The organism is Corynebacterium sp. TAE3-ERU16, from assembly GCF_019209935.1.
Lineage (GTDB): Bacteria > Actinomycetota > Actinomycetes > Mycobacteriales > Mycobacteriaceae > Corynebacterium > Corynebacterium antarcticum.
The window spans coordinates 230,687-346,029 of sequence record NZ_JAHUTN010000001.1 but is presented as its reverse complement, the minus strand read 5'-3'; the positions used below and the strand labels follow the sequence as shown (position 1 = coordinate 346,029).

Below are 115,343 nucleotides of genomic sequence, written 5' to 3'. Positions count from 1 at the left end.
AGCAGGTCCGCGCCGACGTGGACCGCCAGCTGGACGACTACCAGTTCGCCAAGGCCAACGAGGCCCTGTACCAGTTCGCCTGGGGTGAACTGTGCGACTGGTACCTCGAGATCGCCAAGGTCCAGATCCCGCGTGACTTCGGCGAGGCCACGCCGGAGGAGGTCACCCGGGGCCGGAACACCCAGCTCGTCCTCGGCACCGTCCTCGACGTCGTACTGCGCCTGCTGCACCCGGCGATCCCGTTCGTCACGGAGACCCTCTGGAAGGCCCTCACCGACGGCGAATCCCTCGTCGTCGCCGACTGGCCGACCGCGGCGGACACCACCGACGGAGCCCCCGTCGACGGGACCGCCGCACGCCGGATCGCCGACGTCGAGAAGCTCATCACCGAGATCCGCCGCTTCCGCTCCGACCAGGGGCTCAAGCCCTCGCAGAAGGTTCCCGCCCGCATCGACTTCACCGCCGCCGACCTCGACGCCCTGGCGCCCGCCGTGCGCTCCCTCGTGCGTGTCGAGGAACCCGACGCCGGGTTCACCCCCTCCGCCTCCCTCGAGGTCCGGCTGTCGCAGGCCACCATAACCGTGGAACTCGACACCTCCGGGACCGTGGACGTCGCCGCCGAACGCAAGCGCCTCGGCAAGGATCTGGCCATCGCGCAGAAGGAACTCGAGACCACCGGAAAGAAGCTCGGCAACGACAACTTCCTGGCGAAGGCACCCGCGGCCGTCGTGGACAAGATCCGCGAGCGGCAGCGCGTCGCCGCCGAGGAAGTCGAGCGCATCACCCTCCGACTGAAGGAGCTCGGCTAGACATGTCGGACACCATCGACCCCACCGGCTCCGGCTTCGAGGGCACCCGTCCCCGGGACACCCCGGCCGACGCCGCTGCCGCCGCACAGGCCGGTGAGCTCGGCGTCGACGAGGCGGGGCTCGTCCTGCCCATCGACGTCCACGCCCCGACGAACCCGCCGGCGGACGACGCGGTCACCCCGGAGGACCTCGCCGACCTCGCGGCTGTGGAGGCGGAACTGGACCTGCGCTGGCCCGAGACGAAGATCGACCCCACGCTCGACCGGATGACCCGGCTGATGGATCTGCTCGGCAATCCCGAGCGCAGCTTCACCGCGATCCAGGTCGCCGGAACGAACGGGAAGACCTCCGTCGTCCGGATGATCGAGTCGCTGCTGCGGGCCTTCCACCGGAGGACCGGGCGCACCACCAGCCCGCACCTGCAGCTCGTCACCGAACGCATCGCCGTCGACGGCGCCCCCATCCACCCGCGGACCTACTGCGCGCTGTGGCGGGAGATCAGGCCCTACGTCGAGATCGTCGACGCCGCCTCTAAGAACGAGGGTGGGCCGCAGATGAGCAAGTTCGAGGTGCTCACCGCCATGGCCTACGCCGCGTTCGCGGACGCCCCCGTCGACGTCGCCGTCGTGGAGACCGGCATGGGCGGCACCTGGGACGCCACGAACGTCATCGAATCCGATGTCGCGGTGATCACCCCCATCGGCCTCGACCACACGGACTACCTGGGTGAGACGCTGACGGAGATCGCCGGGGAGAAGGCCGGCATCATCAAACCCCGCACCGTCGAGGAGGATGACGTGCTCTCCCCGCGGGAGAACATCGCCATCCTCGCGGAACAGCACCCCGAGGCGCTGAAGGTCGTCCTCGAACGGGCCGTGGCGACCGATGCCGCCGTCGCCCGCGAGGGCATCGAGTTCGGGGTCGTCGAATCCACCGTCGCCGTAGGTGGACAGCAGCTGGTCCTGCGCGGCCTCGGCGGGGACTACGACGACATCTTCCTGCCGCTGTCGGGTGCGCATCAGGCTCGCAACGCCGCCTGTGCACTCGCCGCGGTGGAGGCCTTCTTCGGCGCCGGCGCCGGGCGTCAACTCGACAAGGACACGGTCCGGGAGGGATTCGGCACCGTCTCCTCACCGGGTCGGCTCGAGCGGGTCCGCTCCACGCCGACGGTGTTCGTCGACGCGACACACAATCCGCACGGCGCGAAGGCGCTCGGGCAGGCACTCGAGCGCGACTTCGACTTCCGCCGGCTCATCGCCGTCATCGGGTGCTTCGGGGACAAGGACGCCCGCGGCATCCTCACCGAACTCGAACCCCACGTCAGCGAGGTCGTCTGCACGCAGTCGACGTCGCCGCGGGCCCTCGACTGCCACGAACTGGCCGAATACGCCCGGGAGATCTTCGGCGACGAACGGGTCCACGTCGACGAGAACCTGCCCGCCGCGGTGGAGACCGCGGTGGCGCTCGCCGAGGAGACCGACGCCCCCGGCGAGGCGGTCTCCGGATCCGGCGTCCTGATCACCGGATCCGTCGTCACGGCCGGTGAGGCACGAACACTGTTCGGAAAGGAACCGTCATGACGGACAAGAGGAGGAAGAACGGGGAGGAGATCGAGTACGGGCCCCTGGGCCCGGGTCACGCTCCCGCGAAGGACCCGATGAAGGGCCTGCGGGGGGTCATGGCGGGCACGCTGGTCATGGAGTCGATCTCCCTGCTCCTCGTCCTCACCGTCATCGCGCGGGTGGACAACGGTGCCCACTGGACCACGTTCAACTGGGTGTACGTCACGGTCGTCGGTGTCGCGATGTTCCTCGTGGCCTTCATGCAGAAGCGCCCCTGGGCGATGACGGTGAACTGGGTTCTCCAGATCGCCGCGGTCGCGGGTTTCCTCGTGCACTACTCCATGGGCGTCATGGCGCTCATCTTCGTCGCCGTCTGGTTCTACATCATGCATCTGCGCAAAGTTCTCCTCGAGAGGATGCGTCGGGGGCTCCTGGTCACCCAGCACACGTGAGCGGGGCATAGACTGGATCCATGAGTCTGTCCATCCGGCGCCTGATCGCCGTCCTCTATTTCGTGTTCGGTGTCTGCTGCCTGTGGGGCGGCTATCTCATGCTGGACGGTCGCCGGGGAATCGGCGTCGCCATGTTCCTCTCCTGCGGCGTCGCCATGGGAGCCCTCGAGGGGTGGCGCAGGAAGCAGGAGTCGGTTTCCGCCGCCGCCGCCATCGGCCTTCCCCTGGATCCCGCGCTCCGCGAGGAGGCCATCCGGCTGAAGGGCGAGGGGCGGCGGAATCCGGCACTCGCCGTCTTCCGGAACTCTCCGCCGTGGCCGAACCTGAAGACCGCGGAGATCATCGTGGACTCCCTCCCGGCGGCCCCCGGCAAAGGTGCCGCGGGGGAGGAGACCGACCGGGTCGGCATGATCTCCACCGACTACCGGGAGATCACCCGGATCCGCGACGAGGGCGACATCCCCCTGGCCGCGAAGGCACTGAGGGAGAAGGTCCCGCAGCTGACCATCGCGGACGCCGCCCGTGTGGTCAAGGATCTCTGACACCCCCTGCATCCCTCATCCGCGGTTCGGTTTCTGTAGAATTCCCGGCATGACTGAACGCACCCTCATCCTGATCAAGCCGGACGGCGTCGAGCGTGGCCTCGTCGGCGACATCATCAACCGCATCGAGCGCAAGGGCCTCAAGCTCGTCGCGATGGATCTCCGCGTCACCGACCGCGAGACCGCCGAGAAGCACTACGCCGAGCACACCGACAAGCCCTTCTTCGGCGAGCTCGTCGACTTCATCACCTCCGCACCGCTGGTCGCCGGCGTCGTCGAGGGGCCCCGCGCGATCGAGGCCTGGCGCCAGCTCGCCGGCGGCACCGACCCGGTGGCCAAGGCCACCCCCGGCACCATCCGAGGTGATCTCGCCCTGGACGTCGCCACCAACGTCGTCCACGGCTCCGATTCCCCCGAGTCCGCCGAGCGCGAGATCGGCATCTGGTTCCCGAACCTCTGATCCGGACGCTCCCGCGGCACCTCCGCCCCGTTCCCCCGTCACCACGGTGGGTGCGGGGCGTTCGTTTCGTCACCCGACCCGGCCACCGGAATTCGGGGGTGGATGAAGGGCAGCTTAAGAAACCGATCCGCAGGTGGTGCCGCGCTCCCTGCCCGGAGTGCCGTCAATGAGGGGAGGGGATCCGGATGTGTGCGACAATGGGACCGGCTCCGCGTTGCTTCGTTCGCGCCCTGACGGGTATCGCTGGAACGCAGCGGATGCCGCGAGAGACACACTTTTAGACACGCACACGACAATTAAAGACTTTTCCACCCCGCGCGGCGGCGGCAGGGACACCAGACGAGACGAACGCACGAACATGTGTCCTGCCAGCGCCCGGGGAAGTCGATACCAGAGGAGACCCCGTGGCTGAGACCACCGGTACAGAACCGAAGAAGACCCGCCGGACCGCGAAGCGGACGACGAAGAAGACAGCCCCCACGAAGGCCGGGGCACAGCCGGCGGAGGCAGGGAAAGCCGACACCGGCGAGGCCCCAGTGAAGGAAACCGGGACCCCGGTCAAGCGTGCACGCAAGAGCACCCGTGGGGCCACCGCGTCGGCCGCGGACTCCACCGCCGACACCCCGCCCGCCGCCGGAGAAACCGAAGTCGGTAGCGGGAAAGCACCGGCGAAGAAGCGCGCCGCCCGGAAGACGACGGGCAAGATCGCCGCGGCCAGGACGACCTCCACGAAGAAGACCACAACCGGCGACGACGGCGACGCAGACGGAGACCGGAGGAAAACCGGGTCCCGGGCGCCCGCGAAGAAGCGGGGCAAGGCCGCCGACGCCGCGGGGGACACCCGGCAAGAGCCCACAGGGACGTCGAAGAAGGCGCCACGGCGTCGCGTCACCCGCAAACCCGAAGCAGTGGCCGCCCCGGCGGAGATCGCTGCCGCAGCCGAGGTTCCCGCAGACGCGACCGCGCGGCTCGCCGCCGAGTTCGACCGGTCCAGACTGGGACCGAAGACCCGGGTCCATGTCCTGGCGAAGCTCCTCGCCACGACGTCGAAGGACCTCATCCTCACCCTGGACAAGATGGGCCTGGTCAAGGTCGCGCAGTCCTCACTGAGCGGCGAGGAAGCGAACCGGCTGCTCGATGTTCTGGCGGTACCCGCCGAGGACGCCCCCGAGCCCCCCAACGGCGAACCTGTCGAGAAGATCCGGGCGCGGGTGGAGAAGAACGTCGCCAACGAGATCCACCAGATCGAGGAGAAGGTCGAACGCGAACTCGCCGACAGCGAGCACGACACCGATGACGACGGGGAGACCGCCTCCGCGACGCCCATCGACATCGAGGAGGCCGTCCGGGAGGAGAAGGAGGCCGAGCTGCTTCAGGACGTCATCTCCGCGGTCACCCCGGCCCCGGAGACCCCGGCGTTCATCGCACCGGTGTTCCTGCCGCCCACACCCGCGGACACCGACGGGCCGGTGGACAGGGAAGACGACTCCGACGACGACCCGGAGGGCGGCGGCAAGCGTAAGCGCCGCGGTCGGCGCGGCAAGGGCCGGGGCCGGGGCGGCGACGACGCCGACAACGAGAACGGCAACGACCGCAACAAGGCGTCGAAGAACACCGCCGACAGCGATGACACCGACGACACGGCGGACCTCCCCGATGAGCCCGTCGCCCTGAAGGGGTCCACGCGTCTCGAGGCGCAGCGTCGCCGGAGGACCGAACTGCGCGAGGAGGGCCGCAAGAAGCGGCACGTCGTCTCCGAGGCCGAGTTCCTCGCCCGCCGCGAGTCCGTCGAACGCACGATGGTCGTGCGGGAGAAGGCCCGCACGGACCACCCCGGTTCCGTCACCCAGGTCGGCGTCCTCGAGGACGACCTGCTCGTCGAGCACTTCGTCACCTCAGAGACCCAGTCGTCCATGGTCGGCAACATCTACCTCGGGCGGGTCCAGAACGTCCTGCCCTCCATGGAGGCCGCCTTCATCGACATCGGCAAGGGCCGCAACGGCGTGCTCTACGCGGGCGAGGTCGACTGGAAGTCCGCCGGTCTCGGCGGCCGTTCCCGCCGCATCGAGCACGCGCTGCACTCCGGTGACCAGGTGCTCGTCCAGATCACCAAGGACCCGGTCGGGCACAAGGGTGCCCGGCTGACCACCCAGATCTCCCTCGCCGGCCGTTTCCTCGTCTACGTGCCCGGCGGTCGGAGCGCCGGTATCTCCCGGAAACTCCCGGAAACCGAACGCAAGCGGCTCAAGGCGATCCTGAAGGAGGTCGTCCCCTCCACCGGTGGGGCGATCATCCGCACCGCCGCCGAGGGTGTCCACGAGAAGGAGATCGCGGCGGACGTCAACCGTCTGCACTCCCTGTGGGAGGACATCCAGGAGAAGGTCAAGAAGGAGAAGAAGTCCAAGGGATCCAAGCCGGTCACCCTCTACGAGGAGCCGGACATGCTGGTCAAGGTCGTCCGCGACCTGTTCAACGAGGACTTCGACGCCCTCGTCGTCGAGGGCGACCGGTCCTGGAACACCGTCAACGCCTACATCCGCTCCGTCGCGCCCGATCTCGAGGAGCGCATGGAGCGCTACGACGCGAACGCGAACGGCGGCGTCGACGTGTTCGAGCACTACCGCATCGACGAGCAGCTGCAGAAGGCGCTGAGCCGCAAGGTGTGGCTGCCGTCCGGCGGCTCCCTGGTCATCGACCGCACCGAGGCCATGACCGTCATCGACGTCAACACCGGGAAATTCACCGGGTCGGGCGGCAATCTCGAGGAGACCGTCACCAAGAACAACCTGGAGGCGGCCGAGGAGATCGTCCGCCAGATGCGCCTGCGCGACATCGGCGGGATGATCGTCGTCGACTTCATCGACATGGTTCTCCCTGAGAACCAGGATCTCGTGCTGCGCCGCCTCACCGAGGCGCTCGGCCGCGACCGCACCCGCCACCAGGTCAGCGAGGTGACCTCGCTGGGCCTGGTCCAGATGACCCGCAAGAAGCTCGGCACCGGGCTCCTGGAGACCTTCTCCACCGAGTGTGAGACCTGTGACGGCCGTGGTCTCGTGATCCACGCCGATCCCGTCGAGCATGAGGATGAGCCGCCGCGATCCCGCCGGGGCCGCAGGAGCGGCGGTTCCGACGAGCAGCCGGTGCACCGTCCGGCCGAGCACCCCGCCGCCGTGGCCCTGCACAAGGATCACAGCGAGGAGAAGCCCGCCGACGAGCACGACGACGATCACGACGACCGGTCCGCCGCGTCCCCGTCGATCGAGGAACTCGCCGCCGCCGTGGTCGCCACCGACGACGGGCAGGAGGACGACGGGAAGCGGAACAACCGCTCCGGTTCCTCCCGTCGCGGCCGTCGTGGCACCCGGCGCTCCGGCACGGATGACGGCGCCGATGAGTCGCAGAGCTCCGTCGAAGACGACTCCCGGGACGATCAGGACGGGCACGACGCCCACGACGAGGACCGGGAGAACCGCCCGCGCCGTGGGCGCCGTACCCGCCGGCGTACGAGCCGGGCACCGCACGCCGACGACGCGCGTTCCGGTTCCGGGGAGGAATCCGACCGGGAACCCGCACAGCATTCCGAACGGGAGGACCGCGCGGAGGAGACGAACAGTGTCGAGTCCATCGCCGCGGCGGCGGTCGCGCGTGCCGGCGTGGAGGACCCCGACGAGCCGTCGGGTGCCGACTACCTGCCCGCGGACAGCTACCGCGAAGCGCTCGACGCGTTCGAGGCGTCCCCGCGCCGGAAGCGCCGGACCCGCGGAAACTCCGTGTCGGACTTCCCGCCGAAGCGGTCCGACTACATCTCGGGACCACTCGCGGACGAGGACATCGAGGAGGTGCACCGGGACGGCGGTTCCGCGGAGAAGCTGGCCGCCGGTCGCCCGGATCAGGAACACGATTCCGGTGAGGAACGGGAGGAACGTTCCGCGTCGGCGGCACGCCGCCAACGCCGTCGTATCGCGAAGAACGTGCGTCCGCTCCCGGACGACGGTGCCTCGGACGGTGACGACGACGGATCGGATGATCAGGTGCCCGCGGGGGACAACTCCGGTGCCCCGCGGACCCAGGAGCCGGACGCCGAGTCCACGGACGACGGCACGATGGGCCGTCGTGGCCGGCGCCGCGTCACGAAGCGTCTGACGAAGAAGCAGATCGCCGAGGCCGAGGCCGAGGCACGTGGTGCGGAGGCGTCCGCCGCGGCAACCCCCGCAGCGGAGGACACGGCGACGGAGGCCCCCGCGGAATCTTCCGCCGGTGGCGTCCAGGTGAAGAAGCTGCGCCGGGGTCGACGTCGCATCGTCCGCCGGATCGCCGCTCCCGCCGCCGGGTCTCAGGCATCCGAGGCGGGTACCCCCGCCGATGACGGTGCCGGGAGTGCCGCGGCGGAGACGCCCGCCGGGGACGGATCCACCGCTGAACATCCGAAGCGGGGACAGCGCGGGCGTCGGCGTGTCGTCCGGAAAGTCCCGGGAAAGCGGTAGTGGGTTTGTCTTTTGACTGTCCGGGGCGGTAGTCTTTGACAGTCGCTGTTCCAGACCGTGTCGGTGTGCATCGTCCGCCGTTCGCACGGTCGCTTCACCGCGGGCCGTGAGGTCTGGAACGCAAGTGTTCAACACAGTCCATTGAAGGTGCCGCCGCCCACCGGCGGCGCACCCATCCGAGTTTTTAGAAAAAGGGGTAGCCCTCCTATGTATGCGATCGTCAAGACCGGCGGCAAGCAGTACAAGGTTGCCGAAGGTGACCTCGTCAAGGTCGAGAAGATCGAGGGTGAGCCGGGTTCGTCCGTGGCTCTCACCCCGGTTCTGCTCGTCGACGGCGCCGAAGTAACCACCGCCGCTGACCAGCTCGCCAAGGTGAGCGTCAACGCAGAGATCGTCGAGCACGTCAAGGGCCCGAAGATCCGCATTCTCAAGTACAAGAACAAGACCGGATACAAGAAGCGTCAGGGCCATCGTCAGCCGCTGACCGTCATCAAGGTCACCGGCATCAAGTAAGCCCGCCGGCTTTCATCGATCTTTTCCTTTGAAGGAGGGAGACAGACAATGGCACACAAGAAGGGTGCTTCCAGCTCCAGCAACGGTCGCGATTCCGAGTCAAAGCGTCTCGGCGTCAAGCGTTTCGGTGGCCAGCGGGTCAAGGCCGGCGAGATCCTGATCCGTCAGCGCGGTACCTCGTTCCACCCCGGTGAGAATGTCGGCCGTGGCGGCGACGACACGCTGTTCGCTCTGAAGGCGGGCTCCGTGCAGTTCTCCACCAAGCGCAACCGCCGCATGATCAACATCGTCGAGGAAGTTCCGGCGGCGGTCTAGGACCCCGGCCCGCTTCCCGACGAAGCGCCGCTACGGCGCCGACCTCCCCGATCCGGGAGGTGGGCGCCGTTTTCGCGTGTTCCGGGACATGTCGGCCCCTCGGGCATCTGAGACACCGGCCCGTCGGAGCCACGGGTGGAGACAGGGAGCCGGGGGCGCCGTCGCGTGGGGACACCCCCGGTCGGGTCAGGCGATCTCCCGGAACCAGTCGGACAGATGGTGGGTGCCGGTGCACCGTCCGACCGCGTCACCGGTCATCGCCTCGGCGAAGAACCGGGCGAGATTTCCGTGGCGTTCGCTGATCCGGGACGCAGTCCAGACCGCGCCGTCGAGCACCCGCCGGGGTATCCGCACGTTCCGTGGTGTGGCCCCGACCGCGACGGCGGCGAGTCGGGCGATCTCCTCGGCCGTCAGCACGTCCGGTCCGCCCACCTCGACGCGGACCCGGTCCCGCTGCGCCCGGTCCGCGGAGAGTTCCACGCAGAACGCCGCGAGATCCGCCCCGTGGATCGGATTCAGCCGGATCCCCGGGTCAGGGGGAAGAAACACAAGGCCCTTCCGGGCGAGCGTCACGTAGGACGCCATGTCCGAGAAGTATCCGGAAGGGTTGACGATCCGACCGACCACCGGTGAGGACTCCAACGCCGCAGCGAACGCGGTCTTGGAGCGTGCCACCAGCGACGTGCCGTGCTCCATGCCGATCGCGCCGACGTAGAGCATCGACTCGACCCCGCTGCGCTCCGCCTCACGCAGGACCGCGAGGTTCGCCAGGAAGTCGACGTCCCACGGGCTCGCCTTCTGGTGGGTCACACCGAGCGCGGAGAATACCCGCGTCGAACCGTCGAGAAGGCCCGCCACCCGGCCAGGCACGGTGACATCCGCGGCGACCAGTTCCGTGCGCGGCCCGTCCAGGGCGGGGGACCCGTGCGGGCCCGGTCGGCGCGCCCGCACTGGATCGCGGACGATGGCGCGGACCGGGTGCCCACGCCCGTCGAGCTCCGCGACGATGTGACGGCCCAGATACCCTGTCGCACCCACGACGGTGACCGGCTGATCGGACATGACACACTCCCGCGATCGAATCTGCTGTACCGACCCCGAGCCTACGCCCGGGACCCCGGCGCGGGACCTAATCCGGTGTGGAACCGCCGCGATCCGGCGGCCAAGCTCAACTCCCGACGGTCCGCGGGGTCATCGCCGGGTCGGGTCGCCCCGGAACCCTCCGGACGGGCCGCTGCGCCGATCACGGCGGACGGCGCACCGCGGGATACGGGGAACCCGGGAGCACCGCGACCGCGCGGGGAGTAGGCCCTGAGGCGGGTGTTCGGTAGGTTGGAGGGAGCATTTTTCTTCAACAAGAAAGCCTTTCAACGCAATGAGCAACCGTTTCGTGGACCGCGTGGTCCTGCATCTGTCCGCCGGCGACGGCGGGAACGGCTGCGCCTCCGTCCACCGTGAGAAGTTCAAGCCCCTCGGCGGCCCCGATGGCGGCAACGGTGGGCACGGCGGTGACATCATCCTGGAGGTGTCGCCCCAGGTGCACACCCTCCTCGATTTCCACTTCCGCCCGCACATCAAGGCATCCCGGGGAGGCAACGGCGCCGGCGACCACCGCAACGGCGCACGCGGAGAGGATCTGGTCCTCGAGGTTCCCGCGGGCACCGTCGTCCTCAACGAGGCCGGTGAGGTCATGGCGGACCTCACCTCGAACGGAATGCGCTACATCGCCGCACAGGGTGGCCACGGTGGACTCGGCAACGCGGCACTGGCGTCCCGTGCCCGCAAGGCCCCCGGTTTCGCCCTGAAGGGTGAGCCCGGCGAGGAGCACGACGTCGTCCTGGAGCTGAAGTCGATGGCCGACGTCGGTCTCGTCGGATTCCCGTCCGCGGGAAAATCCTCTCTGGTCAGCGTGCTTTCCGCCGCCAAGCCGAAGATCGCGGACTACCCCTTCACCACGCTGCGCCCGAACCTGGGTGTGGTGGACGTCGGAAACGGCACCTTCACCATCGCCGACGTGCCGGGACTGATCCCCGGAGCGTCGACGGGCAAGGGGCTGGGACTGGACTTCCTCCGCCACATCGAGCGGACCGCGGTGCTCGCGCACGTCGTCGACACCGCGACCCTCGAACCGGGGCGTGACCCGGCCAGCGACATCGAGGCCCTCGAGGGTGAGCTCGCAGCCTACGAGTCCGCGCTGGACAACGACACGGGACTCGGCGACCTGAGGGACCGTCCGCGGGTCATCATCCTCAACAAGGCCGACATCCCCGAGGCGGAGGAACTCGCCGAGTTCGTCCGTGCCGATCTGGAGGAGCAGTTCGGCTGGCCGGTGTTCATCATCTCCGCCGTGGCGCAGAAGGGGCTCGATCCCCTGAAGTACAAGTTGATGGAGATGGTGGAGACCCACCGCCGGGAGAACCCGATCGCGGAATCGGACGCGCGCACCATCGTCCGTCCCCAGCCCGTCGACGCGAAGGGTAAGACCCGGGACTTCGTCATCGAGGCTGACCCGGCGGAGGAGGGAGCGTTCCTCGTCCGCGGCGAGAAGCCCGAGCGCTGGATCCGCCAGACCGACTTCGAGAACGACGAGGCCGTGGGCTTCCTCGGCGACCGGTTGGCGAAACTCGGGGTCGAGGATGCCCTGTTCAAGGCGGGCGCCAAGGCGGGCTGCACCGTGACCATCGGCGAATTGTCCTTCGAATGGGAACCGATGACCGCCGCCGGGGTGGATCTCACCCCGACCGGTCGCGGGACGGACGGACGACTGGAGCAGACCGGCCGCGTGTCCGCCGCGGAGCGCAAGCGCGCCTCCCAGGTGCGCCGTGGTCTCATCGACGAGTTCGACTTCGGCGACGGCGAGGAAGCCGACCGGGAACGGTGGCAGGGCTGACCCCACTGTCCGCCTGACGGCACACGCCCGCCCCACCGGCCCCGCACCGCCGGGATAAGGGGGCGGGCGTCCGTCGTACCCGGGGACTGGATCTAAACTGTCCAGCATGACGAGGACCCCCGATTCCCCCTCCCGCTCCGCCGCCGAGACCGCACTGCGGACCCGGATCACCGCCGCGCGCCGCGTGGTGGTGAAGATCGGTTCGTCATCCCTCACCGGGCCGGACCACCGGGTGGACCCGGCCGCGATCGACCGCATCGTCGATGCGGTTCAGGCGCGGCAGGGGAACGGCACACACGTGATCATCGTGTCCTCCGGCGCGGTCGCCTCCGGGATGGGCCCGCTGAATCTCTCGGAGCGGCCCACCGATCTCGCAGGCAAGCAGGCCGTCGCGGCGGTCGGGCAGGTGTACCTCGCCCACGAGTGGGGCAGGTCCTTCGCCCGCTACGGACGCACCACCGCGCAGGTCCTGCTCACCGCCTCCGACGCGGGCCGACGTGACCGGACGCGGAACGCACAACGCACGCTGGACCGGCTGCGCCTGCTCGGGGTGACACCCATCGTGAATGAGAACGACACCGTCGCCCACTCCGAGATGCGCTTCGGCGACAACGACCGACTGGCGGCGATCGTCGCGCACCTCGCCGGCGCCGAGGCACTCTACCTGCTGTCCGACGTGGACGGCCTGTACGACCGAAACCCCGTCGACCCGGCGGCGCGGTTCATCGGCGAGATCCGGGACGGCAATGACCTGCGTGATGTCGTCGCCGGCGACGGCGGGAGGGTCGGCACCGGGGGAATGGCGTCGAAGGTCTCGGCCGCGCGCCTCGCCTCCCGGTGCGGGGTGCCGGTTCTGCTGACCTCCGCGGAGCAGATCGGTGCCGCACTCGACACCGGTGACGTGGGCACGGTGTTCCACCCGAAGACGACGCGGATCTCGGCGTGGAAGTTCTGGGCGCTCTACGCCGCGGACACCGCCGGTACCCTGCGCATCGACGCAGGAGCGGTGCGCGCGGTGACCGGGGGCGGCAACTCGCTGCTCGCTGTCGGGATCACGAGCATCGACGGTGAGTTCCACTCGGGAGACATCGTCGACATCGTGGGCCCCGACGGGGAGGTCATCGGTCGCGGTGAGGTCGCCTATGACGCCCACACGCTGGCCCCGATGCTGGGGAAGCAGACCTCCGAACTCCCGGAGGGCATGCAGCGCCCCGTGGTGCACGCCGACTACCTCTCCGACTACGCCTCGCGCGCCTGACCGGGAACGGGATCCCGCCGATCGGGTGCCCCGCATCCGGGCGACGGGCGCCCCCGACGCGGCCCGGTGTTCCGCCCGTCCACCGTCGACGGGGTGGCGGACTGGGCCAGGGTGCCGGATCGGCCACCGCCGCGGGAATCCCAGGGCCGGCCGAACCCCTTCCCGAAAGCCCGGTGGAAACGCGCACCTGCTGCCCCGTCAAGCGGCTAGGTTGGAGCGACGACAGATGATTCAACACCGCGTCGGGCGCATCCGGGCGGGGGAAAGGAACGGCCGAACATGAAGTACGTCATGCAGACACGGGAGTGGGACAGCATCGTCGAGGCGCTGTCCGGCCGCGGACACGAGCGTGTGGAGAGCCTCTCCGACGCCGACTTCCTCGTATTCAACGGTGTGCCCGGCGATTTCCCGGAGTCACTGCCGGACAACATCCGCTTCGTCCAGTTGTGCCTCGCCGGCATCGACGCGTTCTTCGACGCCGGTCACATCGACGACACCCGTCGCTGGGCGAACGCCTCCGGTGTGTACGGCAGGCCCGTCGCCGAGTCCGCGGTCGCGCTGCTGCTCTCGGCGCTGCACATGCACGTGCACGTCGCCCGCGAGCGGACGTTCGACTCCGCGCCCGAGGTCCACGAGGGGACGGGCTGGCTGTTCGGCACGACCGTCGCCGTGATCGGTGCCGGCGGGATCGGTCGCGACCTGATCCCCATGCTCACCGGATTCGGGTGCGAGGTCATCGCCGTGAACAACTCCGGGCGGCCGGTCGAGGGTGCGGCGGAGACCGTCACCGCGGAGCACACCGATGATGTCCTGCGGCGTGCGGACCACGTGATCCTCGCGGCCCCGCTCACGGAGGGGACCCGCGGGATGATCAACTCCCGGACCCTCGGGCTGATGAAGGACACCGCCGTGCTGGTCAACGTCGGGCGTGGCCCGCTGGTGGTCACCGACGACCTCGTGACGGCCCTGCGGGAGGGACAGATCCGGGCGGCGGGCCTGGACGTCACCGATCCCGAACCACTGCCCGATGACCATCCGCTGTGGGGGATGGACAACGTGGTCATCACCCCGCACACGGCCAACACCTTCGAGAGCATGCAGCGCCTCATGCCGGATGCGGTCCTGGCGAACCTGGACGCTCTCGAAGCGGGGGAGCGGATGCCCACCGAGGTGGATCCGGACCGCGGCTACTGACCCACCCGGGGAGCCGGTCACCCGGGCAGGTGCGCCCTGTACCGGGTGATGATCTCGGGCTGCCCCTTCCGGGCCACGGCCAGTTCCAGCCGGACGACCGGGGCGCCCAGCCCATCGCCGATGAGGTGGGCGTAGAGTCCCAGCTGCCGGAAGTACTCCTCGGCGGTGTCCGCGCCGAGCCCCGTGTCCGTCTTGTAGTCGAGGATCACCCAGCCGTCGTCGTCGCGGTAGATCAGGTCGATGATCCCGTCGACGGTGATGCCCCCGACGCGCCCGGCGACGGGCAGCTCCCGGTGGTGCTCGCCGGCGAGAGCGCGTCGGATCAGCGGTGAGGAGAGGAAGCTGTCCGCCGCGGCACGGACGGATGCCGTCTCCCGGTCGCTGAGCGCGCCGAGCCGTGCCGCACCGGCGGCCAGTTCCCCGATTTCCCCGGGATCGGTGACACGCTCCATGACCCGGTGCACCGCGGTTCCGAACGCGGTGCCGTGGTCCCTCGACACCGGTGCCCCGGCGAGCCGGAACCCGGCCCCGTCGCCGGCGGGCGCCGGGTAGTCGTCCGGGAGGTCGGTGAGAGCGGGATCGCCGTGGGCGAGGCGCGTGACCGCCGCCCGGCCCGGACGGCTCACGGCCGACCGGACGGCGGCGTCCACCTCGAGGGTGCCGCGCTCGAGCTCGTCGGGACGACGGAGGGCCGGAGCTCCCGCGGTCGCGGCGGGCCCGATGTCCGCGAGGTCGGTGAACTCGACCTTTCCGGGATCGAGCAGTTCGTGCAGGACATATCCGGCGCAGTCCCTGCGGGGTTTCCCGCTCGAGGTCAGGGTGGGCTCGAGCGGGATGAGGAGAACCGATTCCGCGCGGGTCGCCGCCACGTAGAGCAGGCGGATCCACTCCGCGTCCGACGCGAGTTTCTCTGTCCCGGACCAGGTCTCCCAGTCCGGTGTGCGGAGCTCCGCGCAGCTGGCACTGAGGCGCATCGCCACCGTGCCGGTGGCCCTGTTCAACCCGATGTCCGCCGTGTGCGCACGTTTCCGGCCGCTGAGCCCGGCGAGGATCACCATCGGGAACTCGCGTCCCTTCGCGCCGTGCACGGTGAGCACCCGGACGGCGTCGACGTCCTCGGTGTCGATGACCGGTTCCGCGAGCCTGGAACTGGTGATCGCCTGGGTGTCGGACCATTCGAGGTATCCCCGGAGATCCCCGCCGACCTCCCGGCTGTACTCGTGGGCGTTGTCCCGCACCGTCCGGATCCGGTGGAGCACCGGGGTCGGATCATCCTCGAGTTCGGCTGCGACGGCGTCCATGTTCAGCGCGTCGACGGTCGCGGCGACGATCCGGCCGACGGGTCTCCCGGTCGCCGCCTCGGCGAGGCCCCCGAGCAGGGCGAGTCCCGCCGCCACGGGTGACGGGGAGGCGGAGCCTCCGTCCCCGTCCGCCTTACGGTGGGAGAGGAAGAACTTCCCACCGTCGGCACGCCAGGCTGCGAGGTCCCCGTCGGAGCATCCGATCAGGCTGGTTCGGAGTGCGGCCGCCACGGTGAATTCGTCCGCCGGGTCGGCGATCGCCCGCAGGACGGTGTGCAGGTCGACGATCTCGGTGCCCTGGTAGACCAGCGAGGAGTTCTCACTGATGCAGGGGATACCGGCGTCCCGCAGCGCGGCCATCGTCGCCCGCGCCGCCTTGTGCGTCACGGACAGGACGGCGATGTCGCGGAGCCGGAGCGGAACCGACTCACCCGGTTCGGATCCTCTCGGGTGGTGGCGCCACCGGCCGGCCAGGGCGGCCCGCACGGCCGTGACGATGTCCCTGTTCTCCGCTTCCTCAGGGGTGAGATCCTCTTCGTTGTCCCGGTGGTTGTTCATCACGACGACCCCGCAGTCCTCGACCGGGGCATCCGGGCGCGCGGTCAGTGCCGCGAAGGGGACGGTGTTCCCCCGCCCCTCGTCGGTGTCGGAGGTCCCGGCGTCGGCGAACAGGGGGGAGAAGACACCGTTGACCCAGTCGATGACCGGGGCGGAGGAACGGAAGTTCGTGGTGAGCTCGACGAGCTCGGACCGTCCGGTGTTTCGTGCATCGAGGTAGGAGTCGATGTCGGCCCGCCGGAACCGGTAGATCGACTGCTTCGGGTCGCCGACGGTGAACAGGTGACCGGGGAGCGGATCCCCGCCGTCGCCCGCGATCGCCCGGATGATGCGGAGCTGCGCGGGGTCGGTGTCCTGGAACTCGTCGATCAGCAGGTGGGTGAACCGCCGGTGCAGCTCGCCGCGGACCGTCTCCCGGGTGTCCGCGGCGATGTCCCCGCCCATCCCCGGCTGCGCGGTGAGCAGTCGGTCGGCGACGTAGATCAGGTCGTGGTAGTCGAGGGTCCCGCCGTTGATCCGGCGCTGCGCGGTGGTGACGACGTGACAGGCCATGACGTGGCGTACCACACTCACGTGGTACGCCGGTCCCTCGGAGTACCGGGCCGCCCAGTCCCGGCCGATGTCGCGGAACCGGTCCTTGGCGTCCTGGATCGGGATCGACCAGTCGGCGGTCCTGCCGCCGCGTCCGCAGGAGAATGACGGCGGTGCCAGGTCCTCCGGTGCGGGGTCGGGGTGGGCGAGCAGTTCCTCCGCGTTGTTGAGGCAGGTGGCCACGGTGACGGCGAACTTGTCCTCGCTGTTCGTGCAGTTCCGGAGCAACTCCCGGAGGCGCCGGATGCAGTCGTCGACGTCCCGGACGCTCATCGGTTCCGGCCGGACGAGGGGAGCTGCGATCGTGGGGCCGAGGTCGCCCCAGTGCTCGTCCATCCACCGGATACGGTCCCGCACTGCGGTCAACCAGTCCCCGTACGTTGACAGGGCGGTCAGGCTCTCCGCGAACCGTTCACCGGTGACCCGGCAGTTCGGCAGTTCCGTCAGATCCGGGATGCTGCCGCTGATCGTGTCGTCGCACAGCGCGAGGAATCCGGCGGCGAGTTCATCGGCCGCGAGGAGACTCGTGAAGTCGGAGGCGACCCGGATGGTCGGCGGGACACCCGCTTCGAGGGGATGCAGGGTGATGATGCGCAGGCAGAAGGCGTGCAGGGTCTCGATGGCCGCCGCGGGCAGCTGCTCGAGGGCGGCCCGGGCGTTCCGGCGTGCGGTGTCGGTGTCGGCGAACCGCCGGACCGCGATTCCCGAGTCGTGCACGCCGGTCGCGGCGATGGATTCGAGTGCGCGGCGGAGCCGTTCGGCGAGCTCGCCGGCGGCCTTCTCCGTGAAGGTGATCGCCGCGATGCGGTCGACGGGGACTCCTTCCTCCGCGATGAGGGTGATGAGGCGTTGGACGAGGAGATGGGTCTTCCCCGATCCCGCGCCGGCCTCGACGAAGAGGTTGGTGTCGGTGGCGGTGATGATGGTCCGACGTGCTGCGTCGTCCCGGAGCGTGGTGGTCGTCATCGGGGTCACCGCTTCCCCAGGTCTGCGGTGGGGGTGGTGCCGGCATTCGCGTGGTCCCACGGGTTGTAGCCGGGGACGAGGGGGAGTGGATCGAATCCCCGCTCGGCCAGAGCCCCGGCGGCCCTGTCGTAGTTCGCGGCACCCAGCCGCAGATAGTTCGGCCGGGGGATGTCCCCGGTGTTTCCCGTCCGGCTCTGGGGCGGGAACACCCCGGAGCCGATCAGCGAGTGCAGGGCGCCGAGCTTCTCGACGAGATGTGCGAGCACACCGTCGTCGACGGTGATGGATGACGTTCGCGTCTCCCCCTGCGGGGTGCGGTCGGTGAAGAACCGGTACCGGGACTCGATGCCGGGCGGGTCGAGGTCCGGTAGCGCCACCAGCGGAGCTCCGGTCGCGGCCCGTGCCGGCACCCGTAGGTCGGCGAAGAGCGGTGTCGCTGCGTCGAGCGCGGCGTGGACCGCAGCGCCGTACAGGGCGAGCTGCAGCCGGAGGATCCTCTCGCCGGTGGGGTGCTCCTGGTTGATCTTCCCCGAGTGGAGCTGTCTGCCCGACTTGTAGTCGGTGATCCGGAGGATCCGGCGGGCGGGGTGGTAGTCCAACCGGTCGATGGATCCGCGGAACTTCAGCACCGACCCACCCGGTAGCGCGATCTCCAGCGGCGCCGCCGCCTCCCCCTCATCCCGGTGGTGCACACCGCCGAAGGTGAGCTCGGCACCGACCGGCACCCACCCGTCGACGGCATCGGCGCGTTCCTCCCCGAACCAGGCACCCACCGTGGTGTGAACCTCGGAGCGGAACAGGTTCCAGCGGGCGCCGGCCCCGGACGTGGGTGCCATGTCGGTGAGCTGCTCATCGGTGATGGCGTCCAGGCGACGCCGGGCCGCGTCCCAGTCGACGTCCGCGGCGCAGGCCGGCCGGGGCTCGGCGTCCAGCCAGATCTCCCTGGTCCAGAGTTCGAAGATCCGGTGGTAGACGGTTCCCCGGTCGCGGGGATCGATACCGGTTCCCGGGGGAGCGTCCTCGAGAATCCGGCAGCCGAGGACCCGCTCGATGAAGAACGTCAGGGGAGAGACCGGATAGCTCTCCAACGCTGTCGCCGAGAGCTCCCGGTCGAACAGGTCGGTGGTCAACCCGGGGATCCACCCGTTGTGGGTGCTGAAGGGTTCCCCTGCCGCGGCGCCGGTGGCGCGGGCCCGGATGATGTCCGCCGATCTGCGGATCCTCGGATCGGGATTCCCACCCGCGAGGATCTGCGACAGCAGGAGTTCCTGCGGGTCCGCCGGAATGGTGTCCGCTCCCTCCCCGGACAGGGAACTGACCAGGCCCCCGGAGACCAGCGTCGGTTCGGTGACCAGGAGCCGGGACCGGCCGACGCCGCCGGAACCGTCGCAGTGGCTGCGGGGGTAGCTGATCACCGCGTGTCCGGGTGCGGTGGCGCACGCCCGCCGGAAGACCTCGGTGCGTGCGTTCTGGATCTCCTCCGGAGTCTGGCCCCGCTGTGCGAAGGTGATGGCGCCGGACTCGTTCACCGGACCGGGCAGCGCACCTTCCGTGGCTCCGAGGATGATCACGGCATCGAGGATCCTGCCGGGAAGATCGTCGATCCCGCCGATCGAGATACCGTTCACCGGTGTCTCGACCGGCTGGAGCTCGTCGAAGAAGGTGGCGAACAGTTCGGTCGCCAGGTCGGTCCGGAACTGCGGCAGCTGGGTGCCCATCGTCGCCAGCGCGTCCACGGCCCTGCTGATCGTGGCCAGCGCCGCAGCGCTCTCCGGATCGCTCGCGGGGCGCAGATGGGCGCCCGCGAGACCCCGTAGGGCCTCCGTGAACCCGCCCCAGGACGTCGCACCCCACAACCCGCCCAGGTCGTCGCGGAGGGAGAGGACCCACCGCCGGATCCGGTGTACCTCGTCCGCCCCCGGGACAGCACCCGGATCCGTTTCCGGTTCCTCCAGTGCCTCCCAGTCCGTGACGGTGTCGAGGCGTCGGGCTCGTCGGGTGGCCCGGTCGAATGCATCCCGACGGACCGGTGCGCCGTCAGCCGGGTTCCGGATGACCCCTGTTCCGAGGACCGCGGCCAGCCCCCGGCGGGGCATATCGTCCGGATCGAGCTCCAGAATGCGCAGCAGGGCGCGGATCTCCGGGGCGTCCGACCACCGCAGATCCGAGAACCCGGTGAACGGCACCGATGCCGAACGCAGGGCATCGGCGAGCCTGCGGCCGTAGTCCGGGCTGCACCACCCACAGGCGATCCGGTGCGGCGGGGTACCATCCGCGATGAGCCGCCGGATGTGCCGGACCGCCCGCATCACCTCGTCGTTCTCGTCGCTGCAGGACCACACGACAGGCCGGGGACCGTCCTGCGCACCGGTGGAGACGGTCACGGTGTCGATACGGGTGGCCTTCAGCTGATCGAGGAACCACCGCTGCGCCGGATCCGCGGGCAGAACATCGACGACGATGACGGCGGCACCGTCCGGCGCTGGGGTGAGGGCGTGGCGACACGCTTCCTGCCAGGTGAAACAGTCGGGATTCAGGTCCCGCACCCGGCGTGCGATGTCCAGGCACGCGCCGGGCAGGAGCCGGCCGTCGGTGTTCCCCTGCAGGTGCTCCGGGAGGCCGAGGAGCTCCGTCACGATGGTCACCAGTGCGCGCCGCGTCGCGGGTTGATCGGCGGTACCGTGGCGCGCGAACTCGTTGTCCGTGTCGGTGAGCAGCCGCATGACCGATCCGGTGATCCGGGACCGGTCGAGCAGCTGACGCGCGTCCTTCCCCTCCGTCAGCTCCGCAGCCCTGTCCAGGATGTACCCGCTGCAGGAGGTGACCGTCACCCCGAGAACGGTTCCGGTCGCGGTCAGTTCCCCGAGGATGTCGCCGCGGGCCCGGGGACCGCAGATGACCGTCACCGGGCGGAGGGGATCGTCCCGTCGGGCGTTCCCGATGGCGGCGGCGAGGTGGGCTGCGACGGTGTCTGCACTCATGCGGTGTGGATCCTTGTCGTTGCGCCTCCGGGGTCTGCACCTCGGGCGGCGGGGGACGGTGACTCGACGCCCACGAGCCTAGTGGCGGGCCGGGCACACCCCCGCTCCGGATCGACGGGGTGTTCGAATTCCATCCCCGGGGCCGGTGCGGGTATCCCGCGCCGGGGCGATTCACCTCCCACGGATACTTGTGCGCTGCTAAGATTCGGCGGCATGAACCCCGCTGAGAACGCCGACACGACCTCATCTCCCCGACAACGGGAACGCGAGGAGGTCCTGGCGAAGGCCCGCGCGGCGAAAGCCGCCGCACGGACCATCGCCCAGGCCACGACGGACACCAAGAACGCGGTCCTGCTGGCCGCGGCCGACGCGCTCGTCGCCCGCACCGGGGAGCTGCTCGAGGCCAACGCGCGCGACATCGCCGCGGGTCGGAACGCCGGAATGAGCGAGTCCCTCATCGACCGGCTCGCCCTCGACGCTGACCGGATCGCCGGGATCGCCGGTGGGCTGCGCCAGGTCGCCGCCCTTCCGGACCCGGTCGGGGACGTCACCGGCGGGAAGACGCTCCCGAACGGGATCCGGATGCGCCAGGTCCGGGTGCCGCTCGGGGTGATGGGCATGGTCTACGAGGCCCGCCCCAACGTCACCGTCGACGCCTTCGGCCTCGCCCTGAAGTCCGGCAACGTCGCGCTCCTGCGCGGGTCGCGGTCCGCCCGCAACTCCAACACCGCCCTCGTCGACGTGCTGCAGGACGTCCTCGCGCGGCAGGGGCTGCCGCGGGAGGCGGTGCAGCTCCTGCCGTGCGAGACCCACGACAGTGTGCAGGACCTCATCACCGCCCGTGGTCTGGTCGATCTCGTGATCCCGCGCGGCGGCGCCGGCCTGATCGAGGCCGTCGTCACCGGTGCCACCGTGCCCACGATCGAGACCGGGACCGGCAACTGCCACGTCTACGTCGACGGTGCGGTGGACCTGGATCAGGCCATCGCCATCGTCATCAACGGCAAGACCCGGCGCCCGAGCGTCTGCAACGCCACGGAGACGGTGCTCCTCGACGCCGCTCTGCCCGACGCCGACAAGCTGCGCGTCGTCGAGGCCCTGCAGCGGGCCGGCGTCCGGATCCACGGCGACGTCGACGTACTCGCCGCGTTCGGTGTCACGGACGTCGAGCCCGCGACCGACGCGGACTGGTCGGACGAGTACCTGTCCATGGACATCGCGGTCGGTGTGGTCGACGGGGTCGACGGGGCGGTCGGGCACATCGCCCGCTGGTCCTCGGGACACACCGACGCCATCGTCACCACCGCCATCACGGCGGCTGACGCCTTCGTGGCCGGTGTCGACTCGGCTGCGGTGATGGTCAACGCGTCGACCGCATTCACCGACGGCGAGCAGTACGGATTCGGCGCCGAGATCGGCATCTCCACCCAGAAGCTGCACGCCCGTGGGCCGATGGCGCTGCCCGAACTCACCACCACGAAGTGGGTGCTCACCGGCGACGGCCAGACCCGGCCCTGACCCGACCTGCGTGGGCGCGGCCGGCGCTGCCCGGGTGTCCCGCCGGGTAGTATCTGTCGCCATGACCACCTCCGCACCACACCACGGGAGCCCTGCGGGTGACGCCCGGTCACTGCCCGGGCCCCGGAGAATCGGGATCATGGGCGGCACCTTCGACCCGATCCACAACGGGCACCTCGTCGCGGGCAGTGAGGTCGCCGACCTCCACGACCTCGATCTCGTGGTGTACGTGCCCACCGGGCAGCCCTGGCAGAAGGCCGGGCGTGAGGTCAGCGAGGCGGAGGACCGCTACCTGATGACGGTCATCGCGACCGCCTCCAACCCACGGTTCACCGTCTCCCGGGTCGACATCGACCGCGAGGGAGCGACCTACACCGTCGACACACTGCGCGATCTGCGGAAACAGTTCCCCACCGCCGAACTGTTCTTCATCACCGGCGCCGACGCACTGGCGAAGATAGTCACCTGGCGGGACTGGGAGGAGATGTTCTCCCTCGCGGAATTCGTCGGGGTGACCCGCCCCGGCTACGAACTCGATGACGCCATCCTCCCCGAGATACACCGGAAACGACTGTCCCTGATCGAGATCCCCGCGATGTCCATCTCGTCGACGGACTGTCGCTCCCGCGCCGCCGAAGGCCGACCCCTCTGGTATCTCGTTCCGGACGGGATCGTCCAGTACATCGCGAAACGACAGCTCTACCGCCCGGGCGGAGCCGACGACGCCCTCGACCCCACCCCCTGAGACCCCGATTCGGGGAGGACCCGGTGGTGCGGTAGAGTTGCGCCTCCCACTCGGGTGACCACGAGGAAATGTGCCGTAACGGGCAAACCGTGGGACACTTGAACTCGAGAGTGTGCATCCGTGCGACAATCCCCGCGACGTTGAGACCTGTTTTCAACCGGGTACGCACACGAGAAATAGAAGATCCCCACGGAAGAGAACCTGTGCCTGCAACCACCGCCTCCATCAAGCTCGCCACCGTCGCCGCCCGGGCCGCGTCGGAGAAGCTCGCTGAAGAGATCGCCGTCATCGACGTGTCCGGTCAGCTCATCATCACCGACTGTTTCGTCATCGCCTCCGCGGCGACGGACCGCCAGGTCGGCGCCATCGTCGACGAGGTCGAGGAGAAACTCCGGGAGGTCGGCGCGAAGCCGATCCGCCGCGAAGGCGTCCGCGAGGGCCGCTGGGCCCTCCTCGACTACGGCGAGATCGTCGTCCACGTCCAGCGCACCGAGGAACGCGAGTTCTACGGCCTGGACCGCCTCTGGCGGGACTGCCCCTTCATCGAGGTGGAGGGCATCGAGACCCCGGAACGCCCGGAAACCTGGTCGAACGACGTCGACGTCCGTGCCGTCGACTCGATCGACCAGATCCCGCTCGCGTCGGAGGAACCCGACGCGAACGAACTGTGACCCGCCGACTGATCCTGCTCCGCCACGGCCAGACCGACTACAACGCCACGGGCCGGATGCAGGGGCACTACGACTCCTCGCTGTCCGACATCGGGCGCGCCCAGGCCCGTGCCGTGGTCGAGCCACTCCGTTCCTTCGGGATCACCCGGATCCTGTCCTCGGACCTGACCCGGGCGCACGACACGGCGACACCTTTCGCCGAGGCTCTCGGCCTCCCCGTCGAGACCGACCGTCGCCTCCGGGAGACGGACCTGGGGGAGTGGCAGGAGAAGACCAGCGTCGAGGTCGATGCCGCGCACCCCGGTGCGCGCGCCATCTGGCGCCGCGACGTCAACTGGGCCCCGCCCGGCGGGGAGACACATCTTGAGGTGGGTGTCCGCGCGCGAGCCGTCGTCGACGAGCTCATGACGAGATACGACGACTGGGACTCCGGCGCCGTGCTCATCGTCGCCCACGGCGGAACCCTGAAGGCGCTCACGGCCTCGCTGCTCAACATCGCCCCCGGGCAGCTGCCTATCCTCAACGGGCCGGACAACTGTCACTGGGCGAAGCTCACCGCCCGGCCCCCGTTCCATCCGGGGAGCCGGGACGCCCCCGGCGATGCGGACCAGATCATGCCCGAGGCGGTCTTCACCCAGGACAACGTCTCCCGTGCCCGCTGGTACCTCGACGTCTGGAACGCCGGAGTCAACTACCCCGCGACCTGATCTCCCCGGTTCGGAGCCGGTCCAACCCCGGTGATACGTTTAGGTGAACAAAAACCTGAAATGCCACTGTGAGGAGCCTTCATCCCCATGCCCGTACGCGTCGTCACAGATTCGGCGGCCTGCCTGCCTGACGCCGTCGTCGATGACCTGGACATCACCGTCATCGACCTGCACATGATGCGTAGCGGAAAGGACAGCTCGACCTCCGGGCTCTCGGCACTGGAACTGGTGGCCATCTACGCCAGGCAGCTGGAACGCGGCGGGGACGAGGGGGTCCTCGCCCTTCACCTGTCCAAGGAACTGTCCTCCACGTGGTCCAACGCCGTGACCGCGGCGGCCGTGTTCGACGATGATCTGGTCCGCGTCGTCGACACCTCCTCCATGGGGATGGGGGTGGGGGCCGCGGTCATGGCCGCGGCCAAGCTGGCGCAGGACGGTGCGGACCTCGAGACCTGCTACGACGCCGCCGTCGACGTCCTGGACCGCAGCGACATGTGGCTGTACGTGCACCGTATGGACGAGCTCCGCAGATCCGGTCGATTGTCCACCACCACGCAGCTGATCTCCACCGTACCCACCGGACTGGCCAACCGGCCCATCCTGCATCTGAAGGACGGCCGGCTGGAGATCCTCGCCAAGACCCGCACCCAGTCCAAGGGGTTGGCGAAGCTCGTTGAGCTGGCGTGCCACGACACCGGCGACACCCCCGTGTTCGCCGCCGTGCAGCAGCACGAGGCCCGGGAGGCCGCCCGGGCCCTGGCGCAGATGCTCACCGAGAGGCTGCCGGAGGGTTCGACGCTGATGATCGTCGACATGGATCCGGTGCTCGCCGTGCACTCGGGCCCCGGTGCGGTCGCCGTGTCCATGGTCTACTCCGCGGACGCCGCGGAGCTCACCGGGGGGCTCTCCACAGGCGACTAGCCGCCGGGAACGGGGTTGTGCACAGCTCTCCGCGCCCGAGTCTCCGCGGGTGGCGGGGGCGGCCTAGGGTTCGTCGCATGCGCCAGCGGATAACCCGAAGACTCGCGGAACTCACCCATCCGACCGGTGAGGAGGAGCTCCTCGACGTCGCGTTTCCCCGTCCCCGTCTCCACGTCACACTCCGGCAGGGGGTGATCGCGCTCGCCGCGGTAGGCGTCCTGCTCCTCGGATGGCTGGTGTTCCGGGCCCCGGAACCCCCGCAACCGGTCTCCAGGTCATCCTCCTCCCCGCCCGTGGTCACCGCCGCGCAGGTACCGGACGGTGTCCGGGTCGTGGAAGGGGCCGCGGAGGAGTCGATCGTGGTCTCGGTCGTGGGTGCGGTGGAGAACCCCGGTCTCCACGAACTGCCCGCGGGAAGTCGGGCGGCGGACGCCCTGGCAGCAGCCCTGCCACTGCCGGACGCGGACACCCGGCACATCAACCTCGCCGCCCGCCTCGTCGACGGGATGCAGCTGACGGTCCCCGAACCGGGCGCCCCCGTTCCGGCGGCCGGTGAGGTGGGCCCGGGAATGCCGGTCCCGCTGAACTCGGCGACCGCGGAGCAGCTCGAGTCTCTTCCCGGGGTGGGGGCGGCCACCAGTGCGGCGATCATCGCGTACCGCACGGAACACGGCGGATTCACCGCCGTCGGGGATCTCGTCGAGGTACCCGGCATCGGGCCGGCGAAGCTCGCCAGACTCGAGGGACTGGTCTCCCTGTGACGGAGCTCCGGCTCCTGCCGTCCGCCGTCGTCGTGTGGATGGCGGTCGCCGTGGTGCTGGTGACCCGGACGACGCCGGCGGGGATCGTACCCGTCGCCGCCGGCGCGCTGATCGCCGTGGCGGTGCGTGCTCCGGGGCAGGGTCTGCTGATCACGGGGTGCGGGGCGGCCGCGGTGGTCACCTCCCGGATACGGGTCGCCGCGGCCGACCGGTATCCGTTGAATGCGGTCGCCCGCGCCACGGTCGAGGGGCGGGTCGTCGCAGCACCCGCATCCGTGGGGGACGGTGTCCGGCTGCTCCGCCTCCGGGTCGACGGGTATCCGGCGGATCTCCCGGTGTTCGTCCGTGATCCCGACGCCGCGGTCGGGACCGCCGGGTCCGTGGTGCGGGTGACCGCGGACGTGGGGCCCGGCAACCGCCCGGGTGTCGGCACCCTGGTCCTCGACGCGCACTCGATCACCCGACTGCGGGAGCCCGAGGGGGCGGAGCGACTGGCCGGCCACGTCCGTTCCGAACTGGTGGACGCCACCTCCCGGTGGCTGGACCCCGACTCCGCCGGCCTGGTCCGCGGAATGGTGCTGGGGGACACCGGCGGTCAGTCGGAGGAACAGCGCCGGCTCTACCTCGACACCGGGCTGTCGCACCTCTCGGCGGTCAGCGGATCGAACGTCGCGATCGTCACCACCGCTGTCTTTCTGTTCGTCCGCGCCCTCGGACTCGGTCCCCGCGTCCAGGTTGCGGGCGCGGTCGTCGCCCTCCTCGGGTTCGTCAGCCTCGTCGGGACGGAACCGAGCGTGCTGCGCGCCGCGGCGACCGGGATGGTCGGGCTGGTGGCCGTCGTGGCGTCCACCCGCGCCGAACCGGTCCACGCGCTGTGCCTCGCGGTGATCGTGCTGCTGTGCTGGCGCAGTGACCTGGCCGTGGAGTACGGCTTCGCCCTCTCGGTCGCCGCGACCGCGGGAATCGTGGCGCTGCACCCGTTGTTCCACCGCCCGCTCGCGGCGACCTGCTGGCCGGCGGTCGTCATCCGTGCGGTGTCCGTGGCGATCGCCGCGGATGTGGTGACCATGCCGATCATCGCGGTCATGGCCGGGCGGGTCTCACTGGTGTCCGTGGCCGCGAACGTCCTCGCCGCGCCCGCGGTCGCCCCGGTGACGGTCCTCGGTCTGGTCGCCGCCCTTCTCGCCGTGATACCTGGCGTCGGGGAGGGGCTCGCGGGGCTGCCGCTGCTCCTGATCGTCCCGTGCGCCCGGTGGATCAACGGGGTCGCGCGCCTGCTCGCCTCACTGCCCCTGGCAGGAGTTCCGGTGGCGGACGGGTGGCTCGGGGTCGCGTGGGTGATCCTCGGCTGCTGCTGGATCGTCTGGGCGGTCTGCGCCGGGCACGTCCGATGGCTGATCGGTGGCGCGGTGGTCGCCGCGGTACTGGGCGCGCTGTCCGGGATGCCTCCGTCCACAACCCCTCCGGTACCGGGATGACGGTCACCCGGACTGTGGCACGATGGAGCGCGTGAAACCGTCTGCGCCCGGCCCCGTACACCTGATCCTCGGTGAGGAGGAGTTCCTCGCCGAGCGAGCCCGCATCGCGGTCACCACCGCGGTCCGGGAATCCCTCCCCGACGGCACCGAACTGCCCGTCACCACCATGCGGGCCGGGGACGTCAATGCCAACGAGCTGGCGGAACTGCTGAGCCCCTCCCTGTTCGGCGAGGACCGCGTCCTCATCCTCACCGGCGCCCAGGACGCGGGAAAGGACGCCGTGGATCTCATCCTGTCCGCTGCGGGCAGCCCCGCTCCCGGAATCTACCTCATCATCCTGCACACCGGGGCGGGCCGGACGAAGGCGATGGTGCCGAAACTGTCCAGACTGGCGGAGGTCCACCGCGCGGACAAGGTCAAGCCCGCTGAACGCCCGGCCTTCGTCAACCAGGAATTCCGGAACCACGGGGTGCGGGTGACCTCCGACGTCACGCGCGCGCTCCTCGAGGGCGTGGGCTCGGATCTGCGGGAACTGGCCAGCGCCGTGAGCCAGCTGGTCGCCGACACCGGGGGAGATGTCACCGAGGCGAAGGTCCGCGAGTACTACGTCGGCGTCGCGGAGGTCTCCGGTTTCGACATCGCGGATCTCGCCTGCTCCGGGCAGGTGCAGCGCGCCGTCGCCTCCACCCGCAGGGCGCTCCAGCTCGGGCTGTCGCCCGTGATGCTCGCCGCGGCACTGTCCACAACCGTCGGATCCATCGCCCGGCTCTACTCCACCCGCGGGCGCATCGACGCCAACAGCCTGGCGCGGGTCGTGGGGATGCCGCCGTGGAAGGTCGAGAAGACCGCGCGGCTGGCGCGGACGTGGAACGGTGAGGCGGTGTCGGAGGCCGTGATCATCGTCGCGGAGCTCGACGCGGCGGTGAAGGGGCAGGCCGCCGACGACGGCTACGCCATCGAGCACGCGGTGCGGAGGATAGCGGAACTGGCCGGGTGAGCCGACCGGGTCCCGCCACTAGTTGACGTCGACCCACCATTCATCGAACGTCTCGTCCATCTCCAGGCTGTCGCCGATGTAGACCGTGAGCCTGGTCGGCGTGACGGTGATCTCCGCGTCGCCGGTGTCCACGACATAGCGGTGGAGGTCCGGATCGGAACCGGATTCCTCCACGTGCCGGTCGAGGGCACCGGTTCCGGTGACGAAACCGTGGTAGGTGTATCCGTACCCGTCCCTGCAGATCGTCACGAACACCGAGTCGTTGCGGGCGGCAAGGACTGCGTCCTCGCCGGGGTCGCACGCGGCTATCAGGCTGGCTGCCCTGAGGTCCCAACCTCTCCCGGTGAACTGGCTCGGATAGTCCCGGTGCGGGACCGCGGTGCGCACCACCGGTGTCGCGGATGTTGTGGTGCGGGCGGATGAGGTGGCGGCTGATTCCTGCCGCGCGTTCTCCGCGGCAGCCTCGGCGGCCGGCGAGGCGGACACCGGTTGAGCCTGTGCGACGACCTCACCGTCGGGAGTGCCACCACCGGGACCGGACAGCAGATGTATGGCCAGGGCGGTGGTCACCGCCGCCAGGACAGCCACACCGAGGAGTACAGGAACGGTCGGGGACCTGCGACCGGTCGGCGTGCCCGCACTCTGCGGGGGCACACCGGGCCGGCCGGTCCACGCCGTGGTCTCCGGTTCCGGCGCCGATTGCGGGGGCGGGAGAGGCCCCCAGTCGTCGGGATCGTCGGAGGAGTCCCACTGGTAGTCCTGGTTGTCGGTCATGGCGGGTCCTTAACTGAATGTCGGTGCGGGTTCATCGGGTCGTCCGGGAATCATCGCCTGATGAGGATAACCCGTGCATCGGTGGTCGTGGCACAGTCGTAGCTCTCTCCCCCGGAGGGATGGCAGACGACGACGTAGTCCTTCCGTGTGACGGGGCTGTGGACCAGCAGCGAAGTCTGGTCCTCCCGCCCGGCGTCATCGAGGCCGGCGCGCAGTTGTTCTCCCACGGCGATGGAGAAGGGGCAGCTGGTCCGTTCCGTCGCGGCGTAGACTGCCCAGCCGCCGGCGGTCCCGCACCCCGTGCTGCCGGTCGGTGGGGTGATCGGTTTCGTCGGTGTCAGGGTCGTCGTCTCCGTCGAGGTGACGGGCCCGCTACCCCCGGCACCGTCCCCCGCCCGGGCGGGGCCCGAGGCTCCCTGGCCCGGAGCGCCCGCGTCACTGCTGAAACCCATCCGTGACACGGTCCCGACGAGCACGACCGTGAGCAGGAGCACCACGGCCACCCCAATCACCCACAGCACCCGGGGAGACGTCCGTTTCACGGGGGTGGGCCGGTCATGGGCGTCCCCGATGGATGGATCGGGCAACCATCCGGAACCGGTGTCGGAATCGTCCCACGAGTATTCCGGGGGCATGTGCGTGCAGCCTTTCTGCTGGATCGTGCCGTTGCGCTCCGGGATGACCACCCCGGGATCCGGGGTGTCGGAGCGGTGCGCCGGTGCCCGTCCCGGACGGCGCACCGGAGTGGGGAATCCCCGGGAAGAAGATCACCGTCCGGGTGCCTCGACCACCGGTTCGGGGAGTCGGACCGATTCAACAATACTGGTCGGGCCGTCCGGATGAGGGCGAATTCCGGGGACTGGCCCCCGATGACGGTATCCCCGTCCGGCATCCGCGCCGCGGGACCGACAGCCCGAGGTGGGGGAATCTGGTGCCGGTGGACGCCTGCGCCGGAGAACGGGGGCCCGTCAGCTAGGGGGGCGGAATACCGGAAGACCCCTGCACCGGAATCACCGGGACAGGGGCCTTCTGGATCTCCCACCGCGTGGGAGGGGTGGAACTAGTCCATCTTGTTCAGTGCCTTGGCCATCGCGGACTTCTTGTTGGCGGCGTTGTTCCGGTGGAACACGCCCTTGGTGACGGCCTTGTCCAGGGCGCGGGAGGCGACCCGCAGCTGCGTGGTGGCCTCGTCCTTGTTGCCTTCCTCGACCAGCGCGCGGAACTTGCGGATCTCGGTGCGGACGGCGGAACGCACGTGCTGGTTGCGCTGGCGGCGCTCCTCGTTGGTGCGGACGCGCTTGATCTGGGACTTGATGTTAGCCATTGAAAATACCTCTTGAACTCGTGGTCGGGTGTGATGAAACCACCGGCCGGAACCGTCCAGACCTGTGATCGCGATGGATCACGGTCGCGGTGGGTGCGTTCTCCTGAGCGGACCCAAGGTCCTGACCGCTCCGGCACCCACGCCCGGAAAGTGAATAACAGCTTGACAGAGTACCAGCACCCGGTGACCCGGACAAACGAGGGCGGGGCTCAGCCCCAACCGTAGGTGCTGCGCAGTCGGTTGGCGATGCGTTCGAACCGGTGCCGCGGGATGACGGCACCCTGACGCCTGATCTCCAGCTCGGGGATCTCCAGGACCTTGTCCATGCGTACCCAGCACTGCCTGCCCGACTCGTCCCAGGGGCCGGAACCGATGCCGAGCCAGTTGTCCTCCTCGGCGTGTTCCGGGTTCGGCGAGATCACGAGCCCGAGCATGTACTGCCTGGAGCGGCCGATCACGATGATCGCCCGCTCACGCGCGGGGGAGCCGGGGCCGTCGGTGTTCACCCAGATCCACACGACCTCACCGGGGTCGGCCTGCCCGTCCATGTCCGGGGCGTAGTAGATGCTGCGTGCCATGGACTCGGTCGGCTGCGTGGCGTAGGTGGTCGCCGACTTGATGCTACGGTGTGCCGGCGCAAGATTCGACGGGTTCAGCCCGAGGCGGTCGTTGATGACCTCGAGCCCCTGATCGAGCGCACTGTCGCCCCGGCCGAGGACGGAGCTCACGGCACGGTGGAACCAGCTCTCATCGCTTCGCCCGCCATCGTTCACAGTTCACGATCCTAGTCGTTGCCGGAACGTCGGGGGCGGGGATCGGGGCCGGGTGTCCTCCCGTGCCCGACGGCGGTGTATCCGATGCGCGTGGGCTGCGGTTGCCCGGTCGGGTAGTGTCAGGAGAGCTCCAACCAGGAAGGGACCGTCACACACATGGCCGCAAATTTTGCCGAAGCTACGTACACCGACCCCAAGCAGATCCGTAACTTCTGCATCATCGCCCACATCGACCACGGGAAGTCCACGCTCGCGGACCGGATCCTGGGGCTGACCGGCGTGGTCGAGGCGCGGGACATGCGTGACCAGTACCTGGACAACATGGACATCGAGCGTGAGCGTGGCATCACCATCAAGGCGCAGAACGTCCGACTGCCGTGGGTTCCCCGCTCCGGGGCGCACGAGGGGGAGGAGATCGTCATGCACCTCATCGACACCCCCGGTCACGTCGACTTCACCTACGAGGTCTCCCGCGCCCTCGACGCCTGCGAGGGGGCGGTCCTCCTGGTTGACGCCGCCCAGGGCATCGAGGCGCAGACCCTGGCGAACCTGTACCTGGCCATGGAGAACGACCTCGAGATCATCCCCGTCCTGAACAAGATCGACCTTCCCGCCGCGGACCCCGACAAGTTCGCCGAGGAGATCGGGCACATCATCGGCTGCGAACCGGACGAGGTGCTCCGGGTCTCCGGGAAGACCGGAGAGGGCGTGCCGGAGCTGCTCGACCGTATCTGTGAGCTCGTCCCTCCGCCGAGTTCCAGCAAGGGCCCCGACGCTCCCGCGCGCGCCATGATCTTCGACTCCGTCTACGACACCTACCGTGGCGTGGTCACCTACATCCGCATGGTCGACGGCACACTCGAGCCGCGCCAGAAGATCAGGATGATGTCCACCGGGGCCACCCACGAGCTCCTCGAGATCGGCATCGTCAGCCCCACCCCGAAGAAGTGCGTCGGGCTCGGGCCCGGCGAGGTCGGCTACCTCATCACCGGCGTGAAGGACGTCCGCCAGTCCAAGGTCGGTGACACGATCACCTGGGCAAACAAGGGCGCGGAGGAACCGCTCAAGGGTTACGCCGAGCCGAGCCCGATGGTGTACTCCGGCCTCTTCCCGATCTCCCAGGCGCAGTACCCGGATCTCCGGGACGCACTGGACAAGCTCCAGCTCAACGACGCGGCCCTCATCTACGAGCCCGAGACCTCCGTCGCCCTGGGCTTCGGGTTCCGCTGCGGCTTCCTCGGCCTGCTCCACATGGAGATCACCCGAGACCGGCTGCAGCGCGAGTTCGACCTCGACCTCATCTCCACCGCACCGTCGGTGAGCTACCGGGTGGTCACCGAATCCGGCGAGGAGTTGACCGTGCACAACCCCTCCGACTGGCCCGGCGGCAAGCCGAGGGAGGTCTGGGAGCCCATCGTAAAGATGACGGTGATCGTGCCCGCCGAGTTCGTCGGCACCACGATGGAGCTGTGCCAGGCCAAGCGCGGGCAGATGGGCGGCATGGACTACCTCTCTGAGGACCGCGTCGAGCTCCGCTACATCATGCCGCTCGGCGAGATCATCTTCGACTTCTTCGACATGCTCAAGTCCCGCACCCGCGGCTACGCCTCCCTCAACTACGAGGAGGCCGGTGAGCAGGAGTCCGATCTGGTCAAGGTCGACATCCTCCTCCAGGGCGAGCCCGTCGACGCGTTCAGCGCCATCGTGCACCGCGACAACGCCCAGTGGTACGGCAACAAGATGACCGTGAAGCTCAAGGACCTCATCCCGCGCCAGCAGTTCGAGGTGCCGATCCAGGCGGCCATCGGGTCGAAGATCATCGCCCGCGAGAACATCCGCGCCCTGCGCAAGGACGTCCTCGCGAAGTGCTACGGCGGCGACATCTCGCGTAAGCGCAAGCTCCTGGAGAAGCAGAAGGAGGGCAAGAAGCGGATGAAGAACATCGGTTCCGTCTCCGTGCCGCAGGAGGCCTTCGTCGCGGCACTCTCCACCGACGAGGGGTAGACGGCCGCGGCGGCTGCCGACTCTCAACGTCGACAGACGGCACACAGCCCGTTGCCAGGTGGCGGTGCTAAGGTTCCCCCGACCTGTCTGAAGACACGCAAGAGGGGGCGTCTGGCACGGAGATGGAAGTCAACAGTGTTCCGGTGATCATCGAGCGGACCCTGGATTTCCTCCAGGGTTTTCCCGTGGAGATCATGGCGGTGATCGAACTGGCGGTGCTGATCGCCGCCGTGATCATGTTCCGGAGATTCCGGGCGAAGAGCCCGGACCCGGTCCCGTCGGTCTCCCCGCGGGAGGAGCACCGCCACCTGCTCATCAGGACGATCACCTACTCGGACTTCAGCCGCTCACTGTTCCCGCTGGTGGTGACGACGCTGTTCCCGTTCCTGATCCTCGTTCTCGCCGTGGGGCTTATACCGGCGGGACTGTTCATCGGTGGAGGAACCGGGGTACTGCCGCTGATGTTCCTCGTCATCAACCTCATGGCGGTTCCGTCGGCGTTCATCTTCTACTTCTGGCTGGTCACCGAGCGCGTCTGGCGGGAGATCCCGGAGAGCGACAAGGACACACTGATCCACGAGTGGAACAGGGTCTTCGCCATCGGGGTCTACGCCCTCACGCTGGTGGTCTCCCTGCTCTGCTACCAGTGGTCCCGCGGTGGCGACCTGTTCACCTTCGGCGACAGCGTCAAGGCTCTGTTCACCCTCATCGTCGCCGTGTACTCCTTCGAGATGACCCGACTGGCCGCGAGCATCTACTCGCAGCTGTCTGTGCGGGTGTGAGCGGCGTCCGCGCGTCCGTACCGGACCGGTGGAGGCAACGACGGAACTCCGCGGGCGCGGGGCGGGCTCGAGGTGATTGTCCGTGCCGGGCTGTGGGAAGATCAGCTCATCCACGTTGATGACCCGGGCACCGCGAATCAGCCCGGCGCCCCTCACCCAGATCCGTCCACCGAAAGCGACCACATGACCGACTACCCGATGGGCTTCGTCGACATCGGCGCCGTCGCGATGCTCACGAATCCCGACAGCGGACACGGTCGTGCCCGGCACTCGACGGAACGTGCGATGGCGACGTTCCGGAACGCGGGTGTCGAGGTCCTGGCCTTCCAGGGGCGGACGACGGAGGATTCCCGACGGCTGACCCGGGAGGCGGTCGAATCAGGGCGCTTCGACGCGATCGTCGTCTGCGGCGGCGACGGCATGATCAACGTCGTGCTCCAGGAAACGGCCGGGAAGCAGATACCGGTCGGGGTGATACCCTCAGGTACCGGCAACGATCACGCCCGCGAGCACGACCTGCCCAGGACGAGCCCGGAGGCCGCGGCGGAGGTCATCGCCGCGGGCTTCACGGTGACCACGGACCTGGGCCGGATCACCGACCGGACGGGGGCGGTGAGGTGGTTCGGCACCGTCATGACGGCCGGATTCGATTCCCTGGTCAGTGACCGGGCGAACCGGATGACCTGGCCGCACGGCTCCGCCCGCTACAACCTCTCGATCGCCGCCGAACTGATCAATCTGCGCCCCCTGTCCTTCTCGATGACGCTGCACGGCAGGCACGCGGTTCCCGGGGAGCCCGGACCGGTGGACGGATCGTCCCTTGAGTTGCGTGGTTCGGCGATGCTCGCGGCGTTCGGCAACACCCGGACCTACGGCGGTGGGCTCCCGGTCTGTCCCTTCGCCAACCACCGGGACGGTCTCCTCGAGGTGACCCTCGTCGATCCCGTGAACAGGGTGCGATTCGTGTCCTGCATGGCGAGGATCCTCAAGGGGACCCACGTCGAACTGCCCGAGGTGCACAGCTTCCGGGTGCGGAGCGCCGAAGTGTGGGTGCACGGCGTGGATGCGTACGCGGACGGTGAACGCATGGCGGGCCTGCCGGTCACGGTCGAGGCGGTGCCCGCGGCCGCGAGGTTCATCGTCCCGGCGCCCTGACGGCGATCAGGGTCCGGCGGGCGCGGCCGTGGGTGAGCGCCCGAAGGTTCACCCACCCACCATTCGAGGCGAATCGCGGCCGTGTTTGGAGCTACAGCGCAGCGTGAGTGTGATGGAGCGCATAGTAGTTTCAAACCAGGCAGCTCTCGTGCTTCTACGCTGAGCGAACGTATGGTTCTGATTGGTGGAGGACTGGAGTGGACACCAGAAAAGAGGGTGTGGTCCATGGGATCGTGGAAAACGGGAACGGCACTGGTCTGTGCGACAGTGGTGCTCTTCGGTTGCTCAGCTACCGGCGGGGAAACTGATTCGGGGCAGGGGGCCACGGGAAGCGGTTCCACGCCGCAGGCTCTCCCCGTGACAGCCGACCTGCTCATGAACGCCTGGATTCCCTCGGTGTGCCGCCACGAAGCTGGACATCTGGTCGATGGCGTTTTGCCCGTGGAAGACCAACGAAAAGGGTCCGCGAATATCTGGGGTGTTTTAGGGGGAAAACAACCGGCGATCGTCATCGGTGATGTCACCGGTGACGGTGTTGATGACGGGGTCGTCGACATCGTGTGCGACGCCGGAGGGGTCGGGTGGCCGTCGACCCTCGTCTTCTACACCAATGGTTCAGAATATCTCGGTTCGGTACACCGGTCTGACATCGTGGACAATCCCGGCAGGGGTCCGGTGGACGAGCTGACCATCGAAGACGGCTGGATCAGTTTCAGCTGGTACGGACCGAAGACACCGAGTGAACCCGCATGCTGTCCAACGCAGTACATGAAGGCCCGGATGCTGTACGACGGCACGGAATTCGTCGTGGCGGACATCCAGCTTGACCCTCTGAAAGACCGGGAGCCGATCTATGGCGGCTGAGTGATCCCCGAAATCACCCAACCAGGGCCAGAGGTGCGTATCGGGGGAGGATTCGTCGACTCCGGTAGACGCGGCGAAGTGCCAGGCAGGAGGGATGCGGCACTGGAACCTACCGGATGGGGAGAGGCGGCAACGGTGGGACCGATCCCCTCAACCCCACGTATTCTGTCTCAGAGTACGTCCCCGGCCGGCCCGCGGACGCCTGTCCGGATGATTCTCCGAGGTGCACAGAGGCCCCTGGCACAGATGGGAAACGGATTGGTGGCGACCCTGATCGTGTGTTGTGGTGGTTCGGCAACACCCGGACGTACGGTGGTGGGCTGCCGGTCACGGTGGAGGTGGTGCCCGCTGCCGCGAGATTCATCGTGCCGGTCCCCTGACGGCGGGCACGGCAGACGGCCCGTGCCCCGGTGCTCCGGGCGCCCACCCGGTGAGGGCGGACCGCTTCGATTGGGTGACCACGGATCGGGGTGATGGTACGGAGAACCCACTTCGCGGAATCCCGCTGCTCCTACACTTGAGAAACGGACGGTCCCGTCCGGAATTCCACTGATCCGTACACCGCGAGGGGCGTGCACCATGAGAATCCGACGAGTGGGAGCTGTACTGTTCGGCGTGGCACTGACGGCGTCGGCGTGCGCCGGTACCGATCAAGGTGCTGAACCGAGCACGGCCGTCGACACCGCGACCGTCGCCGGAGCCACCGACGACAGCGATGCGGACGTCCCGCGGACCACCGGGCAACGGATGATTGAATCCGAGGCCGAATCGGAGACGGACGCCGTTCCTTCCAGCGAGATCCCGGCTGAACCGGTGGCGCTTCCCGTGTCAGCGGAGCAGCTCATGAATGCCTGGATCCCTCCGGTCTGCGGGCACGAGGCAGGCCAACTGGTCGACGGTGTCCTGCCGGTCACGGACCAGCTGAGCGGTTTCGCGGAAATCGCCGGGGTTGATCCGTGGGACGGCTCGCCTCCGGACCCGGCGATCGTCATCGGTGACGTCACGGGTGACGGTGTCGATGACGGGGTGATCGACATCTACTGCAGTGCCGGGGGTGTGCCCTGGCCGTCGGTCCTCGTCTTCTACACCAACGGCGGGGAGTACCTCGGTTCGGCACCCCGGTCCGAGGTCGTCGAGAATCCCGGCCGGGGCCCGGCCGATGAGCTCACCATCCGGGATGGCCGGGTCAACTTCAGCTGGTACGCCCCGGGGCCGAACGACGGCGCGTGCTGCCCGACGCGGTTCATGAGAGCTCAGATGGTCTACGACGGTGGGGAGTTCGTGGTGACGAACGTCCAGATGGACCCGTCCCGGGACCGCACCCCCGAGTTCTATCAGGCGAAGTGACCGTCGCTTCCGCGCCGGGCCACCATCGCCGGGGGTTGTGCCCCGGGGGTCGGACACCCCGGTCGGCGCCACTGATTCGTCCGGTACGGAAGCTCCGTGGGTCGGGGGCCGGACAGTCGCCCGGCGCCTCGCCCGGTTGCCCGTGGTTCACCCGGATCCGCGGGTCGGGATGCCGCTACCGGGGTGTCCGTTTCCCCGCCCGGAGTATCCGGCACACGCATCACGGTCCGACCGCCCCGCTCCCAGAACGCCGGGTTCCCGTGTGCCGGGTCTCATCCGGTGCCCCGTCCTCTACTCCGCGTACCAGGGCGTCATCTCGCGGAACTGGTTCGTCCCGCAGTGGATCTCCCCGGTGCCACGGTGCAGGTAGTCGTAGTCGTCGATGAAGATGACCTCGTACCCCGCCTCCGACATCTGCCTCTTCAGGTGATCCGCGAACACATCGGTGCCGTTGATGTCCGGTCCGAGTGTCTTCGGTGCGATGTAGGTGTGCGGGTCGCGCACGATGCCGTTGATCGCGTTCGGGTTGAACGAGGCCATCGGGTAGATCTTCGTGGGGTCGTAGGCGTCGTGGAGGTCCATCCGGTACCAGGCGGGGTAGCGGATGATGTCCTGCTCGCCCAGACCGGTCTCGGCCTTCAGGGTCGCGATGTTCCGGTCGCTCACCTCGATGGCGACGGCGTGCTGGCGCTGCATCATCTCGTCGGTGGCCTCGGAAACGGTGGTAGGGCTGTTGGGGTAGTCGACCAGCTGGACGTCGCCGTGGCCTTCGGCGATGAGGTCGGAGAGCATCTTCTTCCCGAGGCCGGGATCCGCGACCAGCAGCTTGAAACCGGCCGCGTTGTCGGCGGGCAGGACGTGGACGATCTCGTCGACGTGGCCCACAGCCAGGTGGCTCGTGTCGAGGATCAGGGGATCGTCGTAGCCCTGCGCCGCGAGGAACGCGAGCTGTTCCGCGGTCGGCGAGTTCTCATCCATCGTCCCGTGACCGTGATCGTCGTCGGCGTCGTGTCCGTGGTCCTCGGCGACGAGATCCGGGTGCTGTCGGACGCCGATGATCGTCCGGCCGTTCGGGTGAGCCGGTGTGGGCGGCAGGAACTCGAGGTTGCCGCCGGCACTCGGGTCGGACGTTCCGGGCGTCACGTTGACCTCCGCGACGCCGACGTCCCGGCCCCGGAGCTGGTACATGGCGTTCTGGCCGTCCTCACCCTGATCGACGCGCATCACCATCCGCATGTGCTGCGGGCCGTTCTCACCGGGCATGGAGGAGTGGAAGACCTCGCTGCCGTCCTGGATCCACTGGACATCCATGCCGGGAAGTCTGCGCAGTTCCACATCGCCGAGGGCTTTCTCCAGTCTGGCGTTGAAGGGGGCGGCGTCCTTGAAGGAGTCGTCCAGGGTGAGCACCGTCTGCAGGTCCTCGGTGTGGTCGTGACCCCGCAGCGGTGCCTGCTGCAGCTGGACGCGGTCCACCGTGGACGAGCCGTCGTCGGTCGTGGTGAGTGTGACGGTGAGGCGACCGTCCCACGCGGTGCGGTCCCGCATCACGTCCAGCCCCTCCACTCCGAGGGTGACGCCGGTGCGCAGTTGCGCTGCGGTCAGCGTCGTCGACGCGGTCACCGGCGTCCAGTTTCCGTCCTCCTGCAGCAGGAAGATGCGGGCGTGGGCGGTGTCGTAGTCGAGGGACGCGGTTGCGGCGTCGGTGAGTTCCGCCGCCGCCTTCACCTGCAGGCGGGCGAGATCGAGGGCATCCGCGTCACCGTCGACCACCTCATCCGCGGCGTCGTTGCAGGCGGCGAGTTCGGCGCGGGGTGTTTCGGCCTCGTAGGTGCACCGCGCGGCGTCGTCGTCGAGGTTGGCGAGGAAGATCGCCCCTGCCTCGAAGTCGGCCCGCTCCCGGTTGTCCAGGTCGGCGTCGGTGACGTGTCCGTCGCGGTCCGTGTCCCCGACGATCGTTGCCAGCGGCGGCGCGGTGGGGGCGGGTTTCGGAGTGGCCGGGGAACTCTCGGAGCTGAACCCCGAGATCAGTCGGTCGGCGAGTGCCTTCCATTCGGAGGAGAGGGAGCTGGAGCCGGTGACGGTGGTGACCGAGTTGATGTAGTCGACCGGGTTGCACGCGGTGAGTGCGAGGGAGGAACAGGCGAGCGCGGCGAGGGTGGTGCCGGCCCGGAATCGGCGGAGATTCAAGTGAAAAACCTTTCCGGTAGTAGTGGTGAACCTAGACTACTGCGAAGATTTTTCATTAAGCAACTGTGGCGGGGATGCGTGAGAACCTGGGAATACGCTGGCAGGACAGAATTCCCGTCGCTGCAGCATCCGCCGCCGCGGAGATCGCCTACTACCTCCTGATCAGAGACGGAAGACACTCCGGGGGTGCGCCACCGGTGGTCACCAGCAACTCATCCCGGGCACGGGACGCCGCGACATAGAGCAGTGACCGTTCACGCCGCATCGCCTCGTTGCAGAACTTCACCTCGACGTCCCTCCGGGCGAGGGTGTCGACGATCCTGCCGGAGTCATTGCGGGTGCGCGTGAGAACGGCGATGCGAATCGCGGGGGTCGGATCCCTCCACAATCACAATCACACCGCGTCGATACCGTGAATACCGTGCGCCTGTACCGTCGATCGGCCGTCTCGTTGGCCGCCCTGATTCACCGCCGCTGGTTACCGGAACTCTGGTCGCTCGCCCGGTGGAGGTCGATGAGGAAGTCCGTCGCTCCGAGGGACACCTGCAGGATCCTTCGCCCCGGCGACCAGAGGGTGACCACGTTCCCGCTGGGGAGCGCGAGATCCGCGACGGCCCGCAGTCGCGCGGCATCATGCGTCCAGCGGCATTCGGTTGTGTCGCGGAAGGCGAACGTCACCAGGTGCCCGGAGACCTCGAGGATCCGAGCGGGCTCCCAGTCGTCCGGGGTCATGATCGTCACCGTGAGCGTCCCGTCGCTGTTCCGGGGTCGGTGTTCGTCCGGCCCGAAGTCCGGTGCGGTGAAGGAGTTGATCTCCTTCTGGGTGGTGCGGTCGTTCATGGTGACTCCTCTGCTGATCGGTGCCGGGTGGACAGACGTGTCCTGCGGCAGGTGATCGGGAGGAGAGTGGTGTCTGACCGGCGACCATCGGGAGGGGCGACAGGGATGGTCACCTGTCGCGCTTCTGGATGTACCTCAGCACTGCCGATGCGTGTGTGGAAGGGCCTGCTGGCGGCTTCTCAGGGGCGCGGCCCCTGAGTTCTCGGGGATCCGGGAGCCACGCCGGTGCGCCTTTACTAGCCCTTCCTGCCGAGCGTCTCGGTGAAGCTGCGCATCATCTGCGGGTAGTCGTCGCGGTCGGTGTGCACCTCGATCATCACGAGCTTGTCGCGGTTCCGGTCGGCCTGTTCCAGGGCCGCGTCGAGGGTCGCCGGGGTAGGTGCGTCGAGGACCAGGCAGTTGTCATCGCTGCCGCCGAAGGCGCGGGGGATGTCCTGCCAGTTGAACGGGGTGATGTCGTTGTAGACCTCGTCGGCGCCGTGGATGGCACGTTCGATGGTGTAACCGGAGTTATTCACCAGGATGACCAGCGGGTTGATGCCCTCGCGGAACATGGTGGCGATCTCCTGCACAGTCAGCTGGGCCGAGCCGTCGCCGACGAGGACGACCATGCGCCGGTCGCGGTTCGCCATCCCGGCACCCAGGGCCGCGGGGATGGAGTAACCGATGGAGGCCCACAGTGACTGGCCGATGAAGCTGACCCCGAAGGGGAGCGGACTGTCGGCCATGCCGAAGAAGCTGGTGCCCTGGTCCGCGATGACGAGGGAATCCTCGGGCAGCCACTCCGAGACCTTCGACCACAGCACATTCTGGGTCAGTGGCTCGTCGGGATCCGGCTGAGGTTCGGTGGGAACGTGGCGTTCCTTCAGTTCGTGGGGAGCGACCTCGACCTCGGCGAGGACACGGGCGAGTGCGTCGATCGCGTCGCCCATCTGGAGTGGTGCGAAGGTGCGGCCGCCGATGACGGACTGTGTGGGCGAGATGTCCAGGACCCGGTCGACTCCGAGGTTCATGGAGAACCCGGCGGTGGTGGAGTCGGTGAACTCCACGCCGATCGTGATCAGCCGCTCGGCGTTCTCCACCGCGTCCCCGGCACGCGGTGAGGACGCCGCACCGAGGTAGATTCCGGCGAAGCGGTCGCTGCGCTCGTCTACGAGGGTCTTACCCCAGGTGAGCGTGGCGTATGGGAGGTTGTTGGCGTTGATCATCCGGTCGAAGTTCCCGATGCAGCCGACGCGGTGGACGAGCAGGTCGCCGAGCACGGTGGCGGAGTGGCCGGCCAGGAATTCGGTGGCGGCCCGTTCGAAGGCCTTGAGTGCGGCGCTGGAGGACTGCCTGCGGGCGTGATCGATCTCCAGGGGCACGTCCGAGGGGTAGACCTCGGCGGCGGCGACGTCGGGGGAGAGCACGAGGTAGGCCGGCCGGCGCTGGGCGAGCATCTCGGTGATCACGCGGTCGATCTCGCTGGTGGCGTTGGACGGCGTGAGCCAGGACTGGGCGCAGTTCACGTGGCCGGCCATCTCGTAGAAGTGGGTGAACACACCGTCGCCGAGGCTGTGGTGGATCTTCTTCCGGGAGGTGAGGATCTCAGTGACCGGTGCCCCGACGATGTGGAGGACCGGGACGTACTCGGCGTAGGAGCCGCCGGTGGCGTTGATCGCGGAGAGTTCGCCCACCCCGAAGGTGGTGACCATCGCCGCGGCACCCTTGAGGCGGGCGTAGCCGTCGGCGCAGTATCCGGCGTTCAGCTCGTTGCAGTTGCCGACCCACGTCAGGCGGTCGTGTGCGGTGACGGTGTCCAGGAACTTGAGGTTGAAGTCGCCGGGGACACCGAAGACGTGGTTGATGCCGATCTCCGCGATCCGGTCGAACAGGTAGTCCGAGACGGTGTAGTTGCTGCTGCCGGAATGGCTCATTGGTGCTCTCCATCTGAAAGAGGGTGTTTCGGGGTGATTCTCTGGCGGGGCGCCTGTGTTTTCGGATCCACACCGCTTCCGCGTATCCACCTAGGTGGTACGTATCACTTTCCCAGATTACGGGCAGTGCCCACATCCGGATGCCCGACCCGGAAGGGTGGGGGTCCCGGCTGCTCAGCCGCACCCCCGCGGGCCCCCGTCGCTCCGTGGGTGGGCTGGGGATTCGCTCACTCCGATTCCCACTGGGCGGGACCGTGTCTCATTCGCACAACCGTACGTTCCCCCGGGTGCGGACACCGCGGGAGGTCTGCCCCACCACGGGTGGTGGGGCACGCCGATCCCGGATCGCGGGGTCAGCTGGCGTAGCTGCAGGGGGTTCCGGCCCCCTCCTCGAGCCCGAACAGCCAGGCCCTGTCGCCGATGGTGACCTGGAGGATGTTGTACCGGTCGGACCACCGGACGTCGGCGCCGGACTCGAGCAGCACGAGGTCGGTGACGGCGCGGAGCCGCTCCGCGTCGTGGTTCCAGCGGCGGATCGTGGTGTCGCCGTGGGTGAAGGTGATGAAGTGCCCGTCCACGTCGCCGATGTCCGCGGGTTCCCACTCACTGTTGTTGGCGTGGCTCATCCGGATCCAGTGCACCGCGTGTCCGGTGCCGTAGTTCCGGCAGCCGGAGGGCAGTGCTGTCGCACCGAGTTCCGGCAGATAGTCCGGGGTGCTGGTGATGTTCCGGTGTTCGGGATTGGTGTGCCCACTCATGTGAACTCCTGGGATTGTCGCGTTCTTCCGCAGGACGGAATTGTCCTGCGGCGGATCTTCCTCCGGGGGCACCGTGCGCGATACGCGGTTGCCAGTCGACGAGCCGGGGGTCTCTTGCGTCGGACTTCTCGATCACATCCGAGAATACCAGCGGTGTGGTTTCCCGTCATCGGGTTTTTGGGGCCGGGCCGGTTACTCTCCGGCGGATTCGTTCGCTGCCGGCGGGTTGTCGGGGTACGTGCCCGCCGGCGGTCGGCGGACTAGTGCGTGTCCGACGGTGGAGCGGGGTCCGGAACACGAGGGATGTAACATGGATCACATTCCTGGAGGTGGTGTCATCCGCGGTCGGGTGCCGCCCGCCGACGAGGAGAACACAGTGAGTCAACAGCATCAGCCCTGGACCGTCGAACTCGGGGAGCACGACGAGAAGATGGGCATCGAGGTTCTGGAACAGTCCGCGGGCAAGGTCGTCGCCCGGATCCCGATCGCCGGCAACCGGCAGTTCCGGGGCGTGCTCCACGGCGGAGCGATCATCGCTCTGGGGGAGGCCGTGGCCGGTTGGGGTGTACTGATCCACGCCTCATCCTTGGGCATGGGCGCCGTGGGGGTGGACATCAACGCCACCCACCATCGCACCGGGCTGAGCGGCTTCGCTACCGCCACCGCGACCGCCATCAAACTCGGACGGATGCTCGCGAGCTACGAGGTGGTGGTCAATGATGACGGGGAGCGGCTCTCCACGATCCGCGTGACCAACGCGATCATCGGGATGAGCACCTGACGGACACCGCGGAGGAGACCCCTCCCGGCTTCCCGTACGTGACGACGGTACTCAACCACACCGGTGGAGGAGGGACGCCCGCCGGTCGTGGCGGTCGATCCCTCCGGTCCACCGGCGTGCCCCGGGGCACGGTCGCCATTCACACCGCCACCGTCCCACCTCAGGTTCCGGACGTTCCCGCGGGGGAAAGTCGGCGCTCGTACGGCCGCCCGTACCGGTACGCGGGGTGCGGACACCGCCGTCGATCAGCGCCCGGACGAAGCCGATCCGCCCCTTCTACCAGCGTGTCACCGCGACCGCGGAACCGTATAGGTGGTCACGACCTTCGCGAGGACCGAGTCATCGACCGAGGAATGAACGGTGGTGTCGGTGACGATCACGGTGCGACCCGCACGGACGATCCGGGCGGTCGCCACGGCGTCGCCCTCCCGCGTGTTCGACACCACGTTCACCGAGGACGAGACCGCCAGCGGGAAGACCCCGGGCTCGACCTGCTGCATCGCCAACCAGGTGCCGGTGATGTCGGCGAGACCGAAGAGCGCCGGAGCGGAGAACATGCCGGCGGGTTGGGTGATCGCCTTGTGCAGCGGCATGCCCACGGTGACGTGTTCCCTGTCGCCGGACACCGGGTACAGCCTGAGGGTGACGGCTACGTCGTCGACCTCGGTGTAGAAGCGCTCCCATTGTTCGGTGAAGTTCATTTCAGCTCCAGTTCAGAGATGTCGGTGGACTGTCGGGTGAGCCAGTCGGGCTCGGCGACCATGAGGGATACTTCGGCGCCCTCCCGGGTCTCGACGTCGACGACGTAGCGGAGACCCGCGGCCTCGCACTCGGAGACGGCGTCGAGGTCACCCTCGGGCACGGCGATGACGATGCGCCGGCATTCCGGGTGCGCGGCGAAAACCTCGCTGACACCCGTCCGCATCGACTCGGCCGTCCCGAACGGCAGCTCCATGTCGTCGCTGCCGTAGGGGTAGGTGTGGCGGAGTGGGGACCTGGAGATGTGTACCGCGCTCACTGTTCCCGCTCCCCCGAATCGCGGACGACCTGCCGGATGGCGATCTTGTCGACCTTCCCGGCGGAGTTGCGCGCGATCTGATCGACCATGACCACCCGCTTCGGGAGCTTGTACCGGGCGAGGTGGTGGCCGCAGTGGTCGCGCACCTCCTCGAGCGAGAACTCGCGGCCCGATTCCGACTCGATGACGGCGACCACGATCTCGCCCCACTTCGGGTCGGGTTGCCCGACGACGGCACTCCCTCGGACGCCGTCGATCTCGGCGAGGACCCGTTCGACCTCCGCCGGGTACACGTTCTCGCCGCCGGTGATGATGAGGTCCTTCAGCCGGTCGACGATGTAGTAGTACCCGTCCTCGTCCCGGTGGCCGAGGTCACCCGAGTGGAACCAGCCCGCGGTGTAGGCCTTCTCGGTGATCTCGGGGTTGTTCCAGTACCCGGTGGCGACATTGGGGCCGCGGACCCACAGCTCACCGGTCTCACCGGCGTCCTTCACCTCTTCGCCGGTGTCGGGGTTGACCAGCTTGATCTCCGTGTAGGGCATCGGGATGCCGCAGGAACCGGCCTTCTTCTCGGTCATCCGGGGCGGGAGATAGGTGGCGAACGGGGCGGTCTCGGTCAGTCCCCAGGCCTGCTGCACGTTGACGCCCTTGGCCAGGTACCGGCGGATGAGGACCGGGGGAACCGGGGCGCCCGCGCAGATCGTCGCGCGCAGGGTCTTCAGCTCGGAACCCGCGAAGTCCGGGTGGGAGTACATCGCGTCGAGCTGGGCGGGGACGAGGAACGCCGATCCGACCTGGTAGTCGTCGATGTCCCGCAGCACCCTGGCGGGATCGAAGTGCCGGTGGATGAGAAGCCTGTTCCCGCGGACGAGCGCCCGGATGGCGAAGGAATTCAGTGCCCCGACGTGGAACAACGGCGCGGTGGCGAGCGTGGTGTCGCCCGGGCGTGAGTCGACCATCGTGTCGACGTTGATGGCGTTCCACCAGAGGTTGCCGAAGGTGAGCTGGGCCCCCTTCGGGAGTCCCGTCGTGCCGGAGGTGAACAGCAGCAGCGCCAGGTCCGCCATCGTCATCGGGCGCGGGCGGGCGACCATCGTCGTGTCCAGATCCGTCAGCGCGCAGGACGTCCGCTTCCAGTAGATCGGTATGTCGCTGTCGGCCGCCGCATGCGGGTCATCGTCGACGATGAGCACGTGGTGCCTGTCGATACCGTAGATGTGCTTCGCCATGTCGAGGTGGCTGCCCTCCACGACGATGGTGTGCGGGGTGCCCTGCAGCAGCAGCTGGGTGACCTCCGGCGCGGAGAGCCGGAAGTTGAAGGGCATGAAGGTGGCGCCGAGCCACCAGCTGGCCAGCATCGTCAGGACGAAGGACTCGGAGTTCATTCCCAGGAACGCCACGCGGTCGCCCTGCCTGACGCCGGCCTCATCGAGGTGCGCGGCCCATGCGCGGATCTCCTCGACCAGCTCCGCGTAGGTGGTGGACTCGTCCTCGTAGACGACCGCCACCTCATCGGGCTGGTAGAGGGCGTGGCGGAGGATCTGGGAACAGGGGTTGACGTCGAGTTTCTCGGAACTGTGGTGGACTCCCGTGATCATCACAGGTCATCGCCTCCTGCTGAGTTTCTGAAGCCTCGGGCGGCGATTCCGCCGTCGGCGTTGATGATGGCGCCCGTGACCGCGCCGGCGTCGGTGGGTGACGCGAGCAGGACGTAGGGGCCGGTGAATCCCGCGGGATCCGTGGAGATGTCGTGGAGCGGGATGTAGGGGTTCGCGGTTCCGGAGCGGCGTCCGATGGTGTCGGAGAAGCTCCGTGAGTCGAGGCCGATCGCCTTGGGGCCGCGGAGATCGGTCTGCATGCCGCCGACGGCGACGCCGTTGACCCGGACCTTGGGCGCCAGTTCGTGGGCGAACTGGAGCATGAGGCCCCGGTCGGCGAACTTGCTGGCCGTGTAGACCGGGCCGCCGCCGTCGGCGTAGAAGGACGCGTTGGACAGGGTCATCACGATCGAGCCGCGGGTCTTGACGAGCTCCCGCCAGGTCGCTTCGACGGTGAGGAGATAGCCCTTGACGTTGACGGCGAAGATCTCGTCGAACATGGCCGAGAGTTCCTCGCCGCCCAGGCGGGCGACGGAGCGCTGGTAGTCCCAGATCCCCGCGTTGGGGATGACCGTGTCGAGGCGCCCGAAGGCACCGAGGGTCTCATCGACCGCGGCGTGCAGGTCCGCCGCCGTCCGGACATCGGCGGCGAGCGGGAGTGCGGATCCGCCTTCGGCCTCGATGTCCGCGGCGACGGCGCGGGCCCTGTCCAGGTCGATGTCGAGGACCGCGACGTTGGAGCCCTCCCGGGCGAAGCGTGCGGCCAGTGCCGCCCCCAGCCCGGAGCCGGCGCCGGTGATCAGTGTCGTTCTGCCTGGTGTCATGGTGTCTCCTCTCTAGAAGAACGTGGAGATGTTCTTGCTCGGCAGCACGTTGATGTCGAGGAGGATCCGGCGGTCGAAGATCCGGAAGCCCTCGTCGGTCCGGCGCACCAGGTCCGTGCGCGTGCCGACGAAGATGTCGCGTTCGCGTTCCAGGCGGGTCCGCCACACCAGGAAGTTGGTCCGGACCTCGATGATGTCGGGTTCGTCTTCGCCGCTCGCGTGTCGGGCACTCAGGTTGGTGATGAGGTGCCGGGTCCGTGACGGCGGGTCCTCCGCCCAGGCCATTCCGGAGTCGAAGCGGCGGATGCGCCAGGCCAGGGAATCGTGGGTCTCGTCGTAGAATGCGGCCTCGTCCGGCCCGGCGATCGCGAGTGCCTGTTGGCGGCGGAGCCGGTTCGTCCGGGTGGGGGCCCAGTAGTAGAGGTCGGGTGCGAAGTGCTCGAGCCAGTCGACGTACCGCCCCTCGTCGAGGAGGTCCGCCTCGTCGTTGTAGAAGTTGACGAGTTCGTAGTAGAGGGCGTGGTCCACGCGCTCGCCGACGGTGATGTCTTCGCGTCGCAGGTAGTCGGTCATGGTGTTCTCCTTCTCCGCGTCCGGTCGGTCACCGGGCGAGTTTCTTGATGTTGATTCCCGGATCGGCGAGTTTCTCCGGGTCCGCGACGATGCCGCGGTCGATGATCCGCCGGGCCGCCCGGACGGCCATGCCGTTGTCGTAGGCGGCGCACCCGGCCATGGTCCCGTCCGGGTTCAGTCGGAACACGATGCCGGGGTTGCCGTCGGCGTCGGGTCGGACGACCGTGGTCCCCTCGGCGGTCATGGAGCCGACGCACTCGACGTGGACCCCGTAACGGTCGGTCCAGAACCAGCTCGCACCGTGCTCCGGCAGCGGACGGCCGAGAATCGACGCGGCGGCCGTCTGTGCCTCGAACACCGCGGATTCCCAGTGCTCGTGGCGACGCTCGAGGTGGCCGTCGGGGGTGCGCAGTCGGGCGCAGTCGCCCACGGCCCAGATGCCGTCCGCCGTCGTCCGTTGCGCGGAGTCGACCAGGATGCCGCCGTCGCAGTCGAGTTCGGCGGACTGGGCGAGGCGCTCTTCGGCGACGATGCCCACCGCGAGGAGCACGCAGTCGGCCTCGACGCTGTCGTGTCCGTCGATGTCGATGGTGAAGGCGCCGTCGTTACCGTGCACGGCGGTGGTCATTCCCTGCAGGTAGGTGACGTCGTGTGCGGCGTGCAGGTCGTGGAGCCGGTGGGCGATCTCCGGGCCGACCGCGGGAACGAGCGCGATCGGGGCGGGATCGATGAGGGTCACCCGCGCCCCCAGGCTGAGTGCCGAGGACGCGACCTCGGCACCGATCAGGCCTGCGCCGATGATCGCCAGGTGGGTCCCGCGCTTCAGCTTCTGGCGCAGTGCCCGGGCGTCGTCGATGCTGCGCAGCACCAGGAGATCGGGGTTGTCGAAACCGGGGACGGGAAGCTGCCGGGGAAGGCCGCCGGTCGCGATGACGAGATCGTGGAAGGGGCGTTCCCCGGAATCCTCCAGCACCAGCTTCCGGCTCTCCGGGTCGATGCGCACGACCGAGTCGCGGAGCAGTTCGACGTCATTGTCCCCGTACCAGCTGCGGGCCGCGAGGAGCAGCTGTTCGGCGTTCTTCTCTCCGGTGAGCATCTCCTTGGACAGCGGCGGTCGGTCGTAGGGGTGGCCCTCGGGATCGATGATGGTGACCGGGCCGGTGTAGCCGTGGTTGCGGAGTTCACTGGCGACGGTGAAGCCGCCGACGCCGCCGCCGATCACGGTCACGGATTCGGGGTTCCGTGTCTGGGGGTCACTCATCGTCGTGCTCCTCCGCGGGGACGCCCGGGTAGAGCCAGATTTCGTCGTCCCGGATCTCCACCTTGTGAGTGTTGGTGTCCTCGACGGCGGGCATCGAGAGGACCTTGCCGGACTTCAGGCAGAACTTGCCGGCGTGCATGGGACACTCGACCTCACGGCCTTCGATCCACCCGTCGGCGAGGGATGCGTCGGCGTGCGTGCAGATGTCGTCGAGTGCGTAGAATTCGTCTTCATCGGTGTGGAAGACCGCGATACCGACCGGGTGGCCCGAGGTCTCCGGCGGGACCACCAGGGCCTCTTCCTGATCGATGTCGTCGACTGTGCCGACTTTGATGGGTTCAGACATGTTCGGACCTTTCGGAAATGAGGGGCTGCTCGGATCAGGCTTCGTGCCAGGCCGGGGTGGACATCAGTTCGCGCCAGCGGCGGTAGAGTCCCCGGCCGGCGGCGTCGGAGTAGAGCTCGGAGGTGGTTCCCGGGTATCCCGGTTCCTCCTTTTCGGTGCCGATGCCCATCTGGTAGTTCAGGGCGGTGTTCCCGACCATGAAGGCGTGGGCGTTGGCCTGGCACTCGGACCAGTTCTCCCCGTCGTCCTGCTCGAAGATCCCGGAGGGACCGAAGGTGCGGAGGTTGTAGAGCCGCTGCGCGCGGCGGACGTCCTCGGGCATCGACTTGTCCAGGACAGTCCAGGACCAGACCTCCATCCGGTCGGGCCCCTTGGGGTGCCACACGCGGATCGAGCCGTTGACCGGGAGGTAGGAGAAGTTCGGGAACACGGTGGCGTGCCCGTTGGTCAGGGGGCCGGTGACCTGCTCCGGGGAGAGGCGCTCCCTGAGGAAGTCGTAGTCGTAGTACTCGTGGACCGGCTGGGCGTCGAACCGGTTCCTCGGGTGCACGGGGAAACCGGCGCCGTTGCCGTGGTCGTCGGTGTACTGGCGCCCGGACCGCTGGGCGATCTCCTTCTTCGGTCCCTTGCCGGTGGGGGACATGACCATCAGCGCGGAGGCGTGGGACATGTTGACGTGGTACCAGTCGGTGGCGAACTGTTCGGCGGCGAGCTTCCAGTTGCCCTCGAGGACCCACTTCGTGACACCGCCGACGACACACGTGCCTTCCGGATCGCGGTCCATGAACGCGTCGATGTACCATTTCATATCGCCGAGGGCGTCCTCGAGCGGTTCCGCGTCCGCGTCCCAGTTCGCGAAGATCAGCCCCTTGTAGCTCTCCACGCGGGGAGCGGTGACCAGGCCCCAGTCGGCGGGGTTGAAGGTGTCCGGGTAGGAGTCCTGGGCGGGGACGTTGGACAGGTTGCCATCCAGGTCGTAGGCCCACCCGTGGTAGGTGCAGGTGAAGTTCTTGGTCTTGCCCTGGTCCGCGCGGCAGACGCGGGCGCCGCGGTGGCGGCAGTTGTTGAGCAGGACCCGGTACTCGCGTTTCTTGTTCATGGTCGCGATGACGGGATCCTCGCCCATGTACGTCTGGAAGAAGTCACCGGGTTTCCGGAGCTGGTCCTCGTGGGCGATGAACAGCCAGCTCCGGGCGAAGATCCGGCGCATCTCCTGCTGGTAGACCTGCTGATCGGCGAAGATCCGGCGGTCGATCAGGCCACCGTCCGGGTCGACCATCCCGGAGACGTCGAGGGGTTGATCGAGGCCGGCGGGGCGGGACAGGGTTCCGCGGGGAAGTGGGCTGGTGGATGCAGACACGGTGAAGGTCTCATCTCCTCGTCTGTTCAGTGCGCCGGAACCGGTCTGGACTGTGGGGTGAGTCTGGTGACGATCGGGTCCGGCAGGGGTGGGTGTTATATGACTCACATCTGGATGTGGCTACAGCTTGCCGACACAGTTGGCCGCGGGTCAGGTCCCGTTCCGCTGGATGGAACGGCCCCGCCGCCCGGATGTAACAGTGTTCGCCGGACTTTCGGTGGTGGGCTTCCCCCGGGTCGGGGAAGTGCCTGGTCAGGAAGGCTTTGCGTCGGTCATCTCCCGCCAGGTGGTCGTCTGCTGCGGGGGCCCCCGATTACCGATTGTTTCGCCGTTCCAACTTTGGGTCACACAGCGATCCCGTGTCGTCCCGCGCTCCCGAAAGCCTCCCCCTGATGGAGCGATCCGTGCCTCGTACGCGCTGTGTTCGGGATAACCTTGCTCCACGTCGTCGCCCGATTTCCGTCGAAGGGGTGGGGTTCGGGTGGTACCCCCGCCGCTGTGCCGCATCGTGGAACGGTTCCCGACATGGTTGTGTGACGGCGAGCACAATAAGTGGCAATGGGTCGCCACGACCGCCAGGACGATGTTTCACCAGGAGAAGAACCGATGACGCCCACCAGCCCCCAGTCCGATCCCCGTAGCGCGGTGGACAAGGCATTCAGCCTGCTCCGGAGCTTCAGCGACAACGACTCACTCGGCGTCGGGGTCAGCGAACTGGCTCGCCGGGCCGACCTGCCCAAGTCCACGGCACACCGTCTGCTGAGCACACTGGTCGCGAACGGCGCCGTGGAACGGGCCGGTGAGGTCTACCGCCTCGGGCCGCTCTGCTACGAGCTGACGAGCGAACGCGGTTCACGGCACACCGAGTTCATCAGTGAGGTGCTCACCCCCTTCCTCGCCGGACTCTTCGAGGAGACCCGCCAGACGGTCCATCTCGCGTTCCTCCAGGGGAACGAGGTGGTCTACGTCAACAAGCTCTTCTCCGCGCGGCGGGTCACCTCCCCGTCGCGGATCGGGGGCAGGGCCCCGGCCTACTGCACGGGAGTGGGCAAGGCCCTGATGGCCTGGGACGAGATGCGGATCGAGGCCGCCATCAAGGGCGGGCTGCACCGGTGGACCCCCTACACGATCACGGACCCGGACGAGTTCCGCGAGGAGCTCGGGCAGGTCCGGCGCGACGGGGTCGCGTTCGACCGCCAGGAGATCCTCGTCGGACTGAGCTGTGTCGCCGCGCCGATCTACGGTCGCTACAACCTGCCGGTGGCCGCCATGTCGGTGTCCGGCCCCACCAGCCAGTTCGATCCCGGGGTGCACATTCCGGCCCTGAAACGAATCTGTGCCGCGGCCGGGAAGGCCGTTCTCTTCCACCAGATGCAGCAGGAGCAGATGGCGTCCTCCGCCTGATCCGGGTCCCCGGGCCCACCATGCGCGAGCGGGGGAGCGGTCGCCCGCCGGGAACCGGTGTGTACGCGATCCCTACGTTCTCCACCGGGAAACGGGGTGTGAACGGCGGGTCAGGCGGCGGAGTCGCTCAGATGCACCGCCACGTCGATGATCATGTCCTCCTGGCCACCGACGTAACCCCGGCGACCGACCTCGCGCAGGATCTCCGCGGTCGGGACGCCGTAGCGCTCACTCGCCCGCTCGGCGTGCAGCAGGAAGGAACTGTAGACGCCCATCTGGCCCTGCACGATGGAGCTGCGGTCGATGGCGGGGAGCCGCGGGACCATCGGCTTGAGGACGTCCTCGGCGGCCGCCTGGATCTTCTCCACGTCCACGCCCGTCTCGATCCCGAGGACCGCGAAGGACGTGGCGACGACCTCGGTGGGGGAGTTGCCCGCACCGGCACCCAGCCCGGCGAGTGATCCGTCGATCTGGCGTGCCCCTGCGCGAACCGCGAGCACGGAGTTCGCCACCCCGAAGGACATGTTCTGGTGCCCGTGGAAACCGACCTGGGCCTCGTCCCCGATCTCATCGACGAGCGCCTTCACGCGGTCCCCGGCCTGCTCCATGATCAGGGCTCCCGCGGAATCGACGACATAGACGCACTGGCATCCCGCGTCCACCATGATCCTGGCCTGCGCGGCGAGTTCCGCGGGGCTGATCCGGTGGGAGAGCATCAGGAAGCCACCCGTCTCCAGCCCGAGTTCGCGGGCGGCCTGGAAATGCCGGACGGAGATGTCCGCCTCGGTGCAGTGCGTGGCGATGCGGACCATTCCTGCACCGCGCGCGTGGGCCTCCTTCAGGTCAGCCACCGTTCCGAGTCCGGGGAGCAGGAGAACCGCGATCTTCGCGTTGCGTGCCTCGTCCACCGCGACCTCGACCAGATCGAGATCACTGGTGTGGGAGAACCCGTAGTTGAAGGACGATCCGCCGAGGCCGTCGCCGTGGGTGACCTCGATCATCTCGATGTTCGCGTCATCCAGCGCCCGCACGACCGCGCGCACCTGCTCCGGTGTGTACTGGTGGCGGACGGAGTGTGAACCGTCGCGGAGGGTCGTGTCGTTCAGTCTTATCCTGGTCATGTCGGTCCTCTTCTTCTCTGTCGGGGTCACCGGGCTGCGCTGACCGGTGCGGTGGCGGCGTCGTCCCGGCGGAGGAGATCGACGTAGGTGTCGGCGGTCGCGACCGCCGCCGCAGTAATGATGTCGAGGTTTCCGGCGTACTCCGGCAGGTAGTCGGCGGCGCCCCGTACCTCAATGAGGACGGTCACCCGGCCCCATCCCCGCCAGTCGGCACGTGCGGTGTCGAACTGGGGTTCAGCCGTGAGGTGGTATCCGGGAACGTACTTCTGGACGTCGGCGACCATCTGCTGCACGGACTCACGGATCCGGTCCCGGAGCGGGCCGGGCTCCGCGGCCTCCGGGGGAAGGGCACAGTAGACCGTGTTGCGCATGAGCATCGGCGGTTCCACCGGGTTGAGGATGAGGATCGACTTCGCGCGTTTCGCGCCGCCCACCTTCTCCAGGGCGGCCGAGGTCGTCGCCATGAACTCGTCGATGCTGGCGCGGGTTCCCGGTCCGGCGGACCTGGAGGAGATGGAGGCCACGATCTCCGCGTACTCGACGGGCACCACCCTCGAGACGGCGGCGACGATCGGGGTGGTCGCCTGCCCACCGCAGGTGATCATGTTGACGTTGTCCACCGTGCGCAGCGTGTCCATGTTCACGGACGGGCACAGGTGGGGGCCAACGGCGGCCGGGGTCAGGTCGATGGCCCGGATACCCGCCTCCCGGTACCGGGGTGCGTTCGCGCGGTGCGCGCCGGCGGAGGTCGCCTCGAAGACGATGTCCGGTAGCCGGTCACGGGAGAGCAGCCAGTCGACACCACCCGGTGACGCCTCGACGCCGAGCTTCTCTGCGCGGGCGAGACCGTCGGAGGTCGGATCCACGCCGATCATGTACACGGGTTCGATGTTGCGGGAGTTCTTCAGCAGCTTCATCAGCAGATCGGTCCCGATGTTCCCGGGGCCGACGATGGCTGCGGTGTATTTGTCGCTCATGTGGTTTCTTCCCTTTAGGTGAAGGAGGTGGTAAGGGTTCCGAGAGATCCGTAGTCGACCTCCACGACGGTGCCGGGGGCGATGGGGGCGGCGGCGCAGAAGCTGCCGGTGAGGATCAGGTCGCCACGCCGGAGCGTGACCCCCTGCCCGCCCAGGACGCCCGCGAGCCAGACCAGTGGCTCGAGTGGGTGCCCCATGACCGCGGCACCGGTGCCCTCGCCGGTCAGTTCGCCGTCCACGCGCATCGCCGCGGTGACCGAGGGGAGCTGATCCACCGGGATGTCGACGGGAGAGTCGCCGATGACGACCGCACCGCAGGACGCGTTGTCGGCGATGGTGTCCACGAGTCGGATGTCCCAGTCCCGGACCCGGGAATCGATGATCTCCACCGCGAGATACGTCTCATCGATGGCTGCGACGACATCGTCGAAGGTCGCGTCCGCGGACAGATCCGAGCCCAGCCGGAAACCGAGCTCCGGTTCGATCCGGGGCGCGATGAACCGGCCCGCGGCGATCGGCTCGCCGGCGCGGTGGACCATCCCGTCGGTGAAGAACCCGAAGTCGGGGCTGTCGACACCGAGCTGCTGCTGCATGGCGACCGAGGTGAGCCCGATCTTCCTGCCCGCGATCCGCTGACCGGCGGCGGTGAACGCGGCCTCCGTCAGCTGCTGGATGCGGTAGGCGCCGTCGACGTCGAGACCGTCGATCACGGTGCGGGGCGGGGCGACGGGCCGTCGGGTGCGGTAGGCGGCGGCGAGTTCATCGGCCATCCGCTGGTACTGATCTGTCATGGGGGAACGTGACTCCTGGTCGGGCTGGATTGGAGGGGAGGGTGGTGGTCAGGGGAACCGGGTCACCGGGCGGACATGATGCCGAAGCCGGCGATGAACTCCCGGATGGGGCGGTAGTACTCGTACGTCACCCGGTAGCCGCCGGTGGCCGCGTGGAGCGCGGAGAACGCCGCGACCCAGGAGCGGACCTCGTGGGAGGAGTGACCCGCCTCGGCGTCCATCTCATCGGCGGTGTACCGGTCGAACCGCTCCGGATCGGAGGCCGCGCAGGCGTCCATGAAGCCGCGGTCCCACTCGGGGTTTAGGTCGAGAATGTCGGCCTCGCCCTCGGCGAACTTCTTCGCGGTGTCGATGACCCGTTGCTGGCGCGCATTGCGTGCCTCCTCGGTGGGGTGACGCCCGGCGAGGAGGAGGGCGCGCTGTTCATCCGTGGCGGTGGCCCACTGCGGCACCGGCGGATCGTGGCTGAGTCCGCCGGACGCGATGAGCAGGATCCGCTCGTCGCGACCGGCAAGGAACTCGCCCACCGCCTGGCCCATTCTGCGGACCCGGCGCATCGGAACGAACGGCCTGGCGACACCGTTGACGTAGATCGGGATGGTCGGCTTGGCCGCTATGTCCTTCCAGAGCACCTCCAGCGGTTGGACGGCCCCGTGGTCGATCTCCATGCGGCGCGAGATGGCGATGTCGACGTCGCGGTCGATGACGAACTGCGCCATCTCCTCGCTGATGCCGGTCGGCACGTCGAGGGGACCGGCCTGGGAGTCGTAGTCACCGACTCCGAGGGCCTCGTAGCCGATGCAGTAGGGCGGCATCAGGTCGTAGAAGAAGCCGTTGTAGTGGTCCGGGGCGAAGGTGACGACGAGCTCGGGATCGAACTCGTCGACCGCGGCACGGACCGTCGCGAAGGCCTCGTCGAGTTCCGCGGAGACATCGGCGGGTGCGTCGGCGATGCCGAGCAGAGGGCTGTGTGACATCGCCAGCAGCTGGATACTCATGTCGGTTCTCCTTGGTTGTCTGTTCAGGACGTCCGGTCGAGCAGGAAGTCGAGCTGGATCCTGTTGAACGTCTCGGTGTCCTCGTACTGGGGCCAGTGACCGCAGTTCTCCATCACGGCCAGCTGGCCGTTGGGGATGAGTTCCGAGATCCGGCGCCCCTCGTCGACCGGGCCGGAGGGATCCTTGGTGGTCCACAGGACGAGAGCGGGCGCCTGGATCTGGCGGAGATCGTCGTCAGAGAGCATGTTCCGGCGGCGGATCTCGGGGTTCTGGAGCGCCATGTTCATCTCACAGGCCATCTTCCAGTCGTCCTGCTCGAAGATCCGCTGCCGCGTCCGGATCAGGTCATCGGTCACCATCGTCGGGTCGGCCATCAGCCATTCGAGCCGCGCCTTGACCCGCTCCCAGCTGGGATCCTCCGCGGCCTCGGTGGACAGGGTGAGGAGACGTTCCATGACCTTCGGATTGGCCATCGTTCCGCCCATCGTGTTCAGGACGATCCGCTCCACGCGTTCCGGATGCTGCTGCGCCAGGCGGGCTGTGGTCCACCCACCGAGCGATTCGCCGGAGAAGTGGGCCTTCTCGACACCGAGCTCGTCCATGATCGCCAGAACCTGGCCGATGTAGTGTTTGATCTCCAGGGGGTGTTCCGGCTTGGTGCTGTACCCGTGGCCGATGAAGTCGATGGCGTAGACGTTGAAGTGCTCCGCGTGGGCCGCGAGGTTCCGGGCGTAGGCCTCGGCGTGGCCGGTGATCCCGTGGAGCATGAACAGGGTCGGCTTGTCCGGGGTTCCGGCGTGGAGGTAGCGCGTGCGGTAGCCGCCCGCCTCGATGTATCCCTGGTCGAACTCGACCTCGGCGAGATCGTCCCAGGTGCTGGTGTAACTACGGTGGGTCATCTTTATTCTCCTTGGAGCGTGGGGTGGTGAACGCCGTCGGGGCCCGGGGCCGGGGCTCGGTCGGTGCGTGCCGGGTGAGGGCCGGTATCACCGGTGGTAGAGCTGATCGTATGGTCCCCGGGAACGGCCCTCAGCCGGTGTTCCGCGGAGTGGAACACCGGCCGGGTGGCTGTCTCAGGCCTTGAAGACCGCGGTCTCCTGGAAACGCTCCTCCGGGGTCTCCCGGTGGGCCGTCTCCCTGGAGACGTAGATCGCGATCGAGCTGATGATGAAGAGCACGGTCGCGTAGATCGCGACCGGGGTGAGGTCCGCGTTCGTGCCCATGAGCCTGTTGGCGACGAGCGGGGCGGTGCCGGCGCCGAGAATGGCGGAGACCTGGAACGTGATGCCGGCTCCCGTGTAGCGGTGGGCGGGATCGAACTTCTCGGACAGGAAGGCGCCGATGGGGCCGTACTGGGCGGGCTGGACGACGCAGACCATCAGGATCATGCCGATCCACACGTTGGACGGGTCGCCCGTCTGGATCATCCGGAGGACGATCCAGAGCCCCACCACCGAGACCAGGCCACCGAGCAGCATGACGCGACGACGTCCGAACCGGTCGGAGAGCGCAGCGAGTCCCGGCATGACGAAGATCGCGACCACCGAGCCGATGGTCAACATCATCAGCGCGTCTCCCCGGGAGATGGGGTCGGCGGAGTCGGCGCTCTGGCGGACGATGTAGGGGACCATGAAGGATGCCTGGAGGCCCTGGATGAACAGTCCCGCCATGCCGGCGAGGGAGCCGAGGACGAGTTCGCGGGGTGAATCCTGGAGCATCTTCACCAGCGGTACGCCGGTGTGCACGCGGCCTTCGCGCCGGGCGGCCTCGAACTCCGGTGACTCGGTCACCCGTGAACGGAGGTAGAGACCGAACATGACGATTCCCGCGGAGAACAGGAAGGGCACGCGCCAGCCCCAGTCGGTGACGAAGTACCGCTCGGGATTGGCGAAGTTGTCCCCGGAGATCTTGGAGAAGACCGCGAGAACGAGGGTGGAGAGCACGGCGCCCGCGGGGCCGCCCGCGATGGCGAGGGAGGCGCCGAAGCCCTTGTTCTTCCGCTTGGAGTGCTCCATCGCCATGAGCGTCGCGCCCGCCCACTCACCGCCGACGGCCAGCCCCTGCACCGTGCGCAGGACGACGAGGATGATCGGTGCGGCGACCCCGATCTTGTCCGCGGAAGGCATGAGTCCGATGGTCACCGAGACGAGGCCCATGGTCAGCAGGGTGACGACGAGGACGTTCTTTCGTCCGTACTTGTCACCGAAGTGGCCGAACGCCATCGAGCCGATGGGCCTGGAGATGTAGCCGATCAACAGGATGAGGAAGGAGAGGGTCGTGCCGAGCTCCGGGCTCAGTGAACCGAAGAACAGTTTCGGGAACACGAGGCCGGCTGCAGCGGCGTAGAGGAGGAAGTCGTAGTACTCGACGGTGCTGCCGAGGAAGCTGGAGAGAACGGCGCGCCGCCGCTCGCGGGGATCGGCGCTCTCCGGAACGACCGCGCTGGCCGTCGCGGCGAGAGCCGTCGGGTCGGTGCCCGCCGGGGTGGACTGTGTCATGGGTGCTCCAGATGAAGGTAGGGAACGGTGTGTGATCCAAGAGAAGCATCTGTGTTCAATGTGAGCTACAACTCGTTCCGGTGGGTGGTACGGCGTTTCATCAGGCGGAATGCCGGGTCACGGCCCCGACCCCGCGCTCACCGGTGGTGAATGCCTGAGGCGCCACCCGCGATGCGCGGGTGGCGCCTCAGGTCGGACGGAGCGTCCCGACGGTCAGCTCGCCGACCACTCCACGGTCCGGGAGTAGTCCCGGACGTCGACCGGCAGCATCCGCCCGTAGTGGAACTCGAACCGCTGGCTCCGGTAGAACTCCCGGACCGGTTCCCCTCTCTCCGGTGGCGTGGGACGTCGACCCGAATCGCCGCGGTACCCGGCCGTCGCCGTGCGCCCGAACCAGTGCGCGTCGTAGATCTGCTGATCCGCCCACGTCTCCAGGAGCATGAGGTGATTCGGCAGCTCGACGTTCTCGTACCACGCATAGGCGAGGCAGCCGGGTTCCCGTCGGGTGTCGGAGATCTCCCTCGCGGTCAGGTCGCGCATCTCGGGCCCGGCCTCGTAGGTGCCCTGGATGACGATGTCCACCGGCCCACGGGCGGGCCACATCACCGCCGGATCGGGGCGCTCGACGGGCCGCCAGACGGCACCGTCCAGCGCATAGGGCACCCGCCGGTAGATCGCGGTCCCGGTGTCGGTGCAGCGGAGCAGATCATGCAGGACCGGATGGTCCGTGATCCCGCGGAGCAGATCGCCGTACCCGCGCTCGTCGGCGAACAGCAGCGCGAGTGCGTGCTCCTCCTCGCCGGCCGCGAGAGTCGAGTAGACCTCCGCCTGCTCCACCCGCCCGCGGAGCGCGCGGACCTCGTCGAGGAGACCGTCGGGAAGTGCGCCGAAGGTGTGGATGACGCGGATCATCGCTGTTCCCCGAAGTCGACGACCCAGTCGGGCCGCATGTGCTCCGGAGCTGGCGGGCGTCGACGCAGCACTCCCTCGATGAGGTATCCGCCGAGTTCATCGAACACGTCGAAGTAGCCGAACTCGGCGGCGTGTCCCCGCAGGGGGGACCCCATGCACAGACCGTGGCCCGCCCCGGTCATCGCCGCGACCGTGTCCCGCCACTCGTCCTCGTCCGTGGTCATCCAGCTGAACATGTGGTGTATTCCGGGGCCGCGGATGTCCGAGAACTCGCGGTTGTAGTGACTCGGTCCGTGCTTGCACTGGATGATCTCGAAACCGAAGTCCCCCGCCGAGCCCTGCGCGGTGAAGTAGCCGTGGTCGACCTTCTCACCGCGGTACCGGGGATCATCCAGCCGGCCGTGGCCCGTCTGCCAGGTTTTGCACTCGAATCTCGTGATCCCGAAGATGTCCCGGTACGCCTCGAGGCTCCCGAGGACACTGTCGACGATGACGCCGAAGTGGTGGATGCCCTGGAGTGGGGGAAGCACCCCGCTGGTGGGTTCCCGGTCGGTGGCGTCCGTCGCCGGTTCGGCTGCCCCGGTGACCATCTCCACGAGAAATCCACCGAGAGCGTCCCGCGTGTCGTAGAAGGTCCGTCTGGAGCCGTCGATGTCGGCACTGTAGACGGCCGGGATGCCGAGCCGGTCGAAGTGCCCGGCGACATCGTCGCCTCCGGTGGCGAGAACCCGGATGAAGCAGATCCCGGGTCCCTTGGTGAGCAGGTACTCGTTGAATGGCGATTCCCCGCCCGTGGGCTCGACGAGCTCGAAGGTCACGGGTCGGGCGGGGCCGCCCCCGGGGCCCGTCGCGGAGGGCGCGGGCCGGGTCGTCCCGATGGCGGCCCGCCAGGTCCCGGGGGTGGTCGAGGTCGTGCGTCCGTAGCTGACCGCGGACGAGGTCTGCCCCGCGTCGACGTGGGACACGTCCCAGTCGGTGATGCCGTGGATACGGCGGTAGCTGTCCATCGCGGCATCGAGGTCGGTGACGACGATGCCGACGCGGAGGAGGTTCGTTGTCTTCATGGTTCTCCTAGTAGAAGAGGCTCAGGTTCTTGATCAGGATGGTCGCCATGTCGAACCGGATCTCCCGTTCGAGGATGAGGAAGCCGCAGCGCGCGGACTCGTCGCGAACGATGATGTCCCGGCGCTCACCCGAGATGTGGTCCTGGTAGCGTTCCCCGCGGGAGCGGTAGATGTAGAAGTTCGACCGGACGTTGAAGTTGCCGTCCTCCCGCCCGTCCACCCGGACGTTCGTCACGAGATGGCGCGTGCGGGACGCGGGCTCCTCCGCCCAGGCTTTCTGCGTCTGCAGACGGAACACGCGTTGGCGGAGGTACTCCCAGTTCTCCTCGAAGTACACGGAGGTGCCCCGTGGGTAGAACTCGTGCTTCCGCTCCCGGAACACCCTGTTCTCCCGCACCGGCGCCCAGTAGTAGACGTCCGGGTGCATGGTCTCCAGCCAGGCGTCCCACTCCATGTTGTCGACGAGTTCGGCCTCGTCGTAGAGGAAACGGGTGATGGCCCGTTCGGTCTCCGCGGTGACGGGGATGCGTTCCGCCAGTGTCGGGTTCGGGCTGGTCACTTCTGCTCCTTCGGATCGGTGGCTGCGGGGCGTGCGGCGGTGCCGGCCATGGTCCGCTGACGGGACGCGGCCGCCGCCTCGGCACGGACGATGTCGCGCATCGTCGCCGCCGTGGGACCTTCGTGATCGGGGTCGGGGATGATGCTTCCGTCGACGCCCCGGGCCGTGGCGTCCGCCTTGCCCGCGGCTCCGGTCGGTGTGGCCTCCGCGCGCGTCGCCGCCGGGACCCGTGCGGCCGCGTCGGCGGCGTCGAGAGCCGCGTTGGCCTCGTCGATGCCGAACTCCGCCTCCGTGTTGTGTGCGTCGGCACCCTCGGCCATGACCGCGGAGTAGTCGGCGTTCCTGATCTCGGGCTCACCGCCCCGCATGGCCTTGAGCTCCTCCCAGCTGGCTCCGCTCATGAGATCCCGGTAGAACCCGTACATGTTGAGCGCGGCGTTGTCGGAGTAGACGTGGGCGGTGGAACCTCCCGGGTAGCCGTCCTCGTCCGCACTGACGGGAACCCCGCGCATGTTGTAGGTGAACCCGGTCTTCCGGGCCATCGCACCCTGGAGGATGTGCTGCATCTCCTCCCAGTTCTCGGCGTCGTCCTGCTCGAACATGCCGCCGGGGGAGAAGGTGCGCATGACGTCGACACGGATCGCCTCCTTGACGGATTCCGGGGCATCCCTGGGGACGAACGCCCAGGACCAGATCTCCATCTCGTTCGGTCCGCGCGGATGGGTCACCCGGAACGTGTAGTTGCCCAGGAGCATGAAGTTCGGGAAGACGTTCATGTGTCCGCGGATCTCGCGGAACTCGCCCAACCGTTCCTCGATGGCCCCGCGGACCGAGTTCTCCCATTCGATCAACGCGGGCGCGGTGTTCGGGATCTCCCTGCCGCGGCGGCCGAACCAGGCGCCGCCGTGGCCGTAGGGGCTGAAGAACTGGCGTCCGGTGGGGATCTTCTCGCGGCCCTTCTTCCGGTCGAAGGTGTCCGATCCGCTGGCCAGTGCCTCAACGGCCGAGACGTGGCTGATCTCCGAGTGCTGCATGTCGGAGGTCGGCTGCTCGACGTTGAACTTCCAGTTCGCGGGCAGCACCCATTTGTGGACCGCGATCGCCTCCATGCCTCCCTCGTAGCGGTCGAGGTACCCGTCCAGGTAGTACCTGGCGTTCCCGAGGTACTCCTCGAGCGGCGGGATGGTCTCGTCCCAGGAACCGAAGATGAATCCCTTGTAGTTCTCGATGCGGGGCACCTTGATCGCGCTGAGCTTGGACTTGTCGATACCCTGCGGATACGCGGTGTCCTCGTGCGGGATGTCGATGAGATTGCCGGCCAGATCGTAGGCCCAACCATGGAACGAGCACATGAAACCCTTGGACAGGCCCCGGTCGGCACGGCAGATGCGCATGCCCCGGTGACGGCACTGGTTGAGGAAGGCGCTGACGCTGCCGTCCTTCTGCCGCACGACGACGACCGGGTCCTCGCCGATGTAGGCCTGCAGGTAGCTGCCCTTCTTCGGCAGCATGGAGTCGTGCGCGAGGAACACCCAGGTGCGTTGCCACACCTGTTCCAGTTCCTGCTGGTAGATGTCGTCGTCTACGAAAATCCTGCCGGAGACGTATCCTCCGACGGGATCGATGAGTGAATCAATGTCAGGCACGGCGTGCTCCTTGGGCTGTGGGGTGGGTCATGCTGTGTGCCCAATGTAGGGGCCGCCACACCGGGGCCGTGGATGTCGTTCCGGCTCGTGGAACGTCGGGCTCGTGGACGGTGTGACGCGTGCACGTGGAGACGTGTGTCCGGTCTCGCGCCAGCGGTTCTGTGCGAACAGCGTGGTGCCGGTTCCCGGTTCCCCGCGTGGTCGGGATCTCAGATTCCCGGTGTCACCGGCCCGGTTCCACCCACCCACGGTGCCGGTTGCTCTCCTGGGTCTGCGTGCCCGTCGGCTCTGTCCGACTCCGGTGACCGGGTCCCGCAGCTCGCGTGTGGGGAGAACCCTGGACCGGCCGTCGTCGACGCGGGGAACGACCCCTTGGTGGGGTCTGTCACCGCACGCTGTGATCGTGTGGTTGCGGGACGGCCCACCGGACGGTACCGGCCCCGGACCTGGCCCGTCGGATCCCGGGCTGCCGGTTCCGCACCGCCGGAGACACGAAACCGTCAGGCCAGCAGCGCGCCCGCGACGCCGGCGGCGATGACGACGAGTGTGATCGCGAGGCCGAAGAGGAAGGGCTTCACCCCGGCGGTCCTGATCGTGGCGACCGTCACACCCGTTCCCTGGGCGAACATCGCCGCGGCGAACATCCAGTGCTGGAGGGAGCCGACCCCGTCGATCAGTCCCTCCGGCAACGGCACGAGGGTGCGGACGGCGACGAGAACGATGAAGGCCGCGACGAACGCCGGAACGAGGGGAGGGAGCACCACCGAGGTGTCCCCGTCGGCGGCGGCCCGTGCCGCGTGCCGACGTTCGAGAGCCGCGATGATCATCATCATCGGGGCCAGCAGGAGGATACGGCCGAGTTTCACGGTGACCGCGATGGGGAGCACCGCCGCGCCCGCGATACCGCCGGCCGCGACCACCTGGCTGACCTCGTGGACGCTGATGCCGATGAAGATCCCCTCCTGCCGCGGATCCCACCCCGCCAGGTGACCGATGACGGGTGCCAGTGCCAGCAGGATCGTGCCGAGCAGCGCGATGACCGCGATCGCGGTGACGAACTCGTGTTCCTTCTTCTTCGTCAGGACCCCGTCGACCGCGCCGATGGCCGCCGCCCCGCAGATGGAGCAGCCGGCACCGATCAGGAGCGCCTGCTGACGGCGTAGGCCGAATACAGGGGCGAGGAGCGCCGTCGCGGCGAATCCGAGAGTCACTGTGAGGACCGCGACGACCAGGACCGGCCACCCGAGGGCGAGGACGGTGGCGGCCGGGACACCGAGTCCGAGGAGCGCGACACCGACCTTGAGCACGGTCCGTGACGCGACGGCGACCCCGGGGAGCAGTCGCGGGGAGACGGGACGGACGTTGCCGACGACGCTGCCGAGAATGATCGCGACCAGCAGGAGCACGCTGATGCCCGTGGCCCGCTCGATGACCGCGTCCACCCCGAAGGAGACGGCGGCTCCGATGAGACAGAACAACAGTCCGGGTACCGCGGCTCGGGTTTTATTCATGGGACAACCCTAGCGCTTCAGCTGCTGGAGCACAGCAGTTCCCTCACCCGTGGCGGGACGGCTGCGTCGCGGACTCAGGTGGTCCGTTCGAACAGGCCACGGCCCCACCAGTCGTCATCGTCGACGAGACCCGGGGGGCAGGCGAAGATCGCGGAGCTCTCGTACCGCACGAACTCGTTCATGTTGTCGTGGTGCGAGAGATTCGACTGGACGGCGATGAAATCGTCCCGTGGGGAGGCGACGAAGGCGATGAAGAACAGACCGGCATCGAGGTGCCCGTACTCGTCGACACCCCCGACGAAGTTGTAGCCGCGGCGCAGCATGCGGGCGCCGTCATTCGCCGGGGCGCTGGCGAGACGCGAGTGGGCGTGGGCGGGGATGAGCGGGCCGTCCGTACCGTGCCATTCGTTGAAGGGCATCGGGTCCTCCTCGTGTTCCCGACCGATGGGGGCGCCCTCATCCTTCGTCCGACCGAACACCTCCTCCTGTTCGCGGCGGGTCTGCCGGTCCCAGTTCTCCAGCAGCATGCGGATGCGCCGGGCGCAGAGGTAGGATCCCCCGTCCAGCCACGAACCGGTGTCGTGGACCCAGACGTGTTCGTTGATGAGGTTCGTGTACTCGTTCTTCAGGTTCGCCGTACCGTCCTTGAAACCGAAGAGGTTGCGCGGGGTTCCCTGGGTGATCGACGTCGACGCCGTGCGTCCGAATCCGAGCTGTGCCCACCTGACCGTCACGACTCCGTTGCCGGCCATGGTCAGGACCCGGGCGGCGTGGACCGCCACCTGCGGGTCATCCGCGCACGCCTGGATGCAGAGGTCCCCGCGCGAGATCTCCTCGTTGATCTGGTCTCCGGCGAAGTGGGGTAGGTCCTCCAGTTCCTCCGGCCGGGCCTCGGCGAGCCCGAAGCGGTCGTCGAACAGTGACGGGCCGAACCCCACCGTGACCGTCAGCCGCGCCGGGCGCAGCCCCACCGCCTCGCCCGTGTCGGTGGCGACGGCGTTCCGGTCCACTCCGACCGAACCGTCCGGTTCAGCCTCCAGGCCCTGGGACATCCGTCTGGCCATCACGGTCCATGTCCGCAGGAGATCGCGCAGTTCGTCGCGGCTGTCGGTCGCCACGTCGAGGGCGACGAAGTACATGCGTTCCTGTTGCGCGGTGGTGATACCGGACTGGTGCTCGCCGTTGAAGGGCACGGTCTGTGAGTCCCCGTCACCTGCGGGTTCGCCGTCCCGGGGACCGAGGAACCTGTCGGCGCCGACGGCGCCGGCCGCACCGATCCCGGCACCGATCCCGGCACCGGCGAGGAAACCACGCCGGGACAGCGGGCGTCCACCGGTGTTCTTCCGGTCCTTGTTTTCTCCGCTCATCGTGCCACCACCTCCTGCACGGAACCGATCCGTGCGGTCAGTTCGTCGAGTGTGTCCGAGAGATCACGCCGCTGCCGGACGCCGACCCTGTCATAGGGGACGAACCCGTCCCCGTCCCGGAAGGTGTCGAGTCGCTCCTGCAGTTCCGAGTAGCCGGCATCGAGCTGGTCCGGCAATTCCGGGGAGACCGGTTCGATGAGTGGCTCGAGGATCTCGACCGCCGCCCTCGACCCTTCGAGGGAAGCCTGGAAATCGGCGAGCTCCGTGTGGCTGTGCACGTCGATCTCGCCGTGGATCCCGGCGTCGGAGAGACGGTCGATCAGATCCTGTGCGTGGTCGGCGATGTCCACGGCCGTCATGCGGGAATCCGCCCGGACGGCCTCCGCGAGCGCGGCGATGTCATCCCGGAACCCGTCGGCGGTCTCCACTGCGTCGTCGGAGAGTTCCCCCTCCGGTCCCCACAGAACCTCCTCCAGCTCGTGCATGCCACCCCATGCGTCCCCCGGTTCGAGGTCCGTGCTCCGCGCGTCAACGGAGATACCCAGTCGCTCCGCCGTGCCGGACACCGCCGGTGCGATCCGCATGTACGGGGCGCGTGTCGCCAGAAACCGGCTTCGGGCGCGCTCGAGATCCCCGGCCCGGATGGCTTCCCGGAGCTCGCCGGCGGCCTCCGTGGACCTGTCGAGCTGCCCGGCGACGTAGTCGCGGTAGCGGGCGACCGCCTCCGCGGCGACGGGATCGGTGTCCTCCCGCGGCAGGGCGTCGCCGGTCACGGTGATGGTGGTCGATGTCGCGCCGGACCCGGAATCCGGTGCACAGCCCAGGAGATAGTCACCCGGGTCGGTGGCGCTCACGATGAGTTTGCGGGAGCTGTCCGGATCGATCCCGGTGACCTCTCCCACGGGGGTTCCGTCCGGCCCGGTGACGGTGAAGTCCGTTGGCTCGTCACCGTCGTTGCGGACCGTGAAAGTGAGTTCGCCGGTGGTCGCCTGAACCGCGTCCGCATTGATGCGGCAACTGTCGGGGCCCGCCGCGACGGTGAACATTCCCGGCGGTGGAGATGCGGCCTGTTCAGCGGCATCGTCACCCGAGCAGGCCGCGACCGACCACAGGACAGCGATCAGCAGGACCGCCGTCGGTCGGTTGGTTCGTCGATGCATGGGGACGTGGGCTTTCTCGATGGCGTGGGAACGGCAGAAGAAGTTCTACACCTGTCAGGTTACCCACACCTCATGTCCTCGCGTCGTCCGTGGGGTGGCCCTGTCTCGGTTCGGGTGGGTGTGGTGGTCATCGTCCGCTCACTTCGGTGGGTGGAGCCGCCGATACCCGGGGTGGGGTGAGCAGGCGGTGTCGACCGGATGATCCCGCGTAGCTGCGTGCGGAGGTTCTCCGTCCGGTGTACGGACCGGAGTCGGTGTGCACCCGCGCCACCCGTTCTCATCACCGCGGATTCCTGCGTCGCCGTGGTCGCTGGGTCTGTGGACACGTTCGCGGGCCAGCGTCCGTCGACGGATCCCGGTGTCCCGGGGCGCGGAAGCGGTGGACGACCGGAGGCTAGCTCACGCTGCCCGGTGTCGCCGGTTGCGGGTGGGGTGCGTCCGGTGGTCGGCCGGGCACCCGGTGGACCTGACGTGGAACTCCTCGGGGGAGGGGCGCCGGACTCTTCCGGGGTGTACGTGACCGCGGAGCAGAGGCCTCGACCGATGCACCGGTGTCCGCTGCATCGGTTCGGGGTCTCCGCGCCAGAGGTTTTCTGGTTGAGCGGGGGCGGGCACCCTGACGGTGGCCGCCCCCGGATTCCTCCGTGCCGATCCGGGTCAGGAGGCGAAGGTGACCGGAACCTCGGCCACGTCCTTGAAGCCCTCGGAGTGGTCGCCGAAGACCTTGAGCACGCACTCGTCGGTGGTGCAGTCGATGCCTTCGCCGGTGGGGTTGACCGTGAGGGTGAAGGACGCGGTCCCGTCCTCGGCGATCTTCGCCGTGCCGCGCTCGTTCTGCAGCCAGGCCTGGCTCTCGACGTCGCCCATCTCGCCCGTGCAGACCGGGACGGGCGCGCCACCCGGGGTCTGCGCCGCACAGATGGCGCTGTAGTACCCGGCCTCCGGGTTCAGCCCGGTGACCTCGACGGTGAGGGTGTCACCGGCCTTGATCCCCTCGGCCTTGTCCACGGTGATCTTCACGTCCGGCGCTGCGGTTGCGGTCGAGGAGGTCGTGGGGGACAGCTCCGACTGCATCTCGGCGATCCCCTCGGAGACGGACTCACTCATCTCGGAGATGCTGGCGTCGACCTCGGACGGGTCGGTGGTCGATTCCGTCTCGGAGTTCGAGCAGGCCGCGAGGGGGGCGACGAGGATCAGGGATGCGGCGGCGAACGCGGCGGTTCGGGCGGTGAAGAGTCGGGACATGGGATGCCTTTCGTCGTTGGTGGGGACGGACTCCGGGGGACGGTGTCCGTCGGTGCCCGCGGAGCGGCACGGGTGCCGTCGGCGGGGCTCTGCCCGAATTCTATCGTCTACCGGAGTACGGGGTCCTCTGACGAACGCGGGAAATGCTCTGTCAGTGGACCGCCCAGGGGGCAAAAATGAACAGAAGGGTTCACAAATAATAGACCACTCGGTATAGTCCGGGCATCGGGCTCCCGCCGTCGGGATCCCGCGGCAACAGACACACCAGAAGAACCCCCAGGAGGTTCCCATGCTCATCACCGGACTCATACTCGGCGCCGTACTCGGCGCGGTCATGCAGCGCGGGCGGTTCTGCGTGACGGGCATGCTCCGCGACATCTTCACCCGCAGCACGTGGCGCCCGTTCACCGCACTGCTCATCGTCATCTCCGTGCACGCCGTCGGACTCACGGCACTCACATCGGCCGGGGTCATCACACCCGAATACTCGCCCTTCGCACCCGCCGCCGTCATCGTCGGCGCCTTCATCTTCGGTGTCAGCATCGTCCTCGCCGGCGGCTGTGCCTCGGGCACGTGGTACCGCGCGGGGGAGGGCCTGGTCGGTTCCTGGCTCGCCCTGGTCGGGTACGCGTTGTCCGCCGCCGCGATGAAGACCGGTCCGCTGAGCGGGGTCAACGCCTGGCTCAGGCAGTTCACGGTCGATCAGACCACCGTGCCCGCCACCTTCGGGCTCTCCCCCTGGTGGTTCGTCATCGGTCTCGGGGTGCTGACCGCCTACCTCGCGGCGCGCTTCCTCCAGGCGGAGTTCTCCGGCCCGCGTCCGGTCTCCCTCGCCCAGCCGCTGCACCGCAGGCCGCTGCACGTGTACCTCGCCGCGGTGATCATCGGAATCATCGGCGTCATCGCCTGGCCGCTGTCCGCCGCGACCGGCCGCAACGACGGTCTCGGGATCACGACGCCGTCGAAGAACGTCGCCAACTACATCGTCAGCGGGGACGGATCCTTCCTCGACTGGGGTGCGCTCCTCGTCCTCGGGATCCTGGTCGGTGCGCTCGTCGCGGCGAAGGTCTCCGGCGAATTCCGGGTCCGCGTGCCCGACGCGCGCACCTCGTCGCGTGCCGTGGTCGGTGGCATCGGGATGGGGGTCGGTGCCAGCTGGGCCGGCGGCTGCACGGTCGGCAACGGCATGGTCCAGACCTCTCTGTTCACCTATCAGGGCTGGGTGGCGCTCGCGTTCTTCGCCGTCGGCGTCGGCGTCGCCGCGAAGATCTGGCTGAAGCCCTCCGGCCGTAAGACGGCGACCGGAACCTACAGCACCGACGAGAGCGTCGACGGACGCGCCGCCCACCCGGAGACCGCCACCACGTCCGTGGCCGCCCCCGCGTACGCCGTCGCGCCGGTCGCGCTGAAGGTCCGGGAGGAACCGTCCGCTCCGGCTGGGCTCACCGAGGTCGCGCCGGGCGAATTCGTCCTGGACACCCTCGGTGCCGTGTGCCCGTTCCCGCTGATCGAGGCGGTCTCGGCGATGGATGAGCTGCGTTCGGGGCAGACGCTGGTCATCGACTTCGACTGCACCCAGGCCACCGACGCGATTCCGCGCTGGGCTGCCGAGGCCGGGCACGAGGTGACCGAGTTCCGGGCCACCGGGGATGCCGGCTGGCGGATCAAGGTGCGGAAGGGCTGATCACACCGCACCCGCTGCTCCGCCGGGCGGGGGTGTCCGTGGAACTCCGGAAGATAAGGAGAGGCTCGCCTCTTGTGTATTCTTGCACTCGCAATGCAAGAAATCTGCGGTGAATCCAGCTCCGCAGCGCACACAGGAGACCAGCCATGGGCAAAGGCGTATCCGGTTCGATCATGAAGGCGATGGGGGCGAAGGACCACAGGGTCCGCCTCATCGACAGAGAGTGGGTCACCGACAACTACCTCCGGCTCCGACTCCGGTCCGACACCCTGCTCAACCCCGAGGGGGAGAAGCCGGGTGCCTGGATCCGGGCGTGGTTCCCGGATCCGGACGGGGGAGCGAAGGAATTCCAGCGCGGCTACACCATCAGGGACGCCGATCCGGCCACCGGCGAGTTCAGCCTCGAGTTCGTCCTCCACGAACCCGCCGGTCCCGCCTCCCACTGGGCCAGACACGCGGAAGCCGGTGCGGAGATCAGCGCGATGCGGATGTCGGAGGAACCCTTCGTCCAACTCGACCCGCCTCCCCCCGGATACCTGCTCCTCGGGGACGCTTCCGGCTATCCCGCGATCTGCGACATCGCCGCAGCGATCGATCCCTCGGTGCCCGTCGTCATCTACCTGGAGAAGAACAGCGACCCGGACGAACAGCTCCCGCTTCCGGTGGGGGACAACATCACCGCGACCTGGATCGACCCCCTCCCCGAAGGACAGGCGCTCGTGCAGGCCATCCGGGGCGGAGACTGGTCCGGCTGGTTCACCTGGCTCACCGCGGAATCCACCTCCGTCAGGCACGCCCGGACATATCTCAGGCGGGAGTGCGGGGCGACGAAGGCGCTGCTCCACGCGCAGGGATACTGGATCCGTGGGCGGGCCATGGGTGCCTACCGCGACACCGACGCACCGGAACAGCACGCATCACCCCACGACGCGGCCACGACGCCCGCGTCACCGACGCGGGGGGTGCTCGCCGGCGCGAAGACCGCCCTGATTCTCTCCGGGATCGCCCAGGGGTGTCTGTCGGTACTGCAGATCGTCCCGCTGATCCTGTTCGCCCACATCGCGCGGATGTTCCTGGACGGAGCACCCGAGGAGGAGTTCCTCCGGGCCGCGGTCACCGCCCTCGTGGTGATGGGGCTCAGCGGCCTGGGCACCGTGGGGCTGACCACGGCCCTCCACTTCTATGACGCGCACTTCGCCGCCGCCCTGCGCCTCAGGCTCATGGAGAAGGTCACGCGGTTGCCACTCGGATGGTTCAACCGGCGGGAATCGGCGGGCGTGCGGAAACTGATCGGCGGCGACGTCGCCGCCCTGCACCACCTCGTCACCCACGCCGTCCCGGAGGTCGTCGCAGCAGCGGTCACACCCGTTGCGGTTCTCATCTACCTCATGGGCGTGCAGTGGCGACTCGGACTCGTGCTGCTCATCCCCGTCGTGCTCTTCATCGTGGTCATGTCGCGCATGATGGCCCGCGACAGGGATCGGTTCCAGACCTCCCAGCGTCTCGTCGCGGAGGCCAACGCCGTGGTGCAGACACACCTCGAGACCCAACGGGAATCCCGCATATTCGGGGACGACGCGATCGTCGACGTCGACGGCACCATGCGCGAGATCGACGATTTCGTCAGCACCTGGCAGCACGAAACCGCCCCGGCGAAGGTCACGATGGTCATGCTCAACCGCCCCGCCACCGTCATCGCCCTGCTCTGCACCGCGGCATGGCTCTTCCTCCTCGTCGGCTGGATCGATCCGTCGGACCTGATTCCCTTCCTCATCCTCGGGACCTCCTTCGCGGGTCAACTGCTCGCGGTCTCCCACAGCATCGGCGCCCTCCAGCAGGGCCTCAACGCTGTCGCCGGACTCGACCTCCTGCTGGCCACGCCCACCCTCGCGGAACCCGCGGACCGCCCGGGGCTCCCCGGCCACGTCGTCTTCGACCACGTCCGCTTCGGCTACGGGCCCGGCCGGTCCGTACTCCCGGATTTCTCGCTGACCCTCGAACCCGGAACAGTCACCGCCGTCGTCGGTGATTCGGGTGCCGGGAAATCCACCGTCGCCGCTCTGCTCGCCAGGTTGTGGGACGTCGACGGCGGCTCCGTCAGCATCGACGGCCGCGACATCCGCGACCTCAGCCAGAAGGAGCTCTACGGCAGGGTGAGCGTGCTTCTGCAGGACGTGCAGCTGCTGCACACCAGTGTGGCGGAGAACATCGCGCTCGCCGCACCGGGTACGGACCGGAACAGCATCATCGCCGCCGCGGAGGCGGTCGGCATCGCCGATTTCATCGACACGCTCCCAAACGGCTACGACACCGTCATCGACGGCAACCGCCTGTCCGGTGGACAACGGCAACGGATCGGTGTGGCGCGGGCACTGCTCGCCGACACCGACATCGTGGTGCTGGACGAGGCGACGGCCTCCGCCGACCCGGAGAGCGAATGGGCGATCCGTCGGGGACTCGACCGGCTGCTGGCAGGCAAGACCGTACTCATGATCGCCCACCGGTTGCACACCGTGACCGGCGCAGACCGGATCGTCGTCATGAGGGACGGACGCATCACCGAATCCGGTACCCACGGCCAACTCATCGCCGCCGACGGAACGTACGCCGATCTCTGGAAGGCAGGGAGCACACGATGATCGTCACCGACATCCGCCGCATCACCGGCGCCGCGGGAACCACCGCGTTCCGCCGCTTCACCGCACTGACCGTGCTCTCCTCCGGCCTTCAGGTCGCCGCCGTCGTCCTGCTCATACCCCTGCTGCACCACCTCTTCGACCGGGACGCCGCGGGCGCGGGACCCTGGACCGCGGCGCTGATCGCGGTCACCGCCGCCATCTGGATGATCGAACGCAGCGCAGCCGGAACAGGGGTCGAGCTCGGACTGCAGGCCATGCGGGCCGTGGGGCGGCACGGGGTCCGGGCGATCCGGGACACCCCGCTCGAGGAGCTCACACCGGCACGGAAATCGGAACTGCGTTCCCTCATCGGCGGCGGAGGTATCGAACTGACGAGCATGGTCGTCCTGCTCATCACACCCGTCCTGACCGCGGTCTCCTTCACCTGCTTCCTCACGGTCGCGCTCCTGTTCATCGACTGGCGCCTCGCGCCGGTCACCATCGCGGGGTCGGTGCTCCTCCTCGGTGCGGTACTGGTGTCCGAGAGGATCGAACGCGGCGCCGACGACGCCTTCACCGGGGCCACCCTCGAACTCGACGAGAGGCTCGTCGAGTTCGCCGTCGCCCAGCCCGCCCTGCGTACCGCGGGACGGGTGGAGCGTGGATCGACCCACGTAGATGAAGCCGTCGCGGGTGGCGTCCGCGCGGTGCGCAGACTCCTGCTGTGGCAGATCCCGGGACAGATGCTCACCAGCACCGCCCTGCAGCTCACGCTTCTCGGATTCGGCGCGGCGACCTGGCTGGCGTACGACGACGGGCGACTGGACGGCGTCGAGGCGGCCGTGATGGTCATCGTCCTCATGCGCGTCATCGAACAGATCACGGCGGTATCCATGCTCGCCAGCTCCCTCCACACCGTCGGTGCGACGCTGCGCCAGCTCCGCGAGCTCGTCGAGCGTCCGACAACCGTCCCCGGGCGACGCCCCGCCCCAGGGACACTCCGCGCCCGCGGAATCGGTGTCACCCGCCCGGACGGCACCGTCGCGGTGTCAGGGGTGGACCTGGATCTCGAACCCGGGTCGACGACCGTCATAGTCGGCGCCTCCGGGTGCGGTAAATCCACGCTCCTCGACGTGCTGGCGGGTCTCGTCGAACCGACGACCGGCACAGTGTCGGTGGGGGAGCGGCCGGTCAGCGCCGCCGACCTGCGGGCCATGACCACGGCCGTGTTCCAGGACACCGTGCTGGGAAACACGACGATCCGGGACAACCTCCGGATCACCGGCCCGGAACTCGACGAGGTGATCAGTGCCGCCCAGCTGGATTCGGTGCCCGGCTCATCCGGTGACGGGCCCGAGACGAGAGTCGGGGAATCGGGGAACCGGCTCTCCGGCGGCGAGCGCCAGCGGGTCGGCATCGCCCGGGCACTCGCCGCGCCCGGCGACCTGCTCGTCGTCGATGAGGCGACGGCGAATCTCGACGCCCTCAACGAGCGCGCCATCGTCTCGTCGCTCGCCCGGGTGAAGGGGAGGCGCACCACCGTCGTCGTCACCCACCGACCCTCCGTGCTCGAGATCGCCGACCGGGTGCTGGTCATGTCGGGGGGCCGGATCGTCGAGTCGGGGACCCGGGAGGAACTGAGTGCCGCGGGGGGGATCTTCGCCCGGATGGAACGGCAGTGGCGGAACGTCAGGGACTGGCGGGTGTGACCAGGGGCGGAAGATCGGTGCGGGTCGCCTTCCCGATGATCCACCGCAGCAGACCCTCGAGCGGGCCCCGCCTGAACCGCCACCGCCACAGGGAGGCGAGCAGCAGCGCCCCCAGTGCGGAGACCGCGAAGCCGTCCAGATCTGATCCTCCCTCAGCCCCGGGCAGAGATGAGCCGATGTCGTCAGCGTGGTTGTCGTGCTCTTCGTTGTACTCGACGAAGAGCCGTTCCCGTTCGGCGGGGAAATCCGTCCGCACAGGTTCGTCCGGGAAGTCCGCGGCCGGAGCGGACGCCGGATCCGCGTCGCTCAACGGGGCGTACACGGTCCACCCGTGGTAGACCTCCGGCCCATCGGCCTCGTGGGAGGAGGCCCCGTGCCCGACCGACGCCATGAGGGAGAATCCCGTGAGCATCGTCGCGGTGAGCACGTGCGCGACATAGACCGTGAGCGCCATCGAGCCCGTGGCACGCATCGGGTAGAGCAGCACCTCGGCCCAGCGGACGTGGCACGCCAGCAGGCAGAGCCCGACGGTCGCCACGGCGGCACCGACGCTGACCACCACATCCCCCAGCCCACCGCTGTGCGGGGCCGCGGAGAGGAACAGATCCCGGGTGACCGAGAGATCGGGGTCGTGGAAGTCGAAGTCCGGCGAGTCGTGCCCGATGTCGAGCACGTCGAGGCGCCACCACCAGACACCCGTCGCGGCGACCGCCGCCCCGGTCGTCGCGGCAACCGACCACATCCGGGGCCCGGCGTAGATGAGATGGCGGTGCAGCAGGATCCCGGTGATCCCGTAGAGCAGCCAGGCCGGGAGAGGATAACCGAGGGTGATCAGCACCGAATAGAATTCCCCCAGCCGCAGCAGGGTGGTCACCGCCGCGCCCGTGAGAAACAGCACGGCCCACCAGATCACGAGGGTCCGGGTCCGCCACCGAACGGCCGGGGCGAGCAGGATGATCTCGATACCGATGGCCATGAGCACGACGGCGATCAGGGACTGCACGTACGTCAGTACCAGTCCGATCGCGATGACGAGCATGCCCCGGACGTAGAGCCTGCTCCGCGAGGCGGCCAGGCGCTCACCGCCCGCAGCGGCCCCCGTGCTCCCCATGAAACCCAGCGAGACGCCGGCGAGCACCGCGAAGAGGGAGGAGGGCAGGCCCGTCGCCAGCAGGTGCGCCGCGTCACCGGCCGGGGAGTCCGCGGCCACACCGATGTGGGCGAACATCATCCCGAAGATCGCGAGTGCCCGCGCGACGTCGATACCCGCGACCCGCGACCCTGACCCGCCGCCCGATGCGGGGACAGACTGCGTCACGGCGCTGACCTGGGGCACGATGGTCCTCCTTCGATTGCTTCCCCGCAGCGGGCGGGCCGACGGAGTGGAACCTTACCAGCGCCTGAGAGTGCCCCTCAGTCCAGCTCGGGGACGGTGAGTTGTGCGGTCATGGCGATGGTCACCGTTTCCCCGGGTGCCACCGGAACGCCCGCGAGATCCGGGCCCAGGAGAGCGGGTTCGACGCACACGAAGCGCCGCCACTCACCTTCTCCCAGATCGCGCATGCCTGCGGCGTTCTCCGCGCCGGGGTTCCAGACGATGATCGAGTCCGTTCCCCGTCCCGTCACGTCCACCGTCCGGACGCCGTCGGTCAGCGTCGCGGTCGTGCCCGCGGGAGCGGTGACGATGGTGTCGTAGAGACCGTCGAAGGAGATCGCGCCGTCGACGGTGCCGGTGCAATCGGCGACGCGGTCGAGTGCCTGGGAGCCGTCGAGACCGGTCACCGTCGCCTGATCGATGTCGTCGATCAGATAGTAGGGGTGGAAGCCCAGCTGCAGCTGTCGGTCCGCGTCGGTGTCATTGCGTGCGGACAGCTCGACGAAGACGCCGTTCGTGGTCGGGTCCGCACTGAATGACAGATGCCAGCCGCCGTGGTCCAACGTCGCCGCGAGGCCGGTCCCCGTCTCCCGGCAGTCCCACGCCATGCGCCGCGCGAACCCGTGGGCGGGTTCCTCACCCAGGAGGGTCCCGAACCACGGGGCGAGCAGCGGCACCCCGCCACGGATCGGGGTCCCGACCCCGCAGCCGGTGGCGGAGCTGACGAAGAGGAGTTCGCCGCCCGGGGTCTCCACCGACACGAGATGGGCGCCGGCGGGGTGTAGGGTCAGGCCGTTCGAGGTGATCAGATCATGTGCATCCATACCTCCCGAATGTAGTCCTCCGGACACCGGTCCGGCCGGTAGTCTGGGTCCCTATGACGGTCACCACCACCAGCCGACGGTTCGGACACACCTTCCGCAGTCACACCCTCCCGGTCCCCTGGGATCCGGCGGACCCGGATAGGGGCACCCTCGACCTCTACGCCCGCGAGATCATCCCCGACGGCGGGGAGCGGCTTCCCGTCCTCATCTTCCTGCAGGGCGGGCCCGGAAACCCGGCGCCCCGGCCCACCGGAATCAGCGGCTGGATCGCGGAGGTCCTGAAGACCCACCGCCTCGTCCTCCTGGATCAGCGCGGCACGGGGCGCTCCGGGCGGATCGACGCGGCCTGCCCGCACATCGACGCCGCGGACCTCACCGAACGCCTCACGCTCCTGCGCGCGGACCTCATCGTCGAGGACTGCGAGCGGCTCCGCGAGCACCTCGGGGTGGAGCGGGTGGCGCTCTACGGACAGAGCTTCGGCGGCTTCTGCATCACCACGTACCTCTCCCGCCACCCCGAGTGCGTGGACACCGCGCTGCTCACCGGTGGGCTGCCGACGATCAGCCGGGGCATCGACGACGTCTACCGGGCGACCTACACGCAGCTCGCCCGCCGCCACCGGGACTTCTACGCGCGTTTCGACGGGGTCGAGGACCGGATCCGTGAGGTCTGCCACCACCTGGACAACTCCGACGAACGGCTCCCCACCGGGGAACGCCTCAGCTCCCGCAGGTTCCGGCTCATCGGTACGGAGCTCGGTCGTGGTTCCGGGTTCGACACCCTGTCCTACCTCTTCGAGCAGCCCTTCCACGAGGTGAAGGGGGAGAAGCGGCTGCGCCGGGACTTCCTCGACGATGTCGGTGCCCGCGTCAGCCTCGAGCGGCATCCGCTCTACGCCGTGATCCACGAGTCGATCTACGGCGGCACGGTCCCCGGTGCGACCGCGTGGTCCGCGCACCGCACGCGCACCGAGGTCGAGGGCTTCGCCGAGGACGCCGACCCCCGCGACCGCTCCGTGCCCTTCTACCTCACCGGCGAACACGTCTACCCCTGGCAGTTCGAGGAGGACCCGGCGCTGGTTCCGTTCCGGAAGGTCGCCGAGGATCTCGCGGCGAAGGACGACTGGTCCAGCCTCTACGACGCCGACGCGATCGCTTCGTCACCGGCCGCCGCCGCAGCGGCGATCTACGTCGACGACATCTACGTCCCGATGCAGCTGTCGCTGGAGACCGCGGAGGTCTACCGGGACATTCGGCCCCACATCACCAACCGGTTCCAGCACGACGGCATCCACCACGACGGCGCCGGTATCCTCGGACGCCTCATCGAGCTGGTCCGTGACCACTGACAGAGGTTGTTCCGGAGCTTCCACGCGCTAGGGTGGAGGCACCCGGACACCGGGGACGATTCGGAGACGACAGACACCGTCACGGAGGACGCACCACGTGAGTGACAAGGACCACCTGAACACCGGGGCATTCGACGGCACCGGCCACGGTGCCGACATCCCGGAAGAACTCGAGGGCCTGTTCGACGGCTTCCGTGTCGACGAGGAACACCTGCTCCACCTCGACCGGACTCCGCCCCAGGCCTACTCCTGACCGGGTAACACCGCGCCCGGGCCGGGATAGGAGTCCTGGGCTCCGTGCCCCGTGACCGCGTACGCGCCGACCCGCACCGCGTGCCGGGCGGCGGTCACGAGATCGTCGCCGGCGGCGAGCCGGGCCACGAACGCCCCGGCGAACGCGTCCCCCGCACCGGTCGTGTCCACCGGGGTGACCGACGGGCTCGGGATCCGCTGGCGCCGCCCGGGCGTCGCCACCAGTGCACCCTCCGCGCCGAGTGTCAGAACGACCGAGGCGAAACCGGCCTCCACGAGTGCCCGGGCGCAGGCGTCCGGACCGGCCGTGACCGCGGCATCACCGTCGAATCCCAGCTGCGTCAGGATCAGACCGGCCTCGTGCTCGTTCGCCATCAGCGGGTCGGCCCGCAGCAGGGCCGCCCGGTCGACCTCCACCACGGGAGCGAGATTGACCACGACCCGTCCCGTGGCCGCCCGCACCGCGGCGAGAAAACCGGACGCCGGTATCTCGCCCTGCAGCAGCACGATCCCCGCATCCGTCACCGTTCCCCGCCGCCTGCCGACGAGGTCCGCGTCCACTGCTGCGTTCGCGCCGGGAATGACCATGATCGAATTCTCCCCGGTCTCATCCACGGTGATCACCGCGAGACCGGTCGCGCCGGGAACCTCCTCCACGGCGGACAAGTCCACACCGGAGGACCGGAGGACCGCTGTCGCCGGTGCCGCGTACGCGTCATCGCCCACGGCTCCGACGAACCGGACCTCCGCGCCCTGCAGCGCGGCGGCGACCGCCTGATTCGCCCCCTTTCCCCCGGGGGAGATGCCGCCGCCCGACGCCATGACGGTCTCGCCGGGCCCCGGTCGCCGCGCGACGGTGACGGTGAGATCGGCGTTGATCGATCCGACGACGGTGACGGAGAGTGGCTGCTCGTTCATGTGTTTCCTCGGGGCCTCGGGAGCTGGACCGGATCAGGGGATTCCGGCGGGGTTGAATCCTCAACCGTTGCGGACCATTGTGCCAGCGCGACGGTGCCTGGCCCGGGCAGGTCTCCCGGTGTCGGCCGCGGTGACCGGCCCGCCGGCCGCGCTTCCGTCAGCTCCCGGCCCGGCGGTGCAGCAGCTCGTGCAGGGCCTCGGCGTTCCCGACGGCGTCATCCACGGGATGGTGGGTGTGCGGCGTGCGGCGCAGCTTCTTCCACCGGTGGGCGTCGTCGAAATCCCCGGTCAGCCCGGCGTGGAAATCCCCGATCCGGCGGGCGGAGAAACCGAAGGGGTTGTCCCGGCCGAGGCTGTCGAACAGCCACGCGATCCACATGAAGTCGAAGGCGGGATTGTCGCTGACGAGGGTCGGACGAGCGTTCGTACGGGCCGCGAGCCACCGCTCGAGCGACCGGGCGACCGGCAGCGGGTCGACGGCCGGCGCCGCCGGATCGGGGACCGGTACCGGACCGTCGGCGGGCAGGGTCCCGACGAGGACGGCGTGGAAGGTGTCCCGGCACCGATCGACCGCGGGGACGTCCCGGAAGTGCACCACCCCGAACTCCGTCATGACACCGGAGAACGGGGTCGCCGAGGTGGCCTCTACATCGATGATGAAGTACCGGCTCATGCGCCCACCGACCGCACGGGTACTACGTCTCCCGCCAGATCCTGAGTCCGGCACGGATCAGCGGGATCTGCAGGGGGAGACGGAGGTACGCGATGGCCTGCAGCCACGGTGCCTTGTTCCTGAAGTCCCACGCCATCTTCATGTTCCCGGGCCAGACCCCCGTCATCAGGACCGCGGTCGCCAGACCCCCGAGACGCCGGGTCTTCGGGACCGCGAGCAGGAGAGCCGTGCCGAGTTCGAGGTACCCCGAGCCGTAGGTCCAGGCCCGGCGTTCGCCGGGCAGTTGCGCGGGGACGAGCCTGTCGAATCCCTCCGGGCGGAGGAAGTGCATGATTCCCGCGAAGCTGAACAGTGTGATCAGGAAACGTCTCATGGGTTTCGAGCCTACCTCCGGGATCGCTGCGCGGGGCCCGGTCGAGGGTCGGCGGGTCAGCGGACCTCGACGCGGTTCGAGATTCCGCCGAGTCCGGAGATCTCGATGGTGACGGTGTCTCCGTCCGTGAGCATCTCCCTGGGGGACCTGGCCCATCCGACTCCCCCGGACGTCCCCGTCGCGATGACGTCGCCGGGACGGAGATCGATGAAGGTGGTGATGAACCGCACCAGGGCCGCCGGGTCGAAGACCAGCTCCCGGGTCCGGGCGTGCTGTTTCCGGGCCCCGTTGATCCGGGTGACCAGCGTCGCCTCCCCGGGGTTGAATCCGTCCGCCGTGGTGAGCCACGGGCCGAATCCGGACGCGGACGCCAGGTTCTTCCCCTGCAGCCACTGGGCGGTCCGGTACTGCAGATCCCGCATGGTGAAGTCGTCGAACACCGCGTATCCGGCGATGGCGGCTTCCGCGGTCGCGGTGTCCGGGGCCCCGCCGAGTGCGACGTGTCTGCCGATGACGACCGCGAGCTCGCCCTCGAAGTCGAGCGCCCCGGCGTTCGCCGCGGGGACGGTGACCCGGTCGAAGGGTCCGGTCAGTGCATCGGCGAACTTGGCGAAGAGCGTCGGTACATCGGGAAGCTCATGTCCCATCTCCGTGATGTGGTCGGCGTAGTTCAGGCCGGTGCAAAGGATCTTCCCGGGGCGCGGGATGACGGGGGCGATGTCCGCTCCGGTGATCTCCACCGGCTCACCGGCCCGCCCGGACACGAGTTCCCGCCAGTCGTCGTGCCGGAGCAGGTCGCCGACGTCGGTCACCCCGTCGACGGTGATCGGGTGAACGGAGAACACCGTGGAGGCGGCGTCGCCGGAGCGCAGCGCCCCGGCGAGGCTCGCCTCCGCGGTCCTGGGATCGGCGAGACGCCCCGGAAGGGTGTCGCCGTCACTCGTACGGAAGGTCAGCAGCTGCATGCGCTGATCGTATATCACCCCGGATCCGGGCGACGGGTGGTTCAAGGACGCGCCGGTCCCGGGGACGTCGCGTCCGGGATCCCGGGAATCACGCCCTCGTCACCGCCGGTGAGAACCGACGGAGCGTGGATGTCGGGAGGGGATGGGGGCGTGGTGGTGAATCTCGGACCGGGCCCGGGATCATTGAGGTGCCCGACACGGTCATTCCGTGCGGTTCGCCCGCAGGCCACGGACGGGCGGCCCGGCCTCATCCCGTGTCAGTACGTCGGGTGTGACGGCGGGGCCCGACGGCGACCGGTTCACAACGGTGCCGGAACCTTGACCGCGTGGCTGCGGAGAACGGACGCGGCCGTGGTCGCCCAGGAGGCCGCGGCGACGAGGGCGACGATGATCAGACACATGATGATCACGGCGCTCCCGGAGGTTGCATCCGAGGCGAGGGCGGGCACGCTGACCGCGGAGAGCACGAGTGCGGCGACCCACCACACCTTCGCCGCGGTGGCCCACAGATGGGCGCGACGACGCAGATCCGAGCGGATCAGCCCGAGTTCGACGTCCGGAACCGCGTCGTCGTCGCGCCCGAGGATGTAGCTGTCCAGGAGCGGAAAGTCCCGCAGCGGTGGACAATCGGAGTCGGTGAGCAGTTCGAACTCGGCCACCCGGTCACCGGGCCGGGACTTCAGGGCGGTCGCCCACGCCCGCCGTGCGGTTGTCCGCGCCCCGGCGAGACTGATGAGCGTCACGAGCGCGTGGGAGAGTCCGACCACGAAGACCGCCACGGCGATGTATCCCGTCATCGGAGGACATCCCCGGGGCGGAGGAAGGCGTTGGCGCAGAAGAACAGGCACAGTGCGACGCTCGACAGCAGGCACCCGGTGTGGACACCGGGGCCGGAGCCGTCCGCGAGACCGTGAATGAGGAGCGCCAGGCCGATCCCCAGGGTGACGCAGCAGAGGAACGTCGCGACCACCCAGGAGGTCAACTGGCGCTGCGCCGTGGGCCGGAGCAGATGGGGCTCGGTCCCCGACGGCAGGCGCCAGAGGTTGAGGAACGTCGCCGCGGGACGGGACCTCCGGCGGTGCCCCGACGACGCCCGCCGGTGGGGTGCGGGCAGTGGCCGCTCATCTTCCGTGGGTGGTGCGGTGACCGTCCGTCGCTCCACCCGGGGTTCCGGTACCGGGGGGACGGGACGGTGTGGGATCTCGGGCGCGGACGGTCGGCGGGAGTGCACCTTCCGGCGGAACAACTCGGCGGGTTCCGCGTCCGTCGGGGAGGCGGTGACGGTTGCCGCCGATTCCCCGGAATGCGTCGGTGGCGGCCACGATGCGACGACCGGGGCGCCGTGGCTGATCGCGATGAAGTCGGCGCCGGTGGGTACCCGGAACGACTCGGTGTTCAGCCGGACGACGGGGGCGGGGGAGACGACGTCGTCATCGCTGCGGGCGTGCCGACCCCGGGGCGTCGTCATCTCGGCCGTCCTCTCTCGTCGTCGGGCGTGGACACCGGGTCGGTGCGCCGATCCGGGACGTACTTCCTCTACTGGACACTATAAGACAGTCCCCATGGAAACGTTCACCCCGGGACGGGATCGTGTCCTGTTCCGGGGTGAGATGTGAAACGGCTGGTCAAAGCCTGTGCGGGGGAGGGGCTCAGGCCATTCGGGTGGCCGCGGCCATGTCCGACCTGATCCGCTCCAGGCGTGCTGCGGCGGCCGCACGGGGGATGGCGCCGTCGGGCCCCACCGGCATGACCACCTCGAGATAGCACTTGAGTTTCGGTTCGGTTCCGGAGGGTCGCACGATGACGCGGTCATCGTCCCGGGTGACCAGGAGCATGCCGTCGGTGGGAGGAAGACCCCGGTACCCGTCGAGGAGATCCGCGCAGTCCACGACGGGCGAACCGGCGAGCTCCGCCGGGGGCGCCGAACGCAGGGTCCGCATGCCCTCCGTGATGAGTGAGGTGTCCGCCACCCGGAAGGTCAGGGGTGCCGTGGCGTGCAGACCGTGCCTCCGGGCGAGGTCGTCGAGCTCGTCCCGCAGCGACCGCCCGTCGGACTTCAGCCCGGCGGCCAGCGAGCACATGGTCACCGCAGCCGTCACCCCGTCCTTGTCGCGGACATGCGTGGGGTCGCAGCAGTAGCCGATCGCCTCCTCGTAGCCGAAGATCATGTCCGGGGTCCGGGCGATCCACTTGAACCCGGTCAGTGTCGACCGGTGCCGCAGGCCGTGGTGCTCCGCGATCCGGCCGAGCAGACGCCCCGAGACGATGGAGTTCGCCAGCACCGCGTCCTCCCCGGTGCAACCGGTCTCCCGTCGGGAGGCGAGGAACTCGCCGAGCAGAGCCCCGATCTCATCGCCGGTGAGCTGACGCCACCCACCGGGAGCGTCCGCGTCCGGGACGGCTGTGGAGCAGCGGTCGGCGTCCGGGTCGAGCGCGATGATGATGTCGGCGTCGATCTCCCGGGCCAGATCCATCGACAGGTCGAGGGCACCGGGCTCCTCCGGGTTCGGGAACGCGACGGTGGGGAAGTCCGGGTCCGGATCAGCCTGGCCGGGAACGAGGCGCACGTCCGTGAATCCGGCCGCTTCCAGGGCGCGGGCCGCGGTGGCCCCACCGACGCCGTGCATCGGGGTGAGCACCACCCGGAGATCCGAGCGGGCCCGACCCGTCGCCGGGAACGCCCGGCCGATCTCCTCGGCACGGGCAAGGTAGGCGTCCAGGACATCGACGTGCTCCACCTTCTCCCAGGCGAGCGCGATCTCGTCGGCGGGAGGCGCCGCGGCGATGGCCCCGGCGATCTCGGCATCCGCGGGGCTGATCAGCTGGACACCCTCCGCGGGGCCCCGGGCGACCCGACCACCCAGGTAGACCTTGTAGCCGTTGTCGTCGGGTGGGTTGTGGGACGCGGTGACCATGATTCCCGCGTCCGCGCCCAGATGCCGGACCGCGAACGCGGTGACCGGGGTGGGCAGCTGTGCGGGCAGGACCAGCGCGCGTCCCCCCGCCGCGGCGACCACACCCGCCGCGGCCTTCCGGAAGTCGGCGGAACCGTGGCGGGCGTCGCAGCCGATCACCACGGTGGGGGTGTCGTCGACCTGATCGTTCAGCCACGACATCAGTCCGTGGGTGGCGCGGGTGACCACGGCACGGTTCATCCGGGTCTCGCCGGCGCCGACCCTGCCCCGCAGGCCGGCGGTGCCGAACATCAGGGGTCCGGCGAAGCGGGACTCCAGCTCCGTCACGGCTGCGCTGTCCGCCGCGGAGTTCGCCGCCGAGTCGATGAGTTGGTTGAGTTCCTCCCGCGTCGCTGGATCGGGGTCGTGGGACGCCCAGTCGCGGGCACGGTCGATGATCGTCATGCAGATCACGTCTTTCTGGCGGAATGGGGGTGTTTCGTGTCAGTCGTCGAGTCCGTCGAGGACGGCGGCGGAGGAGGACAGCCCGAGTCGGGTGGCTCCGGCCTCGACCATCGCCACGGCGTCCCAGGCACTGCGGATGCCGCCGGAGGCCTTGACCCCGAGTCGGCCGCCGACGGTGTCGGCCATGAGTTTCACCGCGTGCACGCTGGCGCCGCCCGCCGGGTGGAATCCGGTGGAGGTCTTGACGAAGTCGGCACCGGCGGCCTCGGCGGCGCGGCAGGCCGCGACGATCTCGTCGTCGTCCAGTGCGGCGGACTCGATGATGACCTTCAGGACGACCGGTGCGGGGCAGGCCTCGCGGACGGCGCGGATCTCGGCCTCGAGCTCGTCGAAGCGATTCTCCTTCGCCAGGGCGATGTTGATGACCATGTCGACCTCCCCGGCGCCGTCACTGACGGCGCGGGCGGCCTCCGCGGCCTTGATCCCGGGCTTGACCGCGCCGGAGGGGAACCCGACGACCGTGGCGACGTGCAGCCCTTCGGGTACCTCGACGGGTAGCTGTGACGGGGAGACGCAGACGGAGTAGCAGTTCAGCTCCGCGGCCTCGGTGACGAGATCCGCAACCTGGTCCGCGGTGGCCTCCGGCTTGAGCAGGGTGTGGTCGATGATGCGGGCGATGTCTGCGCGGGTGTGTGCGGTCATGTCTTCTCAGGTCTCCTTGGAAGGTCAGTTGATGCGGTCGAGGATGGCGGATTCGCGAGCCGGGACGTCGCTGCCCGTCGGTGCGAGACTGTAGCCCCCGTTGAGGGACTCGATGGCCCGCCCGAAGCGCTCGGGGGTGTCGGTGTGCAGTGTGAACAGTTTCTGGCCGGCGGTGACGGTGTCTCCGGGTACGGCATGGATCTCCACGCCGGCCCCCGCCTGGACGCTGTCCTCCTTGCGGGCGCGCCCGGCGCCGAGGCGCCAGCTGGCGACGCCGACGGGGAGCGCGTCGAGACGCTCCAGGACGCCGTCCCGGTCGGCCGTTACCACGTGGGTGTGGGCGGCCGTGGGCAGCTCCGCGTCCGGGTCGCCACCCTGGGCGCGGATCATCCTCCGCCAGGTGTCCATCGCCCGCCCGTCGGCGAGCGCCGCCTCGACGTCGGCGTCGCGGACCCCGGCGGCGTCGAGCATCTCCCGTGCGAGTTCCACGGTGAGCTCGACGACGTCCGCCGGTCCGCCACCGGCGAGCACCTCGAGGGATTCACGCACCTCGAGGGCGTTGCCCACGGTGCGGCCCAGGGGAGTGGACATGTCGGTGAGCAGGGCGCGGGTGTCGACGTCCGCGGCGCGGCCCAGGTCGACCATCGTCCGGGCGAGTTCGCGGGCGGTGTCCGGGTCCTTCATGAACGCGCCGTCGCCGACCTTGACGTCGAGGACCAGAGCCGAGGTACCCTCGGCGATCTTCTTGCTCATGATGGAGCTGGCGATCAGCGGGATCGAGTCGACGGTGCCGGTGATGTCGCGCAGGGCGTAGAGCTTGCGGTCGGCCGGGGCGAGTCCGGTTCCGGCGGCGCAGACGATGCACCCCGGATCGCGGAGGATCTCCATCATGCGTTCCGTGGAGATGTCCGCCCGCCATCCGGGGATCGACTCGAGCTTGTCGAGGGTGCCGCCGGTGTGGCCGAGCCCACGGCCCGACAGCTGCGGGACGGCGACGCCGAAGGAGGCGACGAGGGGTGCGAGAGGGAGCGTGATCTTGTCGCCCACGCCGCCCGTGGAGTGCTTGTCCGTCGTGGGCTTGCCCAGTCCGGAGAAGTCGAGGCGTTCGCCGGAGTCGATCATGGCCCGGGTCCACCGGCTGGTCTCCCCTGTGGTCATTCCGTTGAGGAAGATGGCCATCGCGAGGGCGGCCATCTGCTCGTCCCCGACGCCTCCGTTGGTGTACGCGTCGATGATCCAGTCGATCTCGGCTCCGCTGAGTTCACCTCCGTCCCGCTTGGTCCGGATGATGTCCACGGTGTCGAATGTCGTTCCCATGTCCTTCTCCTTGTGCCGGTCGCGATGTGACCGGGAATAAATCCGCGAAACCCTTGTGCGGTGGTCCACAACCCGATTATCATAATGCGGTGAACAAATGTCAATGAATAAGTTGACAACTGTTCATGTGATCTCAGTCCCCGCCCCGAAGGACCTGACATGGCAGTCTCCGACGCAGAACTCCTCGACCAGGCCCGCGCCGCCGTGCACAGCGCCTACGCCCCCTACTCGGACTTCCCGGTGGGCGCAGCGCTCCTCCTCGAGGACGGTCGGATCGTCACCGGGTGCAACGTGGAGAACGCCTCCTACGGTCTGACGATCTGCGCCGAACGGACCGCGGTGGGCCGGATGATCGCCGAGCGTGAGCGGGACCGGGCGACCGGGGAACGCCCGCACATCATCGCGACCGCCGTCGTCGGACTGAAAGCGGCCCCCTGTCATCCCTGCGGTGCGTGCCGGCAGGTGCTCGGGGAATTCAGCTGCGACCGGGTGATCGTCGAGGGGCCCTCCGGGGACCCGGTCAGCATCGCCTTCACCGACCTCCTGCCGCACGCCTTCGGGCCGGACGCCCTCTAGGGCCTCCCCGCACGACTCTCACCGCCAACCGAACCGACCGATAGGAGCCCCCATGGACCGCTTCCAGGGACTGCTGGGTATAGCCGTCATCTTCGGCCTCGCCATACTCTTCTCCCGACACCGCTCCGCCATCAGGTGGCGCACTCTGGGGGTCGGCCTGCTCCTCCAGGTCTCCTTCGCCCTCCTCGTGCTCAAATGGGACGTCGGCTTCAACGCCCTGAAATCCGTGGCACACGGACTCGAGAAACTCACCGACTTCACCAACGTCGGCACCCAGTTCGTGTTCGGCGGCCTGTTCGGCGGCGACAACGGTTTCGTCTTTGCGCTGAACGTCCTCCCCGTCATCATCGTTCTGGGCGCGATCATCGGCGCCCTCTACTACCTCCGGGTGATCCAGTACTTCGTCGACATCCTGGGCGGCGCGCTCAAGTGGCTGCTCGGCACCTCCAAGGTGGAGAGCGTCTTCGCCTCCACCGTGATCTTCCTCGGCCAGTCCGAGGCTCCGCTCGTCGTCGCGCCCTATCTCCCGAAACTGACCCGCAGTGAGCTCTTCGCATGCATGACCGGCGGCTTCGCCTCGGTCGCCGGGTCCACCCTCATCGGATACTCGCTCCTCGGCGCGCCGCTCGAGTACCTGCTCGCTGCCTCCCTGATGAACGCGCCGGGCTCCCTGATCGTCGCCAAGGCATTCATGCCCGAGACCGAGGAATCCGATCTCGACGCCGGCATCCGGGACGTCCGTGACACCGAGTCTAAGAACATCATCGACGCCATCGGTTCCGGGGCGATGGCCGGTGGCAGGATCGCCGTCGCCGTCGGTTGCCTGCTCATCGCCTTCATCGCCCTGATCACCATGCTCTCCGCGATGCTAGCCGGAATCGGTGGCTGGTTCGGGCAGGACAACTGGTCACTGGAGGCGTTGTTCGGAGTGCTCTTCGCGCCCGTCGCCTGGCTGATCGGTGTTCCCTGGTCGGAGGCCCTCGGCGTGGGCAACTTCATCGGGCAGAAGACGGTGATCAACGAGTTCGTCGGATTCTCCTCATTCGGTCCGCAGATCGACTCCTTCTCCCCGAAGACCGTGATGATCACGACCTTCGCACTGGCGGGTTTCGCGAACTTCAGCTCCATCGCCATCCAGATCGGTGCGATCGGCGGTCTCGTCCCCGAGCGTCGTGGCGAGGTCGCGAAGCTCGGCCCCTGGGCGCTGCTCGGTGGGTTCACCGTCAACATGCTCAACGCCGCCATTGTCGGTGTCGTCGCGCTCTGACGCCGTTGCAGGGAGGAGTCTCCGTGGGTCGGGTCCGGAGGTTTCCGCCTCCGACCCGGCTCTGTTCCCCCCTCGGGGGAGGCGACGGTGTCATGCGTCCGGTCTGATGGGATTTGGTCGCCCCCGGGGGCGCCGGGGGTGAACTTTTGCATCAGATACCAGAGTGTGACGCGAGACACCAGGTATCCGGGTAGTGTGTTGTGGAACACACGGTGGGGTCGTGTCGTCGACCCCTCCCACACCCGACTGAGGAGGCGGACAGAATGACCACCACGAACACGATGTCGCAAGCGGACACGGACACCTCCGGTGATATCGAAACCGGCAGCGTGCATGACTGGGTCGGGAAACTGGCGGACATCACCGCCAGGGTCGATCAACTCGACCCCGGGGATGCTGCCGCGGAGTTGGCGACGTTGTTCACCGAGGACGCCTGTTGGCGTGATCTCGCCTCCTTCACCTGGAACATCCACACCGCCGAGGGGCTCGACTCGATCACCGCGATGATCCGGGAAACATGGCCGCGCTGCGCCATGCGGAACCTGGAGGTGGTCGATCCCGGCGAGGACGACTGGTCCTTCCTCACATTCGACACCGCGGATTTCCACTGTCGCGGCGTGGTGCGTCTACGTGAGGGTAAGGCGGCGATGCTCACCACCTCGGCCCAGCAACTGATCGACCACCCGGAGGCGGCCGGGCGCAACCGCGAGTTGGGAGCACGGCACGGCCGCCCGGGCGAGGACAGGCGGAACTGGTCGGACCGGAGGGCGGACCGGCGGGCCGCGCTCGGCGTCAGCGAGCAGCCTTTCACCCTGATCGTCGGCGGTGGGCAGGGCGGTATCGCGCTGGGGGCGCGGCTGAAGCGGCTCGGTGTACCGGCCCTGATCATCGACCGCCACCCACGTCCGGGCGACCAGTGGCGGAGCCGCTACCACTCCCTGTGTCTGCACGATCCGGTCTGGTACGATCACCTGCCCTACCTGCCTTTCCCCGATCACTGGCCGGTGTTCACCCCGAAGGACCGGATGGGGGACTGGCTGGAGCACTACGTCGGGATCATGGATCTCGACTACTGGTCGGATACCTCGTGCATCTCGGCTGATTTCGATGAGCACATGGGACGGTGGACCGTCGAGGTCAGCCGCAACGGGGAGAACCTGACCCTGAATCCGGAGCACCTGGTGCTGGCCACCGGTATGTCCGGGGTCCCGAACGTGCCGACGCTACCCGGGCAGGAGAATTTCGCCGGGGAGATCAGGCACTCCTCCCAGCATCCGGGCGGCGGTGCCGATGCCGGGAAGAACGTTGTCGTGCTGGGGGCGAACAACTCCGCTCACGACATATGTGCCGATCTGTTCGCGAACGGGGCACACCCCGTGATGATCCAGCGGTCCCCGACGCACATCGTCCGGTCGGAGTCGTTGATGAGGGAGGTGTTCGGGCCGCTCTACTCCGAGGACGCCCTCGAATCGGGGATCGACACCGAAACCGCGGATCTGTTGTTCGCCTCGATCCCGTACCGGCATCTCGCGGAGGCGCAGAAGCCCATCTTCGACCGCATCCGTGAGCAGGACGCCGAGTTCTACCGGCAGCTCGAGGACGCCGGCTTCCTGCTCGACTTCGGTGAGGACGGGTCGGGACTGTTCCTGAAGTACCTCCGTCGGGCCTCCGGATACTACATCGACGTCGGAGCCTCCCAGCTCATCATCGACGGTGACATCGAACTGCACTCCGGGGTCACGATCGAGGAGGTGAAACAGCGCTCGGTCGTACTCACGGACGGCACGGAGATCCCCGCCGACGTCATCGTCCTCGCCACCGGGTACGGATCCATGAGCGGTTGGGCCGCCCAGTTGATCTCCCCGGAGGTCGCCCGGTCGGTGGGCCGGTGCTGGGGGCTGGGGTCGGGGACGACGAAGGATCCCGGGCCGTGGGAGGGGGAGCTGCGGAACATGTGGAAACCCACGCGCCAGACGAATCTGTGGTTCCACGGTGGGAATCTGCACCAGTCGCGCCACTACAGCAGGTATCTCGCACTGCAGCTCAAGGCTCGGCTGGAGGGGTTGGAGACCCCCGTCTACGCCCTGCCTGAGGTCCACCATCCCGAGTGATCTGTGCCGCGAACTGCTGTCTCAGCGGCCGGTCGGGACACTCTTTGCCCGGGCATCATCGTTCTCAGCCGCGTTTCCCCGCGGTGCCGTCGGACCCGGCCGGGCCCGCTGCATCCAGCACCCGCAGCGCCGTCGGCCGGTCGATGATCAGGTGGGTCGCAAGGCCCATGTCCAGCGCAGTCGATATTGCGGTGGTCTTGGCCGCACCGCCGGCGATGAGCAGCCGGATCGGCCGGGACGCGAGCTCATCAAGAGTGATGCCCACGGTCCGGTCGTCGATGCTCGGCACCGCTGTCCCGCCGGCCGCGGTGAAGAACCGGGAGCAGGCATCGCCCGCCGCACGGTCGAGCAGCTGGTCCACCTCGTTCTCCGAGAGGTACCCCAGATTCAGCAGGAGGGAACTCCGGTGCACGTCGCCGACCGTGAACGTGACCAGATCGGTGTCCCGGCCGGCGGCGAGGATCCGGGAGATGTGCCGGTCCCGTTCCACGATCCGCTTCGTCTCCTCGGAATCGAAGATCACCGGCAGTGGAAGCGTCCGGGCGGTCGCGTTGAACGCGAGACAGAAGGAGTTGATCGTCTCGAGGTCGAAGGTGGACCGCTCCGAATGCGAGGTACCGCCCTTCAGCTGCACGATCTCGACCCCGCGTCGGTCCGTGTGCTCCAACTGCGCCGCGACCGAGTACATCGTGTCACCCCAGGAGACGCCCACCTTCATGCCGTCGGTGACGAGTTCCTGCAGCGCCGCTGCGCCAAGTTTTCCCAGTTCACGGAGTAGATCGGCATCGGTGTCCCGGGGGAGATGAGCCAGGCGGACATCGGCGAGCCCGAACCGGGAGACGAGCTGCTTCGCCAGTGCGGAGTCGACCTCGCGGGGGTCGTGGATCTCGATGGTGACGAAACCACGCTGCTTCCCCAGCTGAATGAGCTTCGCCGCGGTGGGCCGTGACACCCCGAGCTCCGCGGCGACCTCGGCCTGCGACATACCACGCTCGAAGTACAGCTTCACCGCGGTCAGTGCCTGCTCGTCGCGTGCGTCCACGGGAAGCTCCTCGGGGTCAGATGGGGTGCCGGGATCATGCTGCCTGTTCATCGTAACCGCCGGGTTTCCCCGTTCCGCACCCAGGTGGCGGCCAGCCTGACGCCGGTGCCGCCGTGGACCTGTGAAGGCGGGGTCAGTGCAGTGCACCCAGCTCCCGCAGCGCGCCGGCGAACGCCCGGATCTGTTCCGGGGTGTGCTCCGCGGTGACGGTCACCCGGAGGATCGCCGCACCGCGGGCGACGGTCGGCCACCGGATCGCGGGCACGAAGAAACCGCTCTCCACCAGCTCCCGGGACTGCGCCATCGCACGACCCTCGTCACCCACCGGGACCGGGATGATCGGACTCACCTGCCCCCGAACACCCAGCCGTCCGGCGCATTCGCGGACGTTGGCGTGGAGCCGGGCAACGAGCTCCGGCGCCCCGTCGAGCACATCGACCGCCGCTTCAACCCCGGCGACGGTGGCCGCGGAGGGGGCCGTGGAGTAGACGAAGCCGCGGGCCTGATTGCGCAGCAGGACGGCCACCGTCGACGGACACACCACGAAACCACCTTCACCACCCAGCGCCTTGCTCGCGGTACCGACGAGGAGATCCGGGCGCGCCCCGTGGTGCTCGACACTGCCGCGTCCCGTCGCCCCCAGGGTGCCCACGCCGTGGGCGTCGTCGATCATCGTCCAGGCTCCGTGCCGTTCCGCGACCGCGACGAGACCCGCCAGATCCGCCAGATCCCCGTCCATCGAGAACACCCCGTCGCTGACCACGAGGGAATACGGGGTCGCGCGCTCACCGAGCATGTGGTCCAGGGCGGCGAGGTCTCCGTGCGGGAAAACCCGCACCGTCGCCCGGGCCAACCGGCACCCGTCGATGATGCTCGCGTGATTCAGGGAATCGGAGTACACCGTCACGTCGGGTCCCGCGATCGTCTGCAGCACCGCCAGATTCGCCTGGTAGCCCGTGGCGAAGAACACAGCGTCATCATGTCCGCCACCGCCGAAGAACTCCGCCAGCCGACGCTCGAGTCCCGTGTGCAGGTCAGTCGTTCCCGTGGTGAGTCTCGAACCGCCGGATCCCGCACCGTAGACCTCGAGCGCGACACGGGCGGCCGCGGTCACCCCGGGGTGTGTAGCCAGTCCCAGGTAGTTGGATGAGGCGAACTGGATCAGGTCCCGGTCGTCGATGTGCGCGAGGGGTTCCTGTGGTCCCGTGAACTCCCGGAGGGTCCGGGACAGACCCGCACCCGCCCAGGCGGCGTTCCGGGCCGCGGCGAAATCGTCGAGTGAGCCCACCTAGAAGCCCTCCACCAGCACGACCCGGTTCTCCAGCCAGTCGATGCACGCCGCGACCTCTGACGCCGGACCGTCGTACAGGAACACCCTGGTGCCCACCGGTGAGCCGGGCTCCTTCATCGCGTCGATCCGCGTGTACGTGCCCCGGCAGGCGAGATAGCCGGTGGTGTAGTCCGGGTCGTCCGAGATGCAGACCTCGGCGATGATGTGCGGGTGCGCCGTGACCTTTGTCGCCAGGGCGATCGCCTCCCGGTAGTGCAGTTTCTCCGCAGCACCCGTGTCAGTGGACACGTGATCGAGGTTGCTCACCCGCACTCCGCGGTCGGGATCGGGCTCCAGACGCATACCGGTGGTGGCGTCGACGAGCATCGCCCCACGCAACCCGGTGACCGTCGTCAGCAGTTCCCAGACGGATTCAGGCCGTCCGACGCCGAGCCGCCGCAGTTCGGCCACCACGAAGTCGCGGGCCCGGGCCGGGGACCCGGCCGGGAACTCGCGGGTCTCCAGCACCCGGAGATGCTCCACCTCATTCTCATCGACCGCCCGCACGGTCACGGTGATCTCGTCCGGTGTCCCCTTCGGATGCGTCAACGCCCGGTGCGTGAGCGAACCGACACAGGTGGGCACCGATTCCGCCCGGACGAGGCGTTCAGCGCCCGAGATGTGCAGCCCGCCGGAACTCGCGCGCATCTTCACGGAGTACGTGGTCATGGCGATATTGTACGGTGTTCATGCGTACGTCTGTGCGGATCGTCCCGTTCCGGTGTCCGGGACCGCGGATAGGCTGGCCCCAATGCCAGAAGAGTCCACTGCGTTAGGTGCTGAACCATGATCCGTCCCAGTTTCGCCGTCATCGATTTCGAGACCACCGGTTTCCTCCCCTCGGACCGGGTGCTGGAGATCGGGCTCGCCCTCACCGACGCCGACGGGCGTCTGGAGCGTACGTGGCAGACCCTCGTCCAGCCGAACCGGCATTTCGACAACACCGCCATCCACGGGATCCGGCCCGCCGACGTCGCGGATGCACCCGGTTTCGCCGAGGTCGCCGCGGAGTTCGCGGCGCTCATCGACGGCCGTGTCATCGTCGCCCACAACGCCGCCTTCGACACGAAGTTCCTGGTCCGCGAATTCGCGGCCTGCGGTGTTGATCTCGACGATCCGAGGGACTGGTCCGTGTGCACCATGCGCACCGCCAAGTCCGTGCTGCCCGGTGCGCCGCAGAAACTCTCCGAGTGTCTCTCGACCATCGGCGCCGTCAACTGCAACCCTCACGCGGCTCTCGCCGACGCCGTGGCCACCGCCGAACTCCTCGTGGATCTCCTCCGGAAGACGGACGTGGTCCGCAGCAGGACCCCGTTGTCCCTCACACCGGAGAACCACAGGACGCTCGCCGGCGTACCCTCCCTGCCGCCCGTGGAACGCGGACACCGCAGCTTGAGCGCCGTCGACGGACAGTGGCTTGACGCCCTCGCCGCGGGGCTACCCGACACCGGCGACCGGGACGTCGACGACTACCTCAGGCTCCTGCGCGCGGCCATGGCGGACGGAAAACTGTGCACCTCAGAGATCCGGCAGCTGATCTGCCGCGCCGGGGAACTCGGCATAGACAGGGAGGAAGCGGGCGAGATCCACGGTCGCTTCGTCCGGCAGCTCGCTGTGGAGGCGTGGGCGGACGGGGTGGTCACCGATGCGGAACGGGAGGCCGTGACCACTGCGGCCCGCCAACTGGGTGTGGACGGCGCACTCGTCGAAACGTTGCTGGCGACCCCGGTCGAGGGGGAGGGCTTCGAACGTCTGCGGTTGAGTCCCGGGGACCGGGTCACCTTCACCGGGGAACTGGCGCTGCCCCGGGAGGACTGGGAGAAGCGCGCACGTGCCGCCGGGCTCGATGTCGGTGGTGTCTGCCGTCGCAGTGTCCTGCTCGTGGCCGCGGACCCGGACACCGCCAGCGGAAAAGCCAGACGGGCCCGCGAGCTCGACGTCCCCGTCGTTGAGGAGGCCACCTTCGCCCGGCTGCTCCGCGAGATGACCGAGGGATGCCCTGATGAACGGGAACCGGAGACGGAGAAAGAGGCGGATGACGGTGCTCCGGAAGAACCCGCCGGGGACGCCGAAGACCCTAGCGGACTCACCCGGCGGATCTTCCCCTGGTTGGAGCAGGCTCTGGGCGGTGCGGGAGAACAACGGGCCCCGGAACCCGACCAGATCACCGTCGCCTGGATGGACTGGGGTGGAACGCTGCCGATCCACCAGCTGTCCCCGATGCTGGACCCCCGGACCGTACCCGAGCAGGTGGCCGTCAAACCCTCGAACCTCGCCCGGCATCTCGCCCGGTACACCGAACCGCTGGGGGAATCCCTGGCTAACCTGTCGTACGTGCGGGGAGTCGGCGCACGCTCCCTCCACCGGCTCGTCTACTCCCTCGTGCTCGCGGTCATCGACGACGCGGAGGAGGGGAGGATCTGCCCCGAACCCGCACCGGAACCCGACGAGAGCAGCCTCTACGACACCGAGGACCCCGTCTACCTCGACGGGGACACCGCGCGCGAACCGGCGTCGACGGAACTGCAGCTGGTCGTCCGCTGGGCGGCACTGGCGGGGATGCTCCCGGAGCTCCCCGACACCGCCCCGGATCACATCCGTGCCGCTGCAGAGGAGCTGTCCGGACACCCGGAACTCGCAGCACCGGAAGTGACCGCGGTACGGGCCGCGCTCGGCGCTGTCGAAGAAGCGCTGGCGGTTGACGAACGCCTGCCCCAGGTGTTCGCACGTCGCGTGGTCGGCGGAGAGACCCTCGACGCCCTCGGCGAGAGTTTCGGGGTTACCCGCGAGCGTGTCCGACAGATCCAGCACCGGGTCACCTCGCTCATCGAGCAACCACCCGCCGACATGCTCACCGCAGTCACCGCGCTCGCCCACCGCTTCCTCCCCGCGACTCCACTCGCCGAGGTGGAGAACAAGATACCCACCCTCGCGCAGCCCTGCCCCGTGACGGGCGGCCCGGCGATCCAGACCATCGCAGCCTTCGCCACCACCTGGGAACTATCGTCGGGGTGGATCGTGCGGCCGGGACTCGTTGAAGCGATCCGGCAGGCGGTGGTGGACACCGCCGACGAATACGGGGTGAGCACCGTCGCCGCGATCGCCCGGGAGACGGGCGTCGACGAGGCAACACTCACGGCATTCGCCGCAGACGCCGATCTGAACATCGGCGTACCGGTCCGGGGGAAACTCTGCACCCGCTGCAGCAACTACGGCGACCGTGCCGTCGCACTGCTCGCCATCGCCGGGGAACCGCTCACCGCCGACACGATCTTCGAGGCCTTCGGTACCGGGAACATCCGCTCCATGTCCAACGCACTGTCCGCCGACCCCCGGATCGTGCGGGTCGGCAGGGACACCTGGGCGCTCACGGAATGGGGAATGGAGGAATTCCAGAGCCTCGCCCACTGGATAGCCACGCGCGTCGACGCAGACGGTAGCGCACCGCTGACGGAACTCATCGAGGGTGCCCAAGCCCGGGGTCTCGCGGAGACCTCGGTACGGACATACTGCACCAACGGTGAGTTCATCACCGTCGATGGAGTGGTGACGCGGAACGACGGCCCGGTCGAGAACACCGCCGATCCCGACGACGTCAGAGGCCTCTACCACCGGGGAACGGACCGGGAGCTGCTCGTGACAGTCACCGGTGATCATGTCCGCGGTTCGGGCAGTGGCGTCCCCCGAGGTGTTGCGGCGATGAAGGACGTGCCCTTCCTCGGCAAGGTCACGATGCCGACACGCCTGGGCCGGGACCAGTTCATCGCGTGGAACCGTACGGGCGCGACGATAACCAGCATCCGGGATTTCCTCCTTGACCTGGACCTCATGGAAGGGCAGCGGATCTGGCTCGTATTCGCCGACGACGGCGGCTTCGACATCCGCCGCGCCACCGCGGTCCGGCAGGACCTGGACGGATGGGCCGGGCTCCTCAACAGACTTGGTCTCGACGAACGGGTTCCCGGAGACCCCGGCGAGGTTTCCGGAGAGGAGGCACTGGCGATCATCAACACAGCGCTCGGGCTTTCCCCGGATGCCCCGCTACGTCGCACGGTGGCGATGTTCAACCACAGGCGTGAGGAGGACATCGCGGACGCGATCAGGGACCTCATCGCACGCGAGTGACAGAACTGGTGCCGGGTTAGGGGAGGCGGTGGGAACGGCGTATCCCGGAGAATGAGAAAAGGCGTCACTTCGTGGGCCTCAACTGGGGGAATGGCCCACGCATCGTGAGCGACGCTTCACTTAATTCTCAAGGTGCCGCCGTGGTCAAAGAACAACGGCACAGCATTGGCCGGGTCCGGTACTCGCATCTCCGGAAAGCACCACCAGGCAGTTGAACGGCATCTGCTGCAACACCGGGCACCTCACCGCCCGACCAGCCTCGGCACAGCCGCTAGCAGTTCCCGCGTGTAGTCGGCCTCCGGGGCACTCCAGATCCTCTCGACCGGGCCCGCCTCGACGACATCCCCGTGGTTGAGCACCAGGACGTCGGAGCACATCTGGCGGACGACGGAGAGGTCGTGGGAGACGAAGAACAGGGCCAGCCCGTAGTCGGCGACGAGGTCGCCCAGCAGGTTGAGTACCTGGGCGCGGACGGAGACGTCCAGGGCGCTGACCGCCTCGTCGGCGAACAGCACGTCGGGTTTCACGGACAGGGCGCGGGCGATGGAGATGCGTTGGCGTTGTCCGCCGGAGAACTCGTGCGGGAACCGGTCGACGGCGTCTGCGCCGATGCCGACCTCGCCGAGTACCTCGGCGACCCTGGTCCGCCGCTCCTCGGCGGGGATCCCGAGGCCGAGGAGCGGTTCCCCGACGATCGCGCCGATGCGCATGCGCGGATCGAGTGAACCCATGGGGTCCTGGAACACCACCTGTGCGCGTTCGGCGTGGTTGACGGTGCCGGTGGTGGGGGAGTCCAGGCCCGCGAGGATCCGGAGGAGGGTGGACTTCCCGGAGCCGGAACCGCCGACGATCCCGAGGCGTTGTCCCCGCCGCAGTTCCAGGGACACGTCCCTGAGCGCCTCCGTACGGCGCCGGGGGCCGAGGATTCCGCGTCGTTTGCCGAGGTACGTCCGGGACACCCCGGTCGCCGACAGTACGACTTCACCGATGGAGGGCACGGCGGGCACCTTGTGGATGTGGCCGGGCCGGTAGCCGCCGGTGGCGGCCGTTTCGACGGTGTAGAGGTGACCGTCCGGGTCCCGGGCGTCGAGGTCACTGGCCGCGAGCAGTCCCCTCGTGTAGTCGTGGGCGGGGGCGGTGAGGATCTGCTCCGTGGTGCCGCTCTCGACGAGGTTGCCGTCGCGCATGACCAGGATCCGCTCGCACACCCCGGACACCAGCGCCAGGTCGTGGGTGATGAACAGCAGGCCGGTGCCGCGTCGCTCGACGAGCTCGAGGATCAGTTCGACGATCTGGCGTTGCACGGTGACGTCGAGGGCGGTGGTCGGTTCGTCGCAGATCAGCAGGTCCGGATCGTTCGCGAGGGCCATCGCGATGAGGATGCGTTGGCGTTGCCCGCCGGAGAGCTGGTGCGGGTAGGCGCCGTAGATGCGTTCGGGGTCCGAGATGCGGACGTCGGCGAGCAGCTCGAGGGTCCTGTCGCGTGCGGCGTCGTCGGAGTCGACGGTTCCGTGGTGGGTCATCACCTCGGCGACCTGCGCGCCGACGGTCATCAGCGGGTTCAGCGCGGTCATGGGTTCCTGGAACACCATGGACACCCGTCTCCCGCGGAGTGTGCGCATCCGGCGGTCCGGGTAGTCGATGAGGTTCCCGGGTTCCCCGTCGAGCGCCATCTCACCGCGGGCGGAGAGATGGTCGGGCAGCAGCCCCATCAGCGAGAGCGCGGTGAGGGATTTTCCGGAGCCCGATTCGCCGATGAGCCCGACGCGTTCGCCGGAGTCGATCGTGAAGGACACCTCTCCGATGAGGGTCTCCCCGCGTCGCGTGTCGACGTCGAGATCGGTGACGGTGAGCAGGGTCATGGGCGTTTCCTCGTCTTCGGGTCGAACACGTCGCGGAGGCCGTCGCCGAGCAGATTGAACCCGAGGACGGTGCCGGCGATCGCGAGACCGGGCCAGAACGCGAGCATCGGGGCGGACCCCAGCGAGGCCTGCGCGGACTGGAGCATCCGGCCCCAGGACGGATCGGGTGGCGGGGTGCCGAGACCCAGGAAGGACAGTGCGGCCTCGGCGAGGATCGCCAGGGCGAAGGACACCGAAGCCTGGACGATGAGCATTCCGGTGATGTTGGGCAGGACGTGCCGCCACGCTATCTCGGGGCCGGAGCGTCCGGCCGTGCGGGCCGCGGCGACGAAGTCGCGGGACATCACCTGCAGCGTTCCGGCGCGGCTGACGCGGGCGAAGCCGGGGACGGTGGAGATGCCGATCGCGACCATCGCCGAGACCGTCGAGGCGCCGTAGATCGCGCCGGCGACGATGGCGAGCAGCAGTGCGGGGAAGGCGAGGAGGAGATCCGCCCCGCGGAGCACGAGCGTCTCCGCCCAGCCGCGGCGCATGCCCGCCAGGATCCCGAGCGGCGTGCCCACGAGGACACCGATGCCGACGGCGACGAGCCCGACGAGCAGCGTGATGCGGGAGCCGGCCATGATCCGGGAGAACACGTCCCGCCCGTAGCGGTCGGTGCCCATCAGGTGCCGCAGCGAGGGGCCCTCGAGTCGGTCCGCGGGAATCGCGTGGATCGGGTCGTAGGGCGTCCAGATCAGGGAGATGAGTCCGGCCACCACGACGAGTGTGACGATGACGAGGCCGATGGTCGCGGCGGTCGGGAGCCTGCGCAGGATGCGGGTGAGTCGATTCACGTCGATCACCGTCCTGTCCGTGGATCGAGGGCGAGTGCGATGAGGTCCACCACCATGTTCACCGCGAGGGTGAGCAGGACCAGCACCATGACGATGGTCTGCACCGTCGTCAGGTCGCGGGTGCTCACCGCGTCGAGGAGCATGGAGCCGAGTCCGGGGATGACGAAGACCTGCTCGATGACGACCGCGCCGATCACGAGTGACGCCAGCTGAACGCCCGTGACGGTGATGACGGGGAGGGCGGCGTTGCGCAGCCCGTGGCGCAGGAGCGCCTGCCAGGTGGAAAGCCCCTTCGCCCGGGCGGTGCGGATGAAGTCCTCGGAGAGGATCTCCAGGACCGCGGAGCGGACGTAGCGCGTCATGATCGCCCCCTGCACCGCGGCGAGCGCGCAGACGGGCATGACGAGCCGCCGGAGAAATGCACCCATGCCCTGGTCCGGTGGCACCCAGCCGTTCGCCGGTGCCCACCCGAGGCGCACCGCGAACACGCTGACCAGCAGGATTCCGGCGAGGAAGCTGGGGATCGCGATACCGACCTGGCTCAGGGCGGTGATCGCGATACCGTCGGCCCTCCGGTGCCGCATCGCCACCCAGGTGCCCACCGGGATCGCGGCGGCGAGCGCCAGCGCCATGGCGGACCCGACGAGGATGAGGCTGACCTGCAGCCGGTCGACCACCAGCGGGGAGATGTCCTGCCCACTGGTCAGGGAGAGCCCGAAATCGCCGCGCAGCATCCCGCCGATCCAGCTGAGGTACTGGGCGACCAACGGCTGGTCCAGGCCGAGCGCCTCCCGCTTCGCGGCGATGAGCTCCGGGGTGGCGCTCACGCCGAGTGCGACGGCCGCCGGGTCACCGGGCACGACGCGCATCAACGCGAAGACCGCGACGGAGGCGACGAAGATCGTGGCCAGGTAGCGGAGAATGTGTTTTCCCAGGGTGATGAGCATCAGTCGCGCTCCTCTTCCACGCTGATCGTCGCGAGCTCCAGGGCGTCGTCGACGGCGTCGGCGTTGACACCGGTCACCCCGGGTGCGGTGATGACGATGTTCGGGTAGTTGAACAGGGTGTCCGCGGCGGCCTGATCCATGATGGTGTCCACCGCCGCACGCATCCCCGACACGTACTCCTCCGGGCTTCCGGCATCGGCCCGCGCGATGTCCTCGCGCACCGCCTGGGAATCGAACCCGAGGTAGTAGTCGGGGTCACCGAACAGCGCCGGAACGTCGCGGGCCTCGATGTGCAGGATGATCGACATGTCGTAGTCGTGCTGCCTGAACACCTTCTGCAGCCACACGGCCGGGAACTCGGTGGCCTCGATCCGGGCGTCGAACCCGACGTCGCGGAGCTGGGAGACGATGATCTCGGACACCGCGGTGGCGTAGGGCCGGGACGGGACGGAGATGACGACCCGGTTGTTCGTGCCGTCGATCCCGGCCTCGGCGAGGAGCTGCCGCGCCTTCTCCGGGTCGTGGGGGTACCTCTCGGATTTCTCGTACCAGGGGTCGGTCGGCGGCACCGGTGCGCCGCCGGTGTCGGTGCCGAAGCCGTCCCACGCGGTGTCGATGACGGCCTGGCGGTCGATGGCGTACATGACTGCGCGACGGACGCGGATGTCGTCGAACGGGGCGCGCCGGTTGTTCATCGACAGCAGCACCTCGCCGTTGGTGGTGCCGACCTCCACGTTGTAGTGGCCGTGAGCGGTGATGGTGTCGAGGAGCTCAGGGGACTGCATGGAGTAGACCGCGTCGACGTCGCCGGAGCGCAGGGCGTTGGTGGCGCCCACCGCGTCGGCGAAGTAGCGGATCGCCGCTGCGTTGTTCCTCGGTGCCTTCCCCCAGTAGTCGTCGCGGGCCGCGAAGGTGATCGACTGGCCGAGCGCGAAGTCGGTGACGGTGTACGGGCCCGTGCCCAAGGGGTCGGTGGCCAGAGCGTCGACGCCGTCGGGGGTCATCATCGCCCCGACGAAGGTGCCCATGGCGAACAGCCACTGGTTCGACGGGGCGTTGAGCGTCACCTCGAGGGTGTGCGTGTCGACGACCCGGGTGCCCACTACCGGGGACATCAGCTTCTTCAGTCCGTTGGTCCACGCGTCCGAGAGGACGCGGTCGATGGAGAACTTCGCGGTCTCGGCGGTGAAGGGTGACCCGTTGGAGAATGTGACACCCTCGCGCAGGTGGAACGTGTAGACGGTGCGGTCCTCGGAGACCTCCCACCCGGTGGCGAGCCACGGGACGATGTGCCCGTCATCGTCGATGCGGACCAGTGTCTCGTAGATGTTCGACATCATCGCCTGGGGGATCGCCGCCCCACCGGTGGTGGTGAAGTCGAGGGTCGCCGGTGTGCCGGAGACCGCGACGACCACGGCACCGCTGTCCGCGATGGCCGCGGTCTGGGTGGCCGTCGAACCGGCTGAACAGGCCGCGAGCACGAGTGTCACCCCGGTCGCAACGAAGGTCGTCGCCGCCCTGTGGCGAATCCGGTCGTTGAGATGGGTCGCATCCATGACGAACAGGGTAGCGCCTTAACTCCGCATGACCGGCATCACCTCTGTCGGCGGACAGACACTAGTTCGGGTGTGTTCCGGTGCGACAATGATCGGGTGAGTGACGTGGTGGCTGGGTTCAGCATGGTGTTCGGTGTCATCGCCGTCGGTGCCCTCATCGGGTGGACCGGGGTGCTGGGGGAGGACGCACTGAGGGTTCTCAACCGTTTCGTGTTCTTCGTCGCCCTGCCCGCCCTGGTATTCAGCCGTGTTGCCGTCGCCGACTGGTCCACGATCATCGCGCCGTCATCGGCGGTGATCGTCGCCTCCGCACTCATCGTCGGCGTCGGGACATCCTGCGTCACCCGACTCATCCCCGGGACGTCGGCACCGGGGGCGGTTGTCGCCGGATTGTCTCCCTCCTACTGCAACGCGGCGAATCTGGGCCTCCCACTGGCGGTCCATGTCCTCGGCGACGCCACGGCCGTCGTACCGCTGCTGCTCTTCCAGATCGGGTTCTACGGTCCGCTCGCGCTGACGGTTCTCGAGTCCCTGACCGGTGACCACGGATTGTCGCCCCGGGTTCTGGTCCGGTCGGCGCTGGCGAATCCCGTGGTCGTGGCGGCTCTCGCCGGGGGAGCGTCCAACGTTCTCGGGTGGCGGCCCACAGGGCCCGTCGACGGGGGTGTGTCGCTGCTCGCCGGTGCCGCGGTCCCGGTGGCCCTCATCGCCTTCGGTATCTCGCTCGCGACGACTCGCGTCCTGGACGCGGCGGGTGTTTCCCGTCGGACACTGGGGGTCGCGGTGGTCGGGAAGAACATCGTGCACCCCGTCGTCGCCTGTCTTCTCGGCGTAGCTGTCGGCCTCGATGGGGCGATGCTGCTCACCGTGACCGTACTGGCTGCGTTGCCGACTGCACAGAACGTGTTCGTCTACGCCGACAGATACGGTGTCGCCACTGCTCTGGCACGCGACGCGGCGGTTGTCTCCACCATCGTGTCGGTGCCGGTGATCCTCATTGTGTCCGCATTGCTCGGCCGGTGGTAGCACAACCGATTAATCGGTGTCCTGGGTGTGAATAACGCTGTGCGCTGCAACGATGAGCGCCAGCCACGTCTGGGGGTGCTGATCCTGGGGATTCGGCAAACAGCTAATGATGTTTCTAATCTTGTTCCCGTTCCTTATCAGCCACCGACGAAGGCGTGATCCATGAAGTCGCCCGGACAATCCGGACCAGCACAGACCACCCCACCCGAACAGACCACCGAAGACAAACCCGGCAACGACGGTTTCTTCGGATGGCTGAAGACGGATCCTTTCATCTTCTTCCTCTCCGGGGGGATCATCGTCGCGTTCGTCGCGGCGGCCGTCATCTTCGGGGAGAGCGCCCGCCGGACCCTCGAGGGGGTGGCCACCTGGCTGCTCACGGATCTCGGCTGGCTCTACATCGGTGGCGTGTCCATCTGTGTGGTGTTCCTGCTCGGGGTGTTCGTCTCTCACTTCGGCCGGATGCGGCTGGGTGATGACGACGATGAGCCCGAGCACTCGGTGCTCGCCTGGTTCGCGATGCTGTTCGCGGGAGGCGTCGGAGCGGTGCTCATGTTCTGGGGTGTGGCCGAGCCACTGCACCACATGACCAACCCACCGATGGCCGATGTTGAACCGGGTTCCCAGGAGGCCGCTGTCGAGGCGATGGCGTTCACCTTCTACCATTTCGGAGCCCACATGTGGGTCATCATGGCGCTGCCGGGCCTGGCCCTCGGCTATTTCATCTACAAGCGGAAGCTGCCCCCGCGCCTGAGCTCCGTGTTCGCTCCCGTCCTCGGTGCCCGGATCTACTCCTGGCCCGGGAAGCTCATTGACGTTCTGGCCATCGTCGGTACCGTCTTCGGTATCGCGGTATCCGTCGGGCTGGGCACCCTCCAGATCAACGCCGGCATGAACATGCTGTGGGATGTCCCGATCATGGGGCCCGTCGAGTTGGGCATCATCGTGTTCATCACGCTGGTCGCCTCAATCTCCGTGGCCAGTGGACTGGAACGGGGCATCAAGGTGCTGTCCAACGCGAACATCGCGATGGCCGTCGTCCTGATGGTCTTCGTTCTCATCACCGGTCCGACGCTCACTCTGCTCCGCTCCACCGTCCAGGGCTTCGGCATCTACGTCGACAACGCCCCCGGCATGATGTTCTACACCGACGCGTTCGCCAACAACCCCGGCTGGCAGGGCTCCTGGACCGTGTTCTACTGGGCGTGGACGATCTGCTGGTCGCCGTTCGTCGGCATGTTCGTCGCCCGTATCTCCAAGGGCCGTACCGTCCGTGAGTTCATCGCCGGTGTGATCTGCCTGCCGGCGATCTTCTCGGTGATCTGGTTCGCGATCTTCGGTCGCGCCGGTTTCGAGATCGAGGCGCTCGATCCGGGTGTCCTCGTCGGCCCCGTCGTCGAGGAGGGCAACACCGCGGCGGCGCTCTTCACCTTCCTCGAGTACTACCCGGCGACCGGCATCGTCAGCATCTTCGCGCTGGCTATCGTCGTGATCTTCTTCATCACCTCGATCGATTCGTCCGCGATGGTCACCGACATGTTCGCCACCGGTGAAGAGGATTCCTCACCCGTCTACTACCGGGTCATGTGGGCCTGCGCCATCGGTGCAGTGGCCGGTGCACTGCTCATCATGAGCCCCGACACCGGTATCGAGACCCTGCAGCAGGTCGTCATCATCGTCGCTCTTCCATTCTTCATAATGCAGTTCGTGATGATGTACTCCCTGATGAAGGGGATGATCGACGACGCCGCAGCTAAGCCGAAGTTGCGCACCAGGCAGTGGGACCAGACCGACTCCCCGGAGAAGCTCGCTGAGCAGGAGAACCGTCCCGCGCCCGGATACGACGCGGACGGGAACCCGCTGCCCCCGCTCGCCTACGAGTTCGACGACGACGGCAACATCGTCATCTCCGGAAACGTCGTCGTCGACGGAGAGCTCGACGTCAAGGGGGGAGAGGGGAAGGAATCCGACGAGGCTGAGCCCGTCAAGGGCTCCTGACCCCGTAAACGGATAGGCCCACAACTTCAGAACACCGTCCCACGCGCACAGCCGGGGGCGGTGTTTTCCTTCTGTGGGGCCGATCGAGCATTGGGGCGGGCTTTCGAATGAGTCTGGCGCTGGGGATCACCTCCGGAACCGATTGAAGCTTGATGAGCGGGCGGTACAGGGTATTCGTCTGTCAACCAACCCAGGGTTTTACCGGACCCCGGGAGAACATCCGACAACGGGAACGCGGACCCTGGGTGGGAGAAAGAATCCGGTCGGCGTCGGATCAGAGTCCGAGGGTTGTCACCGTGCGGGCTTCATTGTGTTGCACTTCATCGCGGATCCGGGTTCAGGTAGCGCCGTCCTGTGGCACACCGCCACTGTCGCGCTTCGGTCCTCATCTCGTCATGGGAACGTGTCGATCAACGGTGGCAGGCGTGGTACCGGGATGTCACGGACACCTCGGAGGGATCCGTCGGATACGGGAATCGACGGTGCCGGGGAAAGAACACTGATGGCGTCCCGCGGACCGCGATCGAGTACGACCCAGACGACGACAGTGACTGCATCAGCGACGACCAAATCGGTGTCGGGGATACACAGGGCAGGGAAGCACTCCATCTGTGCCTGTCGTGGATCTTCCGTCCTCTCCTGCCTCCCCGTCCCAGGTGAAGTGGGACAGGAGACTCACCGTTGTGCCGTGTCCGGCGGGGTTTTCCGTGCCCAGTCACCGATGACCGGCGGTACCGTCAACGGTGCGGGGCCGAGGATTTTCTCCAGATTCCCCGACCGCTCCACCTGTGACAACACCGATGACGGCTTCTTCCGGTCCCGCCGGCCACCGGCGGTGCCGGACATCGGGACACCACCGGCCATCCCGCCCCGGCCCACGCCTGTGCCCTGCGTGCCACCGGAGGCCGCTTGACCCACAGCACCTGTGCCCGTCGCCGGGACAGACGCGCCGGGGCGCTGCGTCAGCCCACCACCGGAAACGCCGCCCCCGCCGGAACGGCTCACCCCTGTTCCGGATCGCGTACCCGGTACGGCCGCTGACCGGTGGCCGATACCGCCTGGGCCTGTAAATCCCTTGCCCGAACCGCCTGGGCCTGTAAATCCCTTGCCCGAACCGCCTGGGCCTGTAAATCCCTCGCCCGAACCACCTGGCGATGCACCCGGTGTACCCCGAACCCCACCGCTGGCAGCACCGACTGAGCCTGGCACAACACTCAACCCGCCAGTGCCTGCACCGGAACCCGCACCAGTTTTGCCGGTGCTGGCGCCGGGGACAGCGCCGGCGGTGCCACCGAGTGCGGCTGGACCGGTCACGGATACCCCACCACCTGAACCGGTACCGGGGTTTGTGATGCCGCCGGATGCGGCCGTGCCAGTCACGGGCACCCCACCACCAGTCACGGGTACTTGTCCGGAGGTGGGCGTCGCGGGGCCACCACCTCCGACTCCGGCGGTTGAGGTACCGAGCGAATCCGGCCGCACCAGGTCGGTACCACCGGTCTGGGCGGACGCGATCGTCCCTGCGGTGCCGCCGTCAGTACCCGTTCCTGTGCCACCGGTGATCGCCGGAGCGGTGTCACTGAACCCGATCTGACCGCCACTGTTGCCTGTGTGTCCACTGTGCCCACTGACCGGGGATTCCATCAGGTGTCTGATCGGCGGAACCGCGCTGGAAACCTCTGCGGGGAGACTACCGGCGAGGAAGGACGAGACCCAGGCTTTCTCCGCGACCTCGCGCTCCTCGGGATCCTCGATCGATTCGATTTCCGCCTGGGCCGCAGCGATCTCCGACTGAGCCCAGGAGCTGATGGGGTTGAGTTTGGCCACACTGCGTTCCATGATTCGGGCGTTGCCGGAAAACACCCGCGCACTCGCGGCGACGGTCGAGATGGTCTGTGCAGCCTGCTCGAATGATTCCCCTTCGGTCAGGTCCCTGATCTTTCCGGCGATCGACTCGAGATCTTCGGCGATCTCGGCGGTCTGGGTCGCGGCGCGACTCCAGGTCTGTTCAGCCCGCTCCGCGGCTGCGGTGTTGGTCGTTGAGAACAACGCGGCCAGCGCCGCCAGAGAGTCGACGCCGCCGCCGACGTGTGGGGGAGTGAAGGTGAAGGGGCGGTAGTCCGCGCCCGGTCGATCGGGAAACGGGAGTGCATCGGGTGTGATTTCGGGCCCGGGTGCTCCGGTGACCAGCTGGATGCGGGTAACCCCGTCCATGGTTTCCAACGCCCGCACCGTCGAATGCAGAGCTTCTGCCAACCATTCAGCCTGCGCGCGGCACACGGCGAGCACGTCCTCTGCAGAGCCAGCGCCACCGGTCAATACCTGAGCATGTTGACAGCCGAGATCCTCCAGGCCGGGGGCCGAAGAATATGCGCTGATACGTGGCCCAAATATAATCTGGTTGCTGGCATTTTGAATCTTCTGTTGATTTTCTTGCAAAGAACTTACGATGCCATTTAGTTCTGGGATGTTGAAGTGAATTGCCATTTCCGTTCTCCTTTTTGGTCCTTGGTAATCATTTCAACCAGGCAAAACCCTCGGTGAACTGGTATGCCCTGTCAAAATACTTCAGCGCCAGGGGGCAAGATTCTCTCCAGCTCCATGTTGTTGGTCCTGTGACGACAAGCCCTAATCGTCCTCTGGAGGTATGTGTGCCAATAAAACAAGTGCTCTGGTCTTGGGGTGAGAAAGTGTAGAAGTATGCGTTTGGAACCCCTGATTCCTTGGCATCTCGGATGAATAGACCTTCTCTGATGATGTAATCTCGACTAACATTGTCTGAATAGAAACCTTGTGCGGTCACTTCTTCGTGTTTCTCAATTAAACTAAGGTCGCAACTTATCCCTTTTCCCGGTAGTTCATCGTCCAGTCCATAAGTAAACCGTTCATAATCACTGGTGAACCCGATCCTGTTCATGATTTCCTCAGATAGCTCCAGGCATGGGTCGGGAAGGTTCTTTCCGGCCTCCACGGGATCGAAGACGATGGGGCTTCCGTCGGCGTTGGACGTCGCCGAGGACAGATCTTCGTTAGAGGTGTCCTCACCCGCACTGTCGTCTGACCTGCCGGTCGAGGAATCGGCTCCCGTGCCTGTCTGTGGGGGAGCCGGTCCGTGGCAGGCCGGTAGTGCCAGAGCTCCGCATGCAAGGAACAGTCCGAGAAGTCTGGGGGCGTTCAATGGGGTCTTCATTTTCTCCACGACGGTGACAACATGAGCGGATTCGGTGGGTTTCATCATGGTCAGACTCCCCGGATCCCGGGCAGGTTCCCTGGTGCCGGGAATTTCGTGGAGTGGGGACCGGAGGAGTCCGCTGTGTACCGACCCTTATCGGCGCTCGCATACGCCATCGGGTGAGCCTGTCGCTGTGGAGGTCCGGTCCTTTTGCCGGTATGGAGGTATCTCCGGGACCGGTCGGCCCCAGGTAATTTCCGGTGGACATGCATCTGCGCCCGGCACGTCGGTGCCGGGCGCAGATGTTCTCGGAAAATCTCCGCCCTCTTCTGAGGGGGTGGTCGTGCGGTGTCTGTCAGTCCTGTCCGTGCTTCGGGTCAGCTATCGGAGGCTCCACGGAGGTCCTCCGCATGCTGTTCAGCGAGTTCCCTCGCTTCGTCGAGTGCCTCCAGACGGGCGGTCGCTTCGGCGCGTTCGCGCTCGATGGCGTCGATACGCTGATCGAGAGCCTCGAGTGCCTCCTCCGCATCGGATGCCTCAACCTCCGCTATGGCTTCGGGGTCGTGTGTGATCACAGCTTCTTCGAGGGCCTCGGAATCACGGTGGCCGCGTCGTAGTTCGGCCTCGAGCTGGTGCTCACCACCGACCGGGACAGCGCGGACAGGGCGGACGATGAGATCCGCCACGTAACCGATTCCGGCTGCGATGAGTGTCGGGACGACCCAACCGAGCTGCTGGGCGTGCATCGGTGCCCAGTCGATCAGCGGACGGGTGACCGACGCGCCCCAACCGAGGGAAATGGTGGTCATTAGGGCCGCCCAGATAACCGCAACCGCCAGGGAGAAGAGGAACGCGTAATGGAGTTTGCGGCGGAAGATCGGTTCGATGAGCGTCAGGAATACAAGGGTGATCGCCGCGGGGTACAGGAAACCGATGATCGGTGCCGCGATGGCGAGTACCGTCTCAAGTCCCATGGTCGACACCATGAGGGAAATCACCGCGAAGATGATCGCCCAGAGCCGGTATGAGATGCCGGGCATGATGCGGTGGAAGAACTCGCTCGTCGCACCGATGAGTCCTGCGGCGGTGGACAGGCACGCCAGAAAGACGATCAGTCCGAAGACGACCATGCCCGTGAAGCCCATCGTGGATTCCGCGGCATGGGCGAGGAGCGTCGCGCCGTCGTCGTAATTGCGGGCATCCGGCACCCGTTGACCGACGATCCCGAGCCCAACGTAGATGACACCGAGAAGTGCTCCGGCACCGATGGCCGCGGTTCCGACACCCCGGACGAGCGTCGGGCCGTTCGGCACCCCCTTGTAGCGCAGGGAGGACACGACCATGATTCCGAACGCCAGCGCGGCGAGAGAGTCCATCGTCAGGTAACCCTCGATGAGCCCGGCGGACAGCGGGTGGGTGGTGTATTTCTCGGTCGCTGGTCCGGGATTGCTCTGGAGCGTGAGAACGGAGAGTGCGACGAGGACGATGAGGAGGGTGAGCAGGATCGGGGTGAGGTATTTGCCGAGTTTGTCCACCAGCCCCGTCGGGTCGAATGCCAGCGCCAGAGAGAGCGCGAAGAATATCGCGGAGAACACCGCTGCCGCGGCGGTTGAATTGAGACCGGTGAGTGGTGTCACAGCGGTCGAGAAGCTCACGACGGCGGTACGGGGCAGTGCATAGAACGCGCCGATCGCCAGATAGACCAGGATCGGGAAGATCAGCCCGAAGATCTTTCCGCCCCGCTGCGCGAGATCGTAGATATCGTCACCCGTGATGGCGACGGCGATGACGCTGAGCACCGGAAGCAGCACCCCGGCTGCGAGGAATCCGGTGATCGCGAGCGGAAACCCCGTGCCGGCTTCCACACCGAGCATGGGTGGGAAGATGAGGTTCCCGGCTCCGAAGAACATCGAGAACAGCATCAGTGTCGCCACTGCGATGGTGCCGGTGGCGCCTGCTGATCGGGTGGATGCTGGGGTGCTCATTGTTGCCTTTCACGCGGGTGCACCGGGCGGAAATGCGGGGCGCACGGAAACGGTCGATGTCCGCCCGGAAGTGAACAGAATCAGCCGGGCTTTCTTCACCCGAAAAACACTACTGTGTGTTTCCGAACAGACCGTAGCAGGTAGGGGGCCCTGAGTTGCCGCAGTGGTGAAGATCACGCCTGTGCGCAGGCGTTCGCCATCCGGTCCACGGCTTCGGTGAGTGTCTCCCGGGAACAGGCGAAGTTCAACCGGGCATGGCCCGAACCGCCCGGGCCGAAGGTCGTTCCGTCGTTGAGTGCGACGCGGGCGTGTTCGAGCAGCCATGGGGCGGGTTCGCCGGGGACTGCGGTGTCCCGGAAATCGAGCCACATCAGGTAGGTGGCCTCGGGGACAGTCGTCTTTAGACCCGGGATCCGTGCCGGGAGTTCGGCCGCGAGCCAGTCCCGGTTCGACCGGAGGTGATCGAGTTCCTCACTCAGGAATGCCTGGTCCGCCAGGTAGCAGGCTTCAGTCGCCACGAGGCCCAGTGTCGAGTACCCGCTGCGCAGCAGGTGATTCAATCCGTTCCAGGTGGCGATGTCGTCCGAATTGGTGAAGATCATCTGCGCGCACTTCAACCCGGCGACGTTCCACGCCTTGGATGCCGCTGTCACCGTGATGCACACTTTCGCCGCGGTCCCACTGACCGTGGCGGCCATCGTGTGGAGTCGGTCGTAGACGAGATGCGAGTGGATCTCGTCGACGATGATCCGCCCTTCGTGCCGCGCGGCGATCTCCGCCAGCCGGCGGAGGAAATCGGCGTCGAAGGTGTAGCCCAGGGGATTGTTCGGGCTGCAGAGGATCAGGGATCCCGCTCCGGCGGCGAACGCCCTCTCGATCTCGTCCGGGTCCAGTCCACCCTCGGCACCGACGTACACGACCTCGCGGTCCGTGATCACGGGAAGATCCAGGAACGGCGGGTAACACGGAACCGGGATGATGATCGGCGATCGGGGTCGGGTGAAGTGTGTGATCGCCAGTTCCAGTCCCCGGACCACGTCGGGAATCGCGAAGATCCCGTCCGGGTTGAGGTACACCCCGTACCGGGAGCGGTAGAACGAGACCATCGCGGAGCGCAGTGACGTGGGCTCCGGGGGGTAGCCGAACGCCTCCCGTCGGACAGCGTCGGCCATTGCCTGCTTCACCTCGGGGCAGGTTCCGAAATCGGATTCCGCGATCCAGAGAGGGAGGACATCATCCGGGTGGAGGGTCCATTTCTGCGTGCCACGTTCGCGGAGCTGATCCAGAGAAGGAAAATACATGACACCGAATCTAGTCCCGGACAGGTCGCGGGGCCGAAGGCCCCGGGATACTAGGATGAGTGTGCATACGACCGCCGGACCCCGGTGGGACGACCATCAGAACCCCGCGGAAGGTGTGGTGCAAGAAGTGACTACCAGGATCCGGCCCGCCGCCCGAATCGTTGCGGTGGCTCTCGCTGCGGTGACTCTCGCCGCCTGTTCGGGTGACAACGCTGACACGCCCGCTCCCGAACCGGAGACCATCAGCTCCGCCCCCGTCGTCGAGGAGAAGACGCCGTTCACCCCGAAACAGGTCGAGCCGGTTCTGGTCGACCAGGATCTCAACGAACCGGCCCACGACCCGGGCCTGAACGTGGACTGGGAGATCATGTCGGTCAACTACGGCAACTACGGTGGTTCCGTCATCCACGTCCTCATCACGAACCGCAATGACGTACCGCTTCCCGCTGATGCGTTCACCGCTCCCACGTTGGCGATCTCCGACTACGCGGGCAATCTCACCCAGATCCAGCGGATGACCGAGGACCAGTATCCGGGCCTGGTGTCCGCGCTCGATCTACCACTCGGTCCCGGTGCCTCGACGAACCTCGCGTACGCGTTCCAGACCTCTTACGGAGCGCTGTACAACGCCGAATTCAAGATCGGCAACGTCATCTTCAAGGGATCCCTGCCACGCAACTGAGTCCTCTCAACGCAACCGTGCACCGGGCCTGGGACGGGTGACTCAGGGATGCATGCGCGCCGCCATGAGCAGCGCCCGCGCCGGAATGGTCGCCTTCACCCGGGCCGGGACGGACACCCGGTGCCGCATGATCACGGACGCCGGCGTCACCGCCAGGCGATCGGTCAGTTCCCGGTACAGGAGGGCCGCGGCGATCACCCCGGCACGCACGCGGGTCGGGAGCATCGGAACGGTCTCCAGCGCGGCGTCGAGGTCCGTCCGGACATCGGTGATGACCTCGTCCCGCCGCCGGTCCGTCAGCGGGCCTCCGTCATCGAGGTAGCTGCGACCCAGCTCCGCGGTGTCCTCGTGGAGGTCCCGCAGGAAGTTGATCTTCTGGAACGCGGCCCCGAGCCGACGGGCACCGGTGGCGCACCGGTCCATGTCACCCTCCGGTAGTTCGCGGTCGGCGGTGAAGATGCACAGGCACATCAGCCCGATGACCTCGGCGGAGCCGTAGATGTAGGCCGCGAGCTCAGCGTCGTCGTAGACGGGGGACGGGGACAGGTCGCGGCGCATCGAGGAGAAGAACGCGGTCATGTGCTCGACGGTGATACCCGTGCGTCGGGCGGTACCGGCGAAGGCATGCACCGGCGGGTTGGTGGAGAAACCGCTGACCAGGGCGCGGGTCACCTGGCGCTCGAAGGCGTCGAGTTCCTCGCGTACCCCGGTGTCGGTGAGTCCGGCGTCGGTCGCGGCGCCGTCGACTATCTCGTCCGCGATGCGCACGACAGCGTAGAGGTTCCTGATGTCCGTCCGGGTCCGGGCGTCGAGGAGCCGGCTGGCCAGGGAGAAGGAGGTGGAGTACGTCTCCATGACCCGGCCCGCGGCGCTGGTGGACATGGCGTCGTAGTCCGCCATCGGGGAGTGACGCTCAGACATGCAGGCTCTCCGCGATGTCGTCGAGAACCGCGGAGAACGCCCGCCGCGCCTCCGGGGAGGGCAGTACACCGGTGTCGTCGAGGATCTTCCGTGCGCCCGCGAGATCATCCTGTGCCCGGTTGATCACCTTGTCCACCGCGCCGCAGGAATGCAGCAGGTCCCGGACCCGCTGGAGCCCGTCGGGACCGTCTCCCGCGAGAATAGCTTCGAGATCCGGGCCGACACCGGTGTCCCTGGCCGCAGTCAGCAGAGGGGTGGCCCGGCCCAGCGCCAGATCGCCCGCGGCGCTCTTCCCGGTCCGAGAACTCGGTGAGAACACGGACTGGAGATCGTTGGCCAGCTGGAAAGCGGTTCCGGCGTGGCTCCCCATCTCACGCAGTGCGGAGGTGTGCCCGTCGCGTCCGGCGAGCAGAGCACCCGCCATGAGCGGGGCGCCGAAGGAATAGGGCGAGGTCTTCAGGAAGCTCGCCGTACGTACGGCGTCCGTGTCCGCCTCGACACCCGGCAGGGAGTAGTGGATGTCCAGGAACTCACCCATCATCGACAGGCCCGCCGCGTCGGTGAGAAGTCGGATCAGAGCCACGGTCGTCGCGTCCCCGGCACCGGAGTCCGCGACCAGACGGATCGCCCCGGTCAGGGCCGCGGTTCCGGAGAGTACGGCGACCGACTCGCCGTAGTGCGCCGCGTCAGCGGAAGCGGTGGGGCCGTCGAGACCGTAACAGGTCTCCGCCCGGTTCCCGGCTGCGGTGTGCACCGTGGGCCTCCCGCGGCGCGTCCCGTCCGAGTCGAAGACGTCGTCGAGGATGAGGAAGGATCCGTGCAGGAGATCGAAGGCCGCAGCCACCGCGATGTCGCAGTGTGGCGCCGGTCCCGCCGGGCGGTCCGCGGCGATGTGGACCAGCAGTGAACGGAGGTGTTTTCCGCCTGTGCAGATGTCCCTGGCGTCCCGGAGCGGTTCGGCGGCGTGGAGGTCCGTCTCCACGAGTCGGCCGGAGACCTCGGCGAACCTGGAGCGGAGAAAGTCGACGGACCGCCCGCTGCGTTCCCGGAACATCGGGGCGGTGGTCGGGGGATTCATGTGTCCCATTGTCTCATGTGACCCGGGACGGTGGTTAAGCTGGTCGCATGATCAACGGACGTGAGCTCGTGGTCCTGGCCGATGACGCGGGCAGGCCGACCGGAACGGCACCCAAGGCAACGGTGCACTCCACCGATACCCCGCTCCACCTCGCGTTTTCGTGCTACCTGATCGGTGGAGCGGGAGAGGTCCTGCTCACCCGACGGGCACTCGGGAAGAAGACGTGGCCCGGGGTGTGGACCAACACGATGTGCGGGCACCCGGGGCCGGACGAGGACACCGTCGACGCACTGCTGCGGCGCGGTACCCAGGAACTCGGCCTGCGCCCGCGGGACCTCACCGACGTCACCTGCGTGCTGCCCGACTTCCGGTACCGGGCGGTCGACTCCTCGGGCGTCGTCGAGAACGAGATCTGCCCGGTGTACACGGCGTTCCTCGCCCCCGGGGCCCGGATCGATCCGCTTCCCGGGGAGGTGGATCAGACGGCGTGGATCGCACCGTCGCGCCTCGTCGCCGCCGTCCACGCCGCCCCGTTCGCGTTCAGCCCCTGGATGGGTGAGCAGCTCGCCCACCCCGAACTGCGGACGGCGCTCGGGATCAGCTGATCCCGGTCAACCGCTTGACCGCCGCGAGGGGGATGTCCAGCCAGCCGGGCCGGTTGTTGGCCTCGTAGGCCACCTCGTAGAGCGCCTTGTCGAGACGGTAGGCCTCCAGCAGCGGGGTGTTCTCGGTGCCGTAGCCCTCGAGGAAGGCGTCGACGCAGTCCCGCGCCCACGCCGCCGGATCCTCCGGCCCCGGGGCACTCGAATCGCTCTGGGCGTGGAAGTGTGCGGCGTAGTCGAAGGAACGGATCACCCCGGCCAGATCCTTGAGCGGGCTGTCGGGCTGACGACGCTCCTCGAGGGGACGGGCGGGTTCGCCCTCGAAATCGATGAGCAGCCAGCCGGCGTCGGTGCGCAGCACCTGGCCGAGGTGCAGATCCCCGTGGACCCGCTGCA

General features: G+C 68.1%; 98 protein-coding genes and 1 riboswitch (2 of these 99 running past the window's edge). Of the genes, 39 read left to right on the top strand and 59 right to left on the bottom strand.

The genetic code is table 11. From position 1 onward, the window contains the following. The 8 genes from KRX55_RS01470 to rpmA all read left to right on the top strand — a co-directional run. Nucleotides 1-809: the end of a valine--tRNA ligase gene (locus tag KRX55_RS01470; RefSeq protein WP_218406079.1), read on the top strand. Its footprint begins 1,915 nt before the window's first position; the window shows 809 of its 2,724 coding nt (coding positions 1,916-2,724); the start codon falls outside the window, past its left edge; the stop codon is at nucleotides 807-809. A gap of 2 nt (nucleotides 810-811) precedes the next feature. Then, nucleotides 812-2,389 carry a bifunctional tetrahydrofolate synthase/dihydrofolate synthase gene (gene folC, locus KRX55_RS01465; RefSeq protein WP_218406078.1) on the top strand — a complete coding sequence of 526 codons (1,578 nt, stop codon included), beginning with the start codon at nucleotides 812-814 and terminating at the stop codon, nucleotides 2,387-2,389. Further along, the gene (locus KRX55_RS01460; RefSeq protein WP_218406077.1) at nucleotides 2,386-2,823 is read left to right on the top strand and encodes a DUF4233 domain-containing protein; all 438 of its coding nucleotides are present in this window, start codon (nucleotides 2,386-2,388) and stop codon (nucleotides 2,821-2,823) included. Before folC ends, KRX55_RS01460 begins: the two co-directional genes overlap by 4 nt. Nucleotides 2,824-2,843: 20 nt before the next feature. Continuing rightward, on the top strand, nucleotides 2,844-3,365 hold the full coding sequence (locus tag KRX55_RS01455) for a hypothetical protein (protein ID WP_218406076.1): 522 nt from the start codon (nucleotides 2,844-2,846) through the stop codon (nucleotides 3,363-3,365). A gap of 49 nt (nucleotides 3,366-3,414) precedes the next feature. Then, nucleotides 3,415-3,825 (top strand): nucleoside-diphosphate kinase, encoded by a 411-nt coding sequence (gene ndk / locus KRX55_RS01450; RefSeq protein ID WP_200260616.1) that lies wholly within the window; start codon nucleotides 3,415-3,417, stop codon nucleotides 3,823-3,825. A 908-nt stretch (nucleotides 3,826-4,733) separates the two neighbouring features. After that, nucleotides 4,734-8,309: a translation initiation factor IF-2 N-terminal domain-containing protein gene (locus KRX55_RS01445; protein WP_370625735.1), complete on the top strand. Its 3,576-nt coding sequence runs from the start codon at nucleotides 4,734-4,736 to the stop codon at nucleotides 8,307-8,309. 207 nt (nucleotides 8,310-8,516) lie between these two features. Then, a complete protein-coding gene (gene rplU, locus KRX55_RS01440; RefSeq protein WP_200260622.1) occupies nucleotides 8,517-8,822 on the top strand; it encodes a 50S ribosomal protein L21 in 306 nt (101 codons plus the stop codon). Between the two features lie 48 nt (nucleotides 8,823-8,870). Next, nucleotides 8,871-9,137, top strand: a complete 267-nt coding sequence (gene rpmA / locus KRX55_RS01435; protein ID WP_198736916.1) for a 50S ribosomal protein L27 — start codon at nucleotides 8,871-8,873, stop codon at nucleotides 9,135-9,137. Between the two features lie 186 nt (nucleotides 9,138-9,323). On the opposite strand, the gene KRX55_RS01430 is transcribed toward rpmA, so the two are convergent. Next, entirely contained in the window at nucleotides 9,324-10,199 is an 876-nt protein-coding gene (locus tag KRX55_RS01430; RefSeq protein ID WP_218406074.1) for an SDR family oxidoreductase, read from the bottom strand. 313 nt (nucleotides 10,200-10,512) lie between these two features. Here KRX55_RS01430 and obgE point away from each other — a divergent pair, with 313 nt between their 5' ends. The 3 genes from obgE to KRX55_RS01415 all read left to right on the top strand — a co-directional run bounded on the left by obgE (nucleotide 10,513) and on the right by KRX55_RS01415 (nucleotide 14,479). After that, a complete protein-coding gene (obgE, locus tag KRX55_RS01425; protein WP_218406073.1) occupies nucleotides 10,513-12,027 on the top strand; it encodes a GTPase ObgE in 1,515 nt (504 codons plus the stop codon). Nucleotides 12,028-12,133: 106 nt separating this feature from the next. Continuing rightward, entirely contained in the window at nucleotides 12,134-13,285 is a 1,152-nt protein-coding gene (gene proB, locus KRX55_RS01420; RefSeq protein WP_218406072.1) for a glutamate 5-kinase, read from the top strand. 279 nt (nucleotides 13,286-13,564) lie between these two features. Next, nucleotides 13,565-14,479, top strand: coding sequence for a D-isomer specific 2-hydroxyacid dehydrogenase family protein (locus KRX55_RS01415; RefSeq protein ID WP_218406071.1), 915 nt, complete (start codon nucleotides 13,565-13,567; stop codon nucleotides 14,477-14,479). 17 nt (nucleotides 14,480-14,496) lie between these two features. Here the strand turns inward: KRX55_RS01415 and KRX55_RS01410 are convergent, their stop codons facing one another. Continuing rightward, the gene (locus tag KRX55_RS01410) at nucleotides 14,497-17,895 is read right to left on the bottom strand and encodes a UvrD-helicase domain-containing protein (RefSeq protein WP_218406070.1); all 3,399 of its coding nucleotides are present in this window, start codon (nucleotides 17,893-17,895) and stop codon (nucleotides 14,497-14,499) included. A gap of 5 nt (nucleotides 17,896-17,900) precedes the next feature. Beyond that, nucleotides 17,901-20,876, bottom strand: coding sequence for a PD-(D/E)XK nuclease family protein (locus tag KRX55_RS01405; protein ID WP_218406069.1), 2,976 nt, complete (start codon nucleotides 20,874-20,876; stop codon nucleotides 17,901-17,903). A 213-nt stretch (nucleotides 20,877-21,089) separates the two neighbouring features. On the opposite strand from KRX55_RS01405, the gene KRX55_RS01400 reads away from it, so the two are divergent. The 8 genes from KRX55_RS01400 (at nucleotide 21,090) to holA (ending at nucleotide 28,674) form a co-directional block, all read left to right on the top strand. Then, nucleotides 21,090-22,394, top strand: coding sequence for a glutamate-5-semialdehyde dehydrogenase (locus KRX55_RS01400; RefSeq protein WP_218406068.1), 1,305 nt, complete (start codon nucleotides 21,090-21,092; stop codon nucleotides 22,392-22,394). A gap of 61 nt (nucleotides 22,395-22,455) precedes the next feature. Continuing rightward, nucleotides 22,456-23,139, top strand: a complete 684-nt coding sequence (gene nadD / locus KRX55_RS01395; RefSeq protein ID WP_218406067.1) for a nicotinate-nucleotide adenylyltransferase — start codon at nucleotides 22,456-22,458, stop codon at nucleotides 23,137-23,139. Between the two features lie 203 nt (nucleotides 23,140-23,342). Beyond that, nucleotides 23,343-23,810, top strand: coding sequence for a ribosome silencing factor (rsfS, locus tag KRX55_RS01390; RefSeq protein WP_248112488.1), 468 nt, complete (start codon nucleotides 23,343-23,345; stop codon nucleotides 23,808-23,810). After that, nucleotides 23,807-24,517, top strand: a complete 711-nt coding sequence (locus KRX55_RS01385) for a histidine phosphatase family protein (protein WP_218406065.1) — start codon at nucleotides 23,807-23,809, stop codon at nucleotides 24,515-24,517. Before rsfS ends, KRX55_RS01385 begins: the two co-directional genes overlap by 4 nt. A gap of 87 nt (nucleotides 24,518-24,604) precedes the next feature. After that, the gene (locus tag KRX55_RS01380; protein WP_218406064.1) at nucleotides 24,605-25,438 is read left to right on the top strand and encodes a DegV family protein; all 834 of its coding nucleotides are present in this window, start codon (nucleotides 24,605-24,607) and stop codon (nucleotides 25,436-25,438) included. Between the two features lie 77 nt (nucleotides 25,439-25,515). Next, nucleotides 25,516-26,199, top strand: coding sequence for a ComEA family DNA-binding protein (locus KRX55_RS01375; protein WP_218406063.1), 684 nt, complete (start codon nucleotides 25,516-25,518; stop codon nucleotides 26,197-26,199). Continuing rightward, a complete protein-coding gene (locus KRX55_RS11990) occupies nucleotides 26,196-27,677 on the top strand; it encodes a ComEC/Rec2 family competence protein (RefSeq protein ID WP_218406062.1) in 1,482 nt (493 codons plus the stop codon). The genes KRX55_RS01375 and KRX55_RS11990 overlap by 4 nt, the downstream gene beginning before the upstream one ends. A gap of 22 nt (nucleotides 27,678-27,699) precedes the next feature. Further along, a complete protein-coding gene (gene holA, locus KRX55_RS01365) occupies nucleotides 27,700-28,674 on the top strand; it encodes a DNA polymerase III subunit delta (protein ID WP_218406061.1) in 975 nt (324 codons plus the stop codon). An 18-nt stretch (nucleotides 28,675-28,692) separates the two neighbouring features. Here the strand turns inward: holA and KRX55_RS01360 are convergent, their stop codons facing one another. The 4 genes from KRX55_RS01360 to KRX55_RS01345 form a co-directional block, all read right to left on the bottom strand. After that, entirely contained in the window at nucleotides 28,693-29,448 is a 756-nt protein-coding gene (locus tag KRX55_RS01360) for a hypothetical protein (RefSeq protein WP_218406060.1), read from the bottom strand. A 50-nt stretch (nucleotides 29,449-29,498) separates the two neighbouring features. After that, nucleotides 29,499-30,188: a hypothetical protein gene (locus tag KRX55_RS01355; RefSeq protein ID WP_218406059.1), complete on the bottom strand. Its 690-nt coding sequence runs from the start codon at nucleotides 30,186-30,188 to the stop codon at nucleotides 29,499-29,501. A 320-nt stretch (nucleotides 30,189-30,508) separates the two neighbouring features. Beyond that, nucleotides 30,509-30,772 (bottom strand): 30S ribosomal protein S20, encoded by a 264-nt coding sequence (gene rpsT, locus KRX55_RS01350; RefSeq protein ID WP_198737722.1) that lies wholly within the window; start codon nucleotides 30,770-30,772, stop codon nucleotides 30,509-30,511. A 209-nt stretch (nucleotides 30,773-30,981) separates the two neighbouring features. Further along, nucleotides 30,982-31,545 (bottom strand): type II toxin-antitoxin system PemK/MazF family toxin, encoded by a 564-nt coding sequence (locus KRX55_RS01345; protein WP_370625724.1) that lies wholly within the window; start codon nucleotides 31,543-31,545, stop codon nucleotides 30,982-30,984. A gap of 156 nt (nucleotides 31,546-31,701) precedes the next feature. Between KRX55_RS01345 and lepA the strand changes: the two genes are divergently transcribed. The 5 genes from lepA to KRX55_RS01320 all read left to right on the top strand — a co-directional run bounded on the left by lepA (nucleotide 31,702) and on the right by KRX55_RS01320 (nucleotide 37,697). Further along, entirely contained in the window at nucleotides 31,702-33,549 is a 1,848-nt protein-coding gene (lepA, locus tag KRX55_RS01340; RefSeq protein WP_200260667.1) for a translation elongation factor 4, read from the top strand. 122 nt (nucleotides 33,550-33,671) lie between these two features. After that, nucleotides 33,672-34,331: a hypothetical protein gene (locus KRX55_RS01335; RefSeq protein WP_218406058.1), complete on the top strand. Its 660-nt coding sequence runs from the start codon at nucleotides 33,672-33,674 to the stop codon at nucleotides 34,329-34,331. A gap of 183 nt (nucleotides 34,332-34,514) precedes the next feature. After that, on the top strand, nucleotides 34,515-35,486 hold the full coding sequence (locus tag KRX55_RS01330; protein ID WP_255567449.1) for a diacylglycerol kinase: 972 nt from the start codon (nucleotides 34,515-34,517) through the stop codon (nucleotides 35,484-35,486). Nucleotides 35,487-35,843: 357 nt separating this feature from the next. After that, nucleotides 35,844-36,350 carry a hypothetical protein gene (locus KRX55_RS01325; protein WP_218406057.1) on the top strand — a complete coding sequence of 169 codons (507 nt, stop codon included), beginning with the start codon at nucleotides 35,844-35,846 and terminating at the stop codon, nucleotides 36,348-36,350. Nucleotides 36,351-36,944: 594 nt separating this feature from the next. Further along, a complete protein-coding gene (locus KRX55_RS01320; RefSeq protein WP_218406056.1) occupies nucleotides 36,945-37,697 on the top strand; it encodes a hypothetical protein in 753 nt (250 codons plus the stop codon). 291 nt (nucleotides 37,698-37,988) lie between these two features. Here KRX55_RS01320 and KRX55_RS01315 read toward each other — a convergent pair whose 3' ends face one another. The 5 genes from KRX55_RS01315 to KRX55_RS01295 all read right to left on the bottom strand — a co-directional run bounded on the left by KRX55_RS01315 (nucleotide 37,989) and on the right by KRX55_RS01295 (nucleotide 43,398). Continuing rightward, a complete protein-coding gene (locus KRX55_RS01315; RefSeq protein WP_218406055.1) occupies nucleotides 37,989-39,884 on the bottom strand; it encodes a protein-arginine deiminase domain-containing protein in 1,896 nt (631 codons plus the stop codon). Nucleotides 39,885-40,035: 151 nt separating this feature from the next. Continuing rightward, nucleotides 40,036-40,272 (bottom strand): hypothetical protein, encoded by a 237-nt coding sequence (locus KRX55_RS01310; RefSeq protein WP_218406235.1) that lies wholly within the window; start codon nucleotides 40,270-40,272, stop codon nucleotides 40,036-40,038. A 77-nt stretch (nucleotides 40,273-40,349) separates the two neighbouring features. Next, nucleotides 40,350-40,724, bottom strand: coding sequence for a hypothetical protein (locus tag KRX55_RS01305; RefSeq protein WP_218406054.1), 375 nt, complete (start codon nucleotides 40,722-40,724; stop codon nucleotides 40,350-40,352). A 236-nt stretch (nucleotides 40,725-40,960) separates the two neighbouring features. Next, nucleotides 40,961-42,640, bottom strand: coding sequence for an alpha-keto acid decarboxylase family protein (locus KRX55_RS01300; RefSeq protein ID WP_218406053.1), 1,680 nt, complete (start codon nucleotides 42,638-42,640; stop codon nucleotides 40,961-40,963). Nucleotides 42,641-42,993: 353 nt separating this feature from the next. After that, nucleotides 42,994-43,398, bottom strand: a complete 405-nt coding sequence (locus KRX55_RS01295) for a hypothetical protein (protein ID WP_218406052.1) — start codon at nucleotides 43,396-43,398, stop codon at nucleotides 42,994-42,996. A 16-nt stretch (nucleotides 43,399-43,414) separates the two neighbouring features. Next, nucleotides 43,415-43,532: riboswitch (SAM riboswitch) on the bottom strand. 296 nt (nucleotides 43,533-43,828) lie between these two features. Here KRX55_RS01295 and KRX55_RS01290 point away from each other — a divergent pair. Continuing rightward, nucleotides 43,829-44,179: a PaaI family thioesterase gene (locus tag KRX55_RS01290; RefSeq protein ID WP_255567491.1), complete on the top strand. Its 351-nt coding sequence runs from the start codon at nucleotides 43,829-43,831 to the stop codon at nucleotides 44,177-44,179. Between the two features lie 287 nt (nucleotides 44,180-44,466). On the opposite strand, the gene KRX55_RS01285 is transcribed toward KRX55_RS01290, so the two are convergent. The 8 genes from KRX55_RS01285 to KRX55_RS01250 are packed head-to-tail and all read right to left on the bottom strand — an operon-like array spanning nucleotide 44,467 to nucleotide 51,159. After that, nucleotides 44,467-44,880 carry a PaaI family thioesterase gene (locus tag KRX55_RS01285; RefSeq protein ID WP_218406050.1) on the bottom strand — a complete coding sequence of 138 codons (414 nt, stop codon included), beginning with the start codon at nucleotides 44,878-44,880 and terminating at the stop codon, nucleotides 44,467-44,469. Continuing rightward, on the bottom strand, nucleotides 44,877-45,197 hold the full coding sequence (locus tag KRX55_RS01280; protein WP_370625723.1) for a hypothetical protein: 321 nt from the start codon (nucleotides 45,195-45,197) through the stop codon (nucleotides 44,877-44,879). The genes KRX55_RS01285 and KRX55_RS01280 overlap by 4 nt, the downstream gene beginning before the upstream one ends. Continuing rightward, a complete protein-coding gene (locus KRX55_RS01275) occupies nucleotides 45,194-46,795 on the bottom strand; it encodes a class I adenylate-forming enzyme family protein (RefSeq protein WP_255567490.1) in 1,602 nt (533 codons plus the stop codon). The genes KRX55_RS01280 and KRX55_RS01275 overlap by 4 nt, the downstream gene beginning before the upstream one ends. Continuing rightward, a complete protein-coding gene (locus KRX55_RS01270) occupies nucleotides 46,795-47,619 on the bottom strand; it encodes an SDR family NAD(P)-dependent oxidoreductase (protein ID WP_218406048.1) in 825 nt (274 codons plus the stop codon). The genes KRX55_RS01275 and KRX55_RS01270 overlap by 1 nt, the downstream gene beginning before the upstream one ends. Before the next feature lie 12 nt (nucleotides 47,620-47,631). Beyond that, on the bottom strand, nucleotides 47,632-48,192 hold the full coding sequence (locus KRX55_RS01265) for an aromatic-ring-hydroxylating dioxygenase subunit beta (protein ID WP_218406047.1): 561 nt from the start codon (nucleotides 48,190-48,192) through the stop codon (nucleotides 47,632-47,634). A gap of 28 nt (nucleotides 48,193-48,220) precedes the next feature. Beyond that, on the bottom strand, nucleotides 48,221-49,453 hold the full coding sequence (locus KRX55_RS01260; RefSeq protein WP_218406046.1) for an NAD(P)/FAD-dependent oxidoreductase: 1,233 nt from the start codon (nucleotides 49,451-49,453) through the stop codon (nucleotides 48,221-48,223). Beyond that, a complete protein-coding gene (locus tag KRX55_RS01255; protein ID WP_218406045.1) occupies nucleotides 49,446-49,799 on the bottom strand; it encodes a non-heme iron oxygenase ferredoxin subunit in 354 nt (117 codons plus the stop codon). Before KRX55_RS01255 ends, KRX55_RS01260 begins: the two co-directional genes overlap by 8 nt. Nucleotides 49,800-49,833: 34 nt before the next feature. After that, on the bottom strand, nucleotides 49,834-51,159 hold the full coding sequence (locus KRX55_RS01250; RefSeq protein ID WP_200260716.1) for an aromatic ring-hydroxylating dioxygenase subunit alpha: 1,326 nt from the start codon (nucleotides 51,157-51,159) through the stop codon (nucleotides 49,834-49,836). A 606-nt stretch (nucleotides 51,160-51,765) separates the two neighbouring features. Here KRX55_RS01250 and KRX55_RS01245 point away from each other — a divergent pair. Beyond that, a complete protein-coding gene (locus KRX55_RS01245; RefSeq protein ID WP_218406044.1) occupies nucleotides 51,766-52,563 on the top strand; it encodes an IclR family transcriptional regulator in 798 nt (265 codons plus the stop codon). A gap of 110 nt (nucleotides 52,564-52,673) precedes the next feature. Here KRX55_RS01245 and dmpG read toward each other — a convergent pair whose 3' ends face one another. From dmpG to KRX55_RS01175, 14 genes are all read right to left on the bottom strand, one after another. Beyond that, entirely contained in the window at nucleotides 52,674-53,684 is a 1,011-nt protein-coding gene (dmpG, locus tag KRX55_RS01240; RefSeq protein WP_200260723.1) for a 4-hydroxy-2-oxovalerate aldolase, read from the bottom strand. Nucleotides 53,685-53,710: 26 nt separating this feature from the next. Beyond that, a complete protein-coding gene (locus tag KRX55_RS01235) occupies nucleotides 53,711-54,661 on the bottom strand; it encodes an acetaldehyde dehydrogenase (acetylating) (protein ID WP_218406043.1) in 951 nt (316 codons plus the stop codon). 14 nt (nucleotides 54,662-54,675) lie between these two features. Beyond that, on the bottom strand, nucleotides 54,676-55,452 hold the full coding sequence (locus KRX55_RS01230; protein WP_218406042.1) for a 2-keto-4-pentenoate hydratase: 777 nt from the start codon (nucleotides 55,450-55,452) through the stop codon (nucleotides 54,676-54,678). 62 nt (nucleotides 55,453-55,514) lie between these two features. After that, nucleotides 55,515-56,450 (bottom strand): 3-carboxyethylcatechol 2,3-dioxygenase, encoded by a 936-nt coding sequence (locus KRX55_RS01225; RefSeq protein WP_200260732.1) that lies wholly within the window; start codon nucleotides 56,448-56,450, stop codon nucleotides 55,515-55,517. Nucleotides 56,451-56,473: 23 nt separating this feature from the next. Next, nucleotides 56,474-57,349 carry an alpha/beta fold hydrolase gene (locus KRX55_RS01220; protein WP_218406041.1) on the bottom strand — a complete coding sequence of 292 codons (876 nt, stop codon included), beginning with the start codon at nucleotides 57,347-57,349 and terminating at the stop codon, nucleotides 56,474-56,476. A 174-nt stretch (nucleotides 57,350-57,523) separates the two neighbouring features. Continuing rightward, nucleotides 57,524-58,948, bottom strand: a complete 1,425-nt coding sequence (locus KRX55_RS01215) for an MFS transporter (protein ID WP_218406040.1) — start codon at nucleotides 58,946-58,948, stop codon at nucleotides 57,524-57,526. Between the two features lie 213 nt (nucleotides 58,949-59,161). After that, nucleotides 59,162-59,860 carry a putative quinol monooxygenase gene (locus KRX55_RS01210; protein ID WP_218406039.1) on the bottom strand — a complete coding sequence of 233 codons (699 nt, stop codon included), beginning with the start codon at nucleotides 59,858-59,860 and terminating at the stop codon, nucleotides 59,162-59,164. Then, nucleotides 59,857-60,924: a hypothetical protein gene (locus KRX55_RS01205; protein ID WP_218406038.1), complete on the bottom strand. Its 1,068-nt coding sequence runs from the start codon at nucleotides 60,922-60,924 to the stop codon at nucleotides 59,857-59,859. Before KRX55_RS01205 ends, KRX55_RS01210 begins: the two co-directional genes overlap by 4 nt. 7 nt (nucleotides 60,925-60,931) lie before the next feature. Next, nucleotides 60,932-61,483: an aromatic-ring-hydroxylating dioxygenase subunit beta gene (locus tag KRX55_RS01200; protein ID WP_200260744.1), complete on the bottom strand. Its 552-nt coding sequence runs from the start codon at nucleotides 61,481-61,483 to the stop codon at nucleotides 60,932-60,934. Next, nucleotides 61,480-63,129: an aromatic ring-hydroxylating oxygenase subunit alpha gene (locus KRX55_RS01195; protein WP_218406037.1), complete on the bottom strand. Its 1,650-nt coding sequence runs from the start codon at nucleotides 63,127-63,129 to the stop codon at nucleotides 61,480-61,482. Before KRX55_RS01195 ends, KRX55_RS01200 begins: the two co-directional genes overlap by 4 nt. Nucleotides 63,130-63,629: 500 nt before the next feature. Next, a complete protein-coding gene (locus KRX55_RS01190; protein ID WP_218406036.1) occupies nucleotides 63,630-64,640 on the bottom strand; it encodes a YeiH family protein in 1,011 nt (336 codons plus the stop codon). Nucleotides 64,641-64,714: 74 nt separating this feature from the next. Beyond that, nucleotides 64,715-66,007, bottom strand: a complete 1,293-nt coding sequence (efeB, locus tag KRX55_RS01185) for an iron uptake transporter deferrochelatase/peroxidase subunit (RefSeq protein WP_218406035.1) — start codon at nucleotides 66,005-66,007, stop codon at nucleotides 64,715-64,717. After that, nucleotides 66,004-67,167 carry an EfeM/EfeO family lipoprotein gene (locus KRX55_RS01180; RefSeq protein WP_218406034.1) on the bottom strand — a complete coding sequence of 388 codons (1,164 nt, stop codon included), beginning with the start codon at nucleotides 67,165-67,167 and terminating at the stop codon, nucleotides 66,004-66,006. The genes efeB and KRX55_RS01180 overlap by 4 nt, the downstream gene beginning before the upstream one ends. Before the next feature lie 657 nt (nucleotides 67,168-67,824). After that, nucleotides 67,825-68,412 (bottom strand): neocarzinostatin apoprotein domain-containing protein, encoded by a 588-nt coding sequence (locus tag KRX55_RS01175; protein WP_218406033.1) that lies wholly within the window; start codon nucleotides 68,410-68,412, stop codon nucleotides 67,825-67,827. A 289-nt stretch (nucleotides 68,413-68,701) separates the two neighbouring features. On the opposite strand from KRX55_RS01175, the gene KRX55_RS01170 reads away from it, so the two are divergent. From KRX55_RS01170 to KRX55_RS01160, 3 genes are all read left to right on the top strand, one after another. Further along, the gene (locus KRX55_RS01170) at nucleotides 68,702-70,096 is read left to right on the top strand and encodes a YeeE/YedE thiosulfate transporter family protein (protein WP_218406032.1); all 1,395 of its coding nucleotides are present in this window, start codon (nucleotides 68,702-68,704) and stop codon (nucleotides 70,094-70,096) included. Nucleotides 70,097-70,242: 146 nt separating this feature from the next. Next, nucleotides 70,243-72,735 (top strand): ABC transporter ATP-binding protein/permease, encoded by a 2,493-nt coding sequence (locus KRX55_RS01165; protein ID WP_218406031.1) that lies wholly within the window; start codon nucleotides 70,243-70,245, stop codon nucleotides 72,733-72,735. Beyond that, nucleotides 72,732-74,423, top strand: a complete 1,692-nt coding sequence (locus KRX55_RS01160) for an ABC transporter ATP-binding protein (protein ID WP_218406030.1) — start codon at nucleotides 72,732-72,734, stop codon at nucleotides 74,421-74,423. The genes KRX55_RS01165 and KRX55_RS01160 overlap by 4 nt, the downstream gene beginning before the upstream one ends. On the opposite strand, the gene KRX55_RS01155 is transcribed toward KRX55_RS01160, so the two are convergent. Together KRX55_RS01155 and KRX55_RS01150 are read right to left on the bottom strand one after the other, a co-directional pair. Next, nucleotides 74,404-75,759, bottom strand: coding sequence for a heparan-alpha-glucosaminide N-acetyltransferase domain-containing protein (locus KRX55_RS01155; protein ID WP_218406029.1), 1,356 nt, complete (start codon nucleotides 75,757-75,759; stop codon nucleotides 74,404-74,406). The genes KRX55_RS01160 and KRX55_RS01155 overlap by 20 nt on opposite strands. Nucleotides 75,760-75,836: 77 nt before the next feature. Next, the gene (locus tag KRX55_RS01150) at nucleotides 75,837-76,622 is read right to left on the bottom strand and encodes an aldose epimerase family protein (protein ID WP_218406028.1); all 786 of its coding nucleotides are present in this window, start codon (nucleotides 76,620-76,622) and stop codon (nucleotides 75,837-75,839) included. Between the two features lie 53 nt (nucleotides 76,623-76,675). Here KRX55_RS01150 and KRX55_RS01145 point away from each other — a divergent pair, with 53 nt between their 5' ends. Together KRX55_RS01145 and KRX55_RS01140 are read left to right on the top strand one after the other, a co-directional pair. Continuing rightward, nucleotides 76,676-77,971, top strand: coding sequence for an alpha/beta fold hydrolase (locus tag KRX55_RS01145; RefSeq protein WP_218406027.1), 1,296 nt, complete (start codon nucleotides 76,676-76,678; stop codon nucleotides 77,969-77,971). A gap of 97 nt (nucleotides 77,972-78,068) precedes the next feature. Continuing rightward, on the top strand, nucleotides 78,069-78,224 hold the full coding sequence (locus KRX55_RS01140) for a hypothetical protein (RefSeq protein WP_200260782.1): 156 nt from the start codon (nucleotides 78,069-78,071) through the stop codon (nucleotides 78,222-78,224). On the opposite strand, the gene KRX55_RS01135 is transcribed toward KRX55_RS01140, so the two are convergent. From KRX55_RS01135 to KRX55_RS01095, 9 genes are all read right to left on the bottom strand, one after another. After that, the gene (locus tag KRX55_RS01135; protein WP_218406026.1) at nucleotides 78,215-79,141 is read right to left on the bottom strand and encodes a ribokinase; all 927 of its coding nucleotides are present in this window, start codon (nucleotides 79,139-79,141) and stop codon (nucleotides 78,215-78,217) included. The genes KRX55_RS01140 and KRX55_RS01135 overlap by 10 nt on opposite strands. 157 nt (nucleotides 79,142-79,298) lie before the next feature. Further along, on the bottom strand, nucleotides 79,299-79,814 hold the full coding sequence (locus KRX55_RS01130) for a hypothetical protein (protein ID WP_218406025.1): 516 nt from the start codon (nucleotides 79,812-79,814) through the stop codon (nucleotides 79,299-79,301). A gap of 22 nt (nucleotides 79,815-79,836) precedes the next feature. Beyond that, entirely contained in the window at nucleotides 79,837-80,187 is a 351-nt protein-coding gene (locus tag KRX55_RS01125; protein ID WP_218406024.1) for a DoxX family protein, read from the bottom strand. Between the two features lie 56 nt (nucleotides 80,188-80,243). Continuing rightward, on the bottom strand, nucleotides 80,244-81,152 hold the full coding sequence (locus tag KRX55_RS01120) for a fumarylacetoacetate hydrolase family protein (protein ID WP_218406023.1): 909 nt from the start codon (nucleotides 81,150-81,152) through the stop codon (nucleotides 80,244-80,246). A gap of 299 nt (nucleotides 81,153-81,451) precedes the next feature. Beyond that, a complete protein-coding gene (locus KRX55_RS01115) occupies nucleotides 81,452-81,949 on the bottom strand; it encodes a hypothetical protein (RefSeq protein ID WP_218406022.1) in 498 nt (165 codons plus the stop codon). Further along, a complete protein-coding gene (locus tag KRX55_RS01110) occupies nucleotides 81,946-82,620 on the bottom strand; it encodes a hypothetical protein (RefSeq protein ID WP_218406021.1) in 675 nt (224 codons plus the stop codon). Before KRX55_RS01110 ends, KRX55_RS01115 begins: the two co-directional genes overlap by 4 nt. Before the next feature lie 181 nt (nucleotides 82,621-82,801). Next, a complete protein-coding gene (locus KRX55_RS01105; protein WP_218406020.1) occupies nucleotides 82,802-84,511 on the bottom strand; it encodes a phospho-sugar mutase in 1,710 nt (569 codons plus the stop codon). A 39-nt stretch (nucleotides 84,512-84,550) separates the two neighbouring features. Then, nucleotides 84,551-85,213 (bottom strand): deoxyribose-phosphate aldolase, encoded by a 663-nt coding sequence (gene deoC, locus KRX55_RS01100; protein ID WP_218406019.1) that lies wholly within the window; start codon nucleotides 85,211-85,213, stop codon nucleotides 84,551-84,553. A gap of 24 nt (nucleotides 85,214-85,237) precedes the next feature. Beyond that, on the bottom strand, nucleotides 85,238-86,530 hold the full coding sequence (locus tag KRX55_RS01095) for a thymidine phosphorylase (protein WP_218406018.1): 1,293 nt from the start codon (nucleotides 86,528-86,530) through the stop codon (nucleotides 85,238-85,240). Between the two features lie 159 nt (nucleotides 86,531-86,689). Between KRX55_RS01095 and KRX55_RS01090 the strand changes: the two genes are divergently transcribed. The 3 genes from KRX55_RS01090 (at nucleotide 86,690) to KRX55_RS01080 (ending at nucleotide 90,484) form a co-directional block, all read left to right on the top strand. Further along, nucleotides 86,690-87,106 carry a cytidine deaminase gene (locus KRX55_RS01090; protein WP_218406017.1) on the top strand — a complete coding sequence of 139 codons (417 nt, stop codon included), beginning with the start codon at nucleotides 86,690-86,692 and terminating at the stop codon, nucleotides 87,104-87,106. Between the two features lie 52 nt (nucleotides 87,107-87,158). Beyond that, nucleotides 87,159-88,373, top strand: coding sequence for a NupC/NupG family nucleoside CNT transporter (locus tag KRX55_RS01085; protein WP_218406016.1), 1,215 nt, complete (start codon nucleotides 87,159-87,161; stop codon nucleotides 88,371-88,373). A gap of 263 nt (nucleotides 88,374-88,636) precedes the next feature. Then, on the top strand, nucleotides 88,637-90,484 hold the full coding sequence (locus KRX55_RS01080) for a flavin-containing monooxygenase (protein WP_255567448.1): 1,848 nt from the start codon (nucleotides 88,637-88,639) through the stop codon (nucleotides 90,482-90,484). 64 nt (nucleotides 90,485-90,548) lie between these two features. On the opposite strand, the gene KRX55_RS01075 is transcribed toward KRX55_RS01080, so the two are convergent. The 3 genes from KRX55_RS01075 to KRX55_RS01065 all read right to left on the bottom strand — a co-directional run bounded on the left by KRX55_RS01075 (nucleotide 90,549) and on the right by KRX55_RS01065 (nucleotide 93,525). Beyond that, nucleotides 90,549-91,526 carry a sugar-binding transcriptional regulator gene (locus tag KRX55_RS01075; RefSeq protein WP_370625722.1) on the bottom strand — a complete coding sequence of 326 codons (978 nt, stop codon included), beginning with the start codon at nucleotides 91,524-91,526 and terminating at the stop codon, nucleotides 90,549-90,551. A gap of 133 nt (nucleotides 91,527-91,659) precedes the next feature. After that, a complete protein-coding gene (locus KRX55_RS01070) occupies nucleotides 91,660-92,814 on the bottom strand; it encodes an aminotransferase class I/II-fold pyridoxal phosphate-dependent enzyme (protein WP_370625721.1) in 1,155 nt (384 codons plus the stop codon). Next, entirely contained in the window at nucleotides 92,815-93,525 is a 711-nt protein-coding gene (locus KRX55_RS01065; RefSeq protein ID WP_218406014.1) for a 6-carboxyhexanoate--CoA ligase, read from the bottom strand. 117 nt (nucleotides 93,526-93,642) lie between these two features. Here KRX55_RS01065 and KRX55_RS01060 point away from each other — a divergent pair, with 117 nt between their 5' ends. Continuing rightward, the gene (locus tag KRX55_RS01060) at nucleotides 93,643-96,981 is read left to right on the top strand and encodes an exonuclease domain-containing protein (protein ID WP_218406013.1); all 3,339 of its coding nucleotides are present in this window, start codon (nucleotides 93,643-93,645) and stop codon (nucleotides 96,979-96,981) included. A 242-nt stretch (nucleotides 96,982-97,223) separates the two neighbouring features. Here KRX55_RS01060 and KRX55_RS01055 read toward each other — a convergent pair whose 3' ends face one another. From KRX55_RS01055 to KRX55_RS01040, 4 genes are read right to left on the bottom strand one after another with little or no spacing between them, the layout of a single operon-like run. Continuing rightward, a complete protein-coding gene (locus KRX55_RS01055) occupies nucleotides 97,224-98,843 on the bottom strand; it encodes a dipeptide ABC transporter ATP-binding protein (protein WP_218406012.1) in 1,620 nt (539 codons plus the stop codon). Beyond that, on the bottom strand, nucleotides 98,840-99,679 hold the full coding sequence (locus KRX55_RS01050) for an ABC transporter permease (RefSeq protein ID WP_218406011.1): 840 nt from the start codon (nucleotides 99,677-99,679) through the stop codon (nucleotides 98,840-98,842). The genes KRX55_RS01055 and KRX55_RS01050 overlap by 4 nt, the downstream gene beginning before the upstream one ends. A 5-nt stretch (nucleotides 99,680-99,684) precedes the next feature. Continuing rightward, nucleotides 99,685-100,626, bottom strand: a complete 942-nt coding sequence (locus KRX55_RS01045; RefSeq protein WP_218406010.1) for an ABC transporter permease — start codon at nucleotides 100,624-100,626, stop codon at nucleotides 99,685-99,687. After that, nucleotides 100,626-102,182, bottom strand: a complete 1,557-nt coding sequence (locus KRX55_RS01040) for an ABC transporter substrate-binding protein (protein ID WP_218406009.1) — start codon at nucleotides 102,180-102,182, stop codon at nucleotides 100,626-100,628. The genes KRX55_RS01045 and KRX55_RS01040 overlap by 1 nt, the downstream gene beginning before the upstream one ends. Nucleotides 102,183-102,278: 96 nt before the next feature. On the opposite strand from KRX55_RS01040, the gene KRX55_RS01035 reads away from it, so the two are divergent. Both KRX55_RS01035 and KRX55_RS01030 read left to right on the top strand, forming a co-directional pair. Next, on the top strand, nucleotides 102,279-103,208 hold the full coding sequence (locus tag KRX55_RS01035) for an AEC family transporter (protein WP_218406008.1): 930 nt from the start codon (nucleotides 102,279-102,281) through the stop codon (nucleotides 103,206-103,208). A gap of 162 nt (nucleotides 103,209-103,370) precedes the next feature. Beyond that, complete coding sequence (locus KRX55_RS01030) at nucleotides 103,371-105,206, top strand: BCCT family transporter (protein ID WP_218406007.1); 1,836 nt, start codon at nucleotides 103,371-103,373, stop codon at nucleotides 105,204-105,206. A 675-nt stretch (nucleotides 105,207-105,881) separates the two neighbouring features. On the opposite strand, the gene KRX55_RS01025 is transcribed toward KRX55_RS01030, so the two are convergent. The 4 genes from KRX55_RS01025 to KRX55_RS01010 all read right to left on the bottom strand — a co-directional run bounded on the left by KRX55_RS01025 (nucleotide 105,882) and on the right by KRX55_RS01010 (nucleotide 111,664). After that, nucleotides 105,882-107,462 (bottom strand): hypothetical protein, encoded by a 1,581-nt coding sequence (locus KRX55_RS01025; RefSeq protein WP_218406006.1) that lies wholly within the window; start codon nucleotides 107,460-107,462, stop codon nucleotides 105,882-105,884. 259 nt (nucleotides 107,463-107,721) lie between these two features. Continuing rightward, nucleotides 107,722-108,444: a hypothetical protein gene (locus KRX55_RS01020; protein WP_218406005.1), complete on the bottom strand. Its 723-nt coding sequence runs from the start codon at nucleotides 108,442-108,444 to the stop codon at nucleotides 107,722-107,724. A gap of 311 nt (nucleotides 108,445-108,755) precedes the next feature. Further along, nucleotides 108,756-110,363, bottom strand: coding sequence for a branched-chain amino acid transport system II carrier protein (gene brnQ / locus KRX55_RS01015; protein WP_218406004.1), 1,608 nt, complete (start codon nucleotides 110,361-110,363; stop codon nucleotides 108,756-108,758). A gap of 173 nt (nucleotides 110,364-110,536) precedes the next feature. Continuing rightward, nucleotides 110,537-111,664 (bottom strand): MalY/PatB family protein, encoded by a 1,128-nt coding sequence (locus tag KRX55_RS01010; RefSeq protein ID WP_218406003.1) that lies wholly within the window; start codon nucleotides 111,662-111,664, stop codon nucleotides 110,537-110,539. Between the two features lie 127 nt (nucleotides 111,665-111,791). On the opposite strand from KRX55_RS01010, the gene KRX55_RS01005 reads away from it, so the two are divergent. After that, nucleotides 111,792-112,346: a hypothetical protein gene (locus tag KRX55_RS01005; protein ID WP_218406002.1), complete on the top strand. Its 555-nt coding sequence runs from the start codon at nucleotides 111,792-111,794 to the stop codon at nucleotides 112,344-112,346. 42 nt (nucleotides 112,347-112,388) lie between these two features. Here KRX55_RS01005 and KRX55_RS01000 read toward each other — a convergent pair whose 3' ends face one another. Beyond that, a complete protein-coding gene (locus tag KRX55_RS01000) occupies nucleotides 112,389-113,267 on the bottom strand; it encodes a phytoene/squalene synthase family protein (protein ID WP_255567447.1) in 879 nt (292 codons plus the stop codon). Then, nucleotides 113,260-114,345 carry a polyprenyl synthetase family protein gene (locus KRX55_RS00995; RefSeq protein ID WP_218406001.1) on the bottom strand — a complete coding sequence of 362 codons (1,086 nt, stop codon included), beginning with the start codon at nucleotides 114,343-114,345 and terminating at the stop codon, nucleotides 113,260-113,262. The genes KRX55_RS01000 and KRX55_RS00995 overlap by 8 nt, the downstream gene beginning before the upstream one ends. A 47-nt stretch (nucleotides 114,346-114,392) precedes the next feature. Between KRX55_RS00995 and idi the strand changes: the two genes are divergently transcribed. Continuing rightward, a complete protein-coding gene (idi, locus tag KRX55_RS00990; protein WP_218406000.1) occupies nucleotides 114,393-114,950 on the top strand; it encodes an isopentenyl-diphosphate Delta-isomerase in 558 nt (185 codons plus the stop codon). Here idi and KRX55_RS00985 read toward each other — a convergent pair. Then, on the bottom strand, nucleotides 114,943-115,343 hold the final stretch of the coding sequence (locus tag KRX55_RS00985) for a phosphotransferase (RefSeq protein WP_370625720.1). Its footprint extends 862 nt past the window's final position; only the last 401 of its 1,263 coding nucleotides appear in the window; the start codon falls outside the window, past its right edge — the gene reads right to left on this strand; its stop codon occupies nucleotides 114,943-114,945. The two genes, idi and KRX55_RS00985, sit on opposite strands and share 8 nt — an antisense overlap.

Excerpts from the sequence above, each read along its gene's own strand:
- folC (WP_218406078.1), top strand. The coding sequence starts at position 812 with ATGTCGGACACCATCGACCCCACCGGCTCCGGCTTCGAGGGCACCCGT.
- KRX55_RS01460 (WP_218406077.1), top strand. The coding sequence starts at position 2,386 with ATGACGGACAAGAGGAGGAAGAACGGGGAGGAGATCGAGTACGGGCCC.
- KRX55_RS01455 (WP_218406076.1), top strand. The coding sequence starts at position 2,844 with ATGAGTCTGTCCATCCGGCGCCTGATCGCCGTCCTCTATTTCGTGTTC.
- ndk (WP_200260616.1), top strand. The coding sequence starts at position 3,415 with ATGACTGAACGCACCCTCATCCTGATCAAGCCGGACGGCGTCGAGCGT.
- rplU (WP_200260622.1), top strand. The coding sequence starts at position 8,517 with ATGTATGCGATCGTCAAGACCGGCGGCAAGCAGTACAAGGTTGCCGAA.
- rpmA (WP_198736916.1), top strand. The coding sequence starts at position 8,871 with ATGGCACACAAGAAGGGTGCTTCCAGCTCCAGCAACGGTCGCGATTCC.
- KRX55_RS01430 (WP_218406074.1), bottom strand. The coding sequence starts at position 10,199 with ATGTCCGATCAGCCGGTCACCGTCGTGGGTGCGACAGGGTATCTGGGC.
- obgE (WP_218406073.1), top strand. The coding sequence starts at position 10,513 with ATGAGCAACCGTTTCGTGGACCGCGTGGTCCTGCATCTGTCCGCCGGC.
- proB (WP_218406072.1), top strand. The coding sequence starts at position 12,134 with ATGACGAGGACCCCCGATTCCCCCTCCCGCTCCGCCGCCGAGACCGCA.
- KRX55_RS01415 (WP_218406071.1), top strand. The coding sequence starts at position 13,565 with ATGAAGTACGTCATGCAGACACGGGAGTGGGACAGCATCGTCGAGGCG.
- KRX55_RS01410 (WP_218406070.1), bottom strand. The coding sequence starts at position 17,895 with ATGACGACCACCACGCTCCGGGACGACGCAGCACGTCGGACCATCATC.
- KRX55_RS01405 (WP_218406069.1), bottom strand. The coding sequence starts at position 20,876 with ATGAGTGCAGACACCGTCGCAGCCCACCTCGCCGCCGCCATCGGGAAC.
- KRX55_RS01400 (WP_218406068.1), top strand. The coding sequence starts at position 21,090 with ATGAACCCCGCTGAGAACGCCGACACGACCTCATCTCCCCGACAACGG.
- nadD (WP_218406067.1), top strand. The coding sequence starts at position 22,456 with ATGACCACCTCCGCACCACACCACGGGAGCCCTGCGGGTGACGCCCGG.
- KRX55_RS01380 (WP_218406064.1), top strand. The coding sequence starts at position 24,605 with ATGCCCGTACGCGTCGTCACAGATTCGGCGGCCTGCCTGCCTGACGCC.
- KRX55_RS01375 (WP_218406063.1), top strand. The coding sequence starts at position 25,516 with ATGCGCCAGCGGATAACCCGAAGACTCGCGGAACTCACCCATCCGACC.
- holA (WP_218406061.1), top strand. The coding sequence starts at position 27,700 with ATGGAGCGCGTGAAACCGTCTGCGCCCGGCCCCGTACACCTGATCCTC.
- KRX55_RS01360 (WP_218406060.1), bottom strand. The coding sequence starts at position 29,448 with ATGACCGACAACCAGGACTACCAGTGGGACTCCTCCGACGATCCCGAC.
- rpsT (WP_198737722.1), bottom strand. The coding sequence starts at position 30,772 with ATGGCTAACATCAAGTCCCAGATCAAGCGCGTCCGCACCAACGAGGAG.
- lepA (WP_200260667.1), top strand. The coding sequence starts at position 31,702 with ATGGCCGCAAATTTTGCCGAAGCTACGTACACCGACCCCAAGCAGATC.
- KRX55_RS01335 (WP_218406058.1), top strand. The coding sequence starts at position 33,672 with ATGGAAGTCAACAGTGTTCCGGTGATCATCGAGCGGACCCTGGATTTC.
- KRX55_RS01330 (WP_255567449.1), top strand. The coding sequence starts at position 34,515 with ATGACCGACTACCCGATGGGCTTCGTCGACATCGGCGCCGTCGCGATG.
- KRX55_RS01305 (WP_218406054.1), bottom strand. The coding sequence starts at position 40,724 with ATGAACGACCGCACCACCCAGAAGGAGATCAACTCCTTCACCGCACCG.
- KRX55_RS01300 (WP_218406053.1), bottom strand. The coding sequence starts at position 42,640 with ATGAGCCATTCCGGCAGCAGCAACTACACCGTCTCGGACTACCTGTTC.
- KRX55_RS01295 (WP_218406052.1), bottom strand. The coding sequence starts at position 43,398 with ATGAGTGGGCACACCAATCCCGAACACCGGAACATCACCAGCACCCCG.
- KRX55_RS01290 (WP_255567491.1), top strand. The coding sequence starts at position 43,829 with ATGGGCATCGAGGTTCTGGAACAGTCCGCGGGCAAGGTCGTCGCCCGG.
- KRX55_RS01285 (WP_218406050.1), bottom strand. The coding sequence starts at position 44,880 with ATGAACTTCACCGAACAATGGGAGCGCTTCTACACCGAGGTCGACGAC.
- KRX55_RS01275 (WP_255567490.1), bottom strand. The coding sequence starts at position 46,795 with ATGATCACGGGAGTCCACCACAGTTCCGAGAAACTCGACGTCAACCCC.
- KRX55_RS01270 (WP_218406048.1), bottom strand. The coding sequence starts at position 47,619 with ATGACACCAGGCAGAACGACACTGATCACCGGCGCCGGCTCCGGGCTG.
- KRX55_RS01265 (WP_218406047.1), bottom strand. The coding sequence starts at position 48,192 with ATGACCGACTACCTGCGACGCGAAGACATCACCGTCGGCGAGCGCGTG.
- KRX55_RS01260 (WP_218406046.1), bottom strand. The coding sequence starts at position 49,453 with ATGAGTGACCCCCAGACACGGAACCCCGAATCCGTGACCGTGATCGGC.
- KRX55_RS01255 (WP_218406045.1), bottom strand. The coding sequence starts at position 49,799 with ATGTCTGAACCCATCAAAGTCGGCACAGTCGACGACATCGATCAGGAA.
- KRX55_RS01245 (WP_218406044.1), top strand. The coding sequence starts at position 51,766 with ATGACGCCCACCAGCCCCCAGTCCGATCCCCGTAGCGCGGTGGACAAG.
- dmpG (WP_200260723.1), bottom strand. The coding sequence starts at position 53,684 with ATGACCAGGATAAGACTGAACGACACGACCCTCCGCGACGGTTCACAC.
- KRX55_RS01235 (WP_218406043.1), bottom strand. The coding sequence starts at position 54,661 with ATGAGCGACAAATACACCGCAGCCATCGTCGGCCCCGGGAACATCGGG.
- KRX55_RS01230 (WP_218406042.1), bottom strand. The coding sequence starts at position 55,452 with ATGACAGATCAGTACCAGCGGATGGCCGATGAACTCGCCGCCGCCTAC.
- KRX55_RS01225 (WP_200260732.1), bottom strand. The coding sequence starts at position 56,450 with ATGAGTATCCAGCTGCTGGCGATGTCACACAGCCCTCTGCTCGGCATC.
- KRX55_RS01220 (WP_218406041.1), bottom strand. The coding sequence starts at position 57,349 with ATGACCCACCGTAGTTACACCAGCACCTGGGACGATCTCGCCGAGGTC.
- KRX55_RS01215 (WP_218406040.1), bottom strand. The coding sequence starts at position 58,948 with ATGACACAGTCCACCCCGGCGGGCACCGACCCGACGGCTCTCGCCGCG.
- KRX55_RS01210 (WP_218406039.1), bottom strand. The coding sequence starts at position 59,860 with ATGATCCGCGTCATCCACACCTTCGGCGCACTTCCCGACGGTCTCCTC.
- KRX55_RS01205 (WP_218406038.1), bottom strand. The coding sequence starts at position 60,924 with ATGAAGACAACGAACCTCCTCCGCGTCGGCATCGTCGTCACCGACCTC.
- KRX55_RS01190 (WP_218406036.1), bottom strand. The coding sequence starts at position 64,640 with ATGAATAAAACCCGAGCCGCGGTACCCGGACTGTTGTTCTGTCTCATC.
- efeB (WP_218406035.1), bottom strand. The coding sequence starts at position 66,007 with ATGAGCGGAGAAAACAAGGACCGGAAGAACACCGGTGGACGCCCGCTG.
- KRX55_RS01180 (WP_218406034.1), bottom strand. The coding sequence starts at position 67,167 with ATGCATCGACGAACCAACCGACCGACGGCGGTCCTGCTGATCGCTGTC.
- KRX55_RS01175 (WP_218406033.1), bottom strand. The coding sequence starts at position 68,412 with ATGTCCCGACTCTTCACCGCCCGAACCGCCGCGTTCGCCGCCGCATCC.
- KRX55_RS01170 (WP_218406032.1), top strand. The coding sequence starts at position 68,702 with ATGCTCATCACCGGACTCATACTCGGCGCCGTACTCGGCGCGGTCATG.
- KRX55_RS01165 (WP_218406031.1), top strand. The coding sequence starts at position 70,243 with ATGGGCAAAGGCGTATCCGGTTCGATCATGAAGGCGATGGGGGCGAAG.
- KRX55_RS01160 (WP_218406030.1), top strand. The coding sequence starts at position 72,732 with ATGATCGTCACCGACATCCGCCGCATCACCGGCGCCGCGGGAACCACC.
- KRX55_RS01150 (WP_218406028.1), bottom strand. The coding sequence starts at position 76,622 with ATGGATGCACATGATCTGATCACCTCGAACGGCCTGACCCTACACCCC.
- KRX55_RS01145 (WP_218406027.1), top strand. The coding sequence starts at position 76,676 with ATGACGGTCACCACCACCAGCCGACGGTTCGGACACACCTTCCGCAGT.
- KRX55_RS01135 (WP_218406026.1), bottom strand. The coding sequence starts at position 79,141 with ATGAACGAGCAGCCACTCTCCGTCACCGTCGTCGGATCGATCAACGCC.
- KRX55_RS01130 (WP_218406025.1), bottom strand. The coding sequence starts at position 79,814 with ATGAGCCGGTACTTCATCATCGATGTAGAGGCCACCTCGGCGACCCCG.
- KRX55_RS01125 (WP_218406024.1), bottom strand. The coding sequence starts at position 80,187 with ATGAGACGTTTCCTGATCACACTGTTCAGCTTCGCGGGAATCATGCAC.
- KRX55_RS01120 (WP_218406023.1), bottom strand. The coding sequence starts at position 81,152 with ATGCAGCTGCTGACCTTCCGTACGAGTGACGGCGACACCCTTCCGGGG.
- KRX55_RS01115 (WP_218406022.1), bottom strand. The coding sequence starts at position 81,949 with ATGACGGGATACATCGCCGTGGCGGTCTTCGTGGTCGGACTCTCCCAC.
- KRX55_RS01110 (WP_218406021.1), bottom strand. The coding sequence starts at position 82,620 with ATGACGACGCCCCGGGGTCGGCACGCCCGCAGCGATGACGACGTCGTC.
- KRX55_RS01105 (WP_218406020.1), bottom strand. The coding sequence starts at position 84,511 with ATGACGATCATCGACCGTGCCCGCGACTGGGCGTCCCACGACCCCGAT.
- deoC (WP_218406019.1), bottom strand. The coding sequence starts at position 85,213 with ATGACCGCACACACCCGCGCAGACATCGCCCGCATCATCGACCACACC.
- KRX55_RS01095 (WP_218406018.1), bottom strand. The coding sequence starts at position 86,530 with ATGGGAACGACATTCGACACCGTGGACATCATCCGGACCAAGCGGGAC.
- KRX55_RS01090 (WP_218406017.1), top strand. The coding sequence starts at position 86,690 with ATGGCAGTCTCCGACGCAGAACTCCTCGACCAGGCCCGCGCCGCCGTG.
- KRX55_RS01085 (WP_218406016.1), top strand. The coding sequence starts at position 87,159 with ATGGACCGCTTCCAGGGACTGCTGGGTATAGCCGTCATCTTCGGCCTC.
- KRX55_RS01080 (WP_255567448.1), top strand. The coding sequence starts at position 88,637 with ATGACCACCACGAACACGATGTCGCAAGCGGACACGGACACCTCCGGT.
- KRX55_RS01065 (WP_218406014.1), bottom strand. The coding sequence starts at position 93,525 with ATGACCACGTACTCCGTGAAGATGCGCGCGAGTTCCGGCGGGCTGCAC.
- KRX55_RS01060 (WP_218406013.1), top strand. The coding sequence starts at position 93,643 with ATGATCCGTCCCAGTTTCGCCGTCATCGATTTCGAGACCACCGGTTTC.
- KRX55_RS01055 (WP_218406012.1), bottom strand. The coding sequence starts at position 98,843 with ATGACCCTGCTCACCGTCACCGATCTCGACGTCGACACGCGACGCGGG.
- KRX55_RS01045 (WP_218406010.1), bottom strand. The coding sequence starts at position 100,626 with ATGCTCATCACCCTGGGAAAACACATTCTCCGCTACCTGGCCACGATC.
- KRX55_RS01040 (WP_218406009.1), bottom strand. The coding sequence starts at position 102,182 with ATGGATGCGACCCATCTCAACGACCGGATTCGCCACAGGGCGGCGACG.
- KRX55_RS01030 (WP_218406007.1), top strand. The coding sequence starts at position 103,371 with ATGAAGTCGCCCGGACAATCCGGACCAGCACAGACCACCCCACCCGAA.
- KRX55_RS01020 (WP_218406005.1), bottom strand. The coding sequence starts at position 108,444 with ATGATGAAACCCACCGAATCCGCTCATGTTGTCACCGTCGTGGAGAAA.
- brnQ (WP_218406004.1), bottom strand. The coding sequence starts at position 110,363 with ATGAGCACCCCAGCATCCACCCGATCAGCAGGCGCCACCGGCACCATC.
- KRX55_RS01010 (WP_218406003.1), bottom strand. The coding sequence starts at position 111,664 with ATGTATTTTCCTTCTCTGGATCAGCTCCGCGAACGTGGCACGCAGAAA.
- KRX55_RS01000 (WP_255567447.1), bottom strand. The coding sequence starts at position 113,267 with ATGTCTGAGCGTCACTCCCCGATGGCGGACTACGACGCCATGTCCACC.
- KRX55_RS00995 (WP_218406001.1), bottom strand. The coding sequence starts at position 114,345 with ATGAATCCCCCGACCACCGCCCCGATGTTCCGGGAACGCAGCGGGCGG.
- idi (WP_218406000.1), top strand. The coding sequence starts at position 114,393 with ATGATCAACGGACGTGAGCTCGTGGTCCTGGCCGATGACGCGGGCAGG.